At 44.5% G+C, this 115,343-nt stretch carries 100 protein-coding genes (1 of these 100 running past the window's edge); 18 read left to right on the top strand and 82 right to left on the bottom strand.

Annotated features, from left to right (window positions below; genetic code table 11):
• From QOZ98_RS08455 to QOZ98_RS08445, 3 genes are all read right to left on the bottom strand, one after another.
• On the bottom strand, positions 1 to 795 hold the 5' portion of the coding sequence (locus QOZ98_RS08455; protein WP_308787043.1) for an MIP/aquaporin family protein. Its footprint begins 39 nt before the window's first position; the window shows 795 of its 834 coding nt (coding positions 1-795); its start codon is at positions 793 to 795; the stop codon falls past the left edge of the window.
• A 180-nt stretch (positions 796 to 975) separates the two neighbouring features.
• Positions 976 to 1,521 carry a glycerol-3-phosphate responsive antiterminator gene (locus QOZ98_RS08450; protein ID WP_142825959.1) on the bottom strand — a complete coding sequence of 182 codons (546 nt, stop codon included), beginning with the start codon at positions 1,519 to 1,521 and terminating at the stop codon, positions 976 to 978.
• A 31-nt stretch (positions 1,522 to 1,552) separates the two neighbouring features.
• On the bottom strand, positions 1,553 to 1,828 hold the full coding sequence (locus tag QOZ98_RS08445) for a YciI family protein (protein ID WP_308787042.1): 276 nt from the start codon (positions 1,826 to 1,828) through the stop codon (positions 1,553 to 1,555).
• A gap of 269 nt (positions 1,829 to 2,097) precedes the next feature.
• On the opposite strand from QOZ98_RS08445, the gene QOZ98_RS08440 reads away from it, so the two are divergent.
• Positions 2,098 to 2,805, top strand: a complete 708-nt coding sequence (locus QOZ98_RS08440; protein ID WP_308787041.1) for an MBL fold metallo-hydrolase — start codon at positions 2,098 to 2,100, stop codon at positions 2,803 to 2,805.
• Positions 2,806 to 2,868: 63 nt separating this feature from the next.
• On the opposite strand, the gene QOZ98_RS08435 is transcribed toward QOZ98_RS08440, so the two are convergent.
• Together QOZ98_RS08435 and QOZ98_RS08430 are read right to left on the bottom strand one after the other, a co-directional pair.
• On the bottom strand, positions 2,869 to 3,414 hold the full coding sequence (locus tag QOZ98_RS08435) for a GNAT family N-acetyltransferase (RefSeq protein ID WP_308787040.1): 546 nt from the start codon (positions 3,412 to 3,414) through the stop codon (positions 2,869 to 2,871).
• 81 nt (positions 3,415 to 3,495) lie between these two features.
• Complete coding sequence (locus QOZ98_RS08430) at positions 3,496 to 4,173, bottom strand: flavin reductase family protein (RefSeq protein WP_308787039.1); 678 nt, start codon at positions 4,171 to 4,173, stop codon at positions 3,496 to 3,498.
• A gap of 452 nt (positions 4,174 to 4,625) precedes the next feature.
• Here QOZ98_RS08430 and QOZ98_RS08425 point away from each other — a divergent pair, with 452 nt between their 5' ends.
• The 3 genes from QOZ98_RS08425 (at position 4,626) to QOZ98_RS08415 (ending at position 7,899) form a co-directional block, all read left to right on the top strand.
• Complete coding sequence (locus tag QOZ98_RS08425) at positions 4,626 to 6,161, top strand: glucosyltransferase domain-containing protein (RefSeq protein ID WP_308787038.1); 1,536 nt, start codon at positions 4,626 to 4,628, stop codon at positions 6,159 to 6,161.
• Positions 6,162 to 6,280: 119 nt separating this feature from the next.
• Entirely contained in the window at positions 6,281 to 7,456 is a 1,176-nt protein-coding gene (locus QOZ98_RS08420; RefSeq protein ID WP_308787037.1) for a DUF2157 domain-containing protein, read from the top strand.
• Positions 7,453 to 7,899, top strand: coding sequence for a GDYXXLXY domain-containing protein (locus QOZ98_RS08415; RefSeq protein ID WP_308787036.1), 447 nt, complete (start codon positions 7,453 to 7,455; stop codon positions 7,897 to 7,899). The genes QOZ98_RS08420 and QOZ98_RS08415 overlap by 4 nt, the downstream gene beginning before the upstream one ends.
• Positions 7,900 to 7,958: 59 nt before the next feature.
• Here the strand turns inward: QOZ98_RS08415 and QOZ98_RS08410 are convergent, their stop codons facing one another.
• The 21 genes from QOZ98_RS08410 to QOZ98_RS08310 form a co-directional block, all read right to left on the bottom strand.
• Positions 7,959 to 8,660 carry a CpsD/CapB family tyrosine-protein kinase gene (locus tag QOZ98_RS08410; protein ID WP_308787035.1) on the bottom strand — a complete coding sequence of 234 codons (702 nt, stop codon included), beginning with the start codon at positions 8,658 to 8,660 and terminating at the stop codon, positions 7,959 to 7,961.
• Positions 8,661 to 8,664: 4 nt separating this feature from the next.
• Positions 8,665 to 9,390 (bottom strand): YveK family protein, encoded by a 726-nt coding sequence (locus QOZ98_RS08405; protein ID WP_308787034.1) that lies wholly within the window; start codon positions 9,388 to 9,390, stop codon positions 8,665 to 8,667.
• Between the two features lie 193 nt (positions 9,391 to 9,583).
• A complete protein-coding gene (locus tag QOZ98_RS08400) occupies positions 9,584 to 10,297 on the bottom strand; it encodes a sugar transferase (RefSeq protein WP_308787033.1) in 714 nt (237 codons plus the stop codon).
• Positions 10,298 to 10,316: 19 nt separating this feature from the next.
• Positions 10,317 to 11,642, bottom strand: a complete 1,326-nt coding sequence (locus QOZ98_RS08395) for a UDP-glucose dehydrogenase family protein (protein WP_308787032.1) — start codon at positions 11,640 to 11,642, stop codon at positions 10,317 to 10,319.
• A 15-nt stretch (positions 11,643 to 11,657) separates the two neighbouring features.
• Entirely contained in the window at positions 11,658 to 12,545 is an 888-nt protein-coding gene (galU, locus tag QOZ98_RS08390) for a UTP--glucose-1-phosphate uridylyltransferase GalU (protein ID WP_308787275.1), read from the bottom strand.
• Between the two features lie 278 nt (positions 12,546 to 12,823).
• The gene (gene manA, locus QOZ98_RS08385) at positions 12,824 to 13,777 is read right to left on the bottom strand and encodes a mannose-6-phosphate isomerase, class I (RefSeq protein ID WP_308787031.1); all 954 of its coding nucleotides are present in this window, start codon (positions 13,775 to 13,777) and stop codon (positions 12,824 to 12,826) included.
• 60 nt (positions 13,778 to 13,837) lie between these two features.
• A complete protein-coding gene (locus QOZ98_RS08380; protein ID WP_308787030.1) occupies positions 13,838 to 15,223 on the bottom strand; it encodes a sugar phosphate nucleotidyltransferase in 1,386 nt (461 codons plus the stop codon).
• Between the two features lie 440 nt (positions 15,224 to 15,663).
• The gene (locus QOZ98_RS08375) at positions 15,664 to 16,977 is read right to left on the bottom strand and encodes a glycosyltransferase family 4 protein (protein ID WP_308787029.1); all 1,314 of its coding nucleotides are present in this window, start codon (positions 16,975 to 16,977) and stop codon (positions 15,664 to 15,666) included.
• A gap of 50 nt (positions 16,978 to 17,027) precedes the next feature.
• The gene (locus tag QOZ98_RS08370; protein ID WP_308787028.1) at positions 17,028 to 18,137 is read right to left on the bottom strand and encodes a glycosyltransferase family 4 protein; all 1,110 of its coding nucleotides are present in this window, start codon (positions 18,135 to 18,137) and stop codon (positions 17,028 to 17,030) included.
• Between the two features lie 82 nt (positions 18,138 to 18,219).
• On the bottom strand, positions 18,220 to 19,596 hold the full coding sequence (locus QOZ98_RS08365; RefSeq protein WP_308787027.1) for a hypothetical protein: 1,377 nt from the start codon (positions 19,594 to 19,596) through the stop codon (positions 18,220 to 18,222).
• Between the two features lie 70 nt (positions 19,597 to 19,666).
• Entirely contained in the window at positions 19,667 to 20,638 is a 972-nt protein-coding gene (locus tag QOZ98_RS08360) for a glycosyltransferase family 2 protein (protein ID WP_308787026.1), read from the bottom strand.
• A gap of 39 nt (positions 20,639 to 20,677) precedes the next feature.
• Positions 20,678 to 21,742 carry a GDP-mannose 4,6-dehydratase gene (gene gmd / locus QOZ98_RS08355; RefSeq protein ID WP_308787025.1) on the bottom strand — a complete coding sequence of 355 codons (1,065 nt, stop codon included), beginning with the start codon at positions 21,740 to 21,742 and terminating at the stop codon, positions 20,678 to 20,680.
• Positions 21,743 to 21,753: 11 nt separating this feature from the next.
• Positions 21,754 to 22,704, bottom strand: a complete 951-nt coding sequence (gene fcl, locus QOZ98_RS08350; RefSeq protein ID WP_308787024.1) for a GDP-L-fucose synthase — start codon at positions 22,702 to 22,704, stop codon at positions 21,754 to 21,756.
• Between the two features lie 324 nt (positions 22,705 to 23,028).
• A complete protein-coding gene (locus QOZ98_RS08345) occupies positions 23,029 to 24,504 on the bottom strand; it encodes an MOP flippase family protein (RefSeq protein WP_308787023.1) in 1,476 nt (491 codons plus the stop codon).
• 21 nt (positions 24,505 to 24,525) lie between these two features.
• The gene (locus QOZ98_RS08340; protein WP_308787022.1) at positions 24,526 to 26,640 is read right to left on the bottom strand and encodes a protein kinase family protein; all 2,115 of its coding nucleotides are present in this window, start codon (positions 26,638 to 26,640) and stop codon (positions 24,526 to 24,528) included.
• A gap of 47 nt (positions 26,641 to 26,687) precedes the next feature.
• Positions 26,688 to 27,704 (bottom strand): dTDP-glucose 4,6-dehydratase, encoded by a 1,017-nt coding sequence (gene rfbB, locus QOZ98_RS08335; RefSeq protein ID WP_308787021.1) that lies wholly within the window; start codon positions 27,702 to 27,704, stop codon positions 26,688 to 26,690.
• Between the two features lie 12 nt (positions 27,705 to 27,716).
• Positions 27,717 to 28,607: a glucose-1-phosphate thymidylyltransferase RfbA gene (gene rfbA / locus QOZ98_RS08330; RefSeq protein WP_308787020.1), complete on the bottom strand. Its 891-nt coding sequence runs from the start codon at positions 28,605 to 28,607 to the stop codon at positions 27,717 to 27,719.
• Positions 28,608 to 28,624: 17 nt separating this feature from the next.
• Positions 28,625 to 29,776 carry a DegT/DnrJ/EryC1/StrS family aminotransferase gene (locus QOZ98_RS08325; protein WP_308787019.1) on the bottom strand — a complete coding sequence of 384 codons (1,152 nt, stop codon included), beginning with the start codon at positions 29,774 to 29,776 and terminating at the stop codon, positions 28,625 to 28,627.
• A 37-nt stretch (positions 29,777 to 29,813) separates the two neighbouring features.
• On the bottom strand, positions 29,814 to 31,292 hold the full coding sequence (locus QOZ98_RS08320; RefSeq protein ID WP_308787018.1) for a lipopolysaccharide biosynthesis protein: 1,479 nt from the start codon (positions 31,290 to 31,292) through the stop codon (positions 29,814 to 29,816).
• 562 nt (positions 31,293 to 31,854) lie between these two features.
• Entirely contained in the window at positions 31,855 to 32,766 is a 912-nt protein-coding gene (locus QOZ98_RS08315; protein WP_308787017.1) for a glycosyltransferase family 2 protein, read from the bottom strand.
• Positions 32,767 to 32,967: 201 nt separating this feature from the next.
• Positions 32,968 to 34,086, bottom strand: a complete 1,119-nt coding sequence (locus tag QOZ98_RS08310) for a right-handed parallel beta-helix repeat-containing protein (protein ID WP_308787016.1) — start codon at positions 34,084 to 34,086, stop codon at positions 32,968 to 32,970.
• Positions 34,087 to 34,453: 367 nt separating this feature from the next.
• Here QOZ98_RS08310 and QOZ98_RS08305 point away from each other — a divergent pair, with 367 nt between their 5' ends.
• Positions 34,454 to 35,440, top strand: a complete 987-nt coding sequence (locus QOZ98_RS08305; protein WP_308787015.1) for a GNAT family N-acetyltransferase — start codon at positions 34,454 to 34,456, stop codon at positions 35,438 to 35,440.
• Positions 35,441 to 35,487: 47 nt separating this feature from the next.
• Here QOZ98_RS08305 and QOZ98_RS08300 read toward each other — a convergent pair whose 3' ends face one another.
• The 9 genes from QOZ98_RS08300 to galU (QOZ98_RS08260) all read right to left on the bottom strand — a co-directional run bounded on the left by QOZ98_RS08300 (position 35,488) and on the right by galU (QOZ98_RS08260) (position 46,325).
• Positions 35,488 to 36,951, bottom strand: a complete 1,464-nt coding sequence (locus QOZ98_RS08300; protein WP_308787014.1) for a lipopolysaccharide biosynthesis protein — start codon at positions 36,949 to 36,951, stop codon at positions 35,488 to 35,490.
• Positions 36,952 to 36,989: 38 nt separating this feature from the next.
• A complete protein-coding gene (locus tag QOZ98_RS08295; RefSeq protein WP_308787013.1) occupies positions 36,990 to 37,955 on the bottom strand; it encodes a glycosyltransferase family 2 protein in 966 nt (321 codons plus the stop codon).
• A 335-nt stretch (positions 37,956 to 38,290) separates the two neighbouring features.
• On the bottom strand, positions 38,291 to 39,256 hold the full coding sequence (galE, locus tag QOZ98_RS08290; RefSeq protein WP_308787012.1) for a UDP-glucose 4-epimerase GalE: 966 nt from the start codon (positions 39,254 to 39,256) through the stop codon (positions 38,291 to 38,293).
• A 228-nt stretch (positions 39,257 to 39,484) separates the two neighbouring features.
• Complete coding sequence (locus tag QOZ98_RS08285) at positions 39,485 to 40,612, bottom strand: right-handed parallel beta-helix repeat-containing protein (RefSeq protein WP_308787011.1); 1,128 nt, start codon at positions 40,610 to 40,612, stop codon at positions 39,485 to 39,487.
• A 136-nt stretch (positions 40,613 to 40,748) separates the two neighbouring features.
• Positions 40,749 to 40,979: a hypothetical protein gene (locus QOZ98_RS08280; protein ID WP_308787010.1), complete on the bottom strand. Its 231-nt coding sequence runs from the start codon at positions 40,977 to 40,979 to the stop codon at positions 40,749 to 40,751.
• Positions 40,980 to 41,142: 163 nt separating this feature from the next.
• Positions 41,143 to 41,646, bottom strand: coding sequence for a VanZ family protein (locus tag QOZ98_RS08275; protein WP_308787009.1), 504 nt, complete (start codon positions 41,644 to 41,646; stop codon positions 41,143 to 41,145).
• A 198-nt stretch (positions 41,647 to 41,844) separates the two neighbouring features.
• Positions 41,845 to 42,864, bottom strand: a complete 1,020-nt coding sequence (locus tag QOZ98_RS08270) for a GNAT family N-acetyltransferase (RefSeq protein ID WP_308787008.1) — start codon at positions 42,862 to 42,864, stop codon at positions 41,845 to 41,847.
• 274 nt (positions 42,865 to 43,138) lie between these two features.
• Entirely contained in the window at positions 43,139 to 45,256 is a 2,118-nt protein-coding gene (locus QOZ98_RS08265) for an LTA synthase family protein (protein ID WP_308787007.1), read from the bottom strand.
• A 187-nt stretch (positions 45,257 to 45,443) separates the two neighbouring features.
• Entirely contained in the window at positions 45,444 to 46,325 is an 882-nt protein-coding gene (gene galU, locus QOZ98_RS08260) for a UTP--glucose-1-phosphate uridylyltransferase GalU (RefSeq protein ID WP_308787006.1), read from the bottom strand.
• A gap of 456 nt (positions 46,326 to 46,781) precedes the next feature.
• On the opposite strand from galU (QOZ98_RS08260), the gene QOZ98_RS08255 reads away from it, so the two are divergent.
• Entirely contained in the window at positions 46,782 to 49,013 is a 2,232-nt protein-coding gene (locus QOZ98_RS08255; protein ID WP_308787274.1) for a bifunctional diguanylate cyclase/phosphodiesterase, read from the top strand.
• A gap of 44 nt (positions 49,014 to 49,057) precedes the next feature.
• On the opposite strand, the gene QOZ98_RS08250 is transcribed toward QOZ98_RS08255, so the two are convergent.
• Together QOZ98_RS08250 and QOZ98_RS08245 are read right to left on the bottom strand one after the other, a co-directional pair.
• Positions 49,058 to 49,537, bottom strand: coding sequence for a cation:proton antiporter domain-containing protein (locus QOZ98_RS08250; RefSeq protein WP_308787005.1), 480 nt, complete (start codon positions 49,535 to 49,537; stop codon positions 49,058 to 49,060).
• 180 nt (positions 49,538 to 49,717) lie between these two features.
• Positions 49,718 to 50,089 carry a helix-turn-helix domain-containing protein gene (locus QOZ98_RS08245; RefSeq protein ID WP_308787004.1) on the bottom strand — a complete coding sequence of 124 codons (372 nt, stop codon included), beginning with the start codon at positions 50,087 to 50,089 and terminating at the stop codon, positions 49,718 to 49,720.
• 195 nt (positions 50,090 to 50,284) lie between these two features.
• On the opposite strand from QOZ98_RS08245, the gene QOZ98_RS08240 reads away from it, so the two are divergent.
• On the top strand, positions 50,285 to 51,073 hold the full coding sequence (locus QOZ98_RS08240) for an SGNH/GDSL hydrolase family protein (RefSeq protein ID WP_308787003.1): 789 nt from the start codon (positions 50,285 to 50,287) through the stop codon (positions 51,071 to 51,073).
• A gap of 64 nt (positions 51,074 to 51,137) precedes the next feature.
• Here QOZ98_RS08240 and QOZ98_RS08235 read toward each other — a convergent pair whose 3' ends face one another.
• The 3 genes from QOZ98_RS08235 to QOZ98_RS08225 form a co-directional block, all read right to left on the bottom strand.
• A complete protein-coding gene (locus QOZ98_RS08235) occupies positions 51,138 to 52,112 on the bottom strand; it encodes a N(5)-(carboxyethyl)ornithine synthase (protein ID WP_308787002.1) in 975 nt (324 codons plus the stop codon).
• 269 nt (positions 52,113 to 52,381) lie between these two features.
• Positions 52,382 to 52,663, bottom strand: a complete 282-nt coding sequence (locus tag QOZ98_RS08230) for a hypothetical protein (RefSeq protein ID WP_308787001.1) — start codon at positions 52,661 to 52,663, stop codon at positions 52,382 to 52,384.
• Between the two features lie 24 nt (positions 52,664 to 52,687).
• The gene (locus tag QOZ98_RS08225; RefSeq protein ID WP_308787000.1) at positions 52,688 to 53,071 is read right to left on the bottom strand and encodes a VOC family protein; all 384 of its coding nucleotides are present in this window, start codon (positions 53,069 to 53,071) and stop codon (positions 52,688 to 52,690) included.
• Positions 53,072 to 53,245: 174 nt separating this feature from the next.
• Here QOZ98_RS08225 and QOZ98_RS08220 point away from each other — a divergent pair, with 174 nt between their 5' ends.
• Positions 53,246 to 54,862 (top strand): aryl-sulfate sulfotransferase, encoded by a 1,617-nt coding sequence (locus tag QOZ98_RS08220; protein WP_308786999.1) that lies wholly within the window; start codon positions 53,246 to 53,248, stop codon positions 54,860 to 54,862.
• A 48-nt stretch (positions 54,863 to 54,910) separates the two neighbouring features.
• Here QOZ98_RS08220 and QOZ98_RS08215 read toward each other — a convergent pair whose 3' ends face one another.
• The 8 genes from QOZ98_RS08215 to QOZ98_RS08180 form a co-directional block, all read right to left on the bottom strand.
• Positions 54,911 to 57,034 carry an LTA synthase family protein gene (locus tag QOZ98_RS08215; protein ID WP_308786998.1) on the bottom strand — a complete coding sequence of 708 codons (2,124 nt, stop codon included), beginning with the start codon at positions 57,032 to 57,034 and terminating at the stop codon, positions 54,911 to 54,913.
• 214 nt (positions 57,035 to 57,248) lie between these two features.
• Entirely contained in the window at positions 57,249 to 58,202 is a 954-nt protein-coding gene (locus tag QOZ98_RS08210; RefSeq protein WP_308786997.1) for a hypothetical protein, read from the bottom strand.
• 24 nt (positions 58,203 to 58,226) lie between these two features.
• The gene (locus tag QOZ98_RS08205; protein ID WP_308786996.1) at positions 58,227 to 59,231 is read right to left on the bottom strand and encodes a GNAT family N-acetyltransferase; all 1,005 of its coding nucleotides are present in this window, start codon (positions 59,229 to 59,231) and stop codon (positions 58,227 to 58,229) included.
• Positions 59,232 to 59,406: 175 nt separating this feature from the next.
• Complete coding sequence (locus QOZ98_RS08200; protein WP_308786995.1) at positions 59,407 to 60,348, bottom strand: acetamidase/formamidase family protein; 942 nt, start codon at positions 60,346 to 60,348, stop codon at positions 59,407 to 59,409.
• 347 nt (positions 60,349 to 60,695) lie between these two features.
• Entirely contained in the window at positions 60,696 to 62,114 is a 1,419-nt protein-coding gene (locus QOZ98_RS08195) for an amidase (protein WP_308786994.1), read from the bottom strand.
• Entirely contained in the window at positions 62,111 to 62,296 is a 186-nt protein-coding gene (locus QOZ98_RS08190; protein WP_308786993.1) for a hypothetical protein, read from the bottom strand. The genes QOZ98_RS08195 and QOZ98_RS08190 overlap by 4 nt, the downstream gene beginning before the upstream one ends.
• Before the next feature lie 378 nt (positions 62,297 to 62,674).
• Positions 62,675 to 63,466 carry an ABC transporter ATP-binding protein gene (locus QOZ98_RS08185; protein ID WP_308787273.1) on the bottom strand — a complete coding sequence of 264 codons (792 nt, stop codon included), beginning with the start codon at positions 63,464 to 63,466 and terminating at the stop codon, positions 62,675 to 62,677.
• A gap of 2 nt (positions 63,467 to 63,468) precedes the next feature.
• Positions 63,469 to 65,193, bottom strand: coding sequence for a DNA/RNA non-specific endonuclease (locus tag QOZ98_RS08180; protein ID WP_308786992.1), 1,725 nt, complete (start codon positions 65,191 to 65,193; stop codon positions 63,469 to 63,471).
• A 472-nt stretch (positions 65,194 to 65,665) separates the two neighbouring features.
• Between QOZ98_RS08180 and QOZ98_RS08175 the strand changes: the two genes are divergently transcribed.
• The gene (locus tag QOZ98_RS08175) at positions 65,666 to 66,490 is read left to right on the top strand and encodes an aldo/keto reductase (protein ID WP_308786991.1); all 825 of its coding nucleotides are present in this window, start codon (positions 65,666 to 65,668) and stop codon (positions 66,488 to 66,490) included.
• A gap of 128 nt (positions 66,491 to 66,618) precedes the next feature.
• Positions 66,619 to 67,020, top strand: a complete 402-nt coding sequence (locus tag QOZ98_RS08170; RefSeq protein ID WP_308786990.1) for a DUF2512 family protein — start codon at positions 66,619 to 66,621, stop codon at positions 67,018 to 67,020.
• 65 nt (positions 67,021 to 67,085) lie between these two features.
• Here QOZ98_RS08170 and lexA read toward each other — a convergent pair whose 3' ends face one another.
• The 12 genes from lexA to QOZ98_RS08115 all read right to left on the bottom strand — a co-directional run bounded on the left by lexA (position 67,086) and on the right by QOZ98_RS08115 (position 80,426).
• Positions 67,086 to 69,518, bottom strand: a complete 2,433-nt coding sequence (lexA, locus tag QOZ98_RS08165) for a transcriptional repressor LexA (protein ID WP_308786989.1) — start codon at positions 69,516 to 69,518, stop codon at positions 67,086 to 67,088.
• Between the two features lie 238 nt (positions 69,519 to 69,756).
• Positions 69,757 to 70,266 carry a DUF6241 domain-containing protein gene (locus tag QOZ98_RS08160; RefSeq protein WP_308786988.1) on the bottom strand — a complete coding sequence of 170 codons (510 nt, stop codon included), beginning with the start codon at positions 70,264 to 70,266 and terminating at the stop codon, positions 69,757 to 69,759.
• A 181-nt stretch (positions 70,267 to 70,447) separates the two neighbouring features.
• Entirely contained in the window at positions 70,448 to 74,605 is a 4,158-nt protein-coding gene (locus tag QOZ98_RS08155; protein ID WP_308786987.1) for a tetratricopeptide repeat protein, read from the bottom strand.
• Positions 74,606 to 74,811: 206 nt separating this feature from the next.
• Positions 74,812 to 75,288: a VanZ family protein gene (locus QOZ98_RS08150; protein WP_308786986.1), complete on the bottom strand. Its 477-nt coding sequence runs from the start codon at positions 75,286 to 75,288 to the stop codon at positions 74,812 to 74,814.
• Between the two features lie 273 nt (positions 75,289 to 75,561).
• A complete protein-coding gene (locus QOZ98_RS08145; RefSeq protein WP_308786985.1) occupies positions 75,562 to 75,855 on the bottom strand; it encodes a putative quinol monooxygenase in 294 nt (97 codons plus the stop codon).
• A 39-nt stretch (positions 75,856 to 75,894) separates the two neighbouring features.
• On the bottom strand, positions 75,895 to 76,323 hold the full coding sequence (locus QOZ98_RS08140) for a MarR family winged helix-turn-helix transcriptional regulator (protein WP_308786984.1): 429 nt from the start codon (positions 76,321 to 76,323) through the stop codon (positions 75,895 to 75,897).
• 106 nt (positions 76,324 to 76,429) lie between these two features.
• The gene (locus QOZ98_RS08135; protein ID WP_308786983.1) at positions 76,430 to 77,068 is read right to left on the bottom strand and encodes a nitroreductase family protein; all 639 of its coding nucleotides are present in this window, start codon (positions 77,066 to 77,068) and stop codon (positions 76,430 to 76,432) included.
• 245 nt (positions 77,069 to 77,313) lie between these two features.
• On the bottom strand, positions 77,314 to 77,403 hold the full coding sequence (locus tag QOZ98_RS18920; protein ID WP_407676705.1) for an SEC-C metal-binding domain-containing protein: 90 nt from the start codon (positions 77,401 to 77,403) through the stop codon (positions 77,314 to 77,316).
• 102 nt (positions 77,404 to 77,505) lie between these two features.
• Positions 77,506 to 77,796: a type II toxin-antitoxin system RelE/ParE family toxin gene (locus tag QOZ98_RS08130; protein WP_308786982.1), complete on the bottom strand. Its 291-nt coding sequence runs from the start codon at positions 77,794 to 77,796 to the stop codon at positions 77,506 to 77,508.
• Complete coding sequence (locus QOZ98_RS08125) at positions 77,790 to 78,089, bottom strand: type II toxin-antitoxin system RelB/DinJ family antitoxin (RefSeq protein ID WP_308786981.1); 300 nt, start codon at positions 78,087 to 78,089, stop codon at positions 77,790 to 77,792. Before QOZ98_RS08125 ends, QOZ98_RS08130 begins: the two co-directional genes overlap by 7 nt.
• Positions 78,090 to 78,262: 173 nt before the next feature.
• Entirely contained in the window at positions 78,263 to 79,333 is a 1,071-nt protein-coding gene (locus QOZ98_RS08120) for an S-layer homology domain-containing protein (protein ID WP_308786980.1), read from the bottom strand.
• 31 nt (positions 79,334 to 79,364) lie between these two features.
• Positions 79,365 to 80,426, bottom strand: coding sequence for an S-layer homology domain-containing protein (locus QOZ98_RS08115; RefSeq protein WP_308786979.1), 1,062 nt, complete (start codon positions 80,424 to 80,426; stop codon positions 79,365 to 79,367).
• A gap of 202 nt (positions 80,427 to 80,628) precedes the next feature.
• Between QOZ98_RS08115 and QOZ98_RS08110 the strand changes: the two genes are divergently transcribed.
• Positions 80,629 to 82,002 (top strand): LA2681 family HEPN domain-containing protein, encoded by a 1,374-nt coding sequence (locus tag QOZ98_RS08110; RefSeq protein WP_308786978.1) that lies wholly within the window; start codon positions 80,629 to 80,631, stop codon positions 82,000 to 82,002.
• Between the two features lie 239 nt (positions 82,003 to 82,241).
• Here the strand turns inward: QOZ98_RS08110 and QOZ98_RS08105 are convergent, their stop codons facing one another.
• Positions 82,242 to 83,795 (bottom strand): S-layer homology domain-containing protein, encoded by a 1,554-nt coding sequence (locus QOZ98_RS08105; protein WP_308786977.1) that lies wholly within the window; start codon positions 83,793 to 83,795, stop codon positions 82,242 to 82,244.
• A gap of 464 nt (positions 83,796 to 84,259) precedes the next feature.
• Between QOZ98_RS08105 and QOZ98_RS08100 the strand changes: the two genes are divergently transcribed.
• Together QOZ98_RS08100 and QOZ98_RS08095 are read left to right on the top strand one after the other, a co-directional pair.
• A complete protein-coding gene (locus tag QOZ98_RS08100) occupies positions 84,260 to 85,351 on the top strand; it encodes a ketopantoate reductase family protein (RefSeq protein ID WP_308786976.1) in 1,092 nt (363 codons plus the stop codon).
• Between the two features lie 33 nt (positions 85,352 to 85,384).
• Positions 85,385 to 86,236: a CPBP family intramembrane glutamic endopeptidase gene (locus QOZ98_RS08095; protein ID WP_308786975.1), complete on the top strand. Its 852-nt coding sequence runs from the start codon at positions 85,385 to 85,387 to the stop codon at positions 86,234 to 86,236.
• Positions 86,237 to 86,545: 309 nt separating this feature from the next.
• Here the strand turns inward: QOZ98_RS08095 and QOZ98_RS08090 are convergent, their stop codons facing one another.
• The 8 genes from QOZ98_RS08090 to QOZ98_RS08055 all read right to left on the bottom strand — a co-directional run bounded on the left by QOZ98_RS08090 (position 86,546) and on the right by QOZ98_RS08055 (position 95,038).
• Positions 86,546 to 87,937: an SLC13 family permease gene (locus QOZ98_RS08090; RefSeq protein WP_308786974.1), complete on the bottom strand. Its 1,392-nt coding sequence runs from the start codon at positions 87,935 to 87,937 to the stop codon at positions 86,546 to 86,548.
• Positions 87,938 to 87,967: 30 nt separating this feature from the next.
• On the bottom strand, positions 87,968 to 89,497 hold the full coding sequence (locus tag QOZ98_RS08085; RefSeq protein WP_308786973.1) for a tripartite tricarboxylate transporter permease: 1,530 nt from the start codon (positions 89,495 to 89,497) through the stop codon (positions 87,968 to 87,970).
• 10 nt (positions 89,498 to 89,507) lie between these two features.
• Entirely contained in the window at positions 89,508 to 89,969 is a 462-nt protein-coding gene (locus QOZ98_RS08080; protein WP_308786972.1) for a tripartite tricarboxylate transporter TctB family protein, read from the bottom strand.
• Between the two features lie 64 nt (positions 89,970 to 90,033).
• Positions 90,034 to 91,080 (bottom strand): tripartite tricarboxylate transporter substrate binding protein, encoded by a 1,047-nt coding sequence (locus QOZ98_RS08075; protein WP_308786971.1) that lies wholly within the window; start codon positions 91,078 to 91,080, stop codon positions 90,034 to 90,036.
• A 70-nt stretch (positions 91,081 to 91,150) separates the two neighbouring features.
• The gene (locus tag QOZ98_RS08070) at positions 91,151 to 92,233 is read right to left on the bottom strand and encodes an isocitrate/isopropylmalate dehydrogenase family protein (RefSeq protein ID WP_308786970.1); all 1,083 of its coding nucleotides are present in this window, start codon (positions 92,231 to 92,233) and stop codon (positions 91,151 to 91,153) included.
• Positions 92,234 to 92,463: 230 nt separating this feature from the next.
• Positions 92,464 to 93,132, bottom strand: coding sequence for a GntR family transcriptional regulator (locus QOZ98_RS08065; RefSeq protein ID WP_308786969.1), 669 nt, complete (start codon positions 93,130 to 93,132; stop codon positions 92,464 to 92,466).
• Between the two features lie 268 nt (positions 93,133 to 93,400).
• Positions 93,401 to 93,967 carry an NADPH-dependent FMN reductase gene (locus QOZ98_RS08060; RefSeq protein WP_308786968.1) on the bottom strand — a complete coding sequence of 189 codons (567 nt, stop codon included), beginning with the start codon at positions 93,965 to 93,967 and terminating at the stop codon, positions 93,401 to 93,403.
• A 12-nt stretch (positions 93,968 to 93,979) separates the two neighbouring features.
• The gene (locus QOZ98_RS08055) at positions 93,980 to 95,038 is read right to left on the bottom strand and encodes an LLM class flavin-dependent oxidoreductase (protein WP_308786967.1); all 1,059 of its coding nucleotides are present in this window, start codon (positions 95,036 to 95,038) and stop codon (positions 93,980 to 93,982) included.
• Between the two features lie 121 nt (positions 95,039 to 95,159).
• Here QOZ98_RS08055 and QOZ98_RS08050 point away from each other — a divergent pair, with 121 nt between their 5' ends.
• Positions 95,160 to 95,510, top strand: coding sequence for a winged helix-turn-helix transcriptional regulator (locus QOZ98_RS08050; protein WP_308786966.1), 351 nt, complete (start codon positions 95,160 to 95,162; stop codon positions 95,508 to 95,510).
• A gap of 616 nt (positions 95,511 to 96,126) precedes the next feature.
• Here QOZ98_RS08050 and QOZ98_RS08045 read toward each other — a convergent pair.
• A complete protein-coding gene (locus tag QOZ98_RS08045; RefSeq protein ID WP_308786965.1) occupies positions 96,127 to 96,438 on the bottom strand; it encodes a hypothetical protein in 312 nt (103 codons plus the stop codon).
• 399 nt (positions 96,439 to 96,837) lie between these two features.
• On the opposite strand from QOZ98_RS08045, the gene QOZ98_RS08040 reads away from it, so the two are divergent.
• Entirely contained in the window at positions 96,838 to 97,059 is a 222-nt protein-coding gene (locus tag QOZ98_RS08040) for a hypothetical protein (protein ID WP_308786964.1), read from the top strand.
• A gap of 557 nt (positions 97,060 to 97,616) precedes the next feature.
• Here the strand turns inward: QOZ98_RS08040 and QOZ98_RS08035 are convergent.
• The 5 genes from QOZ98_RS08035 to QOZ98_RS08015 all read right to left on the bottom strand — a co-directional run bounded on the left by QOZ98_RS08035 (position 97,617) and on the right by QOZ98_RS08015 (position 101,438).
• Entirely contained in the window at positions 97,617 to 98,657 is a 1,041-nt protein-coding gene (locus QOZ98_RS08035; protein ID WP_308786963.1) for an S-layer homology domain-containing protein, read from the bottom strand.
• A 455-nt stretch (positions 98,658 to 99,112) separates the two neighbouring features.
• Positions 99,113 to 100,273 carry a M24 family metallopeptidase gene (locus QOZ98_RS08030; RefSeq protein ID WP_308786962.1) on the bottom strand — a complete coding sequence of 387 codons (1,161 nt, stop codon included), beginning with the start codon at positions 100,271 to 100,273 and terminating at the stop codon, positions 99,113 to 99,115.
• 197 nt (positions 100,274 to 100,470) lie between these two features.
• A complete protein-coding gene (locus tag QOZ98_RS08025; RefSeq protein WP_308786961.1) occupies positions 100,471 to 100,908 on the bottom strand; it encodes a hypothetical protein in 438 nt (145 codons plus the stop codon).
• Positions 100,909 to 100,934: 26 nt separating this feature from the next.
• The gene (locus QOZ98_RS08020; RefSeq protein WP_308786960.1) at positions 100,935 to 101,114 is read right to left on the bottom strand and encodes an AlbA family DNA-binding domain-containing protein; all 180 of its coding nucleotides are present in this window, start codon (positions 101,112 to 101,114) and stop codon (positions 100,935 to 100,937) included.
• A gap of 78 nt (positions 101,115 to 101,192) precedes the next feature.
• Positions 101,193 to 101,438 carry a hypothetical protein gene (locus tag QOZ98_RS08015; RefSeq protein ID WP_308786959.1) on the bottom strand — a complete coding sequence of 82 codons (246 nt, stop codon included), beginning with the start codon at positions 101,436 to 101,438 and terminating at the stop codon, positions 101,193 to 101,195.
• Between the two features lie 39 nt (positions 101,439 to 101,477).
• Between QOZ98_RS08015 and QOZ98_RS08010 the strand changes: the two genes are divergently transcribed.
• Complete coding sequence (locus QOZ98_RS08010; protein ID WP_308786958.1) at positions 101,478 to 101,813, top strand: hypothetical protein; 336 nt, start codon at positions 101,478 to 101,480, stop codon at positions 101,811 to 101,813.
• Between the two features lie 321 nt (positions 101,814 to 102,134).
• Here the strand turns inward: QOZ98_RS08010 and QOZ98_RS08005 are convergent, their stop codons facing one another.
• Both QOZ98_RS08005 and QOZ98_RS08000 read right to left on the bottom strand, forming a co-directional pair.
• Complete coding sequence (locus QOZ98_RS08005) at positions 102,135 to 105,728, bottom strand: ankyrin repeat domain-containing protein (RefSeq protein ID WP_308786957.1); 3,594 nt, start codon at positions 105,726 to 105,728, stop codon at positions 102,135 to 102,137.
• A 16-nt stretch (positions 105,729 to 105,744) separates the two neighbouring features.
• Positions 105,745 to 106,341, bottom strand: a complete 597-nt coding sequence (locus tag QOZ98_RS08000; protein ID WP_308786956.1) for a hypothetical protein — start codon at positions 106,339 to 106,341, stop codon at positions 105,745 to 105,747.
• A gap of 728 nt (positions 106,342 to 107,069) precedes the next feature.
• Between QOZ98_RS08000 and QOZ98_RS07995 the strand changes: the two genes are divergently transcribed.
• On the top strand, positions 107,070 to 107,669 hold the full coding sequence (locus QOZ98_RS07995; RefSeq protein ID WP_308787272.1) for a DsbA family oxidoreductase: 600 nt from the start codon (positions 107,070 to 107,072) through the stop codon (positions 107,667 to 107,669).
• Between the two features lie 300 nt (positions 107,670 to 107,969).
• Positions 107,970 to 108,278, top strand: a complete 309-nt coding sequence (locus QOZ98_RS07990) for an AMP-binding enzyme (RefSeq protein ID WP_308786955.1) — start codon at positions 107,970 to 107,972, stop codon at positions 108,276 to 108,278.
• A 154-nt stretch (positions 108,279 to 108,432) separates the two neighbouring features.
• Here the strand turns inward: QOZ98_RS07990 and QOZ98_RS07985 are convergent, their stop codons facing one another.
• From QOZ98_RS07985 to QOZ98_RS07970, 5 genes are all read right to left on the bottom strand, one after another.
• The gene (locus QOZ98_RS07985) at positions 108,433 to 109,467 is read right to left on the bottom strand and encodes a hypothetical protein (protein WP_308786954.1); all 1,035 of its coding nucleotides are present in this window, start codon (positions 109,465 to 109,467) and stop codon (positions 108,433 to 108,435) included.
• Between the two features lie 561 nt (positions 109,468 to 110,028).
• Entirely contained in the window at positions 110,029 to 110,466 is a 438-nt protein-coding gene (locus QOZ98_RS18915) for a competence protein ComK (RefSeq protein ID WP_407676702.1), read from the bottom strand.
• Entirely contained in the window at positions 110,433 to 110,576 is a 144-nt protein-coding gene (locus QOZ98_RS07980) for a DUF7713 domain-containing protein (RefSeq protein WP_308786953.1), read from the bottom strand. The genes QOZ98_RS18915 and QOZ98_RS07980 overlap by 34 nt, the downstream gene beginning before the upstream one ends.
• Before the next feature lie 3 nt (positions 110,577 to 110,579).
• Positions 110,580 to 111,197, bottom strand: a complete 618-nt coding sequence (locus QOZ98_RS07975; RefSeq protein ID WP_308786952.1) for an HAD family hydrolase — start codon at positions 111,195 to 111,197, stop codon at positions 110,580 to 110,582.
• Positions 111,198 to 111,824: 627 nt separating this feature from the next.
• Positions 111,825 to 115,343, bottom strand: a 3,519-nt coding sequence (locus QOZ98_RS07970; RefSeq protein WP_308786951.1) for an Ig-like domain-containing protein, incomplete at its 5' end; no start/stop codon positions are given.

Here is a 115,343-nt window from a genome sequence, read left to right as displayed (position 1 = left end):
CCGCTCTTTTCTCAATTCTACACTTGCTGCCCCGAATAAAACCAGGATCAAGGCGGCGCTCATGATCCAAAACGGCAAATCGTATGCTCCGGTGAACAGCGCTTTATAAAATAATGCTCCGTAAACACCGCCAAAAACAGGTCCGACAATCGGCACCCAGGCGTATGACCAGTCTGATTTCCCTTTACCTGGAATCGGAAGCAAGGCGTGTGCAATGCGAGGTCCAAGGTCACGCGCCGGATTGATGGCATAGCCGGTTGTACCGCCAAGCGACATCCCGATTGCCATAATCAATGCACCGACAATCAATGGATTCAAGCCTTCTGTAAATTCGTTAGCTCCGATAAACAGCAAGCCCATGACCAAAACTGCAGTCCCGATGATTTCACTGACCAAGTTCGAGAATGGACGGCGGATGGCAGGAATTGTTGCAAATACTGCCAGTTTCGTTTCTGCATCTTCGGTCTGCTTCCAATGCGGCAAATAATTGAAAAAGACAATGGCCGCACCGATGATTGCACCAATAATCTGTGCTGCGATATAGACCGGCACTTTTGCCCAAGGAAAATCGCCTACGGCTGCAAACCCGAGTGTGACTGCCGGATTCAAATGCGCTCCTGAAAAACTGCCTACTGCGTAAACACCCATCGTTACGGCCAATCCCCATGCAATCGTAATAACGATCCAGCCGCTGTTCTCAGCTTTCGAATCTTTTAGTACTACCCCTGCTACGACGCCAGCACCAAAAATAATCAAAATCATGGTGCCGACTAATTCTGCTAAAAATTCCGTCATTGTAAAGAACCCCTTTGTATTTCGGCTTTGAACTGTTTTAGAAAAACGCAAAAAGACCCACGCTGAACCGAGCCGCTTCTCCGCGAGAAGCGCTCATTTCAGTGTGGGTCTCCATTTCTCCAACACAGCTCTTAACTTGTAAATACTAAGTTACCAGTTTATGAAAACGCTGTCAACAATTTATATTTCCCATAGTTCGGGCTGAGAGGTTGAAATGGCTTTAGCCCCGCCATCGTATGCCAATTGAATATCTTCTTTTGTCCGGATCAGTCCGCCTGCAATGACCGGGATGCCTGTTTTATCAAAAACTTCCTTGATGACCGACGGGATGATCCCTGGCAGAATTTCGATATAATCCGGAGTGACCTGATTGATCAGCTTAATGTTATGCTCAAGCGCCTGGCTGTCCAACAGGAAAAGGCGCTGAATCGTCAGCAAATTATTTTTCTTAGCCAAAGCGATAACATTGCTGCGTGTCGACACGATGCCATCCGGCTTGACTTCCCTTACCAAATACTCAAATCCATAGGCATCTGTCTTCAGTCCCTGAATCAAATCCACGTGAAGGATGACTTTCTTTTTGGCTTTTTTTGCTGCCTGTACTAACTGTTTCAGCTGAGCCAGCCGAATCTCCAAAAAAATGATGTATTCGTGATCGCTGTCGAGCAAGCGTTCAAATTCTTTCATATTGCGCAAAACTGGCAAAACACCGTTTAACTCATGCACCGGTTTTCCTCCTCAAATTATTCCATGCCCTTTACTGAGCATTATCCGCCCAAACCGCTTCCCATTCAAAGATTTCGTATTTCCTGGCACCTTCTGCAATATATGGATCCTTTTTCACCAAAGCTTCGCATGCTCCGAATGATTCAGCCCGGTAAATGACCAATCCGCCGGAACCATCCGCAAATTTGCCATTGGCTGCTACCTGGCCGTTATTGCGTTTGTCTTCCAAATACGCCAAATGCTGCGGCCGAAACTCCCGGCTTTTATCAGCGTCTTTCATGGGCAGTAATACCGCAAAATATTTCATGAATACGCCTCCCTTTTTCTTTATTATAGTGAGCGGGCATCAAAAAGTCTTTGATTGCCCTGAGTTCTTTAAAAATTAGAGTGGAATTTACCATTTTATTGGATATACTGTCCAAACTTCTTGAAATACTGTCCAAACTGAATAAATACAGTCTAAACTGGCGAAATACTGTCCTTTCAGCAGCATTTACTGTCCAAACACCTTTCCCAACCTTGTGAAACAGGGTAAACTGGAACTAACTTACATCATCCATAAGGAGCTGGTTGGCTGTGCAGATGACAAAAAAAGGACCTGTTTATCAATTGACGTTCATGCCCAGATTCTTTCCCGTAAATTGCTATGTAATTGATGAAGAAACGGAACTGACTTTGATTGACGCTGCTTTAGGATTTAATGCCAAACAGATTTTATTATCGATCAAGGTGATGAAAAAGCCGCTGACCCAAATCATCATCACCCATGCCCACGGCGACCATATGGGTGCGCTCGATGCCATCAAGCGTGAGTGGCCGGATGCTGTTGTCAGCATATCGGCGCGTGATGCGCGTCTGCTTGCCGGTGACACGAGTCTGTTGCCAGATGAACCTGATTCACCGATCAAAGGCGGAGTTCCCAAAAACATTAAAACGCAGCCCGACCGTTTGCTCGAAGAAGGCGATCAGGTCGGTTCCCTGAAAGTTGTCAGTACGCCTGGACACACGCCCGGCTCTATTTCCTTATTGGATTCACGCAACCAATTCCTGATTGCTGGGGATGCCCTCCAGACACGCGGTGGCATCGCTGTCTCTGGAACATTTAAAGTATTTTTTCCGTTTCCGGCTTTTGCAACATGGAACAAACAGGAAGCTCTTAAAAGCGCCCATAAAATTCGCCGGCTAAATCCGCAGCTGCTGGCGGTCGGCCATGGTGAAATGATTAATAAGCCGATGGATTCCATCGATTTGGCAATCTTTGAAAGTGAAAAAAATCTCCAATAGGATGCTCCCAACAACGAACAGACTAAAACCCGTTTGCCAGAAATTCACTGGCAAACGGGTTTCTTATTTTACTTCTTTGCGTCCCACTCTCATTAGCATGACCGGCCTCGGCTCATCCAGTACTTCATCCACCTGCCGCGTCTTTTGAAAGCCTGTTTTTTCGTAGGCACGGATTGCGACGGTATTCCGAATGTCCGGATCCGTGACGCAAAAGAGGGTTTTAGAATCCGCAAAGATGATTTCTTTCAGAAATTTATGGAGAACTTTGGAACCCAGCCCTTTGTTCCGGTAGTTTTTAGCGCCAATCAGCACATCCAGCCCTGCCGCTTTGTGCAGCTCCTCGTACTTTTCACAGCCCGGATAATCGCTCCAATGGTAAGTTTGGATGTAACCAATCGGTGTTTCTTCGTAATAAATGACATAGGGCCTTGTCGGATCCTTGCCCTTGATGCTATCCGTGAATTCCTGTACAAACTGGCCATATGTGCCACCTTGTGCATAGCCCCAAAACCGGGTGGCTGGCGGTTCTTTTGTAATCCATTCATAAAGCTGCGGCAAATGCTCGCGCCGCAATCGCCGAAAGCTGACGTTCCCGATATCTAACCCCATCAAAACACTCCTTTCTTAATCTTTGTTGAATAAGAAAACCGCTATCCGTTATTCGATTGAATAAACAAAAGCGGCAGCACGTTACGGATTTTCTGATTTATCAACAGGTGTTTTCAGTATGCTATCCAGATCTTCGATTGGCAACGAAAAAATAGTTTCCACCGGTGCGTAATTTCCAGCTAAGCGGCCGATGGGTGCAAGCTTTTCCAAATTGATGCGGCCATTTTGATACAGCTCATCTTTAATATGAAATTTTACGAGCTTGCCAATTATTAAATGATCATCGCCCAATTGAATGATGTCATGCAATTTGCATTCCATATTGATGGGTGCCTCCAAAACGCGCGGTACGGAAATTTCAATGGACTCTGCTGCTGTCAACCCCGCATACTCAAACTCATCAATTTCTCTGGCGATATGTTCACCGCTTTTTGCCATCTCATTTGCTAGTGGCGCTGTCACGATATTAACGACAAATTCTTTGTTTTCACGAATGTTTTGCAATGTGTCCTTGACCGTACCTTCACGTTCCTCGACCCCTTCACCTACAGAAAACGCCAGCATCGGCGGATTGCGCGATACCACTGTAAAAAAACTAAAAGGCGCTAAATTGGCTATGCCATCCGTCGACATAGTGGATACCCAGGCAATCGGCCTCGGCACAACACTTCCAATCAATAGTTTGTAATTTTGCTTTGCAGTCATGTTCAATGGATCTATGATCATCTTTTCCAACCACCCCTTCACCTTGTGAGCCATAAACCTTCTTCCTATTCTTTTTCCCTTTTCAAACCTTTCCGAATCAGTTTTCTGCAACAAATATTCGTATTGAAAAGACTGCTGATTTGGACAGTGCAAAGCGATTGCGCCGGCACCGAGGCAGCTGCGCTAAAAATAATGGCAGAATTCCCTACTCGCCACTGGCTTTCGAAGTCAGAGGATAACAAGTTGTCACTCTTAAGTTCAATCTTCACCCACATCTTCTACTGAAACAAATTGAATTTCTTCAAGGAAAGACTGACAGACACTACAGATGAATATCGGAAAAATCAAATCAATGAAACTTGATGTCCTTAATTTCAGAAACAGCGAAACTCACGGCCTCCACAAAAACGCCCTATTTTTTCCAAACAAAGTTTGATATTATTAGAAATGGAATTTACATACCAAATTTGAGTGAAATCATCGCAATAGACTAGGAGCCGATTGAAATGCCCGAAGAATTTCTATTGAAATTGAAATTGATCATTAAACCACAATGGAAAACCGCTTTTCTTTCAGCCGTGATCATCGGGTTTTTATGCCACATGTTTGTTTTCACTAATATCCTTCCCAACCATGACAGTCTCGTCAATGTGCATAGCCCCCAGCTGAAAGGGAGTTCTGGCCGGTTTTTCCTGTCTCCTTTCAGCGGAATCAGCTCTTATTTCGACTTGCCATGGATCAATGGAACGCTTTCTATTCTTTACTTAGCGTTGATTGCCGTAATTTTGATAGAACTGTTTCAATTGAACAAAACCTTTTCTATAGTGGCAGTTAGCGGTTTAATCGTCACATTCCCGACCATTGCGTCTATCTTCTCGTATATGTTTACTGCAGACGGCTATATTTTCGGCTCTTTGCTCACCATGCTGGCTTTGCTTATCACCAAAAAGTACAAATACGGCTTCCTTCCAGGCTCTGTCATTTTTTATTTGGGAATAGGTGTCTACCAGGCAAACCTCCCCTTCTTATCAACCGTGATGATCGTTTTTTTGATCAGTGAAATTCTTGGCAACAAGATTTCCTTCGGGCAATTAAAAAGCTACATCTTCCGCTTCTTTGGTTTGGGAGCCATCGGAATGGCGATGTACGCGGTCAACTTCAAATTCTATTCCAGCTTTTTTGCCGGCAATATCACAAGCTATCAAGGCTTGGACTCCGTCGGCGAAAGCGGCGGTTCCATTTTTGAACGCTTCAAGCAAGTAAATGATTCTTTCTCTTTTTTCTTTTTCCGTGGATTCAATACAGACTCCCCGATTAATTTATTTGAATGGCTGAATGCCGCTGTTTTTCTGCTGATTGCCGTCGGCTTCGTGCTGCTGCTGATCCAGAACCGCATCTTTACTAGTATTCGGATGACTTTGATTTCCCTGGCATTGCTATTGCTGATGCCTCTGTCTGCCTATATGCTGTATTTCGTTTCACCCGATGTCGTCTATCATATGCTAATGGTGTTCGCTCTTGTCACCTTCTATATGCTGCCGGTGCTATTTTATGAGCATCTGACCCTCCCTACCATCGCTGCTAAAACATTTTCTTGGATGTCTTTAGTGATTGTCTTTGCCGTAGTATTCAACTTCGCTCTTATCTCAAACATTTCTTACTTGAATATGGAATTGAAATATGAAAAATCAACAGCCTTCGTTAACCGTCTGATCAGCAGAGTGGAACAAACTGAAGGTGTGACAGCCGAATCAAAACTGGCATTAATCGGACGTGTGCAATTGGACTCGCCGTTGAGCACAGAGAAGATTCCCGACAACATCCCAAGAATGACGGGACCTTTGGGGCAAAGCATCGTCCCACTCCCTTACCATTACAGCGCCTTAATGAAAAACTATTTTGGTGTTAAATATGATTTCATTTCTGAGCAGGAACGCCAGGAAATTGCAGCTACAGTATGGTTTGAAGAGATGGAGGCATGGCCATCGCCGAATGCCGTTCGCGTAATCGACGATGTTGTCGTGGTGAAGCTCCGGGACTAAGAAAACAGCAGGCACGGAATGATCCGTTGTCTGATGTTTTCTTTTTTTATGCAATCAATTACCTATCTCATTGCATAATTTAAGCATATAATGAGGGTAAATAGAATGGGGGAATCAGCATGGACACGGAGCAAAAACTGAAGCAATGGCAACAGGCAGGTTTGCTGGACCAAGAAACAGCAGAGCAGATTTTAGCCTTTGAAAAGCGGCAGCCCGCCCCTAAAAAGCTGCCGCTGCTGTTGATGATTGGCTTGATTTTCTTTTCTCTGGCGATTTTCAGTTTTATTGCCGCCAATTGGCAGGCAATACCGGATCTCGCAAAAGTACTGCTAATGCTGGCTTTGATGTGGCTTTTCTACAGCATCGCTCATTTCTCAGAGAAAAAAACTTTTGGATCGCCACTGCTCTTTAGGGTGATTGGCCTAGCGATGTTTGGTGCGACTTTACTGGTTGCAGCACAGACTTTTCATTTTCCATTGGCAAATTCCGCTTTGCCATGGGCGATGTTTCTTGCAGCGCTTGCCCATTTCTTTTATTGGAAAAACCTCATTTACTCCGTCATCGGATTTCTCTTTGGCGCCGCTGTGCTGATATCATTTCTCCCTGACATCGGATGGCTGGAATGGGGTATCTTCATCGCCATTGCCATAGCGTGGTTTTACTTCAGCAAAAGCTTTGCACCAGTGGCATTCAGCTGGATACTGCTATTCGCTTCCGGGTTCATGCTATGGGGTCTCGTGGATTATGACAGCTCACTGTGGCCGATTTGGACCTTGTTCGCCCTTGTCCTGCTCCTGCTCATTGCACCTGAACACAAACAGCGGATGATTCGACCGCTTTATTTGCTGGCAGCAGGGATGTTGCTGGCAGCATATTTGGCGGTGCGCGGACAAACGTTTATCAGCATAATTGACGCAAGCCATATGGCAGAAGCCATCGCTTTAGCCATTGCCGGAGTTGGCGTTCTCGTACTTTGCTTTTTCAAATTCCGCTCCCTCATGTGGATTGCGATTGCCGGCTCCATTGGATTGCTGCTCTTTGATGAAACGGCAATCGGTCTGGCAGTAGTTGCCGAATTGTCCGCACTCGCATATCTGATTATTGCCCAGCGGCAAAATGAACCTTTGGGATTGGGCTTTGTCTACTTCATCGTTGTCCAGTTTGTTATTTACATCATTTATGCATGGGACCGGCTCGACATGTCCCTTTTCTTCTTAATCGGTGCGTTGCTGTTGTTCCTGTTGTCAGCTATAGCCTGGTGGATTAATCGCAGGAAAGAAGGTGTCAAGTTATGAAATCCTGGCTCTTTCCAATCATCCAAACCGCGGTTGTCGTAATTCTGCTTGTAAGTTATTACGCAGCTTCCTGGTTTGGCGAGCAATATGTTTTAAGAGCTGAACCCTTCGATCCATTCGATCCGTTCTATGGAGAATACGTCATGCTGCAATACCCAGATTTGCAAACGTCTTCCGTCACAGATGACAGTTCCGTGTACTTCACTTTGAAAAATGGCGATGATGGCTATGCCGTCATTGACCGAATCGATAACGAGTCCTTTTTCGGAGCTATCGAAGGATCTGTTTATGGCGGCAGCGTCACAGCTCCTCAACTGGAACAGTTTTATGTGGAGCAGGGGCTTGGCCCTCAATTAGAGTCGGCGCAAAACCTGCAAGTAACAATTGATGTCTCCAGCTGGGGCACTATTCGGCCCATCAACCTGCAAGAACGTTCGGAATAAGTCCATAAAAAAAGTTCAATCAGTTTTCTGATTGAACTTTTTTTATGGACTCATTATTATCATTCTGTCCCATAATACTGCGCATAGTCAGCATCTTTTTGGACTTTAATGTTATTGATCACCACTCCGAGCAAACGGGTTTTGGGTGAGGCTGTAATCGCTTCTTTTGCTCTGACGGCATGCTCTCGTTCTGTTTTCCCCGAGTTCACTACCAGAATAGTGCCTTCGCATTTGTTCGCTAAAATCACACTGTCCGCAACAGACAAAACAGGTGGCGTATCAAAGATCAGCAGATCATAAGCATCCAGTCCCTGTTCCAAAAGCAGGTCCATGCTATGGGAACTTAATAATTCTGCCGGATTCGGCGGAATTGGTCCACACGGCAAAAGATCCAGATTTTCAATTCCCGCTGACTGAATCGCTACTTTCAACGCAATCTGACTGGCCAGCACATTTGAAAGCCCACGGTGATTCGTAATTTTAAATGTGTCATGCATTGTTGGTTTTCTCATATCCGCATCAATGAAAAGCACACGCTTGCCTTCTTGAGCAAACACAATTGCCAAATTCGAAGCGGTAGTCGACTTGCCTTCAGAATGCGAGGCAGAAGTGATGGCCAATGACCGAATATCACCATCAGGAGAAGAAAAATGAATATTGGTCCGCAAGGTTCTGAACTGTTCAGACACCCGCGATTTCGGATTAGTAAATGCGATCAGTTTTCGATTTTTCACTTCCGGTTTGTTCTTTTTTTTCACCATTCATTTATGCCTCCCTGCGTTTAAAGGCAATCGGCTCATTTGCCGGGATGTCTTCTTCTTCGTTCATCGGTGAGATGGCTCCCAGTACAGGAATCCCCAGCACATCCTGTATATCTTTTTCTACTCTGAGCGTAGTATCCAAATAGCGCAAAATCATAGCGATAGCTGCTCCAATCAGCAGGCCGGCAATAGCACCCAGTAAAATATTCAGTGGAGGATTTGGCGATACCGGTGTCTGATTCTCCATGACCACAGCTGGTGACAGGATTGAAACGTTATCTGCATTCATTAATTCCAGAATTTCCACTTCGAAAATTTCGGCTGTACTGTTTGCAATCTCAACAGCCGCAGCAAGGTCTGCATCTGCCACTACCACGTTTAGCAACTGAGAGCTTTCTGCAATTTCCACAGTTATTTTTTCATTTAGCTCTTCATAGGACATTTCCAATCCTAATTGGCTGATCACTTGCTCAAGTATGATCGGACTTTTGATGATTTCGCTGTATGTACCGACCAACTGTAAATCTGTTTCAATACTTTCACTGTCAAAGCCGGTTTCGGCCTGTTGCTGACTGACCAAAAGCTGAGTAGATGTTTGATAAATGGGTGTTAGCATGTAATACGATATCAATGCTGCAACAATCATGAATGCGATGGTAATGGCCAAAATTAGCCGCATCCGATTCTTTAAGATCAAGTAAATTTCACGCAGACTGATGGTTTCTATCATTTCGCCATCCCTCCTTTCGATTAGAAATGTGCAAGTGCACGAAAGCATAAGTTTCGGATATCAACAAAACCTTCGGCTACTTGTTCTTCAATCAATCGGCTATGGGACATCAATCGAACCAATTGATGTCCCATGCTTTAACTTATGATCGCCTTCAGTAAAGCCCAGGCATCCAATGAAGGTTTCTTTTCGTTTAATAAGCATCTTTAGATCCAAATAGCACCAAAATAGTTTTTAAGATCAGTTTAATATCCATTATTGTATTGCGATTGCGGATATATTCCAAATCCATTTCGACCCATTCCTGAAAGCTGATATTGCTTCTTCCGTTAACCTGCCAAAAACAGGTCAAGCCCGGCGTTACACTAATACGCTGTTTTTCGTAGTTTGTGTACTGAGCCACTTCGTCAGGCAAAGCTGGCCTCGGCCCTACGATGCTCATATCGCCTTTCAGCACATTCACCAACTGCGGCAATTCGTCAATGCTGGTTCTTCTGATGAATTTTCCGATTTTAGTAATTCTTGGATCGCTTTTAATTTTAAACACTGGACCTGAGGCTTCATTTTGTTTTAGCAGTGATGCCTTTAAATCTTCCGCATTGCACACCATGGAACGAAATTTATACATATCAAAAGACTTGCCATGCTTGCCGACTCTTTTCTGCTTGAAGAATATCGGACCATTAGGGTCTTCCAATTTAATCAGCAAGCTGACTATCAAAAATAAGGGAATCAACATAACCAACCCCATTAGCGAACCGGCAATATCCAGAAAACGTTTCGTATATAAATACCAATTGCTGGTATTTGTCTTGACGCTTTCAAACACCATTTCGCGATATCTCGTATTAACATCGAGTTTTTCTTTTTCAGGAGCGGACACTGACATTTGAATCACCACTTTCATCTTAAATTCCATTTATCAATCAGATGGGCGCTGCTTCAATCAGTTTTGCTGAAACTGGTCTACCGATCGAATGATAATCAATTCCATTTTTCTCCATAGCTTCTAGCGTAAAACAATTTCTTCCATCAATAACGAGTGGCCTTTTCATTTTGTGGAATACGGCCAGATCGACGTTCTTAATTTCATCCCAATCGGTCAAAATCAGTACAGCATCACTATTGTCAACCGCTCTTTCAATTGAATCTGCGTATTGAACTTTCGAACTCAAAATGGTTTTAGCATTGTCCATTGCAATTGGATCATAAGCTACAACCTCTGCTCCCAGCTTTATCAATTCTTCGGTAATCAGGATAGATGCAGACTCCCGCATATCATCTGTATTCGGCTTGAATGCAAGTCCCAGCACAGCTATTTTTTTACCTGAAATGACCGGGAGACAGTCGTTCAACTTGCCGATCAATATCCCTTGCTGTTTTTTATTGACATTGACCACGCCTTTCAGCAACTCAAACTCATATTCGACATTTCCCGCAATTTGTATCAAGGCTTTTGTGTCTTTTGGAAAACAAGATCCGCCATAGCCGATTCCCGCTTTTAGAAATTGGCTGCCAATCCGTTGATCCAATCCCATTCCCGTTGATACATTCTCTATATTGGCCCCCAACAATTCACAAATGTTGGAGATTTCATTGATAAAACTGATTTTAGTTGCCAAAAATGCATTCGATGCGTACTTAATCATTTCCGCACTTTTTATATCTGTTTTAAAGATAGGCACCCTGAATGGCTGATTGATCTCTTCAATTATGCTGAATGCCTGTTCATTTTCGGCACCAATGACAATTCGGTCTCCATGGAACGAATCATGAATTGCCGATCCTTCTTTTAAAAATTCAGGATTTGAGACGACTTCAACTTGAAGTCCATCAGACAAATGAGTTTGAACGATTTCTTTGATCATGGCATTTGTTCCCACAGGAACGGTGCTTTTCGTGACGACGATGACATCATGCTCGACATTTTCAGCAATGTCTTTAGCGGCTTGAGCCACAAAAGATAAATCAGCAGAACCATCTTTGTTTTCCGGGGTTCCTACCGCAATGTAGACAACAGCTGCCTGTTGAAGCCCTTCCGAGTGACTCGTCGTAAAGCGCAAACGCTTTTCTTTGATGTTTTTGGCCATCAATTCACTTAGACCAGGCTCATAGATGGGAGAAATCCCCTTCTTCATTTTTGTAACTTTGTCTTCATCAACGTCGATGCAGATCACGTGATGGCCAATTTCAGACAAACTCACACCAGTTACCAATCCGACATATCCAGTGCCAATGACACATATATTCATACGGAATCCCCCAAATTAGAATAGTGGTGCAGCTGATTTATCTTTCATCAATTCTTTAATGATGCTTTCTACATCTTTTCCAAATTCCGGACTTTCCAAAGCGAACTCAATGGTTGTCCGCAGGAACCCAAGCATCTCACCCACGTCATAACGCTTGCCTTCAAAGTCGTAAGCATAGACGCTTTGCACCTTGTTAAGCTTTTGGATAGCATCCGTCAACTGGATTTCTCCTCCTGCCCCTGCACTTTGGGTCCCGAGAAAATCAAAAATTTCAGGATCCAAAATGTAACGCCCCATAATTGCCAGATTAGAAGGAGCTGTACCTGGTTTCGGTTTTTCTACAAAGTTGCTGACCTGATAGCAGCGTCCATCCACTCGACTTGGATCGATGATGCCGTATCGATGCGTTTCATGATCCGGCACCTGCTGTACTCCGATAATAGACGACTGCAGTTTGTCGTATTGGTCAATCAATTGTTTTAAACAAGGCTTATCCGCTTTTACAATGTCATCTCCCAGCAGGACCGCAAACGGCTCATTTCCGATAAACTTGCGTGCGCTCCAGACTGCATGCCCTAAACCTTTTGGCTCTTTCTGGCGAATATAGTGAATTTCTACATTTGAGGTATGCTGAACTTTTTCAAGAAGTTCAAACTTGCCTTTTTTGAACAAGTTGTCTTCCAGCTCGAAATTCTTATCGAAATGGTCTTCAATTGCGCGTTTTCCTTTTCCCGTAACGATGATGATGTCTTCGATGCCTGAAGCAATGGCTTCTTCCACAATATATTGAATCGTCGGTTTGTCTACGATTGGCAGCATCTCTTTAGGCATAGCCTTTGTTACCGGAAGAAATCGCGTACCCAAACCAGCTGCTGGAATAATTGCTTTTCTTACCTTTTTCACCATACAATCCACCCGCCTTTGATTTATTTCAGGAACACCGATTCCTATCTTTTTTAAATGGGACCGAACCTTTCTGTTATCAAAAAACAGGTTCTTTAGCACTCAGATGACTAAATATTGTCCCATTGTAACATCGATAGTCCCTAAAAAATAGTTTAATTATTGAGAATTATTAATTTAAATAGCTTAATTAGTTCTATTTACTTATAATTTAATTCATTAAAAAGACTTTTTAACACTATATATATATTCTAATATTCAGATAATTTAAAACGTATTTAAGTATGTGAGACGATCATTTCCAAATCTCCGTCTATAAAATAATTGCCGATAGTCGCAGGTACAATGAAATTATCCCCTTTTCTCACTGTCGATACACTCTCTTCTGTCACAATCTGTCCCGCGCCACCAATAACGCTGACCAGTAAAAACCCGGTCGTTAACGGCACTTCAACTTTTCCGCCAAGCAGCCAATGGTACACCGTAAAATACTCACCTTCAATCAACCGCGTTGACTCAAGGTTGTTCAACTGCTCTTTCAAGTTGCTTTGGATAACTTGCTGATGCGGACAGGTCATTACGGCCATCGCTTCTTCTAAATGCAACTCCCGCTTCTTGCCTTCTGGATCTACACGATCATAATCATACAGCCGAAATGTAATATCAGAACTTTGCTGCGTCTCCAGAATAACGATCCCTTTGCCGATCGAATGCAGCGTTCCGCTTGGCACGTAAACAAAATCCCCTTTTTTCACCTTGATGCTTTGAAATAGCTTGTGCCATTCCCCTTTGCTTACCAGTTGCTGAAACTCTTCCCGCGATTGCGCCTGGTGCCCAATTATAATTTCAGCATCTTCGTCACAATCCAAAATATACCAGCATTCTGTTTTCCCGAACGGTTTATGGGCTAGCTCTTGGGCATAATGATCATCCGGATGCACTTGAACAGATAACTGATCATTGGCATCGAGAATTTTCACCAGCAGCGGAAAATCACTGTCGGTAGTTTCAGAGCCGAATAACTGAGGATAGTTCTGCCAAACCTCCAACAAACTTTTCCCCTGCAGTTCGCCATTCATAACAATGGATGGCCCATTTTCATGAGCGGAAATAACCCATGCTTCCCCTGTCGTTTGCGAAGGAATATCATAATTAAATAATTTTTGAAGCTTTTTCCCGCCCCAAATCCGCTCCTGGAAAACCGGCTTTAAAAAAACAGGTTCCTTATACATGAACTCCCCTCCCTCATGGAATAACAAGCGCCATACTAATTACAAAAATTTCCCCACCCGTTATCCATGGCGAGCAGTTATTTTGATTTTGCAGATTGCTTCGATTTCTTCCCATTCGTTCGAAGTGCGGAAAATATCTTCTTCAATCAATTCGCTGCCTGTTTGAACTTCGATAATTTCCATATCAGTTGTCGCTTTCAAAGTATGTTTAGCTCCAAGCGGGATATGGATAACATCTCCTGTTCTGACATGGCTCAATTGATCATTGAAAACAAAAATGCCTTCGCCTTTTACGATGGTCCATACTTCACTGCGCTTGTAGTGCATTTGGTAGCTGAGATTTTTCCCGGCATTTATTCCCAATCGTTTGATCAGAACTTCGTTGCCTTCCGCATATCTTGTATATTCCAACACCCGATACCAGCCCCAGCGGCGTTCTTCGTACATCGGCCGGCTATTAAAACCTTCCACATATTCTTTCACTTTGGTACTGGCATCTTTGTCGGTCACCAATATCCCATCCGGACTTGCCGCAACCACTACATTATCCAAGCCGAGCAGGGTAATGGGAATATCAAGTTCATTGACGATATGGGAGTTTTCCACCCCTTTGCCAATAATCCCTTTGCCTGTAATCTGAACCGCCATTTCATCTGTCAAGGTATTCCAAGTCCCCAAATCCTTCCAATAGCCGTCGTATGGCAGAGAAACAATGTGAGCCGCACGCTCAACCACTTCATAGTCAAAACTATTCTTAGGAAGACGATGGTAATTTCTGAGCAGCTGAGAATATTCGGTCGGCATGCCCCGCTCTTTCAATAGATCAATAATATAACCCAGCCGGAAAGCAAATACGCCGCAGTTCCATAAAGCATTCTGCTCGATCAGCTCTTCCGCTTGTTGTTCCGTCGGTTTCTCTTTAAAATAATCAACCGTCAAATATGAATCATCCGACTTATTGTCCGGAATAATGTAACCATATTTCGCAGAAGGATAAGTCGGTTTGACTCCCATCAACGCCAAGTCGGCTCCCGAATCAAGCAAGGCTTTCTCTAGATCTTGAACACGTCCAAAAAATCGGTTCTCAACGTATGGATCTACCGGCAGCATTCCTACCACTTCATCAAGACTGCATTTCTGGACCGAATAAAGATAAACAGCTGCCAGAGCGATGGCCGGAAACGTATCTCTTCTCTCGGGTTCAGTGACCACATGGACATCTTGCCCCAATTGGGTTTTAATCATATCCACCTGAGAGCTGCTGGTGGCAATGATGGAATTTCCAGCCATGCCTGTTTCCTCGATTTGCTTCCAGACACGTTGAACCATGGAAACTTTATTGCCATCCTCATCACTCAACACTTTAAGAAACTGTTTTGAACGCGCATCGTTGGAAAGTGGCCATAGGCGCTTTCCCGATCCCCCCGACAACAATACCAATCTCATAATTATGCCCTCCTTCTCCGTCTGCAGTTTTAACTGAATGCCAGTCTTTTATCCTTATAAAATTTAATAAAAATAAAAAACCGATATTCCTTATAGGTAATTTTTACCTAAATAAAAAACTAACTAATCTTATTTACACGTAATTTTAAAAAGGTATACACGTATTATATATATAAATACCTAATAATTCAATATAATTTTCTAATTAATTAGAAATATCAGATATATTTACCTATTTTATTTCCCGAACCCGCTCATATCAAGGGCTATAGAGTTATTTTATTTTTCTTACTTTTTAGAAATTTAAGACATTTTTTATTTGTAAAGTCGACTCAAAGTCTTTTCGAAGAAATTCTGCATTTTCGTCTATAGATTTAGTCATAAAAAAGCCGCCTCCATGGAATCATATGATTCCATGGAGGCGGCTTGGTTAATTGGACTTATTTTTTATTGACAGCTTCTTTGTAATGCTCTGTTTGAGCCTGATAAGAAGTCTCCAGCTGCGGAGTTCCCGCAATCGCCTGCAGCACGTCACGGTATTTATTGATGGACGTATCCCTCGTCAGGTTTTTTTCAAGGTAAGCACGTCCTTTGAGTCCCATCTTCTTCAATTCAGCAGGATCCAAGCTTCGCAGATAGTTGATCGCATGGACGACACCCTGGTAGTTTTGAGGTTCGATGACAACTCCTGCCCCGCTTTCAAAAATTAGGCGCTGCACTTCACTGCCCTGCTCCAATACACCCAAGACAGGTTTGCCCGCTGCCATGACGCCATAAATCTTGCTCGGTACAGAAACTCCTTTAATGCCTTTTTGGTTGACCACTAAATGAACATCCGCCGCATTCAGCGAATACTTGAGAAATTCTTTCGGCTGATACGGAAGGAATTTGACGTTTTCAAGATTGTTTTGGGCCGCATATTCCTGAATCCGCTGCTTGACAGCCCCTTCCCCGATAAACAAGAAAACAAGATCAGGCTGATCCGTAAATTGCTTGGACACTCCTATTAAGTTCTCGAGATCATAGTAAAGACCTAGGTTCCCTGAATACATGACGATAAATTTATTATCCAACCCATGCGTTTCCAGGAATTCACGAATGGCCGGTTCATCTTTTTCAAGTGGAACAATAGCATGTTCATCCGTCCAATTGCTGATGACAGTATGGCTCGGCACTTTCTTATCTACAAAACGCCCTCTCAAGGTTTCAGCCATATCTTCCCCTACCAGCAGCACTTGATCGGCATAGCTGCAATTCAGCTTATCGACAGCTTTGGCAATTTTGAAAATGGTCTGATTGTTGGTATACGCTACAGCCTGTGCCTGCTCGGGATTAAAGTCATGGACACTGTAAATATGCCGCGAACGTTTCAACAGCTTGCCGATGGTCCCGATCAACCCGCCCAATACTGGCGGCTGGGAAATCGTGAAAATGACATCTGTTCCTTTCTCCTTCAGCAACGCGATATTTGCCAATAAAAAATAGGAAGAGATGTATTTTATTCGACTGGCTTTGGAGTTTTTATTCACCTCGGGCAGTTTGATCCGAACCACTTTAATGCTGTCTAAATAACCTTCTTCGAAAAGTTTCTTGCTGTCATGGTTTTCACCGGCATATCCCGGCTGCGCGGCAATTACCGTAATATCAAAATCGTCCTGCAGGCGCCCTGTCAGTTCCGTCATCAATTGACTGGTAGCTGCAAGATCTGGATAAAAGTAATTGATGACAAAAACGATCTTTTTTTTGCGTAGCATATGGACCTTCCTTTCCCGGAGAACACCCAGAAAAAATGGGCATTCCTCATTTAAAGTTCGTCAAAAATAGCAATCAAAGCATCAGTATATTTATCTTCGGTATAAAACTCTTCAAACGTCTCCCGGCTCATTCGCCCGAGGCGCATGCGCTCGGCATCATCGACTACCAGATCTTTGATAGCAGCTTTGACGCCTTCCACGGTCGGTTCGATTATGACACCACAATCTTTGATCAATTCTGCAATAATCCCTCGATCCGAAGATATAATCGGCAGCCCTGCAGCCATTCCTTCAATAATAGACATCGGCTGGCCTTCTACCTTGTACTTGGTTGGGAGAGCCATCATATCCGACTCCAGGAAAAAACGTTTTTTCTCATCACCTTGTTTAAGGCCATGGTACTGGATACGATGATCCATCTCGTTCGCCGCGATGTATTGTCTGACTTCCTGGAATTCGCTTTCGTTCTGGATGCCGCCAACCAAATCCAAACGGAGGTTATGCCCTTCCTTGATCAATGCTGTCGTAGCCTTGATCAACTCCACATAGCCTTTTTCGAACATCAAGTTGCTTAAGTACAGGAGAGATATTGCCCCTTTTTTGTTGCCTAGCCCTACTTCGCTTTTAAGAATAAAGTCTGCCGGGATGCCATTGGACACCACTTCTATCCGCTTGACATGGCCTCGGTAATTAGGGGATAGCTTCCCGCCCAGCACAATGCCGACATCAATTTTTTTCAGTGAATTGACGATGAACTTCTGCGTGGTTCCTGAAACGGCGTCAATAGTGCCACCGAGATTATTGCCATGCAGATGCGTCACCACTTTCCCGCGACCGAGCAACTTGCATGCCTGAATCATCATACAATCCCGCAGCAAGCCCATTTTCGTCTGAGAAATGGAGATATACAGGATCGGATTCTTCATGGCAAGCGACAGCAATCCAGAATAAAGAATGGCAAAAGAATCGGTCCATACTTTATCAAAAGAAAGAGCCCCTGGATGTTCGAAATCCTTACGGCTCAAATTAATTTTTTTTACTTTATACCGCTGATGGAGTTTTTCTGATTTATATAAGGATTGCAGAGCGATGCTTTCTCCCAATATAGGAGGAGGCAAAGGCCCGACAAAAATCAAATTCCCTTTTTTTGTTCCAGCCATGTTAAATCACCTCTCAATAATTGACATCTGTTTGCCTTGCATTTTCAGAGGCAAGTTCCTAAACCTGATCCACTCACCAGTGCTAATGCGGTTCAGTGGATTTTAACGCAGGCTTGTCCACCAAGTCCTTCTCAAACGAGGCTATGACCAGATAAATAATGACGAAAATCGGCAGAATAATGACCAGCGGTTTGATGTAATAGATATAGCCGTACCAAAACACCCGCGCAATGGTTAAAACAATCCAATAATATCCTAGAGCCATGCCAAATTCTCCAAACAACTTCTTCATCACATAAGCTGGCACAAAAATGATGGCATATGTTGCGAATGGCGCCAAAATCAGTCCCATAATTTCATAGTTCAAGTAGTATTCACCGAAGACAAACAACCCATAATTGGTATGAATAAGCGAAGCAACAAGATGAGCTGCTTGCGGACTTTGCGCCTCAATGCCAAAGAAAGACGGAATCAACTGAGGAATATAATCGATGAGCGTGTAATAGTTGCCGTAAGTATGAGTTACTTCAATAGCTGCAGCTGTAGAATAGACGAGATCCTGAACAGTTGGATAATTGATGAGAATAAAAACAGAATCCAAAATTGCTTCTACATCAAAAATCAATCCAGAATGCCGGACTAAGCCCAAATATGAAAATACCAACAATCCTCCGGCAATCAACGCGGCTTTTTTAAACGAGAATTTCGATTTTATGACTCCCGCTCTTTTTGTAGCTGTCAAAAGCAAATACAAAATCAGCAGCAGCCCTAAAATATCAACACGCGCATAATGCGACAGCAGCCAAAATGGTACAAATAGGATCGCAAATTTCCGAATGGTGCTTCCTTTGACACCCATCAGAACAAAGAAATACGAGATGACGACAACTGAGTTCCAGGCATTTCCAGGCAGTAAGCTGGGCGAAAGATCATGATAGGCTTTACCCGGAAGATCCGGCAAATAAATGATGGAAGAGACGATGGCTAACGCACTGAAAAACCAGGTTGCCAACAAACTGTGAACTTTCCCTGAATAAAAAGTCAAAATTTTGGCATCATAGTTTCGATAAGTTTTATTGGTCATCCAAAGCAGGATCGACCAAATGTAATAGAAAAACAATGCACCAAAAGCCAAAGTGTAGAAATGCTTTTCGATAAGATGGGTGCGGTCATTGAACAATGCCTGAACTTCACCAACCGGACCAAAGCCGAGTATGCTGATGATCGGCAAAAACAGCAATACCAAAGAAAAACTGGCAAATCCCACTTTAAAGACATAAATGTCCATAATAAATTTAAAGGAAAAAATAATTAAAATGAATAGGTTCCATGGATCATCGGTATTGAAAACCTTTCCTGCCTGAAGCAAGTAATAGATCACTGAAATCCCAGTTAGTAGATTGACGATGATAAACAGGACTTTTTCAAATCGATCATCGGCCTCAATATGCTTTTCCATCGTCTCATTCCTTTATTTATAATTCCCTTCTCCGACAACCAAATGCATCCCAATCCGCGGAACTCCTATTTCAGGAAGGAGTAGTCACGGATAATAGGCGGGATTTTTTGTTGTTTTTTTTGGATTGTGTGTAGAGATAGGATAAAGCCTTCAAAGGTAAAAAAGTGGAGAGATAATAAAACAGAAACTTTAAAGACGTGCGTTCATCCTTAAAGCCATCTGCCAATATACCTCTGGACAGACGAACAGTTTCTTTGTTTTGGCCAACAATCCCTGTACGGAAAATAACTTTCCAAATATTCAAAGTAAAACGGTGAAAAGTCGACTTTTTCTGTTTTTTTGCCATATTCTTATATTTTTCGAAAATGCTCAAATGACCGTTGAGCACTGACTTTTTATTAGTCGTGATGCGTTCACCGCTATGGTGATAAAACAGCACCATGCTTTCTTTGACAAAATCGAACTTGGTCACTTGCGCCAGCCTTATGTACAAATCCCAATCCTGGCAACTTGGCAAACCGGCATCAAAACCCTCCACTTGCTCCAGCACTTCCCTTTTCACCAATACCGATGATGTTGTATCGATACAATTAGACTCAAACAACTTTGGCAATATATTCCCACGATGGGCTGGCACTATTTTACGGGTAGGCTGATTGTTCTCATTGACTACTTGCACTCCCGTGTAGATCACACCAACATCCGGCTGATCCTTAAATAGCTGCAGCTGTTTTTCCAGTTTGTCCGGAAGCCATTGATCATCAGAATCCAAAAAGCCGATAAATCTCCCCGTGGCTCTTTTGATGCCGGTATTTCTGGCTTCAGACCCGCCTTTATTGATGTCATGCTTCAAATAGACGATGCGGTCATCGTTCATCTTTTCGACAACTTGTGCTGTGTCATCAGTCGAAAAATCATCAATAATGATGATTTCAATATTTTGATGACTCTGGCTTTCCAAACTTTTCACTGCCTTTTTCAGCAGTTCCGCACGATTGTACGTTGGAATAATGACGCTGACTTTATCATTTAAGGTCACCATTAAATTTTATCCCCCCACCCGATAAGGAACCCGCTTCCATTAATACTCAGTGATGGCGCTCTTTTCTTCCTTTAATAGATTGCAGTCGTGCGTAACCATAATTTCTACAAGCTCTTCAAACGATGTAGAAGTCGGATTCCATCCAAGCAGATTTTTCGCCTTGGATGGATCGCCCAATAGCTGCTCAACCTCTGCCAAACGGAAATATTCCGGATTTACTTCTACTATAACTTCGCCCGTCCTTGCATTAATCCCCTTTTCGTCGATTCCCTCTCCCTGCCATTCCACTTCAATTCCGGCATGCTTAAAGGCCAGAGTAGCGAATTCACGGACTGTGTGCATTTCTCCTGTTGCAATGACGAAATCTTCTGGTGTATCATGCTGCAAAATCAGCCACATGCACTCCACATAATCCTTGGCATAACCCCAATCTCTTTTTGCGTCCAGATTGCCCAATAAAATTTTGTTCTGTTTGCCATTGGCAATTCGCGCGACCGCCATGGTAATTTTTCGCGTGACGAAAGTTTCGCCGCGGCGCTCTGATTCATGGTTGAACAGGATGCCGTTCACTGCGAACATATCGTAGGACTCCCGGTAATTTTTAGTGATCCAGTAACCATATAGCTTTGCAACGCCATAAGGCGAACGCGGATAAAAAGGTGTTGTTTCCCGTTGCGGAACTTCCTGCACTTTGCCGTAAAGTTCTGATGTGGACGCCTGGTAAATGCGCGTCTTTTTCTCCAGACCCAAAATACGCACTGCTTCCAAAATACGCAAAGTACCGACTCCATCCACATCCGCTGTATATTCAGGGGTCTCAAACGACACCTTCACATGGGACATTGCTGCCAAATTATAGATTTCATCTGGCTTGATTTCGCTGATCAGCCGAATGATATTGGACGTATCCGTCATGTCCCCGTAGTGAATGTAAAAGTTGTCACTCGATTTTAGTTCTTCTACGTATAAATGCTCGATGCGGCTCGTGTTAAAACTCGAACTTCTGCGAATAATGCCATGCACTTCATAGCCTTTTTCCAATAAAAAATCTGATAAAAATGAACCATCCTGCCCGTTCACTCCTGTGATCAATGCCTTTTTCATAATTTTCCCCCTTAATTGGTCAACATAGTATTTTTTTCTATATGCTCTAAAAACCACTTATAGGCCATTTCCAAGCCTTCGTCCAGCGAAGTTGTCGCTTGCCAGCCAAGGCTTGTCAGCCGATTGATATCCACTAATTTGCGGGGTGCGCCATCCGGTTTCGAAGCATTAAAGACGATTTCTCCCTCATACCCCACTGTTTCCCCAATTTTTTCCGCCAGTTCTTTAATGGAGATATCTTTCCCCATGCCAATATTGACCAAGTCGCTGCCGCTATAGCAATTCATCAAATAAATGGCTGCATCTGCCAAATCATCAGAGTAAAGAAACTCCCGTTTTGGCGTTCCAGTTCCCCAAACTTCAACCGTCGGCGCATTGTTCATTTTGGCTTCATGAAATTTCCGGATGAGCGCCGGCAAAACATGTGAACTGCTTAAGTCGAAATTATCGTGTGGACCATACAAGTTTGTGGGCATGATAGAAATGAAATTTGTACCGTATTGCCTATTATAAGATTGGCACATTTTGATCCCTGCAATCTTGGCGATGGCATAGGGTTCGTTCGTTGGCTCGAGCTCTCCGGTCAGGAGTGAATCTTCTCTCATTGGCTGTGCCGCCAGTTTTGGATAGATGCATGTACTGCCAAGAAACAGCAGTTTTTTGACTCCGTTCTGATAAGCGGCATCAATGACATTCGTTTGAATCATCAAATTATCACGAATGAATTCTGCGGGAAAGTCGTTATTTGCAACAATGCCTCCCACTTTTGCTGCCGCCAGAAAAACATACTCTGGCTCCTCTTCCTCAAAGAACAAATCGACCTGATCACGCCGGGTCAAATCCAGTTGCTGGCTGGTCCGAAATACTAAATTGGAATAGCCTTTTGCAGTTAAGTTTCTTACAATCGCAGAGCCTACCAGGCCCCGATGTCCAGCTACATAAATTTTCGCGTCCAAGTTCATAAATACCCCACCTTTTTTCAGCGTCTGCCATGTATGTGTACATGGATGCTGGTATCTGTTTTATGTTTTTTATAAATAGGACAAATATAAAACCAATATTCACCCTTGTACCCAAGACTATATACTTACTAATGGATTTTATTTTCTCATTCTACCATACAATAGTCTAATATTACAGATTATTTTGATTATTTAATAAATATCATAATATTTATTCATTATATCTAATGAATTCCAGTTTTCCTGTTAACATTCTTGCATTTAATTTTTAAAACCAATGCTCCTGTAACATCTAGCGATTTTCCTTCAAGTGATACATGCCATTTATCCACCTTTAACCGCTGTTCGTTTTTGAAAAAAACTTTTCATTTCCATTAACAGCTCACGTTGGTTCAGAATCATAAGCAAGCCGTAAATTGCCCCTCCGATAATAGTGTCGATTACGATAATAGCAATCGGCTCCATACCTGTTAATTGAGAGTTAATGATATACAATGGCGCCAACATAATGGCAGAGTGAACCATTGGCTTAATAATCGATAGCGTCAATTCAGCTAAGCTGTCGCCGATAATTTGACGAATTCTAACAAAATAACTGATATAAAATAACACCACTCGCAAAAGGCCGACCGCCAGAGCCACTATGACGATTTCACCAGAGAGGCTTGCCAAATAGACGACGACTGGAATAATTCCCAACTGAAACAATTGCCAGTAAAAACTCCATTTGACCTTTCCAACCGCAATAAATAAGCTGCCGCTCGGATTTCCCAATGCCTTAAAAAGTCCATATAGACAGAGGATCTGAATTATGACAATACTCTCTGCCCATTCCGTTCCAAGCAAAATGGGCACGGCGTATGGAGCTGAGACAATGACCCCTGCCAGCAGCGGTGCGTTAAAGCTTGTCAGCATATTCGTAATCAGCAGATAGGCTCTGCGCAACTTGCTGCTGTCCAATTGAATTTTCGAAAATACCGGAAAAGCTACCCGATTGATCATGGAATTCATCTTCTGTACCGGCTGCATAATGAGGTTCATGGCCATGCTGTAATAGCCGAGCGCTACTGGCCCCAGCGTAATGCCGATAATCATCTGATCGATTTTTGTCGTAAAGTAGTTGATGCTGGTGGAGCCTAACCGGTACATGCCAAAAGACACAAACCCTTGAATGGCAGTCCAGGAAAATACAGGCTGCGGTCTGGTTTCCAGATCCCGATACCCTCTAACCATCCAGGGAATGCTTCTAATCAGCGAGGTGGCGATATGGCCATACACGAGCGACCAGGCACCAAGACCAGTAAAAGCGGCCAAATATATAGTCAGCAGCACACCGATTGCTGTGGCAAAAATTTCATTTTTAGTAATTTGCGCAAATTCCAGTTTTTTTGTTGCAAGCGTCTGAAACTGCAGGCCCAATGGCAGAATCAGAAAACTGATGCCAACCACCTGGATCATTGCTGTCAAACTGCTTTCATTAAACAGCAGCGCAATTACAGGAGCAGCAAGCAATAAGATCAGAAACAACACGACCCCGACAAAAAGCGAAAACCAATATAAACTGGACAACTCAAGTTTTGAAACCTTCTCTTTCTGTATTATGGCGTCCGTGATGCCCATTTCCAGAAAGAGCTGCGAAAACTGAATGACAATTTGCACCATGGCGATCAGCCCAAAAATCTCCGGGCCCAGAACCCTCCCCAAAATCAGCAGCTGGGCAATCTGCAAAACACTGGTCACGAGCATTGAAATAGAAGTTAGTTTCACACTGTTCACTGCTTGATTTTTTAAAGATGCCATAGGTCATTCCTCTAATCGCATTTAATATAAAATCTTTCTCCACATATTCCGCCGTTGCTTCGGAAATATCCCATACGGCCTGTCTTCTTCAAAATCTTCTGGAAATCCATTCAGGTCGAACGAGTCACGATCACTTGGCGGCCGCTCTTCGTATTGATAAAGAAATTCGAAATCGATGACCCTAAGCCCTTCAGGCGTGAGCAGGATATTCCCCGGATGAAAATCAATCAGCGCATAGCCTTTGTTATAGAAAAATTCGTTAATGCTGAAAATCTCTTTTTTATGCCGGCGCTTCAGGATTTGCTTTTTAATATGCCAGCTTTCTGTCACCTTATTGGTCTTCAAATAAGGAACAATGATGTAATTTTCTCCGCTGTCAATCAGCTTTGGAATAAACTCGCATTCCTTGCTCAATTCCCCATAAACGAATTTTTCACGTTCCAAAAATCGTTCTTTTCCTGCTTTATACGTTTTTTTCACCGCACGCTTTCCCTCGTATTCAATAACTTCCACTTTGGCACGGCGTTTTTTCTCGGAAACATCTGCCACTACTTTCTCCCTTGTTTTGTAGGCTTGGTCCCATTCAGTGACAATCTTTTTGATTTCCTGCAGGAGGTCAGGAGCGACCGCGGCGATATAATCCAAGGCTTCGATTTCATCGTCAGCACTGTGGAGCGGATTAGCGCGTTCTTCTTTCGATAAAGAAAAATTGATTTCTGAACGCAGCTGCTCTTTCAGCAGATAATTCTCGTTCGAGACATGCGGATATTTTTTTTTCATTTTTGCATTCAGCGGTTTAGGATGATAATCATACATGATCAGCAAAGTGGATGGCTTGCCGCCGCTCACTGGCCACGGGCCTTGACCCCAATTGCCTCCCCTCATGCTTTGGGCAGCATTTCTTTTTTGCTCATCGTCCAGTTTGATTGCCTGGATAAGACATAAGCCATTGCGTTCAAACCAGTCGGTAATTTTAAGGGTCAGCTGACGCTCTTCTGCCCATTCCCGAACAACAAAAACCATCAATTCCCCATCTTTTTCAAAATTATGCTCACTCGATTTGATGGTCGACTCAAGCCATTGGCCGCTGACCCCGATCAGTTTCCGAATGGTGTCTGTAGACGGCGCCCAACCTTCCTCTTCCAGGAAATGATGCAAATACTCCAGGCTGCTTTCTTCCAGCTTTGTCCCTGTTTCAGCTGCCAGCCGTTTAAGGACGCCCGGGTAATCATGGTCCTGTGGAATTTTCTTTACAATGCCGCCAGCTGTAGCTGGAATTCCGGATTTCTCGCCTTTGTGGTAAACCGCATGGTACATCAGGCTGAGAAAATAATGTCGTTTGGATGGAATCGAATACTTGCCGTTCCATAATTCTTTTTGGTCCAGGATCGATTCTGCAATATACGGCGGATAATAGGCGATGTTATGGAAATTGCTTCCCGGCAGACCACCCACGCTGTAAATATCGAACGGCAAAATACCGACCCTTTCATTCAATAATTCCCTGACCTTTTCGATATGTTCGTCTGATATCAATAAATCCACATCTTCGTCCAAGTCCAAAAAAGGCAGTTCATCAAACCAGCGTAAAACCACATAATCCAGACCTCTTTTGTTGAGAAGATCGAAGAAGTTTTCAAGGCCAAGTTCAGGCGACAAGTATTGGCGTGCTGCCTGTTCTTTTTGGTGACTCCGCTTGAATAGGATGCCTGTCCGTGTTTCCCCGGGAATGTCGCCAAAAGTTTCAAAACGGAAATCCCATTTTTTCTTCCTGGCAAGCTTATAAGCCCATAGCGGCAGGAAACTTGCTCGATCGATTATTTTAGATGGAATAAAAAGAATTAAGTCAGCTGAAGAATGAAAAGCATTTTTCAAATCCATGAAATCTGCGCTATTGATAATCAGCACTTCTGCGTTATTTTTGTAGGTTAACGTCTTTTCATTCGCATAATACAAGTCTGGATCGCGCTGGATGTCCGGATTTCCGGTGCAGATTCCAAGATAATTCTCGTACCCGAACTCTGCCAGCTGCTTTTTTAAGCAGCTGCTTTCAGCATTGTATTCAAGCACTTTCACTGTTTTTTTTCGCGGATATGAGGCCCTTATATATTCACTGATTGTCAATCCATTTGCCATTGCCTTACTCCCCCTGTCCCCAGCATGCCAAGCAATGCGCGTCCTAATTATTTGCGCGCATACTGCCTATCAAAATACTGCTGGTATTCACCGCTGATAATTTGTTCCCACCAGTCCTTATTTTCAAGAAACCAGTCGACTGTCTGGGCAATACCCGACTCGAAATCGTAAACTGGCCGCCAGCCCAGCTGTTCAATTTTCGTCGGATCGATTGCATAACGCTTGTCATGCCCCAGCCGATCTTCAACAAACTCGATCAGATCTTCCGACTTTCCGAGCGCCTGAATGATGGTGCGAACCACATCCAGATTGGTTTGCTCATTGTGGCCGCCGATATTATACACTTCGCCGATTTCGCCGCTGTGCATCACTAAGTCAATCGCCGAACAATGATCCTGGACATGCAGCCAGTCACGGACATTCTTGCCATCGCCATACACTGGAACTTTTTGGCCATTTAACACCCGGGAAATCGTCAGCGGAATCAGCTTTTCGGGAAAATGGTAAGGGCCGTAGTTATTGGAGCAACGGGTAATATTGACGGGCAGACCATATGTTTCGTAATAAGCCCTGACTAAAAGATCCGATGATGCTTTACTGGCACTGTAAGGGCTGTTCGGCTGCAGCGGCGTCTGTTCTGTAAAGAATGTTGCCGGATCAAAATCCAGCTCGCCATATACTTCGTCGGTCGAGACATGGACGAACTTTTTGACTTTCGCCCCTTTTGCAGCATCCAGCAATACTTGCGTTCCCAGCACATTTGTCCGAATAAAAATTTCCGGATCCGTGATTGAACGGTCGACGTGGCTTTCTGCCGCAAAATGGATGACATAAGCAAAATCGACCTTTTCGAATAACTCATTGACTGCTTTGCGATCGGCGATGTCGATGTGGACGAAACTGTAGTTCGCTTCATTTTCAATTTCCCTATGTTTTGTCAGGTCCCCTGCATATGTCAGCAGATCCAGATTGTATATATGGTAATGCGGATATTTAGCGGCCATGTATTGGACAAAATTCCCTCCAATAAAACCGGCGCCTCCGGTTACAAGGATATTTTCCATGTGAACGCCCCTTTATAATTTATTCGGCAACAATTTTTTTTCAGAGGCAATGTCCAGCAAGTACTGGCCATAATCCGTTTTTTTCAAAGTCTGTGCCAGTTCAATCAACTGCGCCTGGCTGATATAGCCTCTCCGGTAAGCAATTTCCTCAAGGCAAGCAACGTACAGACCTTGCCGTTTTTGGATGGCTTCAACGAAATTGGAAGCTTCTAAAAGGGCTTCATGAGTTCCGGTATCCAACCATGCCAGCCCGCGTCCCATGATGTTGACTTGCAGCTCGCCCCGTTTCATATACTCATCAACGACAGAAGTGATTTCTTTTTCCCCGCGCGCTGAAGGAGCTACTCCTTTAGCAATTTCGACAACTTTATTGTCGAAAAAGTAAAGGCCAGGAATCGCATAGGAGGATTTTGGCTGCTCCGGTTTTTCTTCAATAGAAATGACATTCATTTCTTCGTCCACTTCCACTACCCCATAAGCTCTCGGATCGGCTACATGGCAGCCGAAAATGATGCTGCCTTTTGTCAGCTCAGCCGATTCCTGCAGCCGGCTCCCGAAATCCGAGCCATAAAAGACATTGTCGCCGAGCACCAGTGCAACCGGTGAGTCTCCGATAAAACTTTCGCCAATCGTAAACGCCTCAGCCAATCCGTTCGGTTCTTCCTGTATCGCATACTCAAGTTTGATGCCGAGCTTCTGTCCATTGCCGAGCAGGCTCAAAAATCCGGAAATGTCTCTTGGCGTTGAAATGATGAGGATTTCTTTGATTCCCGCGAGCATCAATACAGACAGCGGGTAGTAAATCATCGGTTTATCGTATACAGGCAACATTTGCTTTGAAATCGATTTGGTCAGTGGATAAAGGCGTGTCCCCGTTCCACCAGCTAAAATAATCCCTTTCATCATAGATCCCTCATTTCTTAAATTTGAGATAGGCTTTTCTGCGTCACATAGAGTTCCCGGATGATGCCGCAAATTTCTGCGACTGAGCTGATCGGCAAATCTCCGTAATAAGGCATCGCCAGCACTTGCTGAACCGCCTGCTGCGCATGCGGCAAATGTTCCGGACGTGCAGACGGCAGTTCGCTGTACCAGTCAAAATCGCTGCATAAAGGATAGAAATACTTTCTTGCGAACACATTGTATTTTTGGAGTTCTTTGTGCACAGCATTTCTCGAGCGGCCAAATACTGCCTCGTCAATTTCAATAACAAAATACTGATAGCTGCTGGACTGGCCATCAAGAACCGTCAGCACCCGAATGCCTTGAATTTCCGCTAAGTTTTCTTCATAGGCTTTTTTAACCGCATGGCGTTTGTGCCGTTCTTCTTCAATTACTTTCAGGACTTCAAGGCCGACTCCCGCCTGGACTTCGTTCATCTTGGCGTTCAACCCCGACAGCACCACTTCTTCCGCACTGGCAATCCCGAAGTTTCTCAGCAAATCCAGCTGCCTGTCGAGCGCTGGATCGCTATACGCCAAAGCCCCGCCTTCAATGGTATTGAACAGTTTCGTCGCGTGGAAACTGAACATCGTCATATCCCCAAAGCTGCTGATGGGCACGCCATTTATTTTGGAGCCAAAAGCATGAGCGCCGTCATAAATGACTTTCAGGCCGTGTTTATCGGCAATTGCCTGTATTTTTTCCACCTCACACGGATTTCCGAATACATGGACTGCCAGAATCGCACTGGTTTTCTCTGTGATCAACGCTTCGATTTTGTCGGCATCGATATTGAAAGTCACCGGGTCGATATCGCAAAAAACAGGCGTTAAATTATTCCAGTCAAGTGCCTGTACAGTTGCAGGAAATGTAAATGGCGTGGTGATGACCTCGCCAGTCAACTTCAAGGCTTTCAAGCCCAGAAGCAAAGCCAGTGTGCCATTGGAGAACATGGAGATATGGCCAACCTCCAAATACGTTTTGAGCTGGCGGCTCAATTCGTCGTGCTGCTTGCCGAAGTTAGTCAATTGCCTGCTGTCCCACACGGTCTTTAAACGCTCTGTGACATCTTCAATATCCGGCAATAAAGGCCGTGTGACATAAATCGGTTGTTCAAAAGCTTTAGCCATTCTATTCCCTCCCTTAATGGATCTGTTTTTCGATAGATCAACCCGTCTTAGCGGGTTTTATCTTTTTTAGCATCGGCACCAGCAAATCGTAGACGGTATCGAATTCCTTGATTTTCAACAGCCTGCAAATTGCGATGTAAATCGCCGCACCAACGGCGATCTGCAGAAGCAGCGTCAAAAGTTCCGGGAATGGCAGGAGTTTTTCGATTCCATAAACCACCAGTCCCATCCCCATGGAGATTGCATAAATCGGCAGCAGGTCAACAATCTGCTCTCTGACGCCGTACGAGATCTCCCGTCCTGAAAAGTAAATATTGATGAACAGGGAAATATAAGAATCCAAAACAATTGTCACCACTAAAATGGTAATTCCCCAGTCCATCCAGATGACAATTAAGATTAACACCGTCGGCACGATGGTCTTAATAATTTCCAGATAGAGAAACAGGTCCGATCGCCCTTTAACTTGAAGAATGTTTAAATTCAATGCATGAATTGGATAGAGCATGCCAGCGATGCACAGCAACTGGAAATAAGGCACCATGGTCATCCATTTTTCACCGAAAATCAGGTAAATCAACGGATCTGCGACTGCAGCCACACCGACCATGACCGGAAAAATCAGAAACCCTGAAAGCTTGATGACTTTTTTAAAGCTTTGTTTTAGCCGCTCTTCCTGATCCTGAATTCCACTCAACACCGGATAAGTCACCCGTTGGATTGTCGCCGTCAATGTCTGTGTTGCTACATCGCTGAATTTCGAGGCATTGGTGTAATAACCCAGCGAGGTTGCCGAGTATTGCTTACCGATGATCAAGTAATAAATATTGTTATAAGCCGTATCAATCAGTCCTGAAACGAGCAGCTTCCACCCGAAACCGAATAAACGTTTGAATGACGCTGTGCTGAAAACCAGCGAAGGCAGCCACCTTCTATAGAAAACCAGCAGCACCGCCTGTATCCCGTTCAGTGCCAACATGCGCACTACCAGGCTCCATACGCCAAAGCCCAGCAACGCCATCGCAACTGCAACAATTCCCGATAGCACACTTGCCGCCATATTGACTTTCGCCTGAACTTTGAAGTCCACTTCCTTGGTGAACATTGCCCGCGGGATGATCGAGAACGCATTGATGACGACACCCAATGCCAGCACCCTGACAATAGCCGTCAATTGGTCTTGCTCGAAAAAGTTACTGATTAAAGGCGCCGACAGGAACAGCAAGCCATAAATAATAACGGAAACAGCCAGGTTAAAATAGAAGACAGTCGAATAATCGGTTTGATCGGCTTTTTGATCGCGGATCAGCGCTTGCGTAAATCCACTGTCAACAAGAGAATTCGAAAGTGCGACAAACACCAAAATCATGCCGATTATTCCGAAATCTTCGGGCACCAATAGCCGCGCAAGGATAATCTGAATAATAAACTGAATGCCCTGATTGCCTATCATGTCTCCAAAGCTCCAAAGCAGACCGCTAATGGTTTTTTTCTTCAACGAATTTTCCTGTTTCATCTGCCGGCTCCTATCGAAGAAAACTCTTTCTGAAACCGAATTACATATATCAAAAAGTTCAGAAATTTCTTCGTTTTGTTGTTTTTTTCATATATAAGTAGGTATATAACATCTTATTCACTGATAAATAGATAGTCCCCCGTTTCGGATACACTACTTTGTGCTTATTTATACTTCTTGATTATCATTCTAACATACCACAAGTCATAAATAACAGATAATTTAGATTATTTTTTATTTTAATTATGCAAATTATTCCACTATCTTTTTATTTAATTGCAAAAAAGCGGATTTTTGATATTTTTTTCGCGAAGGATTCCCTATTTAACTGTTAGATACTGGCTATTATTTGTAAATTTTTTCAGATTTTTTTTGCATAGCATTACATAGGTATATATCGCTAATTGGACTAGGCTAAATATAAAATCAGGCTTCTTAAGTACCGATCTTCAAAATTAAACGCCACCAACTGCCCAATTTTCTTCAACACAAAAAGCGATCCAAAAAGCCATTGTTGCTGGCCTATCGGAATCGCCTTTTTTAACTTCAGTATAATGGATTTTTAGATTGTGATCCTTTTAAAGACCCGTCTGAAAAACTCGGGCTTCATGTAGAACTGGCGGTAGCCTCTTTTCAATGTTTCTTTTATTTTCAGCTGTTTCAGCAAAATGTAAAAGCGATCGCGCCTTTTTGTCCGGCTGATAACGTAATCGTATTTGAAATTAGTGTAGACGTTTATTTCATCGAGCAAGGCCGCGACATCCTGAAGGTGTTTTTGCTTCGCCGAAACGTCAGAGACTTGCATATCCGTCCAGGAACCTTTGACTTCCACCCGATATGCAGCCATATTCTGGTCCATGTAATAAACTGTCCCGCTCAGCGCACCACAGATTGCCAGAGGATAGTCTCCGATTGTGGCGTTCAGGTAATACTCCGGCATCTCAGGAATTTTATCGCGCGAATACAAAATCGAATTGGTGGCGAAAAGTTCCCCTCCACCTTCAATCACTTCTTCTACAGAATAGATTTTGTCCTTATGGCTTGGACGAATAGCAGAGACGGTTTTTTTAGTTACAGCAGAGACCTTTTCTGCAGCATGCACACACATGCTGCATTCTGGATGCGCCTCCATGTAGTCCACTTGTTTTTGAAGCTTCCGGGGATCTGTCCAGTAATCATCACCTTCACAAATCGCCATGTACTTTCCTTGTGCGCGTTCAATATTGAACAACTCAAAATGGACATCTTGTGAATACTGATTTTCCGTCTGGTAGATCGGCTTGACAATATCCGGGTACCGTCGTTCATAGCTTCTGATAATTTCAGCTGTCCGGTCAGTAGACGCATCGTCATGAATTAAAATTTCATACATGAAATCCGTTTTCTGCATGAGCATACTGTCCAGTGCCTCTGCTATAAAGTTTTCATGATTGTAACTATTGCACTCAATGCTCACCATTATTTCGTTAGCCATAGGTCACAAACTCCTCTTCAGTTAAAGTAGGTTTTTTGTCATCAGCCATAATAAGCAACCTTGACCGCCTCCTGTCATATTTGTTGCACTGAATGCCATTGGACGCCTGCTGTTTTTCTTATCATAGCACGGAAATATTTTTAAAAACGGATTTTTCAGATAACTTAACGACAGCTTTACACACCTGTAAAATATAGTTCATCACTCATCGACAACTGTGAAATTCTCTTTTTGATAAACAGATCTTAACTCCTCATCCCGCAGGATCAGTTGATTTTCTTCCACTGTATTGCCTCTGACAATATGGCCTTCTCCCACATTGATATAAATGCCCCGTTCAGAATCCTCACGGGGATTGATGGCTAAATTATTGATGATGCTGATATTGTGGCTTGGCGTCATCAAGTTATTGCCTCCATCACCTGGACGAACAGCAATATTAAACTCATTGTTGAAGGTCAGGTTTCCTTTGATCATATTGGAATCCGCACCGTTTTTAATGTCAATTCCGTAATAGAAGCCGCTAACTGCATTCCTTTCAACTAAGCTGTTTTTTTCACTTTCCACTGTAATCCCTTGCTGATCGGTAAACCCCGGTCGATCTTCCTGCACAAAACAACCTTTAACTACATTATGCTTGCCGCCCCCAAACAAAGAGAGGTGTCCGTCCCCCGAATTTCTGACGACACAAGATTCGATAACATTATAATCTGAAGCAAAGTTGATGATGCCAGAGCCATAATTAAACTCACTTGTTACGTTCCGAAGCAGGTTGTCATTGGCGTGATGAAGATGGATTCCTTGCGAATAGTTTTTTGTGTATACATTTTCAACTGAACTTTCCTGGCTGTCCTGCAATAGAATGGCGATATTGGAGACCAGTGATCCGCTTTCTGGAATTTTGTCTCCCATTAAAAAGCCGCCCTTTAAATGGACATCGGCTGTATCCGTAATCCAAAAAACACCGTATTCACCGTCAGCCTCTGTCTGAAAAATTGCTCCGTCCATCCTTATGGTAATTGGCTTTGATATTTTCAAAGCAAAAGAGCTGTCGCCATATCCTGTAGTGGCCTTTAAATCAGGATTTTTGCTCAACTTATATACACCCGCGGGAATATGTAAAGTTTCACCGATTGGCGTTTCATCAATTGCGGCCTGAATAGCTTGCGTATCGTCTGTCATTCCGTCACCTTCTGCTTCAAATTGGGTTTTTGCATCAATTTCTTCATTGAAAAACAAGTTTTCTCCTATCAAAAAAGCTATGGTTAACCCGTAAATTCCCAGCAGAGAAAGCAGCCAGCGAGTTTTTTTATTTGTCATATTCAGCATTCTCTCCTTTATTCGAACCAGAAATAGAGAGGTTCAATAGTTTTCCAAAAGCGTTTATATTTCTAGTATAAGTTAATATATCTAAAAATGCACACTTTTCAGATTACTGGTTTTTTTATAATATTACCCAGTATCATCGGCATTCTATCCTATTGCCCATAATAATTACCATTTTATTGGAATGAAATTTATTTTCACCCTAGTTTTTTCTTATTTTACTCGCTATAATCAAAGATGAACCTAATTTAATTGAAAATTTAGTTATATTAATCTAGTGGCCAAACTCTCCATGTTTTAACGGCTGCAAAAAAGCGAGCTTTTTATTTACACTAAAAATATAAAGAAATGAGGTTTTATTTTGAGGGATTTGTTTTTTGTAAAAGATTATGCCGAGCTGTATGAAGAGATGGAAGGCGGAAGCTGCGAAGTTTTCGAATTTGAACATCCCCTGGGATCGGTCTATCATCAGTTTATTAAAAGAGAGATTCCGATTCAATTGGAGAACGGACCGTATTTTGACCTTCTCACGCCATATGGCTATGGAGGTCCCGTCATAACGGAACTAAAGGACAAGGCGCGCAAGGACGAATTGGTCACTCATTTCTGTCAGGCTTTTCAGGCTTATTGCCTAGAGCACAATATCGTCAGTGAATTTGTCCGCTTCCATCCACTTATCGACAATGCCCAGGATTTCAAGTCCTGCTACACTGTCCTTTTCAGGCGCCATACTACAGGCGTCACTTTGAAAGGCTTTGAAGATCCGGTGCAGGAAGAATTTTCAGGATCGACCCGCAAGAGAATCCGGAAAGCGTTGAAAGATGGTGTAACTTATCGAATTACACTAAATCCATCTGACTTAGATCTGTTTCAGGACATGTATATCAAAACGATGCAACGAGTCGGTGCGGAGGAGTTTTATTTATTCGACAATACATATTTCCAAAAAATCATTGATAACTTGGGTGATCAGCTGGTATTAGTCGAAGCCGTATTCGACTCACAAGTAATTGGCGCTGAACTTCATTTCCATTCCGGCTCAGTTATCCACACCCATCTATCTTGCACCATAGATGGCTTCAACCACTTGTCGCCTGTTTACGTCATGACCTATGCCATTGTGCTATGGGGCAAAGAACGGGGAGTGGAATTTATTCACTCCGGCGGCGGCGTTAACCCTGGCCCTGACGATTCGCTGTATTTGTTCAAAAAAAGATTTGGCAGAAATACTGAATTTGACTATTATGTTGGAAATAAAATCTGGAATGAAAAAATTTATCAGCAATTGGTTCAGCAGACAAATTCCAATTCTGAAAGCGGACTTTTTCCAGCATATCGATGGCCATGAAAGTAAATACACCATAATAAAACGGCAAGCAGACAACTGCTTGCCGTTTATTTTATTTTATCGAAAATGGACAGAATCAAATTATACACTGTCTTCAATTCTGTGACGCCCACGATGCGGCAAACAGCGATGTAGAACAGGATGCCAGCACTAATCTGCAGCAGCAATTGCAGTAGCAGGCTTGTTTCCAGCAGTGTGCCAAACATCCACACTGCACCACCCATCAAAAATGACACCAAGTAAACCGGCAGCAGATCTCTCACTTTTTCCGCAGCGGGATATGCGACTTCCCGCTTGGAGAAATGGCTGTTGATGAAAAATTCCAGATAGGTGTTCAGGATGGCTGCAGCAATAAGCCCAATGACCCCCAGCTCCAGCCAAACGGCGAGAACTAACAGAATTGTCAATGAGATTTTATTGATAATCTCCAAAAGAAGGTAGAGATCGGATCGTCCTTTTACTTGGAGTATGCTCAAATCGAGAGCTAAAATTGGGTACAACATTCCAGCTATAGACAGCAATTGGAAATACGGCACCATTGGCAGCCATTTTTCGCCAAAAACCAGCAGTACTAAAGGTTCGCCGACAGCTGCCATGCCTACCATTACAGGAAAAATAAGAAAAGCGGTCAGTTTCGTGATATTTTTATAGGATTGCTTTAGACGCTCATGCTCGTCCTGGATGCTGCTGAGCACCGGGTAAGTCACCCGCAGAATAGTCACTGCCAAATTCTGCGAGACGATTTCACTGAACCGGGAGGCGTTTGTGTAATAGCCCAGCTGCGACGCGGAATACTGTCTCCCGATAATCAGGAAATAGACATTTGTATAGAAGGTGTCGATCAGTCCCGAGACAAGAAGCTTCCAGCCAAAGCCAAACAAACGCTTGAACGAGGCAATGCTGAACACCAATGACGGAAGCCATTTTTTGGACAACGTAAAAAGCAGCGACTGAATGGCGTTCATCGACAGTTGCCGCAGCACCAAACTCCAAACCCCGTAGCCTGTCACCGCCAATCCCACTGCGACAATCCCCGACAAGATACTGGCAGTTAAATTAACTTTTGCCTGCGCTTTAAAATTCACTTCTTTGGCGAACATCGCTTTCGGGATAACTGCAAATGCGTTGATGACAATCCCGATAGATAGCACCCGGACGAGAGATACCAGCTGCGGTTCCGCAAAAAAGCGGCTGATGCCCGGAGCTGCAACAAAAAGAACCCCGTAAATCAGCAGGGAAACAAACAAATTAAAATAGAAGACGGTTGAATAGTCCGCCTGGCTGGCATTGCGCTCTCGGATCAATGCCTGTGTAAACCCGCTATCGACCAGCGAATTCGACAATGCGATAAACACGAGAATCATGCCGATCAAGCCGAAATGTTCCGGCAGCAGCAAACGGGCCAGAATAATCTGGATGAGGAACTGAATGCCCTGATTGCCGATCAAGTCGCCAAAGCTCCAAAACAGGCCGCCAATTGTCTTTTTTTTCAATGATGGTTTTGGTTCCATTTAATGGTCTCCTATTCCCCAACCCGCTAGAGATGCAATTAATGGATCAATTTCCATCTCGCTTTCCGGATGCTTTCTGTAACGTTCGGGAAATATCGCTTCATCTCCAGCAGCACTCGTTTTTTTGCGCCGAGCTCCAGATAGATTTTTCGATATTCACCGTGTTTTGCTTCCCTGAATCTTCCCTGCTCCAACAAGAGCGAGAACCGGTAACCCAATTTCGCCTTTTCCAATGCTGAGTTGTATCGGTATTCAGTGTATTCATTGATTTCGTCGAACATTTTTTCCATGTCATGATAGTGGTTGATTCGCTTTAAGCTGGTGGCCAGCTCCCGTTCTGTCCAGGACCCTTTGACCCCGACGCGGTATGCAGACATATTCTCATCCAAATAATCCACCGTTCCATGAAGCGCAGCCAAAATGACCAAAGGATAATCCCCAACCACTGCATTCAAGTAGAAAGGCGCCAGCACCTTAACTTTTTCTTTAGAATACACCATCGAATTTGTGGCAATCAAATCACCGCCGCCTTCTATGACGCGTTCGACAGAAAAAATAGCATTGCGCTCCTCTGGCCGCACCCTGGAAAGGACTTTTTTCTTATCCGAAAGCACACGGTCCGCCGCATGGACGGTCATGCTGCACGCTGGATGTCTTTCCATATAGTCCACCTGTTTCTGAAGCTTATAGGGATCTGTCCAGTAATCATCGCCTTCACAGACGGCAATGTATTTTCCGCTCGCCCGGTTGTGGTTGAACATTTCCACACGGACCCCTTTGGAATATTGGTTTTGAGTTTGGTAAATTGGTTTGATTAAAGAGGGATAGTTGTTTTCGTACTGTTTGATCACTCGGGGGCTTTGATCGGTTGAGGCATCGTCATAAATCAAAATTTCAAATTCAAAGTTTGTTTTTTGCATTAGGAAGCTGTCAATTGCTTCGGCAATATAGTCGCCATGATTATAGCTTGTGCAGACAATACTGACCATCGGTTTGTTTGTCATGATTTTCACTCCTCTTTGTTTGGGGTATTGGCATTATCAATGCTAAAAGGAAATTACAGCTGCCTAAAAGGATAGTCATGATGAATAGGGACCAAAAACAATACTTTATGCTCATATTCATCATGTTTCCAACATTCTATCACAAAATAAAACCATAAATATAGACAATTCGTATTATTTCGAAAATAATAATTAATTTACATTTTTTTAATGTAATATTGTCATTTCTAATAATTTCCTAATAAATTTTACATTGTTTTTACAATCAGGCTGCATAATAATTTAGGTAAACAAAACCCCTTTGAGCAGAATACTGCTCAAAGGGGTTTTGTTTGCTATTTTGAATGCCAGGCCCAAGCACTGCTGATGATTGCCTGCAAATCAAAATCAGGTGTCCAGCCCAGTGCCTCTTCAATTTTTTTTGAAGAAGCGACCAACGTAGCTGGATCTCCAGCACGCCTAGGTGCATATTCTATATTGGCTTGCTTGCCGGATAGCCGCTCGCACTCTTTAATGATTTCATTTACCGAATAGCCTGCACCATTGCCAAGGTTAAATGTGGCATTGGCGATTTTTCCGTTTGCTATGCCTTGGTATGACAGGATGTGCGCACGCGCCAAATCCGTAACGTGAATATAATCCCGCACACAAGTGCCATCCGCTGTGGCATAATCCGTACCAAATACTGAAATTTTTTCGCGCTGGCCAAGTAGATGCTGCAGGACGATCGGGATCAGATGCGATTCAGGATCATGGCTTTCACCGATTTTTCCTGATTGATGTGCTCCTGCTGCGTTAAAATAGCGCAGCACGACATATTGGAAATCATGGACGTGCGCAATGTCAGCCAACGCCTGTTCGACCATGAGCTTTGAACGGCCATATGGGTTTATCGGACTGGTTGCCGTTTCTTCTGTAATCACAGCTGTCTCCGGAATGCCGTAAGTTGCGGCTGTTGATGAAAAGATAAAGCGCTTGACCCCATGCTCGACCATTTTCTCCAGCAGCACTAAAGTTGCGCTGACGTTGTTGCGATAATACTTCAGCGGCTTTTCAACTGATTCGCCAACCAGACTATTGGCCGCAAAATGAAATACTGCGTCGATGTCATGAGCTAGAAAGATTTTATCCAACACTGTTCGGTCACCCAAATCCCCTTGGATAAAAGTCGCCCGCTCATCAACCAAGTGCTCAAATCCGGTCGTCAAATTGTCCAGCACTACAACCTCGTATGTATCCACTAACTCTTTGACTGTATGGCTGCCAATATATCCCGCACCGCCACAAACTAAAATTGCCATAAACCCTTTTCCTCCTCTGACTGATAAAAGATGCTAATGCTTCCAATTATACCATTAGCCGATAAGTTTCCAGAGGGTTTATTGCAAGAAAACAGGCCAAGCGCACCTCAATCCTCAAAGACCGCACCTCGCAAGCTGTTTTCCGCACCTCAAACCCATTTTTCCGCACCTCGTAAAAATGGGCGCAAAAAAACGTTTCTCTCGGAGCCACCTCCAAGAGAAACGCGCCTATTCATCGTCTTCCGGCACAAAATTGTTTTGGCTTTCGTAGGTTTCCATGTCTTCTTCCGGTAAGATCAAATTTCCGTCATTTAAGGTGTTGCCAATGACGACATGCCCTTCACCCGCGCCTACGTAAATTCCATAGGGAGAATGATCTCTCGGGTCGACGGCCATGTTGTTTAAAATTTGCGTGTCATAACTTGGCAACTGAAGGTTTTCGCCGCCGTCTCCGCCTCGTACGGCGATATTGTATTCATTATTGAAAGTAATATTCGATTCGATTATATTCGAATCCGAAGCATTTTTTACATCGATGCCATAGTAGAAGCCACTGACCGTGTTGTTTTCAATCAGGCTGCCGATCTCGCTTTCCACTGTAATTCCCTGCTGATCGGTATAATCCGGGCGGTCTTCAGTAACCACGCAATTTACCACATGGTTATCTCCGCCACCTCCATACAGAGATAAATGACCATCACCAGAATTTCGCACGATGCACGAATCAATGACATTGTGGCTGGAGTCGAAATTGATAATTCCCGATCCATAATTGAATTCCGAAGTTACTTTCCGGACAATGTTGTAATCCGAATGATTAAGATGGACGCCTTGCGAATAGTTTTTCATGTAGGTGCCTTCGATTGAACTATTGTCTGTATAGAGAAACAGAATGGCAATATGGGAAGTCAAATAGCCATCTTCCGGCAAACGCTCCCCCATTAACACGCCGCCTTTAAGGTGGACATCTTCTGTTTCATTGACCCAAAACACACCATATTCGTCATCCGTATCCGTTTGGAATATAACCTCTTCCATCAATATGGTGATCGGCTTTGAAACCTTTAAAGCAAAATAGCTATCGCCATAACCCGTGACTGCTTTGAGCTCAGGATTTTTGCTGAGCTTATAGACGCCTGGCGGTATTTCCAGGGTTCCTCCGGCTGGTGTGTCATCAATGGCTGCCTGAATTTCTTCCGTTTTATCAACTGCTGCATCCAGATCAGCACTATAGCTTTCAACTGCGCTTTCCGTATCATCACCTTGAGTCATCCGTTCAACCACCACAAACAAATAACCAAATCCGGCAATCCCTAAAAGTACCAGCAGGACAGAGCCAACTGTTTTTATCTTCATGCCCATCACCTCCTTTGATGCGAAATGCTCCTACTTACTATCATACAGAAAGCAGGACATAAATAACAGTTTGATAACTGAAAATTCAAATATCAGACGTTAATAGGGAAATTTGAACTAAAAAACACCACATCTGTCAGAGCTGCTCTGATGGATGCGGTGTTTTGATTTCTTTATGTGGTTTTGGCTGTTCAACTGTCTCGGTACGAGTTTCAATGATTGCTGCATCCGCTTCGACGTCCTTGTTGCGCGCCAGCAATTCTTCACGGTGGCTAATGGCAGCGTCTTCTCTCTTTGAACTTGCTCGTCCCAAAGAAAGAATTATAGCCGTAAAAAACATAAAGCCGCCTGCGATCAATGCCCACATACAATCCACCTCTTCTTATGCACACTAGCTGTTGTCATTATCGTTCTACTCCTTACAATTTCCATTATTCTTATTGATTTATACTATCTTACGCTAAATTATTGGCATTTACTAGTTGCATATTAACCAGTAAATTGAAATCTGCTGAGACAATAGGTTTTGTTTACGAGAAATTTTTATTGTTATTCCGGTTTTTTGCGCTCTTTTCCGTATTTTTTTTGCGAAGGCTCCAAACTTTCTCGGCTATAACATAAACCGCAACACCTAGGCCGGCGCCGGCGCTATCTATCAAAACATCTCTAACTTCTCCGCTCCGTCCATCAATAAACAATTGGTGGATTTCATCGGTCGCGGCAAACAAGGCACACATGCCGAAACCTAATGCCAACTGCTTCAAGCCACGGAAGCCGCTGCTCCTCCAGGCATTCAAACTCAGTAAGCTCAATAGGAAATATGCGATAAAATGAGCGTTTTTCCGGACAAATGTGTGAAAGCTTTCGACATCAAAATCCAGAGCCGGCGCTACCCGATCCATCAAATCTAAAAGTGCCGCCACAATGCCCGAACTCAAATCGCTCGATGCAGAGCCCGGTTGGTGGGAAAGATAAAAAATGACAGCCATCCATGCAATGGCCGCTATCCATGAAATACTTTTGTACGCAGTCATTTTACAAATCCTTTACTGTTGGAGTCGAGTACAATCCTTAAAGTTCATTATAGCATCCTGCCCATAAACCGAAAGCTCGCTTTTGCTGTACTTAAAGCGATTCCACAAAAAAGTGGCAACATCCCATTTACCACTATCCGGCTCGTGCCTTATCTGCAAAAAAAAAAGCCTGCATAAATCTGCAGACTCTTCTTCACCTTAGGGAATATTGATGCCGATCGTTTCACGGACGGCTGCTGTCGAGCGGTAGGCTGGAAACACATCTGCCTCTGGTTGAGCTCCAACCGCTTTGCACAGCATATTGTAAATTTTTTTGTTCCAGATTTTATGGCTGACATAAAACTTGAACTCCGTATTTTTTCCAAACTGCTTTTTAAACAGATACAAAGGATCGTCTAACTCTCCTGTCACGCCGCCCCCTTCATGAATCAGATCCATCCCGTGCGCTTTCCCCCACTCCACAAGTGCATAGCGCATAACAAAAGACGATGACAACTGGTGATATTCCGCTAATGTTCCGGACAAATGGATATGGATCGTTTTCCCGTAGACCAGATTCAGCCCCATCGCAATCACTTTGCCTTCGTAAATAACTTCCGCCAAAAGGATATTCTTGCCGAAAGAACGTAGGAGTTCTTCAAAATAGTTATCCTTGAAATAATAGATGGAAGCAGCGCTTTTTCTGTTCATGGTCGAGTAGTAAATGCGTTTGAATTCCTCCAAGTTGACAGGGTTTTCCGTCATCCGGTATTCTACGCCTGCTTGCAAGGCTTTTTGGATGCTTTTTTGCTTCGACTTGGAAAACTCTGATTTCACCGGGTTTTCGTAATCCTTTAAATTGGTGCCCGTCGTATAACGGCGGAAAATCAATTCGTAGCAGCTGCTGAAATCTTGCGCGTTGGTGAACAAAGGATGAAAGCGGACAAACTCGCAGATGATGTTCTCTTTTCGGCAGTATTTTTCAAAAGCATCATGGAATTCTTGGACAATCTGGCATTTGTCCACTTTTTCAAAACCAATAATGAGCGGTCCCCCGTAGCCATACGGAGTGCTGATATCGTAATAAGACTCACCGTTGATAGACACGGGAATGAGGCGTTTGATAAACATGTGGCTGACTTTTCCCAGCGGATGCTTGAATTCAAAAACCTCACAAATGCCTTGTTCAATTTGTTCATACAACCGCCCATAATTCCGTTCAAAATAAATATCATCCATCTTGAATCTGCCTCCTTGTGCCGAAGCTTTTCTAAGCAAAGGCAGCTAATCATATGAAAGTTTCCATTCTATTGCCATTTATGCTATATAGTTAAATAGTTTAGCATACTCCTACAAATGATTCACTATAAAATACTGTTTTTTTAGATTATTCCGATTAATTCGGAAGGAACAAAGACGATTTGCTTCTGCGATACAGGAAAGTGCCGAAATCCTTTCGTCGACTCGCTAGAATTACAAAAAAGCAGCGGCCACATTTACTGGGCCGCTGTTTCTACTGTTTGCTCGTTTCAATTGTTTCTTCTACTGTAAACACATCGCTTTGCCGCAGCACAGCACCTCTGGAGTTAGAGACAATCAATTGAATTTCAGCATTTTTCTCGATCTGCTGCTTTGGAATACTGAATATGGCCAACCCTTCGCCGGCGGTCTGCCAATCGGCAGCGGTTGCCTCGCCATCAACGAGAACTTCGGAAAATTTAGGCGCGCCTTTGATATAGAGGTCATATGACTCCGGTGTCTCAACCACTTTCTGCGCATCCATTTCAGGATAAAGTCCAAGATGATAATCCGGGGATGGTATTCTGACTAGATCCGGCATCAAGTATTCCGAGTAGCGCTTGCCATGCAGCAAGTCGTATTGAACCATCTGCAGGTCTTTCATTTCCTGCGTCTGTTGGCCCATCTGCGCTTGCCACTGATTATACGGAATCACTGCATCACCCTGCTCGCGCAAGTCATCAAGAATTGCCGTAACTTCATTTCCTTGGACCCCTGCCATCTCGAGGGCAATTGCACCAAACTGGTTGGGGCTCACATCCAGCTCGACGGATTGATTGCCATCGGATTGCCAGATGAAATAGGGAACTTTATGGGTGGCAATAAAGTCGTCGTAATCTCCAAGCAAATCGTTAGCAACTTCTGTGCCGTTCGCACCATATACTGCTTCGTTATCCGGGAAGGATGGGTAATGGTCGCCAAAGAATACCAGCACAGCTGGTTCATCACGCGCTTCAATCTCTGCCACCATTCGGCCAAGCTCCTCATCGACACTGTGCATTTTCTCTGTAAACTTATTCAAATACTGCCGGGTATCGTCCGGCAATGTTCCGGTCTTCAGAAATTCTGATTCTTCGGTCATCCGATACGGCATATGCCCTTCGGTCGATACGGCGTGGATAAAATCCAAGCCTTCTGTTTTGTCGAGGGCAGCAATGACCGAATCGGTAATGTGCCTGTCTTTCGGAAAGCCTTTTCCTGCATCATTTGAGTAGTCCAAATCCATAAATTCTCCTGAGATAAAGCGGTTAAAGCCCAATTGGCGATAAACCGATTCGCGCTGGTAAAACCAGCCATAGTAGGAGTGGATTGCCGTCGTTTCATAATCCGCTTCTCTGAATGCAAAGGCCGCAGAAGGCAAAGGCTTCTTGACATACAACTGGTACGGCACGAAATTTGCAGGCATAAACTGCATGCTGAAACCGGTCAGGGCTTCAAACTCCACATTAGCAGTGCCCCCGCCAAATTCTGACGAATACATCCCCCCGTGCAGCGATTCGCCATATAGCCGTCGGAAGTTCGGAATCGGATCTTCAGCAAAATGCTCCTCGCCGAATGAGTAAGGGTCGATGAACGATTCACTCATGAGGAAAATAACATTCGGCTTTTCTTCATCAGTTTCTTCTGCCGGCTGATACTTTTCAGAAATGGCCTTCATGTTCTTTGCAGAAAATCCTTCCGGTGGCTCAATATTGGATTGCTTTGCCAGCATAACGAAATTCCCAAAAACACCATTGCGCATCAACGCCAGTTCGAGTTTCCACCATGTGTTTCCAAACTGCGCTTTTTCCATAGGAGAAAAAGGCTTGTCCGTCCACAGCATCCCTAGGAATAACGCAGAAACCAGAAAAATACTGATTTTAGCAATCCAGTTTTCTTTCAGCTTGGGTACAGCTTTGAAAATCGCCACTGTCAACACCAAAAACACCAAACCGATGCCGATCAACAACGGGATATTGACACCAATCGGCTGCTCCAATCCGCCCAGTTCATTCAACAGCGCAAAATCCCCTAATGAAATCGGTGAACTGCGCAGCTCCAATTTCACTTTATTGGCATAAGCGAAGACGATTAAAAGTCCACTCAACAACATACCGGTGAACATAAACCATTTTCTTGGCAGGATATACAGCAGATTGAACAATGCCAGCACCAGCAGGACATTGACCGTAAATCGTTCAGGAAAATCCACTACCCATACCCGCAGCGGCAAAGTCAGCATTTCACGGGCTATCCGCTCACTGACATAAAGCGTCACAAGCGGCAAGCCGATCATGAAGAACAGTGTCACCAGCCAGACTGCTATTTTTTTAGATTTAGATTTTTTGTCCAACTTAAACACTCATTTCTTTTATTGTTGACCATCCAAAGTGCAGCAGCCCTGTTTTCTTATGAAAAATTAGGCCTGAATCGGATTTACTCAGTGTATCATTATTTGTCCCTGCTGAAAATCAGGCCGGAAACGAAAAGCCGCTCTGCCAAATCGGCTGAAGCGGCTCTATCTTTCGGGCGCATATTATCTACTTCTCTTCGATATACGACTCCTTCAACTTCTCCTCGAAAAGCTTTAGCAGCCGATCTCTTAACTCTGGGCGCTTTAACGCAAACTCAATCGTCGTCTCAATAAACCCGAACTTCTCGCCCACATCAAACCGGCGTCCTTCAAACTCGTAAGCATAAACGGATTGGACTTCGTTCAGCTTTTGGATGGCATCCGTCAATTGGATTTCCCCACCCGCGCCAAGCTGGTGCTGACCCAAAAACTCAAAAATTTCCGGTGTCAAGATGTAACGGCCCATAATGGCATAATTGGAAGGTGCCGTTCCCGCTTCCGGCTTTTCGACAAACTTATCAACTTTGATCAATTTCCCGTCAATGGAAACGGGGTCGATAATGCCGTAGCGATGAGTTTCCTCTTCCGGCACTTGCTGGACACCGATGACGCTCTTGCCGGTCAGCTCGTTTTGCCTCATCAGCTGAGCCAGGCACGGATCTTCATTTTCCACAATGTCATCTCCGAGCAGCACCGCAAAAGGTTCATTGCCAATAAAACGGCGAGCGGACCAGATCGCATGGCCCAAGCCAAGCGGCTCTTTTTGGCGGATATAGTGGATTTCCACATTGGACGTTTCCAGGACAGAGTCCAGCATATCGGTTTTCCCTTTTTTCAAAAGAGTGTCTTCCAGTTCAAAGGCATGATCAAAGTGATCCTCAATGGCACGCTTTCCTTTGCCGGTCACAATGATAATGTCTTCAATTCCAGAGGCGATCGCTTCCTCCACTATATATTGGATTGTCGGCTTATCAACAATCGGCAGCATTTCTTTTGGCATGGCTTTTGTCGCTGGCAGAAATCGCGTGCCAAGACCGGCAGCCGGAATTATCGCTTTTTTAACTTGCATCTCTTCACCTTCTCATTTCTAATTATTGTATATACGTTGTTTAATAATAACAGTTATTCAGAATAAAGATAATTTGAAAAGAGATACTTTCCTATATTAGCAAAAGAACTTATACAGCCATTATATAGTAAATTGGGCAAATAGGCATGATAATGTTAACAGAAATTTAAAATAATTAGCAAACTTCTATTAAGATGCTAGAATTAATGGACCATATGTCTATACTTACATCTAATATTTCCTATTTTCTATACCAAATTCCTTTTTCACACTGAACTTTATGAAGGATGTGCAAATGAAGTGAACGTTTTACCATTATCTTACGATCCGGTTTTGATCTTTCTTTCTATTATAGTGGTTCTTATTTCCGCTTTTATCGCCCTTAATATAAGTGGAATGCTGTTTGCAACAATCGGTAAAGCACGCATCAAGTGGATCTTGCTCGGCGCTCTTGTCATGGGGCTCGGCATCTGGTCGATGCACTTTATCGGCATGCTCGCTTCCCACTTGTCGATGGAGGTGGCGTATAATACGCCCCTGGTCATTACATCTATTTTGCCTGCTCTGTTTGCAAGCGGAATTGCCTTTGCCATTATCAGCAAGCCGCAAGTCCGAAAAACCGAGGTTTTGGCAGGCGCTGTCCTAATCACAACTGGCATTGTTGCGATGCATTATACCGGCATGGCTGCAATGCAAATGCAGGCAACCATTCAATATAATCCGCTGCTGTGGCTTTTGTCCGTCGTGGTCGCTTTGGCAGCCTCTTTGCTGGCAATGTTCCTGTTGTACTATTCCCGAAACCGCCAAGAGCTTTTCGGGCTAAAAGCGGCCAGTGCTGCATTGATCGCCCTTGGAGTTTCGGGCATGCACTATATTGGCATGGCAGCTGCATCTTTTGAAGCGGTCCATGATCATCCAGCCATAGCCGCCAATTCCATGGACAACAACTATATAGCCTATAATGTCGGCATCGGCATGGCCCTGATCCTGATGATCGCCATCCTTAGCATCCGCAGCGAAACCAAGGTAAAGTCGCTGTCTGATGAATACGACCGCCAATTTCTGTCGGTTATTGAATCTGCTACTGACGGCATCGTGGTCACCGACGCTAAAGGATTTGTCATGCAATGGAATTACGGGGCAGAGTGTCTGTTCGGCTACAGCAAGGAAGAAATTACCCACCAGGATGTTCGGCTGGTTTTCCCACAGGCACATCAGAACATGGACCCTTCAACTGACCCTGCTGCCATTATCGGCAAAACCATTGAATTGATGGGATTAAAAAAGGGCGGCAGCCAATTTCCGGTTGAGTTGTCTACCGGTACATGGGAGACGGCCAGAGGCGCTTATTACAGCCTCATTGTCCGGGACATCACCGACCGCAGGGCTTCCGAGGAAAAAATAAGCAATCTTGTTTATCTGGATTCGCTGACTGGCCTGCCAAATCGCCGATTGTTCAATGACCGGCTCGATTCAAGCCTGAGCCAGGCATTGGAAAACAACACCGTTTTGACCGTGCTTTACTTGGATCTCGATCAATTTAAAATGGTCAATGACACATACGGCCATCATACCGGAGACCAGCTTCTGGTGGAAGTGGCGGACCGCATTCAGTCGTGCATCACCAAAACGGATACCCTTGCGCGCCTTGGCGGTGATGAATTCATCCTTCTGCTGCCGAACGCCGATTATGAAAAAGCCGAAGCCACAGCCCAGAAAATCTTAGAAGTTCTGAACAATCCCTTTTTATTGAACAATGAAGCGGTTTTCACAACTCCTTCTATCGGTGCTGCTCTCTATCCGGCGGACGGCAAAGATTCTGAAACACTGGTAAAAAATGCTGACATTGCGATGTACCGTGTCAAAGATGAAGGCAAAAACCATTTCCAGTTCTTTACTTCCGAAATGAATGATTTGGTGTCCCGAAAATCCAAAATCGCCATGAGCATTCGCAAAGGACTGGAGCTGGGTGAGTTCACGGTACGTTACCAGCCGCAATTTGATATTGAATCCGAGAAAATTATCGGTGTCGAAGCTTTAGTGCGTTGGCACCATACAAAATGGGGACCTATTTCGCCAGCTGAGTTTATTCCCATTGCCGAAGAAAATGGCATGATTCTCCACATTGGTGAATTCGTTCTTCGGACCGCCTGCCAGCAAAACAAAGACTGGCAGGATGCCGGATTGCCGCCATTCCGTGTGGCGGTCAATATTTCAGCCAAACAATTTTCGAACAGCAACATTGCAGCAGTCGTAACTTCAGCTTTAGCCGATGCTGGATTGTCTCCCGAGTTTCTTGAATTGGAATTGACAGAAAGCATCATTCAAGGCGCCCGATCTGCTATTTCGAAAATGTGGGAGCTTAAAGCAATGGGCATCCACTTATCAATTGATGATTTTGGCACGGGGTATTCTTCGCTGAGCTATTTAAAATTGTTCCCAGTCGACACTTTGAAAATCGACCAGCATTTCACACGCAACATCCACAACGATCCAAAAGATGCGGCGCTGGTTGACACCATCATTCAGATGGCACATAACCTGGAGCTGAATGTTATTGCAGAAGGTGTGGAAACAAGCGAGCAATTGGCTTTTTTGAAAAAAAAGAAATGCAATCAGGCACAGGGCTATTACTTCCAGAAGCCACTGCTCCCTGATCAAATTGAAAAATTGTATCTGAAAGCATGACCAAGAGCCCGTGCCGGAAGCAAGACTTCCAGCTACGGGCTCTTTTATTTGCTATCCAATAGTTTTGACAAAGGATGAATGCCGAGGCTTTGGACGATCAACGACAAGATGACAACGGAAAAGCTGAGCGAAATCAGCTCGTCTGCTGCACCCACTTCCGTCATTGCGCTCAGCTGAAGAAGCAGAAACATCGACATTAAACCGCGAATGCCCGACCAGGAAATAAGAAGCGACTTTTTCCAGATTGCTTCATGCTTTCTGCGGTCCAGCAGCTTGAAGGTGCCGCCGACAATAAAGAAACGGATGGCAATGCTGGCGAATAAAATCAGGATGGCCAGGAGCCAATTGTTCCACTCGAAATATTCTGTCGCATCGATCCCAATCAGCAAGGATAGCGATCTTCGGTAACGGCCTTCTTTAATTGCATGTGAAAAATCCCACGACAGCAGGATGCCGGCCGATACAGTTGTCGAAACACCGGAGAAGCCAAAGCTTTCAGCAAGCCGAAACAACTCGGCGGACATTCAATTCTCTTCCAGGAATCCGTTCTAAATAGCTGTGAATTTCCCCTGAACTCCGCTTTTGAAACAGTCTCTAAGATCTGTATCCATCAAAAAACGGGCGCCCGGATGTTTCATGGGCTGCCCGTTCTATTGCGTTTGATAGGGTTTTATAGATAAACAACCAGTGTAAGCCAGCTGCCCTTAGTTTGCAGAACGTTTCTGCACTTGTTCGTTTTCTTCTTTTAACCGGCGTTTGACTTGCAGGTAGGACATCACTTCTGCGAGCTCTTCCTCGTTTACCGGCTGGTCATCCACGACCAGATTTACAGAGCCTAAATCTGCAATTTCATTCAAATCCAGCTTGCCGGAAGATCCGTCTCGTTCCAGCAAAAAATCCATCGTTACTTTATAGTAATCGGCTAAAAGCGCCAGATGCGAAACGCTTACCTGCTTCTTGCCGCTCTCATAACCCCAAATAACAGTTTTTGCAAAACCCAGTGCTGAGGCAAGATCATCCACACTCAAGTCATTTTGCTCTCTCAAACCCTTTAATTTTTCTCCTATTTGTTTCACTCAAAACGCCCCTTTCATGTCCATGGCAATTATACAATTATTATATTATTCCCACACATTGCTGTTTTCAAACGCTATAAACGCCTCTATGACGGCATTTGAGGCTGATTGCTCATAAATATTCTGAAATTTTAGATAAATTAGATCACTTGTATGGTAATATGGTATTAATATTCAAAATGAAAGGTAGGTATTATGATGCTAAAGAGCTCTATTTATCTCTTATCAGTTGCCCTCATTATCATTGTTATCATTGGTGAAAGAAACTTTGAAACGATCAAAATAACTGAAGAAACTGCTCTCCTGCCTGAAACGGAAGAACCCCAAGTAGAGGCAGCCGAAAAAACAGAGCCTGAACAGCTTACTTTTTCTGAAAAGCTTGCGGCTGGAGATGGGGTAACTATCGTGTTTCTTGGCGACTATGTCACTTCCGCGGATTCCTTGCCGGACGGCAACCCGAATCACGTGACGCTGCTCACCAACTGGTTTGATGAAAAGTACCCGGACCAGGTGGAAGTTGTCAATGCCGGCATGAACGCCAACACCGTTTCCCACATGAAAGATCGGGTGGCGACCGACGTTTTGGTCCACAATCCTGATTTGGTAGTGATTTCCGCTGGGCTGAATGATGCGCTGGGCGGCTGGAAGATTCCCGCAAAAGAATATGCGGAAAGCTATGAACTCATCGTAGAAGAAATAACGGCATCCGGTGACAGTGAAGTGTTGATCCGAACACCGAACCCAACGCTCTCCGTCAATGAAAACATAAAAATGCTGCCTTATGTGGCAGCCAGCCGCAGACTGGCTGATAAAGAAGGCCGCCATTTCTTTGATTTTTACAGTATCATGGCCGACGAAGTGCATGATAAGAAGATTCCTCAGAAAGAATTGATGCAAAATGTGATGCACCCAAATACCAAGGGACAGGCTTACCTGTTCGACAAATTTAAAGTGTATTTGACGATGGAACTTTTGGAACAATAACGAGTTCATAAGAAAAGTCTCTTCCGGCGAAATCAACGATTTCACGGGAAGAGACTTTTTTTGATTACTTGACCAATAGGTTTCTGGCTTCTCTAAACTCTTTAATATGGTGATCGATAATGCTGCCGTTTTCGATGACGACAGAATTGCGGATCATGTCCGTCCAATTGCCTTCGACAAAATTATCGACCATCGGCGAGAATCCTTCGCTCAGCACTTTTGTGACAGTGTGCGGGAACATCGCCGGCGTGTTGTCCACCGTATAATGGATGATGCCATCCACCGTGTAGACAGGATCATCAATGGTTGACGGACGGGACGTCTCAATTTCCATGTTCGGGTCGCAGCTGACGTCGACGATCATCGCGCCTTTTTTCAGGCGTTTCAAATCTTCTTTGTAGATGATGCGGTCCGTGCGGGTCGTGTCCCACATGACGCAGTTGACCAAGACATCGTAATTGCCCATGTTTTTGATAAACAGGGATTCCAGCTTGCGTCCGTATACATCAACATCGGCGCCGAGGCCGTGAAGGATGCGCAGCACGCCTTTGGTCGTGTGGCCATTTCCTAGAACCGCCACTTTCGTTTCGTACGGCATTTTGCCGCAATACTGATAAGCCTGAAGAACTGCAGCTTCCCCGGCCACTTCCCGGTTGCGGTAGAAAATATAGCGGCCGTCTTCGAACATTTCTTCCCAAGCAACCACGGTGTGGTCCCCTGCCAGTACGGCGTCGGTAAACGCGATGTCCTGAACTGCGTGTGCCCAGCCAATCAATAGTTTCCCTGGCGCCAACTGGTCGAAATAATCCGCATTGCCTAATTTCACATCGACAATTGCATCGCATTGCAATACTTTTTCACGCGATACAAATTGCGCACCGGAAACCTCGTATTCGGCGTCCGAAAAGCCAAGTGCGTCGCCGTAGCCAACTTCGAAGTATAGCTGCTCGATGTTCTTGATGTTCGGCATGTCCTTCGGCAAAAGGGCTCTTCTTTTTTCGTTGTTTTTATGGCTGATGACAAATCCGATTGTGTACATAATAAAACCTCCAATTGTTGAATGCTGCTTGATCCTGATCGGCTGATAATAGACATTTCATACAGAATCGACCGGACAACCCTCAAAAATTGTCGAGTGAGTTAATATATCAATATCGTTTCCGTATAGCTGATCTATTTTGCATCATACCATATATGGAGCGCAATATAAGCATTTTGTCTCACAGATTTTAAATAAACACACGTAAGCGTTCACATCCTCTACACAGCTGAAATAAGGAGACTTTTGTTCATCTTGAATCTACCGAATTAACAATATATATCCGTTTCGAATTTGTATTTTTTTGATGCAATGATTTTCTCTGAAGTTATGCTAATATGCAGGATTTTCTTTCTGGAATTCGGTACAACTGCCGGACGCACAAAACAAGGAAAGCGCAGGACTGCGCTTTCCGCTTTAGGATCGTATTCGGAAGGCTGTGGATCGTATTTCATTCGTAATGGAACGTATTTCGATTTGAATGGATCGTATTTTGCCTGGTATGGATCGTATTTCAACAATGCAGCCGAATCTCGGACGGCTCCTGCCAAAGCGCTTTTCCTTCACCACGTATCCTAAGTCTGACTCAATCCACAGAATGCGCCTGCCGGATATTCAATGATGGCATAGCTTCCGGAGGTGATGGCGCCTTCCGGTTGGCGGTGGACGATGCCGCCGCGATTCTGGCACATCTCCAGGCTTTTCTTTAAGTCCGCGACTGCAAAATAGACGATCCAAAGCTGCGGCAGCCCTCTATTGACGCCCGCCTGGTGGCAGATTCCGGCTGCCGGGTTGCCATCCGGCGTATTCATCATGTAATCGTCATAGTCCCCCATCCGGAAGTCGCTGTGCTGCCAGCCAATTACTTCTTTATAGAAATCGCGGACCCCTTCTGCGTGGTGGACGGTCAAATCTGCCGAAATGATGGAACCAGGCTGTATCTTGAATTCTTCAGTCATGGAACACACTCCCTTTTGTTGTATTTCCAAAGTGATTCGCCGCAAAGAATCCAAAACCCTTTTAATTCCAGTGAATAAAATGACAAATTTCCATCATTAAATTGAATTTATCCTCCTAATTGTGTTAAAGTTACTAAGATTTATTGATTACCATCACATAATGGAGGATTACATATGAAACAAAAAATTTGGCTGCCTGCTGCTCTGCTGCTGGTTGCAGCTTTGTTGACAGCTTGCAGCGATGAAGTAAAGATAGACGAACACGGCGAAATAGAGGTCCCGGTGGAAAAGCTGACATTTCTTGATACACGGGTCAGCGCATCGAGTTCCGCTTATGATGTGAACGTGGTCGAGCAGCTTCAGCAGGAGCTGGACGTTTTAAAGGGCGAAGAAAACTATGGCGTTGAAGAACCGCTGGCGGTGATAAACCCGTTTGGCACAAACACAACGGGGCTCTATCTCCATTTCCAGGCAGAGGATTCCGGCACATTGGAATACACCGTTTCTGCAGAAGGCACAGCTGATTTTACACGCGCAGCAAAAGATGCAAATACCGATGCGGCAATCGCAGAATACCAGCTGATCGGCCTCGTTCCCGGTAAAGAAAACACCGTTTCTGTCACGTATATCAACGAAGAAGGAATGGAAGGCGATAAGTATTCATTCAAGGTGGCTGCACCAGAAACCACCTCCGGCTACCCGATTACCATGGAGCAGACAGCGGCATCCGGCAATACGGAGCTAGCAGACGGCTTGTTTGTGCTGATGGGCATCAATAATTACGACGGCTATACGTTCCTGTTTGATAACGACGGCACTTTGCGCGCGGAAATTATTTCCGAAGATTACCGGATGGACCGAATGGCAGCTTTCGAAGATTCGATGGTCTTTACTACAACAGACCAGAAACTTGCCCGGATGGACCCGCTCGGCAAAATCACCGATACGTATGAACTTAATGGCTATGTCATGCATCATGATTTTGTCATCAACGACGACGGCCTGGTGCTGACACTGGTTTCCGATTCGTCGAAAGATACCGTCGAGGACATGGTGATGAGCATTGACCTCAATACAGGTGAACAAAAGCTGTTGATTGATTTCAACGAATTGCTGAGCGGCTACAAGCAAGAAACCCAGCCTGTGGAAATGGATGGAAAAAGCGTTTGGGACTGGATTCATTTCAATTCCATTGACTTGGTTGGCGACTCGGTCATTCTCAGTGCACGTGAAAACTCGACCATCATCAAAGTTGATGACATTTACACACAGCCGACCATCAACTACTTGATCGGCATACACGATGTCTGGGAAGGTACCGAAGGCGAAAACCTGCGCCTTGAGAAATCCAGCGAATTTCCGAGCCAGGCCGGCCAGCATTCTGTCACCTATGTGGCAGACGACAGCCTGCCGGAAGGCCAATATTACTTGTATATGTACAACAATAATTACTGGTGGTACGAAAGCCGTCCCGACTATGACGGCGCGGTCATCCGCGAAACCAGCCAGACATTCGAAGCCAATGGCGAGGACCGCTCCAAATTCACCAAATACTTGGTCGATGAAAACACACGCAGCTACGATCTGGTCCAGGAGTTCGATGTGCCCTATTCCTCTATCGTCAGCAACGCCCAACTGATCGGCGACTCGATCGTCGTCAACAGCGGCATGGCCAAGACACTGGAAGAATACAGTGCAGAAGGCGATTTGCTGGCTCAGTTCAATTACGAAGCAAGCACGTTCTCTTACCGTGTGTTTAAGCATCGCTTTGATGATTATTGGTTTGAATAAAACAAAAAAGGGGCAAGTGAAGTCAATCTTCACTTGCCCCTTTTCCTGTTATGGAGCTTCCGCTATCTCAAAATAGTCGGTGCTCCGGAGGATATTATCCAACGAATCGTAGAGTGCAAACCGGAATTTTTCTCCCGCCTCCACATCGCTTTTATTGACTGTGAATGAAGAAAGGCCATTGCCCAGTTCATTCCATTCGGCCACCAGCTCTGTGTCATCTTCACTTAAGAGTTTAGTGAATTTTGGAACGCCTTCGGCAAGGATTTCATAGGCGTTGCCAAGACTGGTGATTTCCTGTATTTCCATGTCAGACACCAGGCCAAGGTGGTAATTTTCCGCCGGTGCATCGATCAAACCGGGAATTGCCTGTTCCACATGCCGGCTGCCGTGCAGCAAATCGTATTGCAGTTGGTGCAGATCCTCCATTTCTTCAGTCTGCGCGCCCATTTGTTGTTGCCACTGGTTATACGGAATAACGGCATCGCCTTTTGCCCGCATGTCATCCAGTATGGCGGTCACCGCATTGCCTTCCACACCGGCCATCTCCAAAGCGATGGCTCCAAATTGGTTTGGCGACAAGTCCAACTCTTCTGGTTCGTTGCCTTCCGAATTCCAGATGAAATAAGGAACGTTGTGGGTGTTGATGAAATCTTCGTAATCCCCCAGCATATTGTTCGCCACTTGCGTACCTTCTGCGCCGTAGACTTGATCATTGTTTCCAAAAGTCGGGTAATGATCGCCGAAAAAGATAAGAATGGTCGGCTCACTGCGCTTTTCAAGCTCCTCAACAAGACGGCCGATTTCTTTGTCGACACTGTTCATCTTGTCAGTGAATTTATTTAAATACTGCCGGGTAATGTCCGGCAGCTCCCCGCTTTTGACAAACGGAGAATCTTCCTGAGGCTGATAAGGCTGATGGCCTTCAACCGCTACCGCATGGACAAAGTCCTTGCCTTCCGTTGCATCCAGCGTTTCCAACACTGAATTGGTGATGTTGTGGTCTTTCGGAAACCCCCAGCCCGAACCGAGGGCGTGGTCGAGATCCATGAATTCACCTGAGATAAACTGATTAAAACCCAATAGGCGGTAGACGGATTCACGCTGGTAATACCAGCCGAAATACGAATGAATCGCTGTCGTCTCATACCCTGCCGCTTTAAACGCATAAGCCGCAGATGGCAGAGGCTTTTTGACATACAGCTGGTAAGCGACCGAGCTGGCAGGCATAAACTGGCGGCTCAAACCCGTCAACGCCTCGAACTCAACATTGGCAGTCCCCCCGCCGAACTCCGGCGAATACATGGTGCCGTGCAGCGATTCTTCATAAAGCTGGCGGAAATTTGGAATTGGATCTTCAGTGAAATTCTCTGCTCCAAAATGATAAGGGTCGATAAATGCCTCACTCATGAGTATCACGACATTTGGTTTTTCTCCTGCGGTGCCGCCAGCTGGCACATACTCATTGCCAATCGATTCAATCCTGTTTTCCGAATAGCCCTCCGGTGGGTCGATGTTCGACTGTTGTGCCAGCAGGACGAAATTGCCGAACAATCCGTTTCTCATCGTTCCGACTTCCTGCTGCCACCACGTGTTCTGAAACTGCACCTTGTCCATCGGGGAAAACGGATAGCCGGTCCAAAGCATCGCAAGAAATGCCATGGAAAGGAGAGATATGCCGGCTTTCATCCACCACAGCTCTTTGATTTTTGGCACCAGCCAAATAATTCCCACTGTGATTGCCAGAAAAACCGCACAACCGCCAATAATGAGCGGCATCGACAAATCGACGGGATTTTCCAGGCCGCGCAGTTCATTCAACAACGCAAAATCTCCCAGTGAGATCGGGGAATTGCGCAGCTCGATTTTCATACTATTGGCTATCGCAAAGATGACCAAAACGCAGCTCAGCGAAAAGCTGGTGAACAAGAACCATTTGCGCGGCAAAATGTACAAGACATTGAAGATGGCAATTAAGATAATGGCATTTAATGCAAAGCGCTTTGTAAACTCTGTCGTCCAAACCGAAAACGGCATATCCAATGCCTGTCGAACAATGGTTTCACTGATATACAAGGTCAACAGCGGCAAGCCGATCATAAAAAACGCTGTCAACATCCAGACCGCCAGTTTTTTTACAGGCAGGTTCTTCAGGAAATTTGTGAACAACTCCATCACTCTTTTCTCTATTTCAAAGATTTATTTATGCAACTATTCAGTTTATTATAGCACCGTTTTTCCAATATTCTTAACATGAATATAATATTATTTACATTTGATTTACAAATGAGCGAGGATTTACTCGGCTTAAACTGCGGCAAACAAAAAAGAACGAGCTTTGGGCCCGTTCCTTTTAGTATGCCTTATTCTGTTTTATCAGCCGTGAATGTTAAGTCAACTGCTCCTTCACCATCTCTACCAAATACGCCATATCCTCTATTCCGTAGCGCTGGTCACATGGCAGCGGCAGTATGTTTGCTGCGTACTGGTATTCGATGCTGTCTTCCGGACAGTTGCCCATTACATTTGGCCAAAGAAGCGGTATGTAGATTTTCTGTTCGGCAAGCTTGTTTCTGATTGCTATGCCATCTTCTGCTAGAAAAGGATAAGAGAAAGCACCATCCGGCATGGTCAGCTTTAAGAGATTGTCCGCGCCTAGCTGCTTCTCCAAGTAAGTATAATTTTCATTTCTTTTCTGACGCGTCCGTTCGTAATCAATTGCTCCCATCAGATTGCGCGTCAGTCTCGACATCGATCGGAGCGGGGTTGCATCTAAGACATCATCATTTCGCTGAAAATCAGCATAGTAGCTGCTGGCTGTCCCTTCATAGCGCCCCACTATATGCTTCATGCGGTCTGAGGACACATCTTGCTCAAGTGTTTCAAACAAAACGGCATCGGTCGCCAAATAGGCGCCATCCGGCACACCGAAAAATTTGCGGCAAGAGTAAATCGTATCGATGCCTGCCAGCGGCTCCTGGAAAAAGGCGTGGCTGTGGTCGAGAATCACTTGGCCAAAGCGCTGCTTTAGTGCCAGCGTCTGTTCTTCTGTAGTCTGCCCATACAAGTTGACAATATACAGGAATTCTCCCTGCTCCAGCTCCTTGTCAAAAATCGGCTGAAATTCCTGATTGATGTGATAATACTCAAAATTGTAGTCATGTTCCTCCAGCAGCGTACTGACCGAGTCGCATAAATAATATGGAATGTGCAGCTTCGTGATATTCCGTGCTTTCATTAAATAAAGCAAGGTATTGCGTCCGGTGTTGAGCGCAATCAATCCATCATAAAATTCCTGGCTGACCAGATCTTCCAGTTCAAAATATCCGCCTATTTCTTTCATCTGAGATTTCCTCCTATTCGTGCTTCAGCTTATCGGTACAAGTGAACCATAAAGGCGGTATGCAGGAAACTGATTGTCATCAAGCGGAGCATTCACAGCCTGGCACAGCCTTTCGTAAACTGCCGGGTTCCATATTTTCTTGCCGACAAAATACTCGAATTCCTCGCTGCGGCCAAATTTCTTCTTGAAAAGATAAAGCTTGTCGTCCGGTTCGCCGGTCCGGCCGCCTCCATGATGAATCAATTGCTTGCCCTGCTCTTTTCCCCACAGCGCAAGGGCGTACTGAAGAATATAAGCCGGTGCCAGCTGGTGGAATTCCTGACGCGTCCCCGTAAGATGGACATGGATGGAGTCGCCGCAGACAAAGTTCAGACTCATACCGATGATGATCCCTTCATATTTCACTTCCACAATCACCAGATAGTCACCGAGCCAATCGATGCAGTTTTGAAAATACTCATCATCAAAATAATAAACTGCTTCTGCTTCATTGCGCTGCATGGTGGAAGCATATAGCTGCTTGAAGTCTTCCAGGTTCTCTGGATGATCGATGACACGATATTCTACGCCAGCTTTCAGGCCATGGCGGATATCCCGTCTGCACGAAGCCGAGTATTCCGTAAGAATGGGATCAGCTATGCCCGCGAGACGGGTCTGAATCGTATTGCGCTTGAAGCTCAATTCGAAGCATGAACTGAAATCCAGATGATTTTTTAGTATAGGATGAAAACGGATAGACTCGGACACAATGCCATTTTCGAGGCAATATTCACCGAAAGCCTGCTGGAAAGCAGCAACTAAATCTGCGCGATCCTCGGTTCTGCCGCTAATGATGCGCGGCCCACCGTATCCGTATGGTGTCACCAGATCATAGAATACCTTCCCATCGAGCACAGTCGGTATTTTCCGTTTGATGAATAAATGCCGGATAGTGCCCAAGTCATGCTGGTAAATAAACTCCTCACATTCACCTTTTTCAATTTTTTCGTATAAACGCCCATACTCTTTCTCGAAGTAAATATCTTTCATCCAGAGGACCTCTTTCAAAGTGAAATTGTTTTAGGAATTTTTTCTTTTTTATTGCTACTTACGAACTTGATGCTATTTTATCACTCTATTTACAAATAATACAGATAATTAAGATAACTTTTGAAAAAAATTAAACATTTTAAAAAACGCCGCCGGATTCGGCAGCGCTTCTTCTCTATTCATTTTCCTGAATCACCGCGAGCGGCAATACAGCACTGACGATATACTGCCCGGCGTCAACGATTTCGGAAATTTTAAGGTCAACGCATAAACTGCACAGCAAGTACGCATCTTTGGGTTCAAGGCCGTAGTTCTTGGAGATGTGGTCGACCATGGCGCGGACGGAATCGCGCGCAGCTTCCATTAAATCAGGTCCTACGCCGGTCGTGCCATAAAACCCTTTATGGTCGACTTTTGGCGTCAGTGCGCCAGCCGTCTGGAACTGCGGCGCCGGAATCGTCTGGCCTTTGATGAGGCGGAATTTCAGCGACGCCTGCATCGGGCATTCGAGTGCAGTCACACAAACTTCACCGTCTCCTTGCGCCGCATGGGCGTCACCGCAGCTGAACATCGCGCCGGCCACCTGCACGGGCAGATACAGTTTTGTGCCGATGGTCAATTGCCGGGTATCCATATTGCCGCCAAATGTTCCGGGCGGCATGATCGTCTGGCCATCGGCGTTTGCCGGACCAACGCCCATCGTGCCGAGGAACGGGGAGATTGGCACTTTGATGTTGTCGCTGAACTGGATAAACTCGCCGTCGCTCAAATCAAAGGTCCGCAAATAAGCATCCGGAAACTCTTCTGGAAGTAAGCCCAGCCCCGGCAAAATCGCCATCCATCCCCAGCTTCCCGGTGTCAGATCAAGGATTTCCACTTCCAATGTGTCGCCCGGTTCCGCTCCACGAATCTCGACTGGCCCCGCAAGCGGATATACTTTCGCCCAGTCAAGTGTAGCGATGTCTTCGGTTTTGGAATCTTTATTGAATTGATTGTCTGCCACTTCCCGCGTGGAGAAATCCACCTGATCCCCGCTGTCGATCGTTAGGACCGGCTGCGGATCTTTATCCCACGTGTAATGCACGCGGTCTTCCGGAAATTTATGCGTGTTGGCCACTTTTCTTCACCCTTCCTATCGATTTGGGAATGAAATCGCTGTATTTTTTCCAGTTAAATGGATATACAGTCCGAATTGTACAATATACAGTCCAACCGACTACAAATACTGTCCGTTGAGCTGGAATACTGTCCAAACGCAGCATAATACCGTCCGGAGCTCGGAACCCCCTTAGATACCCAACCCCAGGAAAGCGCAAGCCTGCGCTTTCCACTTCAAAATCGTAATTTTCGTGTTGCAGAACATATTTTATCCGCAGTGGATCATATTTTATCCGCAGTGGATCATATTTTATCCCCAGTGGATCGTATTTTGCATTCAGCGAATCGTATGCCAAACGCAATGAGTTATCGGATAACCGTCAAGTCTGCCTTCTGCCCTTTCATCAACTCGAGCTTTTCGAGCGCATAGGCGACGTTGAGAACTTTTTCCTCTTGGAAGGCGGGACCCATGATTTGCAGGCCGACCGGCATTCCGTCGCGGACGCCGCACGGGATGCTGAGCGCGGGCAAGCCCGTGAGATTTCCGGGACCCGTAAAGCGGATGACTTCATCCAAAAAGCTCAGCGCCTGGCCATTGATATCGACGATGCTGTCGCCGATCGGCGGTGACAGGAATGGCAGGGTCGGCGAAATCAGCACGTCCACTTTTTCAAATGCTGCCGCAAATTCGAGGTCCAGCTTGCGGCGGATCTGCTGGGACTGTACGTAGTCGACACCGGACATCAGCTCGCCCACTTCAAGCAGGAAGCGGACATCTTCGCCGAATTTCTCCGGCTGCTTGACGAGATTGTCGTGATGGATAGCACTCGCTTCAGTGGTGATTGTGACCAGTTCCGCAAATTCAGCTTGCGCAAGCGATGGAATCCGGACCGGTTCGATCCGCGCACCAAGCTTCTCCAACTGCCGCAGCGCATTTTGCACTGCTTCATTGACTCGGGTGTCGACATTTTTGAAAAAATAGCTTTCTTCGATGCCGATGACGAGCCCTTTGACGTCTTCATTCAACCCTCCGGAATAGTTTTGTGTCGGCCGGTCGACCGAGGTCGGGTCTTTCGGGTCGTAGCCGCCGAGCACTTCCAGAAGAAGCGCGGCGTCAAAGACGGTTTTTGTCATCGGCCCGATGTGATCGAGGCTCCACGACAGCGGAAAACAGCCGTACTTGCTGATGCGGCCATGCGTCGGCTTTAAACCGATAATGCCGCAGCTCGACGCCGGGATTCGAATTGAACCACCAGTATCCGTCCCGAGCGAGGCAATCGTCATGTTCGCTGCGACCGCTGCACCCGAACCGCCACTTGAGCCTCCTGGAATTTTGCTTAAGTCCCACGGATTTTTGCATGCACCGTAGTGAGGATTGGTTGTTGTCGCGCCCCAGGCATATTCGTGCATATTGAGTTTGCCGTGAAACGTCACGCCCGATAGCTTGAGCTTCGACACTACTGTTGCGTCAAAGTCGGCAATAAACTCTTCATGGATTTTCGAGCCCATCGTTGCCGGCTCGTCTTTAAAATACAAAATATCTTTCAGTGCCATCGGGATACCGTGCAGGAAGCCGCGGTAATTGCCGCTTTGGATCTCCTGCTCTGCCTGCCTCGCCGATTCCAGCGCTTGTTCCTTTTGCACACGAATAAAAGCGTTGATTTCTCCGTTATAAGCATCGATATTGGCTAATACTGCTTGGGTCAGTTCAACGGGCGACACCTGCTTGTCGCGCAGTTTCGGTGCCAATTCCCCGATCGATTGGGCTGCCAATTCTCTATTCATGGCCGCTCACCTCCCGGTACATGCGTCAGCGCCATGTCGAAATCCTTCAGCTGCGAGTTGTCTACCGTATTGCGCAATTGCTGCACCGCCTCCATCTGCTGCGCCAGCATTTCCTGATGCGCCTCAGGTACCTGAATCCCTCGTTCCTCTAAAATCCTATGAATGCCTTGTGCCATAAGCAAGTCCTCCCATTTGGATGATTTTAAAGCGTCTGAGAATCTGGGTTGTCTATCGACAGTTTAGCATAGTTCGCAGATAGTTCAGACTATTTAGAGAAGATTTTTAGCAGAATAAACCCCTGAGCAACAAGATTTTTCCTTGGCGCTCAGGGGTTAGGGTAGAAGTAGCACATAGAATCGGAATTTTGCCATTGTGGATCGTATTTCGAGCTTTATGAGCCGTATTCTGTAAGCAATGGAACTTATTTTGGCTTTTATGAATCGTATTGCCGCTTCTCCTTCTTCCAGACCGCATAGATGCCCACCCACAGGAAAGCGCATGCCTTCGCTTTCCTATAAGTAATATTGGGTTCCAAGCGATTTTTGCTTGGGACCCCGCCCTTATCCATTCAGTGTCCGGACTTTTGACAGCAGCGGACGTTCGTTGCTCCAGACGAGGTTTACCGGAACATCAAAAAAGTCGGAAAGCCGCTCGCTGGTGAGCAGCTCGGCCGTGTCACCGGAAGCAAAGACTTTGCCAGCTTTCAACAACAAGGTTTTATTAAACTCCGGCATGATTTCTTCGATATGGTGCGTGACGTAAATGATTGTCGGGCCATCCGGTTTTTTGGCGATGGCGGCGATCGACTCAAGCAGCTCTTCCCGGGCAATAAAGTCGAGTCCTGCTGTCGGCTCGTCGAGGATGAGCAGTTCCGGATCCGCCATCAACGCGCGCCCAATCAGCACACGCTGCTGTTCTCCTTGCGACAGCGTGTGGTAATTCCGGTTGGCGTAACCGAGGCACCCGAGCTCTCGAAGAATGTCGATGCCTTTCTGGTCGATTTTCTCGCTTGTTTCCTGATAGAGGCCGAGAGATGCAAACGCCCCGCTTAGCACGACTTCGTAGGCATTATCATGAGCAGACAGCTTTTGCTGAACCGACGCCGACACAAAGCCAATCTGGCTGCGCAGCTTTTCCGCCAGATACGTTTTGCCGAACTCCAAGCCGAGCACGGTGGCTTTTCCTTCTGTCGGAAAAAAATAGGCATTGATCAAATCCAGCAGCGAAGTTTTGCCGGCGCCGTTCAAGCCATACAGCACCCAATGTTCGCCTTTTTGGACGTGCCAATCGACGCCATCGAGCAACAGTTTGTCATCTCTTCGCCGTGATACGCCTTCAAGTTCCACAATCATCTTCATAAACGGATGTCCTCCCTGCTTAGAACACGCGCGGCTTGTCCCCCTGCCAGCGGGTCTGCTTCCCGAAGTCCGCCGAAATCAAGCCCAGTCAGCTCCTCAATCCGTGCGACCGGCACCTGATACGTCTCGAACTGTCCGTAGACAAATTCCAGATTGCCGCCAATCAAATCTTCCTGCGTCTGCAAATAAGCAGTGGCTGACAACGATGTGCCGTCTTTGATCATCACCGCCACTTTCCAGAACTGGTCCGGAATCTGCGCGTTGCGGTAGCTGACATCATCATCCCGGAATACAGGACCTGTAAACACCGAAACTTTCAAGTTCGAATCGCGGGCATTGTCGAGCAGGTAATCTTCCAGATCCAGCCATGCTTTCTGGTTGAAATTTTTATGCTGCGGCGAACAATTGGTGAAATGGAATGTATGCTCATTTGCTTTGACGGCATCGATTCCCCAGTTGGGATCACGCCGGCGGACGAGATGCCCGCGGTCGATGTCGTTTGATTGATAAAATTCGGGGCCGATTTGGTGCGCCTCATCAATGCGCGGATCAAAATACCAGCGGTCGCTGCCGCGTTTGACGTCGACCAATTGGTTGCCATCAATGTTGACAGCGGTATAGAACGCCAGGCGGCGCGACTTGCTCATGGCAATCGAGAAATGGGTATAGTCCAGGACTGCATTGCCATCGCTTGTCTGCGCAGCATCTTCCAGCAATGCTTCGCTTAAGGCGGGCAGCTCCACCCGGAATCCGGCACCGAGAAATGCCGGATCGTAGCCGGCAACTCCCGCGTACCAATCAGCTTCCAATGTCCCCACTTCCATCGGCTCTGCGGCCGATCCCGGCATGGCGACATCCAGCAGCTGGTCCAGCAGCCTGCGCGAACGGACATCTTCCAAGCCGCTGCGTTTTTGGCCGAGGTGATGGATGATCGAACTGATGCGGATGCCTTGGTTGGCAATCCAGCGGGTATTGTCCTCAGGGTCAGGCACGCCGGCATGATGCAGCGCGACGACCACCCATTGGTCATTGAAAACCGGCGAGCCGGAAGAACCCGGTTCCGTATCGCTGACGTATTGGACAAAATCGGAAGAAATGAATTTGACTTCATTTTCCCGAATGGTGATGGCCTTTGGACCGCCGTTCGGATGCTGGATAATGGTCACGTATTCGCCTTCAAGAATTTTTCCGGGCTTTGGCAGCAGCGGCAAATAGCCGAAGCCGGCAAGCGAAATCGCGTGCAGATTGCTTTCTTCCACTGCTACCAACGTAAAGTCCAGCGCCTCATCCGTAATGAAAAGCGATTCGGGATCCAGCCGGAAGCTGATAATTTCAAGCGGCATGAACTGGACATCGTCCTCGTAATTAAATTCCGCCACGGCATACATCGCAGCTTCTTTTGTGTCCAGCACATGATTGTTCGTCAGCAGCAAATTCGGCGCCACAAGAAATCCAGTGCCGTAGCTCTCAAGCTGACCGGACCGGCTGCGGATTGCTATGCGGCAAACGGCTTTGCTGACGTTCAGCCCTGCCTGCAAATGCGCAATCGGAAACAAATCACTTTTATTGATGATACGCTCCATCGCCAAATTGTCATGGTGATTAATAAGGCTCGACCGTGTCATCATCTTTTCATTCGTTGCCTCTGCTCGGTGCTCTTTCTCGAATTGCAAATAACGCTGCATTGCCTGCTGCTCAATTTGCTTCCTATTCTTGAACATCCTTTTCCATCCCCTTCCAGCGAATAAACTATATTTTTCAATAAAAATTATAATATTCTATTAATTTCCTTCAGGAAAAGTTTAACACACTCAATATAGGAACGCACGTTCTGAATATGGATATTTGTTCACTTTGTTAAGATTGGAAACCGATTCATTGCCCAACCCCAGGAAAGCGCAAGTCCGCGCTTTCCGCTTGAGAAACGTGTTTTTGAGGCTATGGATCGTATTTCTGCTGCTGTGGTTCGTATTTCGGGCGTAGTAGAACGTATTTCTGCTGTAGTGGATCGTATTTGATGAGTTCTGGACAATATCTCGCCAATCAGAGCAGACATGTGAACCATTCTTTCCACTTGCACCGAAATCCATTCTGCAGTGGAAAAAGATCCATTTCTTCAAATAATGCTTAGAGTTCCGAACTAATGGGTAAACATTTAATCTAACCAAATCAACACAAAAGGAGAAATGCTGAATGGACTTTATTACATTGAACAACGGGAAAAAAATGCCGCAGCTGGGCTTTGGTGTCTGGCAGGTTGAAGACGATCAGGCGACTGCTTCGGTGGCGAAAGCGCTGGAAACGGGCTATACATCGATCGATACTGCGATGATCTATAAAAATGAAAAAGGTGTCGGCAAAGCGCTGAAGGAAACTTCTGTGCCGCGCGAAGACCTGTTTATCACGACGAAAGTTTGGAACAGCGATCAGGGCTATGAAAATACCTTGCGTGCATTTGATGAAAGCCTCGAGCGCCTCGGACTCGATTACGTTGACCTGTACTTGATCCATTGGCCAACTCCAGAATTTGATAATTACATCGATACTTATAAAGCATTGGAAAAGCTGTACAAAGACGGACGCGTCAAGTCAATCGGCGTCTGCAACTTTGAACTTGAGCATTTGGAGCGTCTGCTGGCTGAGTGCGAAGTGCCGCCAGTATTGAACCAAGTCGAATGCCATCCGTACCTGGCCCAAAACGCCTTGAAAGAATTTTGTACCCTAAATAACATTTTCGTTGAAGCATGGAGCCCGCTTGACCAAGGCGGCGAAGTATTGAAGGATGAAACCATCCAGAAAATCGCTGAAGCCAAAGGCAAGTCACCGGCTCAAGTTGTCCTGCGCTGGCATTTGCAGAATGACACGATTGTCATTCCGAAATCAGTTACGCCGTCACGCATTGAAGAAAACTTTGATGTTTTCGACTTTGAATTGACGGAAGCCGAGATGAATGAAATCGATGGCTTGAACAAAGACCGCCGCAAAGGCGCTCACCCGAATGAAATGAATGTACGTTAATGAATTTGGAGCCGCCACTTCTATTACTGAAGTGGCGGCTTTTCCTGTTATTTTCAATTATTGGCATACTCCTGCCGATAAACGGGTAAATTCCACATAACAGAACCCAATTCAAGGAGGAGAAGCCGTTGAGACACTTGCTTGCACTTGCTATTAAATTTGTAATGGTGACCGCTGTCCTTTTACTCGTTCTAACTGTAGGTTTTGATGTGCCGTTCGTTGATACTTTGCTGATCAGCCTTGCGCTGACGGCCTTGTCCTATGCAATGGGCGACATTATGATTTTCCTGAACGCCGGCAGCCCTGAGAACCAGTCGACGCGCAATACTGTTGCAACTTTTGTAGATTTCGTTATGGCGTTCCTGACAATTTGGCTCATCGGCTGGCTGTTGACCGGCCAGAATTTCGAAATGGTCACACCGGCATTGCTTTCTGCACTTGTCATTTCCGGCGGCGAATGGTTTTTCCACCTGTATGTCGACCGCTCCGTGGTGCCTGAGTACAATAACTACAAGGCTGTTAAAAGATGATTGCAAACAAACACAGAAAAGAGTCTGCTCCTATTTGATTAGGACAGACTCTTTTCTATGTTCACTTATTTTTTTAGCACTCCGATGACTCTGCCGTTAATGTATACGTCTTCACTTCTCATAATGATTGGCTCATAGCTTGGGTTTTCCGAAACTAAAATAATCTCACTGCCCATCGGCATATATTTTTTCATAGTCGCTTCACCGTCAATCACTGCAATAACAATATCGCCATTAGAAGCAGTGTTCTGCTGATGGATAATGACAATATCCCCTTTATCGATCCCGGCACCATTCATGCTGTCACCTGTCACTGTCAAAGCGAAAGTTTCACTCGGAGCTACCACCCATTCACGCGGTAGGGTGTGAACTGTTTCATATGACTCGGTTGCCAGCGTCGGAAGGCCGGCTGCAACATTGCCGATTAATGGGACATCTACTGTTTCGTGTATTTGAACAAGTGCTTCCTGGCCAGCCTCCCTAATCTCAATCTGATCTGTCGCATCCCGGTCTTCCGCATAATCATACTGCCTGCTATTTTTGAAATTTCTGTAGATACGTCGGTTTTTCGTATCCGGAAGGAACTGGGCGCGGCATTTTGGCAGATCTTGAATTTCATCGCCTTTTCGGTCGATAATTTTAACTTCTAGCCCATCTGTTGCAATTCCATAAAACACTCGGCTGTCTGCATCCATATAGCTCTTAAGTTGGACAATCGCATCTTCAATGCCGCTGCCAAATCGTTTTACTTCTGCAATAATATAAGGCCGTGCTTCCTCGCCTGCATAAACCTGCACAGCAATATCACAATAGCCTTTTTTCGAAAATTGCTGCACTGGGAACTCCAATTCCATCAATTCATATGGGTAGTTGTAAGTTTCGTGTAGTTCCCGAAGCAGCCATTGACGAGTAATTTCTTCTTTCGAATGTACATCGACCAGCTGATCCGCCAAGCGATATTCCGTCATACTGATGGATTCGAATGGCCGGAGAGAAGCATTCTTTTTCATCCGCAAATGGTTTCTATGAATTTCCTTGACGAAACTGGACGGTTTTTTCACAGAAGACATATAGAGCAGTTCATTAGCCCGTGTCATGCCGACATACAGCAATTTCCGTTCGTCAGATTCAACCGTCTTCTGGTCTTCTGCATCCGCATACAAATCTTGTGGAATCAGTCCGCTGTTTAAATCAATCAGGAAAATAACTTTAAATTCCAAGCCTTTGATTGAATGCATGGTTACCAGCTTGACTTTGTCAGACTCAAAATCCGGATCTGTACTTTGCAAAATTTCACAGGCAATTCCGGCCTGCTCCAAATCGGATGCCGCACTTTCAATATTTCGTTTGCCGCGAGCCACGATGCACATTTCAGATAAGGCATAATCATTCTGAAGCAGCCCAATTTCCTCTGCCAGAAACTGGACTTGTTGCTGCGGTGTCAAAAAGAATCTGTAAATCGGCGGGTGGCCGTGGCGATCAATTAATGCCGGTTTGACGAAATCTACATTTGACTGGATGCTTTCATCTGCTTCAATCAAGTGAAAGGCTGCTGTCGAGATTTCGGTTGTTGTTCGATAATTTTTGCTCAATGTACGTGATTTCCCGCTCATATCGTAGCCGATGGTTGTAAATGGCCTGCCTTTGCCGAGCCATGACTGCGGATAGATGCTTTGGGTATTGTCTGCAACAAACATCAGTGATGAATATTCTTTTTCCTTATAGAGCTCTTTTAGGAACTCAAGCTGAACACGCGTCAAATCCTGGCTTTCATCAATAATGATATGCGTATAGCGCCCAGCAGCACTTTGACGAAGCTCTTCCAGTGCATAAATGTTCATTTGTTTGAAAGTCGTTAGTCCGGCTTTTTCAAGCAATTGGCGAAATACATCCATGACTTCATAAATAGCCTCACGGGTTTGTGAATTCTTTAATAATTTCTGGGGCGTTCCACTGTTTCCTGATGCACGTCCAATCCGATCGACCGATTGGTAAGTCGCCAAATCTACCATAGAACAGGAATGGATCCATTCCACTTCATCCAGTAGGAACTTGCTGTTTTTCGGGAGCAGCAGTTTAACATCCGGATAAGACTTCTTCACTTCGTGGATAGCTTGCACCATGATTTTATGGATTTTATCCACCGGTGCGATTTCAAGTTTTTTTCCGGTTCGCTTCTGGTATTTCCTGAATTCCTTGTACATGAGACTGTCGATTGTTGTGATCTGTACTTCCGCATCAGATGCGAAAAAGCGCTCCGCTTCCTCCAACTCTTTTTCCGCCATCCGTTCGTACTGGTGCTTTATATAATGAAGCAAGGTCTTGTTATATGTGACCAGCAAAATCTTGTCATCTTCCTCGTGGCAGTAGTGATCCATTAAAAAATGAATTCTTCTGATGGCAACAGTCGTCTTGCCTGATCCTGCAACCCCTTTGACAAGCATCGGGCCTGCCGGCTCCAGTTCAACAATGCGGCGTTGTTCCATATTCAACTTCATTTAAGACACCTCCCTTTACTTACAACTTCTACCTATATTCTAAGAATATTGTCTCATAATAGCAAGAGCCAATCCCGTAGGTACAGCAGAAACACATTACCGCAAGTCATTCATCAGCTATCAAAAAGTAACTTAGCACCTCCTGTCGACAAATATTCTCTAACAAAACAAGCCATTCCCGGGAGTACGGAATGGCTTGTTTCATGTCTATAAACTAAAAACTAGAGGTAATTTCTGTTTACCTAAAATGCTCCTGCACGAAAACCCGCTCCTGCTCCGCACTCATCAATCCCGTTGCTCTGCCGACCGTGCCATTTTGCCAATCCCAGATGGTGTTGTGGACATCGACCGCATTGGAGAAATCGCCTTGTTTCCAGGCAGTTAACGCTTTTTCATAAAAATCGCCGTGTTCGTAGTACTCTTTGTTGGCACTGACAATCGTCAGCAAATTGTCGATGTTATCAGGCGTCATCTCGACCGCGCCTATTTTTTTAGCCGCAGCAACTTTTTGGTGGGTCATTTGATGGAGGTAGATTTGCAGTTGAACTTCTTCCATATCGGCATCGACATTTTTTGTCTCACTTTCTTCTGCAACAGCCTCCTGTTCGTCGCGCCCTTCAATTTCTTCTGCCACTTCGGTTATTTCGCCATCTGAGGAAGAGGGCTGCGTGATAAAATAATAACCGGCTGCTGCCAGCAAGGCCAGTATGCCAAAGGTAATCCCAATCGTTTTTATAAGTAATTTCATTTTCCTGCATCTCCTGACATACTTCATTTTTGTCTTAATATGAATTTATACCCATTTTAGTATGAAGAAACTTTGAAAAGGTTTCAACCCTTTTAATGGAAATCGCCCTCAAATCGAAAGAACGCCATCTTTGAAATTCAAAGATGGCGTTCTTACATTATCTACTTCCGTTCAAGACTGCCTAAACACCTACAGCTAAAACCTCTTCCAAAATCTCTTCAAATAGTTCTTCTTCCACGGCCGACTCAATAAACAACTCGCCGCCGTCCTTATTGAACAGATTGCTGAGAAGTTCTTTGGCACGCGGCACCTGTCCCGCTTTCATCGCAGCGCGGGCAAGTTCGTAATCGGCCGGCAAGTAATCCGGTTCGTCAGCCTGCAGCGCGAGCAAACGGGCAGTTGCTGCATCGCTGTCCCCTAGCGTGATGTCCATCATGGCGAGCGACAGGCGGATCCATTCGTTGACCAGCAGTTCTTCCGGCAGGCGGCTTTCAAAGCGCTTGGCCTTGTCCGGCCGGTGCTCCGCCAGCAAATTCATCAAATGAACATAGCTTTCGCTGTGGTACGGATTGGACGCAATCGCCTGCTCGTAATACGCCTCGGCTTGCTCAACCTCTTCCTGGATGGCAACCATATCGCCTAGCCACAACAGGATTTCAAAATCAGCCGGCTGCTTCTTTTGGAGATCTTCAGCCATCGATATGGCCTTTTTGAGCAGCTTCTCCGACTGTTTGTTATTGGCGCTTTGCAACGTGGCTTGAAGCAGCATTTTAGCCGCGCCAAAATGGCCTGTCTGTTTGACGAATGGCGCCAATGCCCTTACGGCTTCCTCTGCCATGCCGCGATTCATGTAAAATTCCGCAAGATGCAGCACCGGCACTTCACTGTCTTTAAAGTTCTTGGCTGCATCTCTGTAAAGCGCGATGGTATTGGAAAACATGATGATGCTTCGCGATTTTTCGCGCAGCCTGCGGAAAAAGCCCTTTTGTTCTCCATCTTCCGCGTCTGCCAACTCCACCAGTTGATCCGCACTATAAGTTTCCGCCATTGCCAGCTTTTCGCCCCTCAGCCTTTTTTTCAGGCGTTTGTGAAGATCGTTGGTTTTGCGCATCTCTGCCAACAGGCGGACATATTCTTCGTAGAATCCTTCCTCGTCCGGATGCTCGGCGATTAAATCTTCCAGCATTCCGATAGCGCGTTTCCTATCGCCTTGCCGCACACAAAACTGCATATGCTGATAACGCGAAGGCAATGCCCCATTAACCGCTTGCGCCCGCAGGAATAAAGACTCAGCTTCCGCCGCATCACCCTTTTTCTCTGCCATATGCGCCTCGGCTGACAACAGCCATTCTTCCGGGACTTGCAGCGACACCCTTTGCAGCACACCCGCGACCGCGTCCATCTGCGTTCTAGTATCAACCAGCTCGAACAGTTCCACCAAATCCAGCGGCAGCGGCTCGTTTTCCAGCACATGCAGCGCTGCGGTAAAGGCTTTGGGCTTGTCTTCCAGCGCCAAATAGGTCCGCATCAACCCTTCGTGGGCTGCTGTAAATCCAGCGTCCTTTTCCGCACTTTTCGTATAATGAAGGAGCGCTTTGTCCCAGTTCTCCGATTGTTCAGCCAGCAACCCCAAATGGTAGTGAGCCAAATACAGCCCGTTTATGTCCGCTGCACGGCTATACAAAATCCGGGCAAATCGATGATGGTCCTCCAGCTCATAAACACCTGCTTCATAGCAAAGCAATAACGGGTCAGCAGCCTTTGCACGCAACTCCTTAAAGAAATCCAACAACCGAGCGCGGAACTGCGGCGCTTCTGCGAACTCTGCGTACTGTTCAGCCATTTCGTAGAGATCCAGTGCTTCCCGGCTCATGCCGTTTTCGAGCAGATCGAGTGCCAGCGCTTTGCCGGCATCGTCCAGCGATTCCTGCCACAATAACGCCGCAGTCCGGACAAAATAATCGGTATCGCCGGCTTCTGCGTACTGTTCAAGCAACCGGCCTGTTTCTTCAACCCGTTTCTGCTTCAGCAATGCATGGGCGATATGCGTCACCGTAAACAAATCTGACGGGTCCAATTGGAGCGACTTGCGGTATTCGGCTTCCGCCTGCTCATACTGTTCCTGTTCCATGGCGATATGCCCCAAATATTGATGCAGCACATCGGCTGTCCCGCAATTGTCGATGCCCGAGCGGATAATTTCTTCTGCCTGCGGCCATGCTTTCGCCTCCAGGTGGATTTCCGCAATCCGCAAATACGCATATGGCTCTGTCGAATCGATTTCCCGCGCCCGCTCGAATGCCGCAATGGCTTCTGTTTCTTCACCGAGCGCCAGCAAACAGCGGCCCGCTTCATAAATAAAATAGCCGTCTTCCGGCTGTTCCGCTGACAGCTCGCGGAAACGCGCCAGCGCTTTTTCATAAGCACCCGACTCAAACTGAATCAAGCTGTGTGTGATGCGGGCATACACGTCAGATGGTTCCTGCTCAAGCGCAATGCTCGACCATTTGAACGCCTGATAGATTTTGCCAATTTCCAAATAACAGCGCGCCAGGTGGCTGTACGCCATCGGCTGGTAATGGTCCAGCTCGATCGACCGCTTTAACAGCGGAACGGCTTTTTGGTGTTCGCTGCGGCTCATCAAAATTGCAGCTTTCAGAAACAGCGCATATGGAGAGCTCTTTTCCTTCACGCGCGCCAGGTTTTCCAGCGCCTGTTCCGGCTCTTCTTTCTGGTAGTGCATATGGGCTGCAAGCAGGGCTACTTCGCCATCTTCTGCGCCCAAATCCTGATGGAGCTTATCCAACCATGCCGAATGAAGCGCCTTTGCCTCTTCTGAAAATTGGGTAACCAGCCCGACCACCGCGCCGTAGCGTTCGTCCGGATGCACTTTCAGGAAATCCACTGCCTGTGTTTTCTCTTTGGTCTTGTCGTCCAAACTCCAAATCGCAAACAGCTCTTTGAAAAATTCGTGCTCGCTTCGGTCCAGCAACGATAAAAGTTCTTTCTGTTCGTCTGTCACAAACAGCATGCTGAGCGAATCACTTAATTTATAGGTGTCCGCAACATCTTTGTACGACAATAAAAACGGTCCGAGGTCATTCGGATCCTGGATGATCAACGCCTGCAGCCGGTCGTCATAGCCAATCACCACTTGGACATGTGCACTGTTTTCAATCATCATGCTGAGCAGCACCGGGACACCAGCGTCAATCACCTGCTTGTAAAGGTCGACCGTCCCTTTAAAGTAACGCGCCGTGAAACCGAGCGACTCCATGTATTCCATGGTTTTCTGCAAGTCCGAACCCGTCACATCAAAAACATGTTCCGCGATTTCATCCTGCCCTTTTTTCATGCCGTACGCTTCCAGCATCAACGCGAGCGACGCGGGAACGCAGTAATTCAGCTTCTGGATGTTCGGCGTCAAACGCAGCTCACGGCGCGTGGCGTCCTGCCGGATTTCCCCTTTGCCGTAAACCGTTTTTCCAAGCTGTTTAGGATGCTTACTGACCCATGCCTCCAGCTCTTCCCAGCGCTCCAGCTTGTACAAACATTCGGCCGTTATGTGGATCCATGCCGGACGGAACACATGGTACGGATTTTTTTCATTATACTTCGCTATCCCATCGAGTGTTTTTTCGTAATGCCCTAAAAAAAACGAAGTCCGGACCATGTCTGCACGGAATGTCCAATTGTCAGGTTCGAGCTCCTGCCCCTTTTCAAGAACAGCGAGCGACTCCTTTTGCCGGCCGGTCATTGCCAGTACATCGGCATACAACAGCCGCACATAATCGCTGCGTTCAGTGACCGTGTCAGTCAGTTCCCTTTCCAGCACCCGCTCTGCTTCCAGCCATTCCCCGCTGTGAATAAAATAATAGCCGTAAAGATCCGGCCAGACAAAGCCTTTCAGTTCTTCATAACGAGTGAGCTGCGCTTTCGCTTCCGGCAGCCGGTTCAACTGTGCGTAGACACGCAGCAGCAATTGATGCGCCGATGCCAGCTCTTCCGCAGAATCGTTGCCGGCCGAAATGCCCTGCAGCCTGCCCACCATGCGCTCTTCCGCTTCCAGGCTGCGCCCCGTTTCCAATAGCCGCGCGCATTGCCACGTAAACGTCCGCAATGTCCCGAAGCGCTTATGCGCCTGCGTTGCCAGCAAATGGCTGTACGTATACAAATCCGCCTGATCCGTCAACCGGATCAAGCGGTAAAAATCCTCTTCTGTCTGCAGTTCCCCCAAAAAACTCCGCAATTCCCGTGTCGAACGCGCGCTCCATAACCTGCGGATCGCCTCGACTGCCTGTTGCGCTGTTTTGATCTGTGTCGCTTTCATTATCCCCATTCCCGCCTCTCCCATTGCCCCATACAAATGTGGTTGATTTATTATATAGTGGAAAATTATAGGATGCAATACTCTTTTTGGTGCCTGGCACCCAAACAATTCCCACACAATTAGAGCCAACAAAAAAATCGCCGCCCTGCTAAAAGCAGAGCAGCGAAACATTGCCGCTTCCACATTGGAAGAAACAACGATTTTATTTGAAAGGGTCAGCGCGGTTTGCCGTCTTCGAATCTGCCTGCGATTTTCTGCACCGCGTTCCAAAAGGCCGGACTAACACCGCCCAGCGCCTTCACATAAACGCTCAAGCGGTATGCCAAGTAAATGCCACCGATATCGATTAAGACATCACTCAATCTCCCGCTCCGCTCAAAAAACAGCTGCAAAAATTCTGTAAAAAAAGCAAACAGGCTGCATAGGATGATTGCCAATGCGTTGTTGTTAATAGTTTTGGCCAGTATTAGGAACAGGACGCCAAAAGACAAAGCATGGCCGATTTTTTGGAACACATACGTTCCACTATCCAAATGAATGTCGCTGGTGATGAGCAGATCCGATAAATCCGGAAGCAGGCGAATGTTGAAGCCGATTTCCTGGGCAAATAACAGGGACTGAAAATTATAGTTGTTGGTGGCCAGCAAGATGCAAAGAGCCCACAGGATAACCGGTATGTACTTGGCTTTCAAAAGACTCTTCCCTTCTTTTTTCAAATCTCCTTGGGCGCTTGTTCTGGATTTTTATTTATGAGCGAGCTGCTCATTATCTAAAGTTGGGATTTCTTCATATCACTTTAAATCGTCGCCTAATTTCCTTCTGTTTATTATAAGTGTATGACTTAGTAATGACTAGTATCTTCTCCCTATTAATTGGAGGTGATTGTGTGGGTGCCAGGCACCCACACAATTACAAAAAAATCACCGCCCTGCTAAAAGCAGAACGGCGATAAAATATTGGCGAAACTACAGTTGCACAGGCTCTCCGCTGAACACGTTCAGTTCCATTGGGGCAGCCATGAACGCTGGTGCCTTTTGTCCGAAAGCTATGAAATGATCGCTTGTGTTATGGATGGCGATGGCTTCAGCATCTTTCCACGTTTCGACCATGGTGAAGTGGCCTGCTTTTTCTACAGACTTCATCAAATCGTAGCTAAGGTTGCCCGCTTCTGCGCGTGACGCTTCGACCAGTGTTTTGCATGCGTCTAAAAATGCTTGTTCTTGATCGGGCTTTACTTGCAAGTGCGCGTGAATAATCATCGTCATAAAATCCACCATCCTCTAATCATATTTTGTGGTTCAGTATTCACTAATATTCGTTTGCATGCGCTCCATCATGTCAGATAAGGCGTCCACTTCTTCGTGTGTAAAGTCATGGAGCATTTGTTTCACAAAGCCCATGTTTTCTTTGCGGTATTCAACGATCCGCTGCCGCCCTTCTTCCGTCAGGCTGACAAAGATCACCCGGTTGTCGTTCGGGTTTCTGCGTCTCGCCACCATGCCGCTCGTTTCCAGCTGTTTCAGATGCCGCGTAATTGCCGCTCCGTCGATATTGACCGCTTTTTGAAGCGTCGACTGGTTGATTTCTTCTGTGTTGTAGAGCTGCGACAACAGTTCATAGCGCGATGCACTAATGCCTGTGCAGCGTTCAAACTTCGGGCTGATTTGATTTGTCAGCCCTTTAAACTGCTGCAAAATTTGTTCCTGCTTTGAAAATGAACACGACATAAATTGACCTCCTGCCTGCTAGCCAATTCATAGCGGCGTTCACTATCCATTGACCAGTCAAATATAATACAAAAAGGATGATTACTCAATAGAGGCAAGCTATCGCTTAGCGCCAAGTCGTGATGGTGTCCACAGGCAAGCGGTATGATTGGAAGCCTTCGTTCAGCGCTTTGCCGATTGTGAGAAGCATCACCGGAATATAGCGGTCTTTTTCCATGCCGAAAGCTTCGGCAATCTTGTCTTTTTCGTAGCCGCCGATTGGATTTGTATCGTATCCGTAAGCTCGGGCGACCAGCATCAATTGCATGGCCACAAGCCCGGAATCCAGCATGACAATATCCTTCATTTGTTCATCAGAAATCCCTTCATACAAAGGTGTAAAATAATTCAGCTGGAATTCTTTCACTTCCTCCGGCATATAACCATGTTCTACTGCTTTGCCGTAAATTTCCCCGGCATAGTCAAAGTTTTGGCGGTCGCCAAAAATAGCGATGACTGCGGAAGAACTCATGACTTTGTCCAGGTTAAATGAAGCAAGAGGCGCCAGCTTTTCTTTCGCTTCGTCGCTGTCAATAACAAGAAAGCGCCACGGCTGCATGTTAATGGAAGACGGAGCTTTTGAAGCCTTCTCAAGAATTTCACTCATTTCCTCCCGGCTGATTTTCACGCTTGGGTCATACTGTTTGATGGAACGGCGTCCATTGACGATTTCATTGAAATCATTTGTTTTCTGTAGGGTTTGCATGATATAAGTGCTCCTTTTTCTGGTTCATTTATTGTGAGAAGTTAATGATTGACTCCTCAATGATTGATGCCTCATTTAATATAAACCTGTGAAAAAGAATATGCAACTGTTTTGAACTGCTTGTTTAACAAGGCTGTGGACATAGAAAAACCGGTCTCTTCAAATGAGTGAAGTAGACCGGTTTCAACTTCTTTCTTATACAGTTTTTTTGCTAAACTTAACTCAAGCCCCGCAGCATTTTTATATTACTGCCCGCTACCGCATAGACATGGATCATTGCGGCCGACTTTATCGCTGGCGCCTTCCAAGTTATATGGGACAGCCGGCAACGGCATCAGCAGTTCCCGGGTAAGCAGTAGAATCCACTGCGTTTTACGATCGGAACTAAACACGATTAAAAATCAGCTGTGCGTTGATAGGAGACTAATCCCTTTAATTTAAAACAGATCGGCATGTGTACCTGTTCTGATGAAAACCAATAAATTTTCTGCTGGATAGAATTTATAAATCAAAAGCCAGTCACTATTACGCCCGCTAATATGACATTCCCAGCATTCCCGATACTCTCTAGTGGGCTGTAATTTATGAGCACGATAGACTTCTTCTGGAAGCTCGATTTCTTCTTCAATTATTTTCATTGCGGTTCTTAACTTCTCTAAATCATAATTACGTCTTTTCAGCCGTTTCAGATCTTTTCTGAATTGAGAAGGCATATCCACTGTTAACATTGTTCTGTATCTACAAGAACTTCATCGAAAAGATCATCCACTGACTTGTTGCGGTTTACCGCTTCACTCTTAACCATTTCATCGGATTCTTCTATAGCTTTCATTGTCTGTTCATTAAAGCGAGCTTTAGTGGGTTGAAATGGCAACCCATTTTCAGCAATAACTTGTCTTAGGAATATATTGACGGCAGTGCTGGTATCCATACCGAGGTCATTTAACACTTTCATCGCTTGTACTTTTACATCTTCATCGACACGAACTTGGACAATAGCTTTTTTTGCTTTAGTAGCCATACGTATCACTCCCTCTCTGCATTTAACTAATTATAATATTTTGTATAGACATTGTACATACATCAGCACTACAAGACGCAAATTGTGTGAGTGCCTGGCACTAATTCATTAAAAGGCCGCTTAAGAGGAAAACTCTTAAGCGGCCTTTTAAATTGTGCGGTTGACTGGCACCATTATTCCACACTCTTCAACTCCGAATAAACCGTTCCATCCGCTTCGATCCACTTCACGACCGCGTAGCCTTCAACCATATAATACTTTCCGCCGTCTGGAGTGCTGATTTCGACTGCGTTGGTGAATGTTTGATATTCGGTTTCAACGGTTTTGTTGACGCCAGTGATCGTGTAGTAGATTGCATCCGGATTATAGCCGGCAATAAAGGATTTTCCGAGTTCCACTGGATAAACCAAATGCGCATTGTGATCTGAATACGGATAGCCAATGGCAAATTCCTCATAGGTTTCGTATTCGAGTTCCGGGTAGCGTTCTTCCCCGATTTGGGTTTCCCAGACAAATTGCTCTTCTCCGCCGTCAGTTCCCGGCACTTTTACAAAGCGGTCCACGCTTTCTCCTCTGCCATTTTGGAGGTACGTGTAAGTTTTCGTTTTATCCCGCTTGTACGAGTCGGCAATGGACGCATCGTTCTTGAATTCAGGTTCCAATGCACGGGCCAGGAATGCAGAGAACTGAGCACGCGTCACTTCCACTTTTGGACGGAACGTGCTGTCGGGATAGCCGATGGCGATGTTCGCCGCAATTAATCGAGTGATGGCGTCGTAATAATAAGCCTCGTCCGGTACGTCTTTGATGTCATGGAAATAGATGAAATTCAAATCAAAGACACGCTGGATAATCAACGCCATGTCGCCGCGCGAAACGGGTTGATTCGGGCGATACGTGCCGTCTTTGTAGCCGATAATATACCCGGCTTCAGCCGCTTCTGCGATCGAACCGCTGGCGTAATGCCCAGCCGGCACGTCACTGAATGGCGTCTCTCTTTTCGTTTCATCCAAATCTTTGACCCGTCCGATCATCACTGCAGCCTCGGCACGCGTCACCACGCGATCTGGACGGATGCTGCCATCCGGATAGCCGGTTACGACACCCTTGTCCATCAAGTACATGATCTCTTCATAAAACGGATGGCTTTCCTGCAAATCCGAGTCAGCTTGCGCTGTGTTCACGCTAGGGAAAATCAGGAATAAGGACAATACAATCATCATAGTCTTAACTGTTTTTTTCATATCAACACTCCTTCACTCCAACCGATACCCTTTATTCGACCCTTATTAACTCGCTTTCCACAACTCCTTGCAAATTAACTGATTTGACCGTTGAAAAACCTTCCACCATGTAATATTTGAAGCCGTCTTGCGTTGTTACTTCAGTCGCATTCGTGAAAGTTTTATACGGCGTGTTGACGGTTTTATTGACGCCGGTGATGGTGCTGATCATGACTTCATCGCCCAGTCCGGTATTAAAAGTCTTGCCGACTCGTACCGGGTAAACAAGCGCCACGTCATACTCCGAATACGGGTAGCCGAATGCAAAGAGCTGATGATTTTCAAGCTCCAGGTATTCATAGCGATCGCCGTCCACTTCCACCGTCCACATGAATCCGAAGGTCAGCCCGCCACGGTCCGGAACATCCTCAAACCGGTGAACGGCTGTTGTGCCATCCGACATGCGGTACGTGTAAGCTTTGGTTTTGTCTTTTTGGTAGGAACGGGCGATGACCGCATCATTTTTAAACTCCGGCTCCAGCGCACGCGCAAGGAAAGCCGAAAACTGTCCGCGCGTCACAGCTTGGCGCGGCCGGAACGTGTTGTCCGGATAGCCGATAGTGATGTTTGCCGCCAGGATCTTGCTAATGGCGCTGGTGTAATAAGCGTTTTGCGGCACATCTGTGAACGACACGTTGAACGTGAAGGCGAGATCAAAGACCCGCTCCACGATCAGCGCCATGTCCCCACGGATAATCGGTGCGTTTGGACGGTAGGTGCCGTCTCCGTATCCTTTGAGGTAACCCGCTTCAGCCGCTTCTGCAACATAGCCGCTGGCATAATGCCCAGCCGGCACATCACGAAACGGCGTGGCTCGTTTTGTGCCATCCAAGTCTTTTAGTCGCCCGATCATCACCGCCGCCTCGGCACGCGTCACTTCCTGATTTGGACGGACAGTGCCATCGGGGTAGCCTGTAATGACTCCTTTCTCCATTAAATACGTAATTTCTTCATAAAACGGATGATTTTCCGGCAAATCCGGCGCGGCAGCAGCAACAGGCAGGACCAGCATCAACGACAGCAGCACGACAAGCACACCCATCAGCTTTTTCACGATCGTCACTCCTCCGTTATCTTACTTCTTGCCTCTATTTTAACAGCTGAAAGTTATGGTTACATCAAATATTTATTAAATATTCAAAAAAATAAAAAAGTGAATTGTTTGCGTGCCTGGCACGCACACATTAAAAAGGGTGACCCCTTCCGGACAGTTCGTTACAATAAGAAGAGAAGCACCCACACAAGGAGGAAACCCGATGTCGACATTAGAAGATATTGCCCAATCAGACGATTACGGGCAATTTGATTTGAAGGAAGTATACCAGGCTGCACAGCACTTGCTGCAGCAGTTTCAGAAAACCCGCACCGCACCCGAAAAGCTTAATGACATAATCGACCATTTGAAAAAACGCCTGAAAGGCCAAACTTCTTATCCACTCGCTATTTTATTGGAAACGAGCCAAATGGGCATCATGCACCAGCTGCAAAAAGAATGGAACAGCCCGATGAAGCAGCGCCAGTTGTTCTTGTTTGAAAGTTTGTATGCCCAGTTCCGCACGAAAGTGCCGGCAACCATCTGGAATCAAATCTGCCTGAACTACGCAGAAGCATTGATCTACGTCGGCCGCTCGCTCGATGGGCTGGATGTATTGGAACAAATGACCGAAGCGGAAAACGATCCATCCTACGAGCGCAAAGATGCCGAACGCGGCTGGGGATTGTTGTTCTACTCCACTTTCCTGCGCGACAAAGAACAAAAAGCCGAAGCGCTCCACCTGTCGCGGGATTTGATTCGACAAGGCGTGGATAAAATCAGCAACACGAATGGCCGCGCCTTATATGAAGACCGCCTGAAGCTTGCCGTGAAAATGCTGGAGGATATCGGACCGGTCGACGTCACCGGCAGCTACAAGCCGAACTTTTTCGATGGCCGCGAGCGCGAGTACCGCGACTGGTGCGCCAAGCATCACCTCCTGCTGAACGATGACAACGAAATCGATCCGGTTGGCACGATGAAAACCGATACGCTGAGCTATCGCCATAATGACGCCAATGACAAAGAACGCGGCGTCTTCCTCGAAACCTTCATGGACTCGATGATTACTGAATTCACCGCGCTGCGCTGGAACCTCTATGAAGCATTAGAGCAGGAGCCGAGCCCGGAGCGCAACGAGCGCTTGAAAACCGTTTACCGCCAGTCGTTCTCGCTGTTTACGAAAACAGCCCAGTTTGTCGGGCATTACTACCAGCTCGACATGAAAGATCCGCGAGCCGGCATGCAGCGCATCTGGTTTGAAGACGAGCAGCCGAAAAACCCGCTCAAGCCATTTATCCGCGACACCAAAAACGGCGCGCTGAAAGCCTTGTTCTGGCATTCCAAAGAACTCTTCGGCTACGAACAATCCAAAACACAGAACCTTGCCACCGTCCGCTCGCTGCTCCTGCGCGACCAGATGGAACGCAGCTTTGTCCAAGTCATCACCAAGCAAGACGAAATCGCCAAAACCGGCGACCTGCGCAAGCATCAAATGACGCAGATTGAGCTCGAACGCATGGCCATGTCCAATATCTTCAAAGCGCGCAACGCGATGATGTATTTGGGGTTTGCGATTGGGATGGAGAAGAAATAGAAGAGAATGGAAAAGGCATCCCAGGAGGTTTTCTGGGATGCCTTTTTGTTGGGGGGGATTTTCTTTAACCCGGGTGTTTACTGGGTGAACCCGGGTGTTCGCTTTTTCAACCCGGGTGTTCACCCGGTAAACCCAGGTGTTCGCTCCCCCAACCCGGGTGTTCGCCATTTCAACACGAAAACTCCCGCTTCCCAAACAAAAAAACCAGCAGAAGAACCCACTCTTCTGCCGATCCCTATTCAATCCCCCATATCAATCGTTTCAATCCCCAAATACGGATACGTCGTCTGTCCGAATCGGACCGTCGTCAAGGCGATCAATTTGTCTGCTTGCTCATCGTAAAACAGCTTGTGGATATTGCCGTAAGTGACGAGCTGGTCCTTGCTGATGAGATCTGGATAATGGTAGCTCTGGATCAGGTTGGTTTCAAAGGCGGTGTGCAGCTCGCGGGAAGCCACATCCACTGCGGATGAAGAAAACGACCGGTCGAGCGTTCCAAGGTAGCTCATCGTATTGGCGCTGAACATGCTGCCGAATCCGTTCAAAATGTATTTGCCGTCCGGCGTTACACTGAGGTCAGGCGTCATATCGTAATCCCCGTGGTAAGGCGAACGAATTTCAGCCTGCAGCAAGCCGTCCACAATCGGGAACGTCGATAGGTTCCGCGGACTAATCTGCGTTGAGATGACCAGCAAGTTTTTCTGGTTCGGCGTCAAAGAAATCTTCGCTTGCATGTAGAGCATTTGCTTTGACAAGATCGCTCCTGTTTTCGAATCAAGGCTCAATAAGTCGGTATGCTGATTAGATCCTCCGGAAATGAACACCTGCCCTTCATTGTTGGCTTCGATATCGTATGGATCCATTTCCAAATGCCACAGTTTGACCATCTCCAACGAATCGGCATCAAAAATGGCATATGCACCTTTTTCTTTGACGTCACCCGTCCAGTATTCATGATTCATCTTGTGCTGCGTCACATAGACTTTGCCTTTGGCGTAAGCCAGGCTTTCGGCGCGGTATGGCAGCGCGGTGCTATCCATTTCAAAAGTCTCGTAATTATAAGACACCAAACTATTGGTCAATCCGTCCAGTATGTAAAAAATTGGCTGCTCCGGATTTTTGACGATGTCCAGCATCTCAATGTCAAGCGCGTCTCCCAAGAACGAGTCGGCTTTGTCCGACGCATACGGCTTAAATTCAGGATTCAAAATCCGCGCCATAAATGCGGCAAACTGTTCCCGGTTGATGGTCACTTGCGAACGGAACGTGCCATCGGGATAACCGTTGGTGACGTTATGGGCTGCCAGTGAAGAGACAAACGGATACATCCATTGTCGCTCCGTTACATCGCTAAACCCGGCCGGATACATGCCGCCAAGTTCATAGGCCAACGCCAGCACTTTTGACATTTCACCGCGCGTCATCTCGCCCTTTGGATCAAACCGATTGTTCCCTTTCCCTTCGATCAACCCGTAATACGTCGCAGCGGCTACATCTTCATAGCCCGGGTCACCTTTTTTGATATCGCTAAAGCCTGGATCTGGAATGTCCTCGGTCTTCAGCCCCTTTTCGCGCATGATCATCATGACCGCCTGCACACGCAAAATCGGCTGCTCCGGCCTGTACGTTCCGCCCGGATAGCCGTTGATGATTTTCAAATCCGTTAAATACTGAATCTCTTCCTTAAAATTCTTCACGTCCCCGAACGTCGCAGCGGAAACCGGCTGCGGTGCCGGAAGCAGCATTGCGAACAACGCCGCCGCTGTGCATAAGGCACTGACTTTTTTCAGCATCCCTTTCCCTCCCCTTGTTATCTTCGCCTTGCGCACAACTCATGCCCATGGATCCTCACAAACCGCTTTCGCCTACCAGCAGCCAGAAGATCAATAGACCGATGGCAACAGCAACCAGCAGCACAAACAACAGCTTTATTTTTTTCATCCCTCCATTTCCCCTTCTGCTCCATTTCCAAGAATGAGAGCCATTATTTGAATGAAGTCCCTTAAAAGTAGTTCAATTAACCCAAGTAAGTTGGATTCAGTTAAATAAATACAAAAATAATTAGATTAAAAGAACTACTTTTATTTTAAATTAAGTTATCTAAATATTCAAATTTATTTTACGATATTCAAGGTTCAACAACTCTTTAAACTACTAAAAAATGCTATAATATATCAAATAAATACTACGAATATGATTATTCCACCTTTACATATCTTTAGAACATCCATTCTATGAGAAAAGAGGAGCGAGAATCATGAAAAAGAAAATCTTGATCTATGGCGTCGGCCCATTCGGCAGCTTGTTTGCCGAACGCCTTGCAGAAGCCGGCCACTCGGTTTTCCTGCTCGACCACGGAGAGCGGCAGCAGGAACTCAAAAAATACGGCGTGGTCACAGAAAATACGGAAACCGGCAAGCAAACGGTGACCCACCTTCCCGTTGTCGACAGCCTGGACCCTCTGGACTTCTACGACTTGGTCATTGTGCCGATGCGCAAAAATCAGGTGGCTGACATTCTGCCTGCACTCACCGCCAATAAAAACGTGCCGACCTTCCTGTTCATGATGAACAATGCAGCGGGGCAGCAGCCGTTTATTGACGCCGTTGGCAAAGAACGGGTGATGGCCGGCTTTCCACAGCCTGGCGGTTTTAAAAAAGGACACGTCATGCACATGATGCCGGTGGAAGCGAAAAAACCAATGATGCTGCCAATTGGCGAAGTGGACGGACATGTCACACGCAGAACTTTGGAAGTGATGAAAATTCTCGGGTCGATGCGCGGCTACCGGGTGGAAGTCCGCAAAGACATCGACGACTGGCTGAAGACCCATGTCGCGCTGCTCATCCCGACATTGGCTCCGGCAGTGTACGCCTGCAACACAGACCAGGAACATTTCGCAGCAACCCGGGACGCGCACGTGCTGTTAAAGCGTGCACTTCATGAAGCGCTGCTGGCAACCGAAGATGCAGGGGTCACCTTAACGCCTCCAGGCATCCAGCTTATGGACCGGATTCCGGAACCGATTTTTGTTTCCATTCTCGGCAAAATGGCCAAAAGCCCGACTTTTGAAAACGTGCTGGGCCATTTGAGAAATGCGGAAGACGAAGTCGAGTATTTGACCGATGAATTTTATGCATTGATTCGACAAGGCAATCTACCGACGCCGACGGTCGACCAGCTGACAGCCTACACATACGGCCGCAAACAACCTTTGCCTTTCGGTTCGAAAGAGATTCCGCTTCGGTGGGGAGCTATTTACGGTGCTGCGATTGGTATTGCAGCGGTTGCCGGCATTGCCGTGCTGGTGAAAAAGCGTAGCAACTGCGATTGTGAGGATTGCTGCTAAAGGGAAAACAACTGATGAAATGAAGGGATCAAGATGGACAGCGTAGCAAAAAAAACGTTGGTTTATTATAGTGGCGCGATTTTGTTTTCCTGGAGTTTCTGGATCGGAACCATGGCATATTCCCAACTGACGGGTGTGGATATTCTGTATAATGAAGGCTTTTACGAGGTGTTGACAGGAGGCGTTAAAACCTTCCAGCAATTTTTGGTGTTCCTGCTTTTCACTGCTGCAGCGTATGGTCCGCTGTTCGGAATGTTTTTGGCAGCTGGCCTTCTGAAGAAGCAGAACGTGCAGGATACTCATCAGCCAAACATCGGCCGGTGGTTGCTGTTTATCTTCTTATACCCCATCATCCTGTTCTCAGCCGCGCTGCTGGTGACATGGATCGCCATGGGATTCGCCATGGATTTCAACTGGCCGGTGCTGCCTTTGTGGTTCTTCCCTGTCTTTTTCTTGTTCCAGTGTTTGACGAGCGGAGTCGAAGAATTTGGCTGGCGGGGATATTTGCAGCCCCTGCTGCAAACCCGAATGACCGCTGAAAAAGCCTGCTTTCGCGTCGGTGTCTTATGGAGCATTTGGCATTACCCTGTGATCGTGTACATGAACTATCCGCAAGGAACGTTAGTAATCCTGCTCACCCTCGCCGGATTTACGATGCTGACCATTCCGCAGGCCTATGTCATCGGCTGGCTTTACAACAGCACCCGGAAAGTCTGGCTGTGCGTCGTTTTGCATGCCTGGGCCAACACGGTATCCGCTTATTTGCTCGCTGCCTCACCCGTGCCGATGCTGACTCCGATTGCGGTGGCGATCGGGGCTTGGCTGTTGGCGAATTACTTGGTGAAGAAGTATGGGAAAGAGACTTTGAGTACGCAAACAGGATGATGGAAACTAAGACCGCCAAGAAAGCTAAAGAAAGCCCATTCCAATTTATGGAATGGGCTTTCTGTCACTACTGTTTGAACCTATTAACAAAATTCCGTGTTCATCGGTTGTATCAGCAATACGGATTTACTCTCTCAAGTCGTTGCTTCTCATAATGAGTTCGTTCGAGTATCCTGGTGAGAAGTCGATGACTTTAGCCATCTTAATGCACTTCAACTTTTGTTATGTAGTTGCTTTTTTGTACCCTCCTGTTGAGCCAAGAATATTGGAGGCGTTTATTGCTAGAACCTGCATTTTGGAACTACTCTTTTACTTTGGCAAAACAGAATTCAAACCAACGAGCGGCCAATAATACAATGCGCTAATCAAAACAACAACAATCACCATCGGCGCCAGCAATATCCCTGTGTGAAATAAGTTTTTCTCCGTGTAATAACCATAACTAAAGGTAAGGAGATTAGAAGTGGACTGAAAAGGAAAAAACAATCCGAATGAACAGGCGATCAGCATTACCTGGGCAAGCCACAGGGGATTAATCCCCCAGATTTCTGCCAGACTGATGGTAATGGGCAAAATTGTTGCGGTAATCGCCAGCATTTCAGCAAATCCTAACCGCATAAACAAAACTAAAATCAAGATAAAAAGAGCTGCCCCAAATGGACTGGCAGTTGGAATAAATTCTGTTATTTTCAAAGCGATCCACGTTGCCGTCCCGTTTCTTTGAATCGTATCGGCAATTGCATATCCCGCACCGAAAAGGATGATTGCATCCCATGAAATTACTGGAGAAACTTCTTTCCATTTTTGAACGCCAATTCCCGGAAGACAAGTGATAATAGAACCAATTAATGCGGTTAATGGCACCGACAGCCCATGATAAGGTTCTGTTGTCCAACTGGCCAGAATAAGGATTCCCAAAATCATAATCCTCCACTCAGCTGATGTCATTTTACCGAGTGCTGCCAATTCGTTTTTGATGAAGCTATCGTCTTTTGGCACAACTTCCGTATCTATCGGAAAAAGTTTTTTCAGTACAAGCCACAAGCACCCAACAACTACCAGCATAATCGGAAAGCTGCATATGAACCAATAGATATAGTTCCATTTATAGCCAATTGTTGCCTGAATGGCCGCCACCGCATATATGGAGGAATTCGAACCCGTCAGAAGTGCCCAGCAGATAAAGCCAGATGTAAAAGTGGCACCAATCATGATGGTTTTCGCGAAATTTACCGCTTGCTGCTTGTCTTTGATCACTTGTATCATTCCCACGCAAACCGGAATAATTGTAGAAGTGCGCCCCGCAGCAGTAGGGATGAAAAAACCTAATATAATCAAGACCAAAAACAGAAAAGGAACAGTTCGCTTTGTACTGCCTTTCGCAAAATAGAGCAGGTTGAAAGCAATCCGTTTGCCTATCCCCGTTTTCTCCATGGCTGCCGCGAATACAAATGCTGACACAAGCAGCCAAACAAAAGGCTTACTGAATCCTGATAAACTATCTTCAAATGTTCCCAATCCCATAATCGGGATTAAAACAATGATGGTAAGTGAAACTACAGCCGATGGCAGCAGTTTCATGCTCCAGCCAGTAAGCGCAAAAACTAAAATGATCAACATTTTTGAATGTGGTTCAGGAACCAAGTAGGAAAACAGCAAAATCGCTACAATATTCAAAGATGCGAATACGGTTTGATGCACCTTGATCACTTCCTAAAGAAGGATGGCATATTAGTTTTCAACCAAAGCCTTCTTAATCTTATTGCTTTTGTTTTTCAAGAATAAAGGCACTGCAAGCCATAAGCCGGCAATTACTAAGAATATTGCTGCCAACGGTTTCTCAAAGAAAATCATATAGTCTCCGTTGGAAAGAGTTAATGCTCTCATCAAGTTGTTTTCCAGCATCGGTCCCAAAACAAGCGCCAACACCAATGGCGGCAATGGAAAATCATTTTTGGATAGAAAATAGCCAAACACGCCAGCAACCAGCAATAGCATCAAATCAAAGGTAGTAAATTGAACAGCGTAGACGCCAAAGACTGAAAAAGCGATGATCAGCGGCATCAAATACTTGACCGGTGTATCGATGAGTTTTGCAAAGACTTTCACCAATGGCATATTCAAAACCAGCAGCATCAAGTTGCCGACAAACATACTGGCGATTAATCCCCATACTACATTGGGATGATTTTGGAACAACAGTGGGCCAGGTTGGATGTTATACATGATAAAAGCACCCATCATAATAGCTGTTGTTCCGGAACCCGGAATACCGAGTGTAAGAAGAGGAATCAGCGCTCCACCGGCCGCAGCGTTATTGGCTGTTTCAGGTGCTGCCACCCCTTCAATTGCACCTTTTCCAAACTTCTCAGGATTTTTACTGATTTTCTTCTCCATGACATAGGAAAATGACGAAGCGATCGTAGCCCCTGCTCCAGGCAAAACCCCAATGAAGAAACCAAGAACGGAAGATCTGGCGATAGGGAAAGCAGAATCTTTCATATCCTGCTTTGTCGGCATAACCCGAGTGATTTTTGCAATCGGCGCATCTGTTGAATCCTTTTCTAAGGTGGTCTTAAATACTTCCCCTAGAGCAAAAAGTCCAACTGCAATCGTCAAGAATGCCAACCCTGAGTACAAAACCGGAATATCGAAAGTAAACCGGGCTGATCCCGAAACAGCATCTATTCCGACAGTTCCTAAAGCAAGTCCTAACATCATCATCATCAGTGCTTTGGTCATCGATTTTCCAACAAGCCCGCTAACCGCAAGCAGACCAAGAACCATAAGCGCAAAATATTCTGCCGGACCGAAGCGAATCGCAATCAGCGATAAAGGTTTTGCCAGCAGAATCAAACCAAACAATGCGACAATACCAGCCACAAAAGAACCAATTGCCGAAATAGCCAACGCTGCTCCCGCTCTGCCGTTTTTAGCCATCTGATAACCGTCCAAAGTCGTCATTACGGATGCCGACTCTCCCGGTGTATTCAGTAGGATTGATGTAGTAGATCCGCCATACATGGCACCATAGTATATACCGGCCAATAAAATCAACGCGCTTGCTGCAGCATTTTCCGGGCTAAGTCCTGCTGTGAGTGAGGCAGTGACCGGTAAAAGTAAAGCCACTCCATTCATTGGCCCTATGCCTGGCAATACACCGACAGCTGTTCCGATCAGCACACCAGCAAAAGCAAAAAGGATATTTTGCCATTGAAACGCTACGGCAAAACCTTGCATCAAAAAATCGAAAGTATTCATAAATGACCTCCTACAGTATGCCCAGCCAACTAGAAGATGATGGGAGAGGGACATTGAGTAATTTATCAAAAATATAAAAAACGCCTAATGAAAAGGATGCAGAAATAGCAATGGAAGCCAGGAGCTTCCCTCTTTTCATCGCTTGGAACCCGATTACCAAAAACAGGAATGTCGTAATCGCATAACCCACATCCTCGAGGAACAGACAGTACAGAACGGCTGATCCTAAAATAATGCCAAACCTTTTATAATTCAATTTTTCTTTTTCCATCTCATCTTTTTGGTAGTTAAAGGTTTCATAGATAAGCCGAAGACTCAAGATACCCAAAAGAATTCCTATTCCAAGAGGGAAAATGTTTGGACCCACGGAACTTCCATACGATGCGGTATTGATTTTTTGGCTTTCAATGATAAAAAAAGCAGCAACAGCAAGAAATAAGACTCCAGCATAGCGGTCAAAATTTTTATTCACGAAACAGCCCCCTTTCTCAAAGAGGTAAAAAGGAGAAATTTCTTTCTCCTTTTTGCCCTACTCTTTATTTCAACATATCAAGCTTGCCCAAGATCTCTTCAAACATAACTTCCTGTTCCTCTAAATAGGTTGTAAACTCAGCAGAGTCCAAGTATCCCGGAACAAAACCACTTGCAGCGATTTCATCTTGGAATTCCTGGGATTCTGTCAAAGCTTTTAAGTTCTCATCCCAAAAACCGACGATGCCTGGATCCAAATCTTGAGGTCCGAAAATTCCTCTCCAGTTATAATAGACAAGATCTACGCCTTGTTCTGTGTATGTCGGAACATCCGCCAAATCACCACTTAGCCGCTCTGGTGAAGCTACAGCCAATATGCGAACATCTCCAGATTTCACAAACTCAGTAATCCCAGACAAATCGGTTGTCAATGCATCTCCATTTTCACCTAGCAATGAAGTCAACGCGTCTCCGCTGCCATCATAGCCGATGTATTTCACTTTTTTCGGATCGATTCCCGATTTATCGGCAAGCAGCATAACTGTCAAGTGATCTTGTGAACCTGGACCTGATCCGCCGACAATCGAAATTTCTTCAGGATTTGCTTTTAAATCGGCTACAAATGATTTTAAATCTTTATATTTTGAGTCTTTTTTTACTGCCAATATGGCGATATCACTATAAATCATGCCTAAAGGTGTTACATCTTTATAGCCATAAGGGCTATTTCCTTCATTTCTTAGATTGTTGATGATTGTTGGAGGTGAACCCACATATAAGCTGTGCGGATCTTTATTGTATTTTGTTGCAAATTCAGCCATACCGACTGCCTGTCCACCGCCAGGCTTGTTTTGTACCGTAATCGGCTGGGAAACTAAATCCAAGTTCGACATTAGTTTGGATAACGTTCTTGCCGCAGCATCATTGCCACCTCCAGCTGAGTTGGGAACTACCGCTGTAATTGGTTGTGTAGGAAAATCAACTGTTGCCGCTTCGCCGCTTTCCTCAACTGTATTCGCATCAGCCGAGCTTGAAGTCTCTTCTCCACATCCACTTAACCCAAGGACCACAGATACTGACAGTAACACCGGTAACCATTTTTTAAACGCCATAATTTTGAACACCCCTTTGCATGATTTTTAAACGGTAAAACCTTTAAAGTAACCGCTTACATTTATACCATCACGATATGGATATTTTTTTGCTTAACTGATTGCAGATTGCTTCGGTCATTTCCTCTGTAGTAGCGCTTCCGCCCATGTCAGGCGTCATAATTCCTTTGATGATAACTTCCGATACTGCTTTTTCAATAGCTTGTGCAGCTTGCAGCATTGCTTGATCATCATATTTAATAGCCAACCATTCCAGCAGCATTTTCCCTGATAAAATCATTGCATAGGGATTTGCCAATTGCTTTCCTGCAATATCGGGTGCCGAACCGTGTGTCGCTTGTGCCATCGAGTACTCACTGCCGATACTTAGTCCAGGTGCCATGCCCAATCCACCCACTAAACCGGAAGTCAAATCCGATAAGATATCTCCAAACATATTCGTTGTCACCAGCACATCGAATTTTTGGGGTTTCATGACTAGAGCAGCTGCTGCAGAATCTACAATCAATTCATCAAATTCTACTTCAGGATAGTTTTTTGCGACATTTCTGCAACATTCAACAAACAAACCACAACCTAATTTGTAGACTGTGTCTTTATGGATAGCTGTCACTTTTTTTCTTCTTTGCATAGCCAATTCGAATGCGGATTCTGCTACTGCTGTAGAGTTCCTTCTTGAAATCACACGAACCGACATCGCTAAGTCTGGATTCGGCATGAATTCCCCTGTTCCGGCAAACATGTTTCGATCTGGCTGGAATCCTTCATTGTTTTCTCGAACCACAACCAAATCCACATCTTTATGAATCGATTGGACATTATCGAATGAGCGGCTTGGTCGGACATTGCTGTGCAGATCAAACACTTTTCGAATAATTGGATGGGGATTGATTGCTTTGGGATCGTCTTTCGGATAAGCCATATGTCCGATCGGCCCTAAGATCCAACCCGTCAATTCTTTTAGCTTGTCCTGTGTCTCCTGCGGGAAAGTTTCTCCGCTTTCCACATAAGCAGTATGCCCAATCGGCAAATCCACCCATTCCACATCTACTTCCGGAAAATTAGCCAATGATTCTTTCATCACTTTCACTGCTGCCGGGACTACTTCCAGACCAATGTCATCACCTTTTAAAACTCCAAGTTTATACTGCATCTACTTTGCTCCTCCTCTGCTTCTTCACCCAATTTAACGGCACACCGTTTTGGTATACCGTTGTGGTGTACCAATAATTTAGTTATACACTATCCTTTAATAAAAAACAATAGAGTTTTTTTAAAATTTCGATTTTTATGATTAATTAACAATTAAAACTATACACAAAAAAACGCCATTGCCATAAAACAATAGCTTAGTGCTAGTTTTGCGGGAAAGGCGTTAGTTGGTTATTCTTTTTTAGCTTCATAGTCGATCTGCAAACGATGAATTTGAGAATCTTTTTCTATAACTGAGAGAGCGGATTTCATACTGCTTCGGATATGAGCCCTTGCTACTTGTTCAGCTAAATCAGGATCTCCACTTTCAATTGCATCACATATCTGTAAATGTTCTTTAAGATTTGTCTTGAGTCGATCTTGATGAGACAAGGAAGTAGATCGAATCAAACTTATTTTTGAGTGTAAGTTTTGAAAGATGCTAATCAAATAAGGATTTTCCGAGTTGTCTGCCATTAAATGATGGAAATGCCCATTGATCCGAGCCTGCTTTTTCACATCATCTTCTTTCGCAGCGAGCCGAACATTTTCCCGCATTTCCTCTACAAAACTTTTATCCTCTTTCTCGGCGAGCAACCTTGAGGATAAACCTTCCATGTACTCTCTAACACTATAAAGATCTATTAATTGCTGAGAAGAAAATGATGGAATGGCAACTCCTTTTTTGGGCGTGTAAATGACCAAACCTTCTTTTTCCAGCTGTTGAAATGCTTCCCTTACAGGTGTACGGCTGACTCCTAGCGTGTCAGCAATTTCTCTTTCACTTAAATTTTCACCTGGACGAAAATAACCGCTTAAAATTGTTTCACGCAAATTATTAAATACAAGATCTTTCTTCATCCTTTTCACCCTCTATTCTTTAATAGATAAAGTCTACTCTGAGTTCTATGAAAATAATTAGATAAAGAAGAAAAAACCAATACGGTATACCACTAATGCAACTATAAGTTAAAATTCACTTAAAAGCAAAGAGTTTACCTTCTTACCTTTTTTACAGCATAATTGTTGAATACGCTTTAATTACGCAAACAGACTAACAAGCAATCAAAAACATCCTCAGCCACAACAAAGGAGAAGACGCCAACTCACAGCGCCTTCTCCTTTTCAATTAAAAATCATACGCCGCTTCCTTCTCCTCGCGGATTTTCGTGAAAGTTTCCGTCAACACCACCGTGTCTTCTGCCAACCGTTCAAGGCGGAAAATCACATCGTGGTTGATGATTTCTTTTTGGTAGAAATCTTCTTCCAGGATGAAAACGAAGGTTTGGACCATCTGTGCTTTCATGTAGGCAAGAATGGGCTTCAACTGCGTATCGGCCACCATGTAATGCTTCGCAGATCCTGCCGTCACCAGCATGCTGACGACTTTGTCGCGGAAGGCATTGACGGGAAGCAGGTCAAAAATGTTTTTTAACGCGGCCGGGATCGATGCCTGGAAAATCGGTGTACCGATCACAATGGCATCCGCTTCCATGATGGTTTTCGTCACGAAGCCTGTGTCGCCTTCGTAATCCAAGTAATTGCGGCCGTCGCTGAACTCCATCTTATAGTCAGCGAGATCAATCAAGGTCGTTTCCACGTCCGGATACTTTTCTGAAATTGCTTTGAGCGTTGCCGTAACAGCAACTCTTGTTTTTGAACCGATTTGCGAACCGGACAATCCAACAATTTTCATTTGAATCTCTCCTTACTTTTTAGCGGTATATTTCTTAATTGCCGGCAGGATTTCGGTGCCGATCAATTCCAGGTTTTTTTTGATGTTGTCCATCGGCATGCCGCCAAAGTCGATTTGGGCCACGTAGCGCTGATGATTAAACACTTCGTGCTGATACAGGATTTTCTCAATAATCTGTTGCGGGCTGCCGATGTTCATGATGTTATGCGGATCGACGCCTTGCGCGAAAAGCTGCTTTGGAAAACCTCCACCGTTGGTCTTTTTCATGCCTTCGTTAATGTGTGGGTACAACTCTTTCAATGCCTGTTGGGAATTTTCGGCCGCGTAGAAAAAGCCGGCTGTCGCGATTGGCAATTGGGCAGGGTCGTGTCCGCCCGCTCTTGCCGCTTCACGGTAGCTGTCTACGGTGCGTTTAAATTGCGATGCGGCTCCGCCTAAATGGGCCATGAACATTGGCACACCAGCGTAGCCTGCTTTCATCGCACTGGCCGGCGTACCGCCCACTGCCCGCCAAATCGGCAGCGAGCCATCCACCGGACGCGGCAATACTTGCGCATCACGCAACGGTTTACGGAACTCACCGCTCCAGTTGACGATTTCGTTTTCATTAATCATCCGAAGCAGGTCAAACTTCTCTTCAAACAAGTCTTCGTAGTTATGGAGATCGTAGCCAAGCAAGTCAAACAGGCCAACACGGGAAGCGCGTCCTGCGACAATTTCTGCCCGCCCATTGGAAATCAAATCAAGCGTCGCAAAGTTCTCGTATACCCGAACCGGATCCGACGTGCTGATGATCGTCGACGAACTGGCAATCTTTATTTTTGAAGTCGCTTGGGCAATCGCCGAAAGAACGACGGCATGTGCTTGTGTCGCAAAATATTCCTGGTGGCTTTCGCCTACACTAAAAAAGTCAACGCCCGCTTGTTCGGCAAGCACGGCATAGTTGATAATGTCATGAATTCTTTCCTGTACTGGGATTCTTTCTCCTGTCGCAGGGTTCGGAAGATGATCCCCCAGCGTGTAAATGCCAAACTCCATTCCGTTGTCCGGATTGATGCGATATTTCTCCATAGGTATATCCACCTTTCAAATAAATGCCTCTATCCGTTAGTATACCCATCAACCTCTTTCTTCATAAGTACGCACTTTAAAGTGGTATAGTATACAAAAAGATACTTAGGGGGAAGCACCTGTGGAAAAGACACCTGAAAACTGCCAAGTCGAAGATGCTCTCGGCATCCTTGTCGGCAAATGGAAGCCCGTCATCCTGTTATATCTGCTGCAAGAAGGTACCAAGCGCTTTAGCGAACTCAAACGAAAAATGCCCGGTATCACTCAAAAAATGCTGACGAAACAATTACGCGAACTGGAAGACGAAGACATCATCCAGCGCGTCGTCTATGCCCAAGTCCCGCCAAAAGTCGAATACTCCATGACCGACTACGGCCGGAGCCTCGAGCCTGTTCTGGATGCCATGCATGACTGGGGTGCGAAGCATACGGTGAGGAAAGTCTTGAAGGCCGATCAGGTGAAGAGTTCGTAGTAGTGAATTGAGCGGGTGCCTGGCACCCGCTCAATTTTTCTGCTCCGGGGTGAGAGTTACTAATTGGTTTTAGTCTCTAACCCGGGTGTTCGTTTTTCCAACCCGGGTGTTCGCTTCTCCAACCCGGGTGTTCACTTTCCTAACCCGGGTGTTTCCTTTTCTAACCCGCGATTCCTCATTTAAAAATTCAAGGAAGAAGAAACCATGGCTAGTACAGAAAGACGCATCACGACAATAGGCAACTCCTTGGGTTAGACATGTGTTGAAAGCAAAAAGGACCAAGTCGAGTGGTGATGCCTTTATAACGGACAGCTTTAATGGAGCGTTCGCACTGATCCTACAGGAGTAGTCCCACATTCGTACAGTAATTATCCGAGTTAAGGATCTCCAGTGTACTTTAATTGGTTCAAAAGCTAATCCTTCCGTCCTAAACAATCGATTAGCTTCATGAAAAGCTAAACTATCGGACGCTTACTGTCCATCTCTTTAAATATAAAACGCCGTCTTCAATGAAATCAGTTCAGATTTCATTGAAGACGGCGTTTTTTCTATACAAATTTTGTTCATAAACTGAATCTTTCCGCTCGCCTCGGCACCACTTATTAAACGCGAGAGCTTAAGACTTCCCTATTATGTTACTTAGGTATCCTATGATCTCATTTCTGCCGTACACAACAAATTTATACTCTATCCCTTTAAGGTCTTTTATATAAAACCCATTTGGGACAAGCTTTAAAGTATTTCTTCTCCCCACTTCAATGATAGATGACAATTCAACTTCAACTTGTTCTGTTTGAAAATTTACTTTATGAGGGGTAAATACCACTTTCTCTTCCGTGATAATAAGCCTTCCCCCTACACCTTCCCAACCTTTAAATAAGTTGGCAGGAATATTGAAAATTTCTTCTTTCCCCTTGGTTTTTACCACGACCAGATCGCCTCACAATGTAAGATTTTGTTTAATAGTCTTAACGTTTTTCAAATAAACGAAATCCATATATTAAACTAATAAATATTGAATGACATTACTGCAGCTATCAAATCTTAAGCAATAGGTAAAGCAATTGTGAACATTGTATCATATTTTACTTTTATCACTATTTTATTCCAATAAATACCAGAAAAATATTAGGTATTACAAACGACATTGGAGGTTCTCTTGTCGCCTTTAATTGGGTCACTCTATACCTCTCGGATTGCTATTTTTTTCTACATTCAAGAGTTATGAATAGGCTGGATTGAATTTGACATGGTGGCGAGATTTAGAGCCGCGATTGCATTGATTAAAGCAAAAATATGTTATTATAAAAGAAAGAGGTGATCGACAATGGAGCCCAAACGTAAACTGGAAATTGCAAGCATTGCCATGAAGGAGCGTCGAAATTCCAAGTCGACTCTGCCAGATGATTTCCTGAAAACTTTAGAAGAGAGGACAGGAGAAATTGTTTCTGATTTAAAACCGGGAAGACAACGTCCCCGCTCTGAAGATGAGACAAAAATCCTTCTGATGTTTGAAAAAGAATATGGAAAACAGAGCGGAACTATATAGAGAAAAATTAGCTCGGTTAAAAGACCTGCCCTTAGCAGAGAAAAATATCCGCGTGGCCGGTCTTGTTACTGAATATATTGAGGGTAAACATTCCAACATACACCTGATAGTGGTCGGTGGTCTTAGCGTCGAGTATTATACTACCGGACAGTATGCAACTGTGGATATTTATTTTATTGAAACTTCACATGAATAATTATGTTAATGTGTTCTTCGAAACAATCAAAGAGCTGGGACAGTAATTTTACTGTCCTTGCTCTTTTTTCACTTCATCTTTGTTCCACCTGCCCCACACTTTATATTCATTTTTTATTAAATAGTTCCCGCACTATACCTCTATTGTAAGGGGCGGTAATCGTTGTATCGGACGTAGGGACGCGAATTCACCTATTAAAAGTATACAAGTACGATTAGAATTATGTGTAAACAGATAATTCATTTCCTGCCTCTAATTCAACCAATTACTTTTTAAACATTCCTGCTAAATCAGCGTGGGCTTAATCGAACCATAAATAAAAGAAAAAACCCACTCCATCCCTGAAGTGGGTTCCCTCTTTCTACTGCCGTATAAACAGCTGGGTATGATAAATCCCGTACGACCCGCCTTTATAGATTCCAACACCTAAATGCGTATAATCTTTGTTCAATATATTCGCTTTATGCCCCGGACTATTCATCCATGACGCCATAACGCTTTCAGCGCTTCGTTGACCGGCAGCGATATTCTCTCCCGCTGCAGTATAGGAAATGCCTCTGGCTTTAAGCAAATCAAATGGACTGCCGTATGTCGGTGATTGGTGGCTGAAATAATTATTTTCTGCCATGTCTTTTGATTTAATCAATGCCGCGTCCTGCAACCCTTTATGCAGTTTAACTGCTCGCGCGCCGACTTTTGCTCGTTCCTGATTGACCAAGTTCAGCACTTCCGTCATCATTGCCGCCTCTCCGGCTGGAATTGCCGGTGAAGTCGGAGCATTTGCCTCAAGACTGCGGTAGATGAATACCGCCATCTGTACGCGGTCGACGTTTTGATTTGGACTGAATGTTGTTTTCGTCGTACCGGTGGTAATGCCGTTATGAACCAATGTATCGACATAAGAATAATGCCACTGAGATGCCGATACATCTGTAAATGCCTTGATTCCTGAACCCGATCCTTTCAGATTAAATGCCTCCACCAGAATCTTCGCAACTTGCGCACGGGTCGCCGGCTGTGTCGGATTGAATTTCTCATCTTTCGCGAACACGCCAAGGTCAACAAGTGCAGCAATTTCCGCATAGCCTGAAGTTTTAGGCGTAACATCCTTGAAGTTCGGATCTGGCCGATTTTCAGTTGGGATGTTCAAAGCCCGTACAATCATCATGGCACTCTGTGCACGCGTCACAGAATCATGCGGACGGAAAGTCCCATCCATATGCCCTTTGATGATGCCTTTATCAGCCAATTCCGTAATCTCAGCATGTGCCCAATAATTTTTCGAAACATCCGAGAACGACGAAGCGGCCAAGGACGGCGATGCTGTGAAAATAAAGAACAGCAATGCGGCCAACGCAATAAAATTAAGCTTTTTAACCAGTGTTTTCACTCCATCAGTCATATTCTCTCTCCCACCTCACTATTAGTTTCTTCAATGAATATTATTATACCCTATATTATAATTAATTAGAAATTTTATCCAATATTATAGGAATATAAAATTAATTCTCATTGAAAAATAATGAAATAGGGAATCCCAAAAGCAGCCGATAATAATCATTTGTGAAATGGCCACTACCTAACAGGATTAATACATAGCATAAAATTATCAGTAATACCCGCAGGATTGAAGCATTTGAATATTGGTATTGAAGCTTCTTCAAAATAGTCCCCTTTACGAAATAATGATTTTAAGACACACTGCCAGTTACTAGCGAATGAAATGTCACATACCCACGACTTCTCTGCAAAATCTCATGTTCCAATGAGATGAACGCACAATAAATCGCATTAAAAAAACCTCACTCCGTAAAGGAATGAGATTTTGAAATTCCAGCTATTTTCAATTGCCCTACTTCATTTACTCAACTTCCCCACTCTATCCCCAATGATCAAGCTCTCCAAATCGTTTGGGTAATGAGTGATCAAGTTTGTGCCTTTTTTCGTCAGAACGACGGTATCGGAATGCCTGAAGCCTCCGACATCCGGAATGTAGAGACCGGGCTCTACACAAAAAACCATTCCTTCCTGTAAGACGAGATCGTTGTCATAGCGCAAAGAAGGCTCTTCGTGCAAACCGATGCCAATTCCATGTCCGGTTCGATGATTCATATATTCTTCTACGCCGCCTTTCTCAAAAATCTTGCGGGCCACTTCATTCACTTCTTTTGCTGTAACGCCTACTTTGATGAAATCCAAAGCGGCCAGCTGCGCTTCAAGAACCAAGTGAAAAAGTTCCTTTTGCCGTTCCGTCGGCTGGCCGATAAAAAAGGTTCTTTCGCATTCTGCACGGTAACCGTTCAGTCCAACTTGACGGCTATGAATAAGGATGTCTTGCTCCTCCAATTTCCGGGTATTGGAAAAGACGTGCGGCATATTCGTACGCGCCAGACCGGAAGGGGACATCGCGAAATAATCCAATGTGGCATTGGGGTGTTTTCTCGCCACCTCTGTAAAGAGCGCATTGGTGCCAAACTGGTCAAATTCCATTTCCGTCATTCCTGCTTTGACGTTTCCGATGGAACTTTCAACTGCCAAACTGACCAAACGGCCGGATTCCGTAATCAAATCAATTTCTTCTTGATCCTTTATGTAACGCATTTCAGCAATGGGCTGATCCAAGTTGACCAACTGAAAGCCTTGTTCTTCCAGCAACCGCTCGAGTTTGACTGGAAATGATGAAAACTCAATCCCTACCTTTGTTCCAGCTGGATACTTGCGCATGATCCCAGCCAGGTGTTCAAGATGCGAACGCCCTTCCTCTGCGCGCAGTTTCGTTTCATGATAGACGTATAGCCGGTCGACATTGGCTTTTTCTTTGCTGTGCTCTTCTTCCAAAGATGGAACAATCAATGCTGTTTCCTGCTTATCAATCACCAAGACAATCGGCCGTGAATAAGTGAGGGCTTTTAATCCGCTGAAATAATATTGATTCTCAAAATTCATGACAATGGAAACCTCAATTTCTTGGTTTTCCATCCTTTCCCGTAAAGCTTGAATTCTTTTTTTCGTATTCATTCTAAAACCGCCTTTTCTTTTTGTTGGTTAGATGTTGCCAATGTCATTACAATGAGGACCACAATCGCTACAGGAATAGAATTCTAACTATTCCCCTTACTTAACAAGACTGCTTACTGCTTATTTAGGGATTTCTCTTTATGGAGAAAAACTTATAGTTGTTAGTATACCTAAATATATTCAAAATAGTTAGAATACTAATGGCGTGAAAATAAAAAACATGAGACCGTTAAAAATAACGAATAGCGAGCAGCTTTAATGGAGTGTTCGCACTGATCCGCCAAGAGCTGTCCCAGGTTTGTATAATAATTATCAGAATTTATGATTCCAAGTGTTCTTTGCTGTGTTGCTTCAAATGCCAGTCCTTCAGCTTCAAACAATTGAGTCGTTTCATGAAAAGTTAAGGATTGATTGATGCATCGCATGCTCTCGTATTGAGTACCATCTGACTCTATGATCATTTGACGAATCGCTTCATCTGATGCCGCACTGGCTGATGTTTCGTGCCGAACAAAAACACTGGAAGGCTTCATCCCTTTACTTGCAAGATGATAAGGTCTTCTCGATCCGCGCGTAATTTCAATCTTCACTACTTGCTTGCCATCAATGGTCCGGATTTCAGCGGAGCTATGCACTAATATATCCGGCTTTATGCTGTCCCTCAAAATGTTGCTGATGGTTTCCAAATCTTTTTGGGGTTTGTCAAACCGACCACTGTACCGTCATCTTCAATCCCGATTAGTATTTCCCCTCCATCTGTATTTGCGAAAGCTATATTTTCTTTTTTCAGTCCCTCCGTTATTTCGCGTTTCAGTTCAAGTTTTTGACTTTCTTCAAACATATGTATCACCTCAATCTTCTTCTATTTTTAAATCAATTATTTTAAAAATCGATTATAATCGATTAATCAATTACCTTTTTAGATTGAAATAATATTTCGACAATAGCATACTGCACCTGCGCTGATAAAGCCCGCTTGAATTACATGCAGTAAATCACGGGTTCGATCATCAACCGGGTGGATTTTGTGCTGGAAATGAAAAATCCGGGCATCCCTGGCGCGATCGATCGCAGTCACTTCGGTGCAATTGGCACGGATCGAGTCGGTCAGTTTCCAGGAAAAGTTAAGCAGGAGGTGAGCCATGACCCGAAAACGCGAGTTCAACCCCCATGCCTATTACCACCTCATCATGCGAAGCAACAAATGGGGTTGGTCAATCGGCGCTACAGCGCTTCCTATGCGAAACGCTATGGCCATATCGGCGAAATCTACCAAGAGCGTTATTTTGCCGAGGAAGTCGATTTGCACCTGGGCCTCCTCACCGTCAGCAGCTCTATCCCCCGCAACCCGATCCAGACGAAGCAGCCGATGGTCGAGCGGCTGGTGCGGTATCCGTACAGTTCGTTTCCGCTTTACTGGGACGACCTTCCTCGGGCACCGGCTTTTGGACCGGAAGCTGCTGTTGGACTTGCTGCCTCCCCCGTTCGAGAAGAACAGCACGGCGTACTGCATGTATTGCCTGACCGCGGAAGAAGATAAACACGTAGAGGACGTGGAGCCGCCGGTGATGTAGGATACGAAGTGTCCAGAGGACACCGATTTCCAGCAGTTCCAAAATGGTCCCTGTGTTCGAAACAGTTATGACTATTTAGCACCTCCAATAAATATGCCAAAGCCGCACCTCGAAACCATTGGGCTCCTCGATGCGGCATTTTTTTCATGCAATTGTCATGTATAAACTGAATTCTCTCTGACAGAGGGGCGCGATTTTCAAAATCATATGATGAAAATTAACTGAACTCTTGAACTCTAGTAGGATTGATTTTTAATACAAATTTATTTCATCCATTATTTAACATATTACTCTATTCTTTTGTATATGCTAGAACTTTTGTGTACTTCTTTGTAAAATTGCAATGTATCCTTATCTTGAATTTTTCCGTTGTAATCAGAGTCACCGAAATGCAAAACATTCCCTTCAACTGTGCTAGTATTCATATCAAGAGCGACTGCATAAGTATATGTTAAACCTTCTACTACTATAAATATTTCCTCGTCTTCGCTACTTATGCTGATAAAAATTTCTTCTTTATCTTTTCCTTCTTCTCCAGTAACCCATCCTCCTACCAATGGCTCGTGAAGTTGCATAAGCTCCATTTTCCTGTTTTCTTCCTTCTCTATCTTTCTTTCCTCAACCTCCTCCTTTGCCAATAAAGCTTCTTTTTCCTTTTCTTCAGTTTTTTGCTCTTCTAATATAGTTTCAAATTCATCTTCCTCAATTCTTCTATAATTGAAATAGCTACCAAATTCGGTTTCCAAACTAATTTCATCAAAGTTGAATTCTGCTCCAAGGTATTTAGACATTCCCATGCTATGAACTTCATCGTCTTTTAAAATTTCCAATTCATCGCTAATACTATACTGCAAAGATTCTCCTCCACTATACTCTTCCCAAGTATAGTGATTATCTACTGCATAAATATGCGTAATAGTATTCTCATTTGATTCCCAGTAACCCTCAAATTTGGACAAATGCCCTAAATTCTTTAATGCTCCACTCTCTAACAAAATCTGAGTAATTTTCTCAAACTCATTTTCCTGTGCATATTCTAATGGAGAAAGTATATCTTCATTTAAAAAGTTCACATCGATTTTAAGATTCAATAAAGAAAGTAAAGTTTCACTGTCTTCATTTTCAACTGATATATATAGTAGGTTTTGTTTTTCTTTTTCAATGATTTCAGGCACAGAGTCCAATTCAAGCAGTAAATTTACAAATTCCACATTCTGATCAGTAACTGCAGCTTTCAACCATTTAAGATAATCTTCCTCTTTAATTTCAGTTAAAGGAAGCAATTTTTCAATTGAGTCGAGTTCTTCATATTCCATTGCATACTCCAATGCGGTATAATCTTGTTTATTTTTAAGATTTGGATTTGCTCCCGACTTCAGCAATAAATTAATTATAGCTTTATCTTTTTCTTTTGCTGCTATGAGCAAAGGTGTATTACCATCCGAGTCTTGTGCATCGATGTATCCACCTTTTTCCAAGAAGTATTTATATAGTGAGTGCGTTTTGTTTCTATGATCAGTTAAATACAATAGTAAGTTTTTTTCATCATGATCCGTAGAATTTATTTTTGCACCTTTATCAAAAAGGAACTCAAATATCTCTTTAGATGCTCCTGAGTCAACGGCGTAAAAAAGAAGAGGCTTTTCATCAATTAAACCATTTACATCTGCTCCCAATTCGAACATTTTCTCTAAAGCAGTCAAATCATTTTCAGCAAGGGTTTTTTTAAGCATGGTCCCTCCCACTGCATAGCCATCCATATTTTCATATTCATCCAGTAATAGCATCATAATGTCATAGTACTGATTTGAAGTCCCTAGTGAATCAATATAAACCAAAGCGTCGTAACCATTTTCCCCATCAGCGAATGGCTCCATTCCAAAGGATAACAAAAGTTTTACTAATTGCTCATCCTTAGTGTTAATAGCAAAATAGATTAAAGGTACTTTACCGCTTCGTATATTCGGATCAGCTCCCAAGGTCAATAAGTTTTCAATGTAAGCCAAGCCTTCTTTTTCAAGAACCGCCTTTTCCAATAGAGTTTTTCCTTCATCCAATACTAAGTTTGGGTCTGCTCCCAATGACAATAGCTGCAGAATCCGCGGTTTATTGTCTGCGATCACTGCTTTGTTCAGAGCATAATCATCCAATTGTGTATCGAGCGTTTTGTTTTCAATAAAATTAAAATAGAGTCCGTCTGCTCCCGGCAGGAATTTCCCCGCTGAGGCAAATGAGGCCCAGTTCATCATAAGAGATAAAGCCACCAAGAAAGAGACAATATACCTTGGCTGAATGATTTTAAATCTTAGAAATGCTTCCCTGTAGCTATCATAAAAACTGAACAGAGGCTTTAGTTTTGTTTTCGTTCTATAAAGTTTCTTTTTCAAATGCTTTGAAAAGACATCTTTTGAATATTCTCTCTCCTTAATAACTTTTATATAAATCGAATGCAACGCTTTATAACTTACATCACTCAATTTTAATGAAATCCGTTTTTTGTTTGTCGTATAACCATTGTATAGTTCAAACACCTTCATCATTTGAACAGAACTTGGTTTCGCATCTTTTTGAAGCGAATGATAGTGATGGAAAGAATTGAATACCGATTTTTTGGTTTCTTTAAATTTTGTAACGGATAAGTGAATCATACGCGAAACTATTACCTCCATGGATGGAAGCTGGATGTCCGCGAAAGCAGATGAGGTTTCAATTTGTACCGGCATCTTCTCCAATAACAGCATATATTGCTTTAATGCTTCAGCATCGTTCTTTTTCTGCCAGAATTCCTTTTCGATAAAGGCCAACATATAATTGAACTTGAGAGCAGAAATTGTGTCTTTCACTTTCTCGCCGTCTATTGAAACTTCACCAAAAGGAACATTTCTTTTAACATATGATTCCATTTTTTGAAACAGATCCTGACTGAAGGAATGTTGGTTTTTCCGGAAAGCTTCTTCCAGCGTCTGGGTATTCTTCTGCAACCAGACATCAACCTTTTTCACTTCAGACGCTTTTATCGTAAATGAAAAACACATCGCTTCCCCGTCGAAAGCTTCGGCTTCATAGCCGAACTTATTCAAATCGCTATTAATCCTTTGCGCAAAGCCACCGTAAAGTGAGAAGTATATATTGAAGTATTCACTTCCGAGTTTCGTTAATAGTTTCTGGTAAGTGGCGTAAACCTGGTCCCAAGTTTTATCAACCAAACTACCAGAATAATTTATCCTGTCTTCATCGCTGGTCATCGCTTGGGATATTTTCCTTCCAACTATCCCTCCCAACGGTCCTGCAATCACTGCTCCTACTAAGCCCACACCCAAATTCAGTAATTGCTTTTCGCCTCTTTCTGCCGTAATTTCCTGCATTACCTGATTATAGCTTTGTAGTTGCTGACCATGGGTTTCAAGAGTCTTTAATAAATCATTCGTATTTTCCAACAGTCCCTGCTGGTAATAGGTGAAAACTTTGCTGTCTGCCTTGTATCTCTTTAGAATCGATGAAAACATTGAATTCTTCGAGACTTTTTCATAAAAATCACTGTAAGTTTTCCAAGTATTCGACACAGTTAAGACACTGTTTAATTCAGCCAAAACAGTTTTCGGTTGAATCAGAACTGAAAGTTCTCTAATTAAACTTTTCCGTGAATCATGGGTAGTTTTTTTATCATTCAATTGCCTATCTATGGAACTCAAGCGATTAAAAATTCGTTTATCTATAGCATTTTTAATCTTCTCAAGATCTTTTGCCGCATCCTTTTTCGCCAGCTCCTGCAATTGTTGATTAATGTTCTGATTTATATCCTTGCTAATTGTGATTTTAAGTTTCTGTACTTGTTCGTTTAGAGCCTTACTGTACCCCTTGTTATTCATCTCATTCTTCATCACTTTTCCTTAGATTTTATAACCATTCAAAAATCCCTAATCCTGCATCTAAAGAATCCATATCAAAATCCATTAGCAATTCTCCGCCCAGTACCGAAGCTGCATCAGATCCATGAGCGAAGGTTCCACTTACATAGTCCGTTAAAGTGGGAAGGCTGTTTTCATTTAATGAGCCATTGAAGTTATATTGCGTTGAATCTCCCAGTTGTTCCGTAATACCTAATAATTCCATATCACTTGAGTAATAGGCAGTTTCCCCAGTCGAGCTGTCAAAAGACATACTCTCCAATTGAAAATCATTTGTATAAGTCATATCAGCTACTGCAGTATTTTCAACTGTAAAAGCTTGCTGATTGTAAGTAGCATCCATGATGGATTGTCCACCACCAGGTAGTTCGGCCGAAACACTCTGCACACCCATATGTGCATCTGTGACCGTTACGCCCCCCATTTGATTTTGAGTCATATAACCAAGCGCATTTCCAGTCGAATCCAATAAAATTGATTGATCCCCTGGCCACGGCATAGCAATCGTGCCGTTCAGATTAATTCCACTATTGTTCAATACTTTTGTTATTGTAGATTGTGGATATGCTGCGTTAAGAAAATCCATAATAGCACTCCTATCTCCTAAGTTAATATTCTAGAAATATTAAGAATAAACATGTACCTATTATACTTCAAAACATTTACAAATAAATAGTTTTTTAAAACTATTTATTTAAAAATTTTAATAAAATTCAATTGTCCGCTATACCACAAGAAGTTCGAATTAATCGTAGGAATATTTTTTAGGAAGCGGTCAATGTATAACAATTTTTTTATATAAAAATAGATTTACGATCCCAAGAAACTTATTGTTACGGGATAGAATTTTCTTTCACGTACATGTGAAGTGTATTGTTAAGGTTTCTTATTACTGCCTCTTCGCTTAGGATGCAAATTATTAAATTAATCCTTCAAATGATAGAATGGTCGTATGCCCCCCTTCCATTTTTAGACTACTTAAAGAAGAGGTGAAAACTCACAATGAAGTATTGAAAGGACATTTTATTTAACATACTTTTTTCTAACTCTAAGTTAATATTTTTAATCAATGATAAAAGTCATATTAGGATATTCTTTCCGTTACAGCGGTTATTATCTGCTCTTTCCCTCTTCTCAAATTGAAGAAGACTTTGTTATTAATGTGATAAATCCCTGGCATACTTCTTTATCCCTTCCCAACCAAATCCTGTGTAAAAATCCCCTATTTCTAATATCCTTATACTCAACTACGATATAAGAGGGATAACTATGCAAACTGAAATGTGGACCGACTTTGCTTGACCGTTTTGCTATATTGGCAAACGGCGTCTGGAAGACGCCATTCAGAAGATTGATCATCCAATTGAAGTAACGTACAGAAGTTTCGAACTGGATCCGACGATGGATCGCCATGTAAAAGAGAATATGCATGAGAAATTGGCCAATAAATATGGTATGAGCATCGAACAAGCAAAAGCAAATACGCAAAACATGGTCCAAATGGCGAGTGAACTCGGATTGGACTACCAAATGGATACGCTGATTTTGACGAACACATTTGACGCCCATCGCTTAACGCTGTTTGCGAAAGAACATGGCTTAATGAAAGACATGACTGAACGGATTCTGCGTGCTTACTTCACTGAATCCAAACATATCGGTAATCACGAAACCTTGACCGAGTTGGCAGCAGAAGTGGGCTTGGACAAAGAAGCAGTCCAACAAATGCTTGCAAGCGATAGAATGGCGGATGCCGTTCGCGCAGATGAGCAGGAAGCACGCCGGATTGGAGTAACCGGTGTCCCGTTCTATCTGATTAATAAAAAGTATGCACTCACTGGTGCGCAGCCGACTGAGATTTTTGTCCAGGCGTTAAACCAAGTGATTACAGAGGATGAAAAAGCTGAAGGTTGAGTAGAGCTTAATTCAGAAGACGCGAATGTCTTATTCTGTGCGATAAAAGAATTTGTTTATAAGACATTACGCTGCTCCAGGCATTACATGGAGTTACCATAATAATAAAAATAAACAAAGGTAGAGCTAACCCGAATAAATGTTGGGTTGGTTCTTTTTGATTGGCTGGTACTTTAACTTTGCTGTTTAATCTTCCGCTGCTTTTTAGTGTGTTTTCTTCTTCAAAGTAGAAAGCCTATTCCAAATTAAGGAATGAGTTTTCTTATTTTGCTTCATACATTCTATTAACGAAACTTTAAATTGATCGCTCGTGCTAAGAATACTGAATACTCAGCTCTTGTTGTCGGCTCTAATGGATGGAAAGTCTTATCCGGCCACCTTGCCATTCAGGCTTGCGCGGTTGTCGGCGAACCCGATTCTATCAGGGAAGAAGCTGTTATTACTTATCTGAAATTGTATGAAGGACACCAAGTTGAAGCAGAAGAGCTGCGTGAGTTCTGCGCAAAAGACCTATCCTATTTTAAAGTCCGCAGAAGTTCCACTTTATCGCCGATTTTTCCGAGGACGTCGATTGGGAAAATCCAGAAGAACTTATTGCGGGGGAAATAATCTAAAACTCCTTTAAAATAATTTTACTTTTCCCACACAAATAAAAAGCGGCAACTAGTAACCTCTGAATGGGTACTAGTTGCCGCTCTATATAATGAAATCAGTTCTTATTATTATTATCTAGAGATACTTTTAACATTCTTTATAATTCATTTTATTCTACAAGTTCAGCTTCAAGTAGTGGCAAACTGATTTGGTAACCCGCTTGAGATTCATAAGTATGTGATCCTTTGATCAATCCATACACCGTAACTATATCTTCATCTACAAATTCAGTCGTTCCATCGTAAGTTACATAGACGACGTCATCGTAGCTATAGCCATAAGTCTCCTTAGTTACTGCTAGTCTCATAACTGTGCTGCTTGAATCCTCCATTATTTGAAGTATTTCACCAGTATATTGAACAAACTTGTCGTAGTACTTATCTGGATTTTTGTTTAACTCAGCGAAACGTATTTCTTTAGCACTCACTTTTTTCTCTTGAAGGGCTGCTTTTCTATCACTATCAGCTTTCTGAGTTATTTCTTCTCCGCTATAGCCTGCACCAATTTGCATTACTACGTCGTTGTATAAAGCGTACTCTCCTTCTCCTTCACCTGTACTGAAAAATGTAAGATTACCATATTCATCTTCATAGTTTTTATCTTTCCAATTTTCATTAAAACCTTCTTTTACAGGGATTTTGATATGTAAGAGGTAATTTTCATTTTGTTCCGGCATCCCACTTTCTTCTGGAATCGTGGCATTTTCCACAATAATTTTGCCATCATTAACTTTGGCCGGATACCTTTGAAGTAAAACCACTTCTTCATCTGCAGCATTGGTCACTACTGATTCCACAGTAAGTTCCACGTCTGTAGCAGTTGGAAGATCGGTAGTTATTTTAACAGTAGTAGTATTGCTCTCCTTATTAAAACTTGCTTCAATTAATTCAACTGAAAACACCTCAGCAGGTTCGTCGACACTTTCAGCTTCAACTTCATAATCAGTATCCTGCTGATAATACTCGTCAGGATAAAAGAAAGCGAACATCGAGATAAATACTAGGCCGCTAATAACTGTAACACCAAAAGCTTTTAACGATTCCTTAAACTTTTTCATAAACAGAAATACAATAGTTACTACAAATAATACTATTGTTAAAATCAGTAATACCCATGCTAGTACATCGAAAAGTTGTTGATTCATTGCGAAATCTTCCTATCTACTTTTATTTTGTTAAACTATGTAATACCAAATTTATCTATCGAATCGTTTGATTACATTGAAAACAGTATATATATCTATGTAGCTTTAGTAATCTAATTTTTTTATGAATATGAGCATCAACTCGACAAAAATATCTTTTATATTTGTTTTATATTACCTTAAAAATTATACTTTATACCTTATTCGTTGTATATATCATAATTAAAATGGCATCAATAATAAAAAACATGTAAATGATTAATCATGGTCTTCCAAATTCATCTACATAACAAATTGCAGCTGCGTGTGATGAAATTATATCTATTTAGCACTCCCACAAACATACCAAAGCCGCATCACGAAACCCTTGAGGTTCCCAGATGCGGCTTTTAGGCCATACAATTATTGTTCATAATCTGAATTACCTCTTGAGCAGGGCTCTATGTAAATTAACAAATGAGCACTACCAAGTCCATCACTCGCCCTGACGCTCCAATCCCACACCCACATAATTCAAACAATCTGCATCCTTCGTCAGATGATAACCAATACCCGACTCCATCACTTGCCTTTCAAACTGCATGGTCTGCACCTGCATCTTGTAGCGCAGTTCGTAGGCCCGTTGGATTTTTTTGCTGAATGTATGCAACTGACATCCAAGAGGATTGTACTGCTGTTGCTTAGTTTGCCCGAGTGTGTCTTGTCCCTGAGCGTCTGTAACTCTTTACATGCCGAAGCGACAGCCACACAGTCTTCGCGGAATGGTGACCTGCAGGGGAATAGGATAATATCGCGTTCTTTATCGAGGATGAGTGGATTCATGCTCTTCTTCTCCAGTATAGCCCGGGCGCCTTCCAATGCACCTCTCATACTGGAACCGCGAAAACGCAAATTTGTGTCGATCAAATTTAAGGGGCTTAAACCGGCTTTGGTGATTCCGTCCGTACGAAGTAATATTATTCCCCTTACTTTAACTCTTCTTCTGCCTCCGGCTCCCACTCAATCTCTTCATACGGATCCATCATCTCAAGTTTCACCTGAAATTCTTCATAAGCCATCAGCATTTTGCCGATTTCTTCCCCTGCAAGCTTCAGCGAAATCAGGAACACCCTTTAACCAAAAATCCCCAAAAGATCCCCAAACTTACCAATCGAATGATCAAACCCACTAACTTCCCCAAAGCCATAAGCTGCATAAACAAAAGGAATCCCTGCAAATTTTGCGGCTTGGTGGTCACCTTCCGTATCTCCAATATACACAGGGTTCTTCAACTTGTTTCTCTCCATAATCAGTTTTATGTTCTCCCCTTTGGTCAGTCCGGTTCTTCCGGGGTTTTCGAAATCGAGGAAATGCTTATCCAATTCATGGTAGGCATAAAAGCTTTCGATATAGCCTTCCTGGCAATTGCTGACGATGTATAATTTATATTTCTTACTCAATTCTTTTAAAACTTCTTCCACTCCGTCAAATAGTTGGCCGCCCCGTGCGCTTAAGTACTGGCATTCCACTTTTGAGAATTGCTTTAATAAGGCTTGCTGCTCTTCTCCTGACAAGTCCGGTAACAGTTTTTGACCGATTTCCTTTTGCTGAAGCCCCATGACACCTTTCACATCATCTTGCGACAATTCTGTCTGAACTTTCTCCGCCTTTAATACACTATTCCATGCTTCTCCGACGACAGCCGTAGAATCCCAAAGCGTTCCATCCAAATCAAAAATAATGCTATCCATTGGTTCACCTTATCCTTTCCAAACATTTCGATTATATTTAACAATCCTCGTTCTTTAACCGCTTCGGCCGCTTAGGGCATGGCTCCCGCAAGAAGCCGGAAAAAGAATCTGTCTTCTTGCGGGAGCCTATCCCATGGACGCGCCACGCTGATATATATTAAGCAAAATGCAAGCTTCAATTTCTTCACTAACTTACCTATGGCAAGCGCAGCTGTTTTTGCAAAATATCCGCTGGGAAAGATCATTAGTTCAACTTATATAGCTAACTCCTATTATATATGGAAAAGAGGAGCATTCCAAAACTGCTCCTCTTTCATTCATACTATAGATTATCTCACTTATTTTTCAATACCTTTTAATGAGTCAATTGTACTTACCCGATAACGTTCCCGTTTCTTTTCCATGCAAACATAACACTATAATGTTATGTTATTTTATGTTCCTAAACCTAATAAGAATAACCATCATAATTCATAGTCTTGTTAAATTACTTCTACTTGTTCATATCGCATTGTAAACATTCAGGAGAAGGATGATTTCTACGATAAAGCATTAACGAAAAATAAATATATCAAAAATCCCATTCCAGCAGTACGGAATGGGATTTTGCTATTAACATTTAAACTATTAACGAAATTCCGGATTCATCGCTCTCGCCAAGAACACCGAATACTCCGCACGAGTGGTAGGTTCTCCTGGATGGAACGTTTCATCCGGATAACCCGTAGTGATGCCATTCTCGTAAAGATCCGAAATAAAACCTTTCGCCCAATGCCCCGATCTTACATCGCTAAAGTGATTCGCCTTACTCGATTTCAATTCATAAGCGATGCTAATGACTTTGGCCATTTCTGAACGCTTCAAAACATCATTTGGCGCAAAAGTACCGTCCGGGTTCCCAGTAAACAGACCGGCTTTCGAGACAGCCGCAATGTAGTTTTTCCCCCAATGCTTGTTCGGAACATCTTTATAGCCGGAAGAGACATCTACAATTGGTAAATCCAGTGCCAAGGCCAGCATTTTCGCTGCTTCTGCACGCGTCGTGTCCTTATCAGGTTGGAATCCGCCATTTGGATAACCACCGATAATCTGGTCATCGCCTAAGTACATGATTTCTTCCAATGCCCAGTGAACAACTTTCAAATCAGGGTAGTTGCCATCGACAACTGTGACGGGAATAGCTTGGCTGCTATTTCCAGCGGCATCCGAAGCTGTGATAGACAATTTCGCGCCGACTTTTTGTTTCTTGATGTTCACTTCATAGTTGCCTTTGGAATCGGTTGTTGCCGTTCCGATGGTAGTCGAGCCGTTTTTCACACTCACTTTAGACGCAGCTTCAGCTGTTCCGATCACACGTGTAGAATGATGCGTCACCTTGTTATCGAAAGAAAGGGCTGGAGCTGTCCCGTCTACGACTACAGTTTCTTTTACTGCACTAACGTTTCCAGCTTGGTCAGTTGCCGTAATGGTTAACACCGTTCCTGCTTTTTGTTTAGAGATGGCAACTGAGTACTTTCCGTCGCCACTCGTTGTTGCTTTGCCAATTTCTTTACTTCCTACTTTGACGAAAATTTGTGCAGCGGCTTCTGCTGTTCCCGTCACAGCTGTTGATTGATCTGTCACCTTGCTTACGGTCGGAGTGCTTGGTGCAGTTGCATCGAGAACTATTACTTCTTTAGCAGGACTCGTATTGCCAGCAGCATCAGTTGCTGTTACTTGGATTTTTGTCCCCGCCTGTTGTGCTGCTATCGTTATGTTGTACTTACCGTCTTCTGCTACTTTACCAGTGCCTAATTCTTTGTCAGCTGCTTTAACAGAAACTAGAGAAGCGGCTTCGGCTGTCCCTGTAACAGCTGATGATTTATCAGTCACTTCATTTACATTTGGAACTGACGGAGCAGTGCCATCCGTTACAGTTACTTCGCTTGCCGTACTTGTATTTCCAGCAGCATCTGTTGCTGTCACTTGAATCTTCGTTCCGACTTTTTGTACAGCGATGCGCACATTATACTTACCGTCTGAGGAAACAGTTGCTGTTCCCAATTCAGTGCTACCGGCTTTAATGGAAATCAAAGCATCTACTTCTCCTGAACCTATTACAGCTACCGATTTGTCTGTTACTTTACCAACTGTTGGTGCTGTTGGTGCTGTTGCATCCAAAACAGTTACCGCTTTTGCTGCACTAACATTTCCAGCTGCGTCTGTGGCAGTTATGCTTAGTTTTGTTCCAGCTTTTTGTTTTGCAATTGTCACAGCAAAATCTCCATCACTGTTTGCAGTTGCCTTTCCAATTTCGGTACCGGCAGCTTTTACTACAACAATTGAACCTGCCTCCGCAGTTCCTTTTATAACTGTTGATTTGTCCGTCACTTCTTCGACTGTCGGCACTGCAGGAGCCGTTGCATCCAAGACAGTTACTTGCGTTGCCTGGCTGACATTTCCTGCTTTATCGGTAGCGGTTAGTTTCAGCACTGTTCCAGCTTGCTGTTTTTGAATCGTAACAGCGTAATTGCCTTCTTGGTTTGCTGTTGCTTTACCAATTTCAGTAGCTCCAGCTTTAACCGATACTACTGAACCCGCTTCGACTGTTCCTGTGATTGAAGTTGTTTTGTCCGTCACTTTTTCTACAACCGGTTTTTCCGGAGCTGTAACATCACTTACTGTAATCTCTTTTGCTTCACTGGTATTGCCTGCTGCATCAGCTGCAGCTATAGAAAGCTTGAGTCCAGCCTTCTGTTTTTCAATAGCAATCGAGAACTTTCCAAACTCATCAGTGTTTCCTTCGGCAATTACCGTTTCTCCAGCCTTAACTGTAACCACTGACTTAGCTTCTGCTGTACCACTGACTGTTAAATCTTTGTCAGAGACAGGATTCACTATCAGTAAAGCAGGAGCCGTTTTGTCTTCAACTGTAATGCTTTCCTTCTCACTGACAATGCCAGTTTCGTTGCTAACAGAGACAGTTAACTCAATTCCCGCTTTTTGAGCTGGAATTTCGATGTTAAATTCTCCTGCTGCATCGGTATTTCCTGAACCAATAACAGATTCTCCTTTTTGAACCGACACCTTAGTGCCAGGAGACGCTTTTCCGGTTACGGAAGTTGATTTATCGCTTACCGGATTTACGGTGGGCTTTGAAAGTAACGTTGTTGCAGTTACTTTTACCATTTCACTTGTGTTATTACTTGTATCAACCGCAGCTATTGCCAATTCATAAGTCGTACCTTCATTCAACTTTTCAAATTTGTATGAAGCTGCATCCGCAGGTAGTGTAGTTATTAACTTATCATTAGAATACAAAGCATACTCTTTTAAATCACTTTCTGCGCCTGTCTTCCAGACCACTCCAATTTCATTATGTGTTTCTTTTAAAACAGTAAATCCACTGACATTTGCAGGCGGCAATACGTCTATTACTGCGAACTCTTTTTTCATATCATTTCCGAAAACATCTCTTAAGTTGAACTGGATTCCTTCAGGAGTTACATCTTCAGCTAGTGTGGCAAAAGATCCATCTGCTTCAAGTGAAACCGGATTGCCTTGTAATGAAACGTCCAGGAAAGGCAATGTCTTTCCAACTATTTCTAGAGTATTGTTTTCGTTTGTTAATTCTTCGTTGTCGATTGTAAATGGAACTTCATAAGGCTGGTTCGAGACGATAGTCGAACGAATCGAATTTTGTCCACCAACAATTCTTACTGCACCTGGAGATACAGAAGTATTTGAACCATAAGTTACAGATTTAGCATTTAGACTACCTTGGATGGTTAGTCCACCATGGCTTATGAGTGTGCCGAAAACATATACATTTCCGGTTATTGTTACATCATCGGCTATAGTAATAGTAGAGTTGGGACCAATATATAGGTCTTTATCAATTACTTTACCAATCCAAGTTTCTTTTTTTGTAGTTATAAGATATGACAATTTAAGATCATTTAATGATGGAGAATCAAGATCACTTATTTGATGAGATACAACAAAATTCAGTTCATTTATTGGCTCCGATAAAGAATCGCTGTAATACATCTTATAGTTCGAAGCGTTGTCATATGCCGCTACATAATTAAATTTCCAAAGTCCCCCTTCATCCATTGCTCCTACGGTGTAAGAACCTTCAAATAGACCACTGACTTCATTCAAGTA

The organism is Planomicrobium stackebrandtii, assembly GCF_030814955.1.
GTDB lineage: Bacteria > Bacillota > Bacilli > Bacillales_A > Planococcaceae > Planococcus > Planococcus stackebrandtii.
Note: the sequence above shows the minus strand (reverse complement) of the source record. Positions and strands in the feature narration are given on the sequence as shown.

Excerpts from the sequence above, each read along its gene's own strand:
- QOZ98_RS08130 (WP_308786982.1), bottom strand. The coding sequence starts at position 77,796 with ATGTTAACAGTGGATATGCCTTCTCAATTCAGAAAAGATCTGAAACGG.
- QOZ98_RS08160 (WP_308786988.1), bottom strand. The coding sequence starts at position 70,266 with ATGAAATTACTTATAAAAACGATTGGGATTACCTTTGGCATACTGGCC.
- QOZ98_RS08340 (WP_308787022.1), bottom strand. The coding sequence starts at position 26,640 with ATGGCAAATGGATTGACAATCAGTGAATATATAAGGGCCTCATATCCG.
- QOZ98_RS08380 (WP_308787030.1), bottom strand. The coding sequence starts at position 15,223 with ATGAGATTGGTATTGTTGTCGGGGGGATCGGGAAAGCGCCTATGGCCA.
- QOZ98_RS18920 (WP_407676705.1), bottom strand. The coding sequence starts at position 77,403 with ATGCCGTTGCCGGCTGTCCCATATAACTTGGAAGGCGCCAGCGATAAA.
- QOZ98_RS08365 (WP_308787027.1), bottom strand. The coding sequence starts at position 19,596 with ATGGAAAAGCATATTGAGGCCGATGATCGATTTGAAAAAGTCCTGTTT.
- lexA (WP_308786989.1), bottom strand. The coding sequence starts at position 69,518 with ATGAAGTTGAATATGGAACAACGCCGCATTGTTGAACTGGAGCCGGCA.
- QOZ98_RS08120 (WP_308786980.1), bottom strand. The coding sequence starts at position 79,333 with ATGAAAAAAACAGTTAAGACTATGATGATTGTATTGTCCTTATTCCTG.
- QOZ98_RS08070 (WP_308786970.1), bottom strand. The coding sequence starts at position 92,233 with ATGCAGTATAAACTTGGAGTTTTAAAAGGTGATGACATTGGTCTGGAA.
- QOZ98_RS08430 (WP_308787039.1), bottom strand. The coding sequence starts at position 4,173 with ATGGCTCACAAGGTGAAGGGGTGGTTGGAAAAGATGATCATAGATCCA.
- rfbA (WP_308787020.1), bottom strand. The coding sequence starts at position 28,607 with ATGAAAGGGATTATTTTAGCTGGTGGAACGGGGACACGCCTTTATCCA.
- QOZ98_RS07985 (WP_308786954.1), bottom strand. The coding sequence starts at position 109,467 with ATGAATCAACAACTTTTCGATGTACTAGCATGGGTATTACTGATTTTA.
- QOZ98_RS08420 (WP_308787037.1), top strand. The coding sequence starts at position 6,281 with ATGGACACGGAGCAAAAACTGAAGCAATGGCAACAGGCAGGTTTGCTG.
- QOZ98_RS08235 (WP_308787002.1), bottom strand. The coding sequence starts at position 52,112 with ATGTACACAATCGGATTTGTCATCAGCCATAAAAACAACGAAAAAAGA.
- QOZ98_RS08100 (WP_308786976.1), top strand. The coding sequence starts at position 84,260 with ATGAAAAAGAAAATCTTGATCTATGGCGTCGGCCCATTCGGCAGCTTG.
- QOZ98_RS08360 (WP_308787026.1), bottom strand. The coding sequence starts at position 20,638 with ATGGTGACCTTAAATGATAAAGTCAGCGTCATTATTCCAACGTACAAT.
- QOZ98_RS08320 (WP_308787018.1), bottom strand. The coding sequence starts at position 31,292 with ATGAAACAGGAAAATTCGTTGAAGAAAAAAACCATTAGCGGTCTGCTT.
- QOZ98_RS08345 (WP_308787023.1), bottom strand. The coding sequence starts at position 24,504 with ATGGCATCTTTAAAAAATCAAGCAGTGAACAGTGTGAAACTAACTTCT.
- QOZ98_RS08445 (WP_308787042.1), bottom strand. The coding sequence starts at position 1,828 with ATGAAATATTTTGCGGTATTACTGCCCATGAAAGACGCTGATAAAAGC.
- QOZ98_RS08000 (WP_308786956.1), bottom strand. The coding sequence starts at position 106,341 with ATGGATTTTCTTAACGCAGCATATCCACAATCTACAATAACAAAAGTA.
- QOZ98_RS08410 (WP_308787035.1), bottom strand. The coding sequence starts at position 8,660 with ATGGTGAAAAAAAAGAACAAACCGGAAGTGAAAAATCGAAAACTGATC.
- QOZ98_RS08295 (WP_308787013.1), bottom strand. The coding sequence starts at position 37,955 with ATGACAAACAAACCGATGGTCAGTATTGTCTGCACAAGCTATAATCAT.
- QOZ98_RS08280 (WP_308787010.1), bottom strand. The coding sequence starts at position 40,979 with ATGTGGGCATTGATCGCAGGCGGCTTTATGTTTTTTACGGCTATAATT.
- rfbB (WP_308787021.1), bottom strand. The coding sequence starts at position 27,704 with ATGGAAAATATCCTTGTAACCGGAGGCGCCGGTTTTATTGGAGGGAAT.
- QOZ98_RS08425 (WP_308787038.1), top strand. The coding sequence starts at position 4,626 with ATGCCCGAAGAATTTCTATTGAAATTGAAATTGATCATTAAACCACAA.
- QOZ98_RS08175 (WP_308786991.1), top strand. The coding sequence starts at position 65,666 with ATGGACTTTATTACATTGAACAACGGGAAAAAAATGCCGCAGCTGGGC.
- QOZ98_RS08370 (WP_308787028.1), bottom strand. The coding sequence starts at position 18,137 with ATGGCTGGAACAAAAAAAGGGAATTTGATTTTTGTCGGGCCTTTGCCT.
- QOZ98_RS08435 (WP_308787040.1), bottom strand. The coding sequence starts at position 3,414 with ATGGGGTTAGATATCGGGAACGTCAGCTTTCGGCGATTGCGGCGCGAG.
- QOZ98_RS08035 (WP_308786963.1), bottom strand. The coding sequence starts at position 98,657 with ATGACTGATGGAGTGAAAACACTGGTTAAAAAGCTTAATTTTATTGCG.
- QOZ98_RS08255 (WP_308787274.1), top strand. The coding sequence starts at position 46,782 with ATGGGGCTCGGCATCTGGTCGATGCACTTTATCGGCATGCTCGCTTCC.
- QOZ98_RS08240 (WP_308787003.1), top strand. The coding sequence starts at position 50,285 with ATGATGCTAAAGAGCTCTATTTATCTCTTATCAGTTGCCCTCATTATC.
- gmd (WP_308787025.1), bottom strand. The coding sequence starts at position 21,742 with ATGAAAAAGGCATTGATCACAGGAGTGAACGGGCAGGATGGTTCATTT.
- QOZ98_RS08040 (WP_308786964.1), top strand. The coding sequence starts at position 96,838 with ATGGAGCCCAAACGTAAACTGGAAATTGCAAGCATTGCCATGAAGGAG.
- QOZ98_RS08065 (WP_308786969.1), bottom strand. The coding sequence starts at position 93,132 with ATGAAGAAAGATCTTGTATTTAATAATTTGCGTGAAACAATTTTAAGC.
- galE (WP_308787012.1), bottom strand. The coding sequence starts at position 39,256 with ATGGCAATTTTAGTTTGTGGCGGTGCGGGATATATTGGCAGCCATACA.
- QOZ98_RS08055 (WP_308786967.1), bottom strand. The coding sequence starts at position 95,038 with ATGGAGAAATATCGCATCAATCCGGACAACGGAATGGAGTTTGGCATT.
- QOZ98_RS08405 (WP_308787034.1), bottom strand. The coding sequence starts at position 9,390 with ATGATAGAAACCATCAGTCTGCGTGAAATTTACTTGATCTTAAAGAAT.
- QOZ98_RS08110 (WP_308786978.1), top strand. The coding sequence starts at position 80,629 with ATGTCGACATTAGAAGATATTGCCCAATCAGACGATTACGGGCAATTT.
- QOZ98_RS08310 (WP_308787016.1), bottom strand. The coding sequence starts at position 34,086 with ATGACAAATAAAAAAACTCGCTGGCTGCTTTCTCTGCTGGGAATTTAC.
- QOZ98_RS08315 (WP_308787017.1), bottom strand. The coding sequence starts at position 32,766 with ATGGCTAACGAAATAATGGTGAGCATTGAGTGCAATAGTTACAATCAT.
- manA (WP_308787031.1), bottom strand. The coding sequence starts at position 13,777 with ATGTATAAGGAACCTGTTTTTTTAAAGCCGGTTTTCCAGGAGCGGATT.
- QOZ98_RS08185 (WP_308787273.1), bottom strand. The coding sequence starts at position 63,466 with ATGATTGTGGAACTTGAAGGCGTATCACGGCGAAGAGATGACAAACTG.
- QOZ98_RS08400 (WP_308787033.1), bottom strand. The coding sequence starts at position 10,297 with ATGAAAGTGGTGATTCAAATGTCAGTGTCCGCTCCTGAAAAAGAAAAA.
- QOZ98_RS08395 (WP_308787032.1), bottom strand. The coding sequence starts at position 11,642 with ATGAATATATGTGTCATTGGCACTGGATATGTCGGATTGGTAACTGGT.
- QOZ98_RS08270 (WP_308787008.1), bottom strand. The coding sequence starts at position 42,864 with ATGGATGATATTTATTTTGAACGGAATTATGGGCGGTTGTATGAACAA.
- QOZ98_RS08215 (WP_308786998.1), bottom strand. The coding sequence starts at position 57,034 with ATGGAGTTGTTCACAAATTTCCTGAAGAACCTGCCTGTAAAAAAACTG.
- QOZ98_RS08195 (WP_308786994.1), bottom strand. The coding sequence starts at position 62,114 with ATGAATAGAGAATTGGCAGCCCAATCGATCGGGGAATTGGCACCGAAA.
- QOZ98_RS08415 (WP_308787036.1), top strand. The coding sequence starts at position 7,453 with ATGAAATCCTGGCTCTTTCCAATCATCCAAACCGCGGTTGTCGTAATT.
- QOZ98_RS08020 (WP_308786960.1), bottom strand. The coding sequence starts at position 101,114 with ATGTTTGAAGAAAGTCAAAAACTTGAACTGAAACGCGAAATAACGGAG.
- QOZ98_RS08210 (WP_308786997.1), bottom strand. The coding sequence starts at position 58,202 with ATGAAAGAAATAGGCGGATATTTTGAACTGGAAGATCTGGTCAGCCAG.
- QOZ98_RS08155 (WP_308786987.1), bottom strand. The coding sequence starts at position 74,605 with ATGGGGATAATGAAAGCGACACAGATCAAAACAGCGCAACAGGCAGTC.
- QOZ98_RS08140 (WP_308786984.1), bottom strand. The coding sequence starts at position 76,323 with ATGTCGTGTTCATTTTCAAAGCAGGAACAAATTTTGCAGCAGTTTAAA.
- QOZ98_RS08005 (WP_308786957.1), bottom strand. The coding sequence starts at position 105,728 with ATGAAGAATGAGATGAATAACAAGGGGTACAGTAAGGCTCTAAACGAA.
- QOZ98_RS08085 (WP_308786973.1), bottom strand. The coding sequence starts at position 89,497 with ATGAATACTTTCGATTTTTTGATGCAAGGTTTTGCCGTAGCGTTTCAA.
- QOZ98_RS08220 (WP_308786999.1), top strand. The coding sequence starts at position 53,246 with ATGAAACAAAAAATTTGGCTGCCTGCTGCTCTGCTGCTGGTTGCAGCT.
- QOZ98_RS08225 (WP_308787000.1), bottom strand. The coding sequence starts at position 53,071 with ATGACTGAAGAATTCAAGATACAGCCTGGTTCCATCATTTCGGCAGAT.
- QOZ98_RS08145 (WP_308786985.1), bottom strand. The coding sequence starts at position 75,855 with ATGATTATTCACGCGCACTTGCAAGTAAAGCCCGATCAAGAACAAGCA.
- QOZ98_RS08075 (WP_308786971.1), bottom strand. The coding sequence starts at position 91,080 with ATGGCGTTTAAAAAATGGTTACCGGTGTTACTGTCAGTATCTGTGGTC.
- QOZ98_RS08095 (WP_308786975.1), top strand. The coding sequence starts at position 85,385 with ATGGACAGCGTAGCAAAAAAAACGTTGGTTTATTATAGTGGCGCGATT.
- QOZ98_RS08300 (WP_308787014.1), bottom strand. The coding sequence starts at position 36,951 with ATGGAACCAAAACCATCATTGAAAAAAAAGACAATTGGCGGCCTGTTT.
- QOZ98_RS08180 (WP_308786992.1), bottom strand. The coding sequence starts at position 65,193 with ATGTTCAAGAATAGGAAGCAAATTGAGCAGCAGGCAATGCAGCGTTAT.
- QOZ98_RS08030 (WP_308786962.1), bottom strand. The coding sequence starts at position 100,273 with ATGAATACGAAAAAAAGAATTCAAGCTTTACGGGAAAGGATGGAAAAC.
- galU (WP_308787006.1), bottom strand. The coding sequence starts at position 46,325 with ATGCAAGTTAAAAAAGCGATAATTCCGGCTGCCGGTCTTGGCACGCGA.
- QOZ98_RS08285 (WP_308787011.1), bottom strand. The coding sequence starts at position 40,612 with ATGAAGATAAAAACAGTTGGCTCTGTCCTGCTGGTACTTTTAGGGATT.
- QOZ98_RS08135 (WP_308786983.1), bottom strand. The coding sequence starts at position 77,068 with ATGCAAACCCTACAGAAAACAAATGATTTCAATGAAATCGTCAATGGA.
- QOZ98_RS08375 (WP_308787029.1), bottom strand. The coding sequence starts at position 16,977 with ATGCTACGCAAAAAAAAGATCGTTTTTGTCATCAATTACTTTTATCCA.
- QOZ98_RS08125 (WP_308786981.1), bottom strand. The coding sequence starts at position 78,089 with ATGGCTACTAAAGCAAAAAAAGCTATTGTCCAAGTTCGTGTCGATGAA.
- QOZ98_RS08105 (WP_308786977.1), bottom strand. The coding sequence starts at position 83,795 with ATGCTGAAAAAAGTCAGTGCCTTATGCACAGCGGCGGCGTTGTTCGCA.
- QOZ98_RS08060 (WP_308786968.1), bottom strand. The coding sequence starts at position 93,967 with ATGAAAATTGTTGGATTGTCCGGTTCGCAAATCGGTTCAAAAACAAGA.
- QOZ98_RS07975 (WP_308786952.1), bottom strand. The coding sequence starts at position 111,197 with ATGGATAGCATTATTTTTGATTTGGATGGAACGCTTTGGGATTCTACG.
- QOZ98_RS08205 (WP_308786996.1), bottom strand. The coding sequence starts at position 59,231 with ATGAAAGATATTTACTTCGAGAAAGAGTATGGGCGTTTATACGAAAAA.
- QOZ98_RS08250 (WP_308787005.1), bottom strand. The coding sequence starts at position 49,537 with ATGTCCGCCGAGTTGTTTCGGCTTGCTGAAAGCTTTGGCTTCTCCGGT.
- QOZ98_RS08325 (WP_308787019.1), bottom strand. The coding sequence starts at position 29,776 with ATGGCTAAAGCTTTTGAACAACCGATTTATGTCACACGGCCTTTATTG.
- QOZ98_RS08275 (WP_308787009.1), bottom strand. The coding sequence starts at position 41,646 with ATGACTGCGTACAAAAGTATTTCATGGATAGCGGCCATTGCATGGATG.
- QOZ98_RS08010 (WP_308786958.1), top strand. The coding sequence starts at position 101,478 with ATGGGGTTGGTCAATCGGCGCTACAGCGCTTCCTATGCGAAACGCTAT.
- fcl (WP_308787024.1), bottom strand. The coding sequence starts at position 22,704 with ATGAACTTGGACGCGAAAATTTATGTAGCTGGACATCGGGGCCTGGTA.